The sequence below is a fragment of the Leeuwenhoekiella nanhaiensis genome (assembly GCF_002744755.1).
Lineage (GTDB): Bacteria > Bacteroidota > Bacteroidia > Flavobacteriales > Flavobacteriaceae > Leeuwenhoekiella > Leeuwenhoekiella nanhaiensis.
On sequence record NZ_KZ319287.1, the window covers coordinates 518851 to 634193 of the forward strand.

The following is a 115343-nucleotide window of genomic DNA, read 5'->3' on the forward strand; positions in this document are numbered from 1 at the left end:
CCTACAACTGAAACCTCGAGACTGTGCGTTAAGCGGGTATGTACAAAGTCGGTTTTTGACAATGGAATTACCTGAGTCTTGTCTTGCAGGCTCCTAAAAGCCGAAGAAAAAATGATACGATCGTAATCAACTTCAAAGCCCAAGCGTATATCATCCTGCTCACTTCGTAAACGTTTTGAGGTGTCGCCAAACTTCTTTAAAGACAGGAGCTGCTCCCAGTTCATCATAATCTAAGTTTTACGGCAATTTACATCTTTTGGTCGATAATCGGGATTAAATACAGCCGGGTAAGCCTTCTTCAAATTTTTAACAATGCGGTGCTGTTGTGGGCAGGCAATAGATTTAAGCTTCCGTTTTAGTCTCTTTTTAAACCTACTGAATTCGAGCTCACTGAAAATCTCTTAACATTTAGGTAACCATGAAGTAACCCCTAGCTTACGAATTGATAACACTGCATTAACCCCCCGGCGAAACATTAGGGACATCTTTGCAGCGACAAATAAAAGCATGTAATGAAACAACTATTTCCATTTTTTATCTTCTTATTTTCTCTAGCTGCAACGGGTCAAACCGGAACTATTGAGGGAACTCTTACAGATAAAGAGATGAACAATGAGCCACTTCCTTTTGCTAATGTGATTGTAAAGGGTACTACCAAAGGCGCAACTACAGATTTTGATGGTAAGTATATTATAGAGAATGTTCCTGTAGGAACATACGAAGTAGAGTTTAGTTTTGTGGGTTATGAACCGGTTAAGGTGCCCAATGTTGTTGTTGAGGCTGGAAAATTTACAAATGTAAGTACAGCTCTTGGTGCGAGCGCAGCGGCTTTGGACGAGGTGTTAATTCAGGTTCAAACAAGCAGAGAACGAGAAACAGCTCTTCTTTTAGATCAGAAAAAAGCAACTGAAATCAAAGAAAGTATTGGGGCTCAGCAACTTGCTCAGCAGGGGATTAGTGATGCCGCTACGGCAACCACTAAAATATCAGGAGTTACTAGTAGCGAGTCTAGTGGTGATGTATTTATAAGAGGTTTGGGTGATCGTTATTTATATACCACCTTTAATGGCCTGCCATTACCTTCAGATGATATTGAGCGTAAAAATATAGACCTTGGTCTTTTTAGTTCAAGTATTATTGAGAGTTTGAGTATCAGTAAAACATATTCCCCAACTGAGTCTGCAGACCAATCTTCGGGAACTGTAAATATTTCCTCAAAGCAATTAAGTGGTACTCAAGAACTAAGTGCAGGAGTTCGCGCAGGCATTAATACGAATGTCGCTCAAAGTGGTGTTTATGACAACTTCAAAGTAAGTCCTAATGCTTCTGATTATCAATTTGGATACCTACAAAATCAAAACTTTACAAATGTAGTTGTTCCTGAGCAGGTGGTTAATCAAGTACCATATCAGGCATTTCCTCGTCTTACCCAACAAACTTGGAATCCTTCAGTCGTAAATACTCCTGTAAATACCAGGTATTCAGTAAGTCTTGGAAAAAAAATCGGAGAAAAGTTGAAAGTATTTGGAACACTATATCAGAGTACCGATTTCAAATATCGTAAAGGTGTTTTTCGTCAATTTCGTTCTAACTTCTTAGAGGATTCTCTTACAGATGCTACAAATTATAATCGCACGGTGAATACCACTGCTATGGGAAATGTAGAGTATAGACTTGATGATGCTAATGAATTTAAATATGTTTCTCTTTTTATAAATAAGCTTTCTGATGAGGTTTTTGAAGGAGGTAGAAACGGTGAGGGTGCAATTTTTGAAGAAACAGATCCTCAGGAAGGATTAGGCCAATTCATAAGGGATCAGAATACCAAGCAAACGAGTATTTGGGTAAATCAGGTTTTTGGAACTCACAGGTTTGGTGAAAAACATAAACTGGATTGGGGATTAGGCTATAATGTAGTTTTTGCAAATGAGCCAAACAGGATTAGGAATGAAGTAAACTTTAACGAATCAAATGTTCAATTAGGTAGAACAGGAGGTTTTCAACAACGGAAATCTGCTCAGTATATTGATGATAATGAATACGCAGGCTTGTTGAAAGATGAGATCACGCTTAGTGATACAGAAAAACTTAAAACTAAATTAGTTGTAGGTCTCAACTATAGAAATAAGCAACGAAACTTTAGATCTCAATTTCTTGGTCTTGAGGAAAATACTTTGGGAGCAGTAAGACCTTCATCAATAGATGATTTGAGTTCGGTTTTCACTGCCGAAAATTTTGAAAACGACCTGTTGAAGTTTAATATTCAGCCAACAGATCTTTACACTGGTGAGTTAGACTCCAAATCTGCATTTGCTTCTTTCTCTTTAGAAAAAACAGCTTATAGTTTTTTTGTAGGAGCACGTTATCAAAGAGACGCTATAAATGTTGATTACAATGTGTCAAATATTCCAGGGAGGTTAGGTAGCTCTGTACAAGAATACGATAATCCGTATTTGACGGCTAATTTCAAGTATAATTTAAACGAGAAGCAAAGTTTACGTTTTGCAGCCAGCAGAACAATCACTTTACCTGAGTTTAAAGAAATCGCTCCATTTGAATACGTCTCAGCAGTTGGTCAGGTCACAAGAGGTAATCCAGATATTCAGGCTTCAACTAATTATAATTTTGATGTTAAGTATGAGTTTTTTCCAACTTCAGATCAATTACTTTCTTTAGCTGGCTTTTATAAGCTCATCGAAGATCCTATCAATAAGGTCCAAGATAGAGGTGCAGCAGGTATTTTTTCCTATTTCAATGCAGGAAATCAGGCTGATATTTATGGTCTTGAATTGGAAACCCGAGTGAACCTTTTGAAGAATGATGCTAGTGAAGGACCCAATCTGCGTCTAGGATTTAATGCTACACGTATGTGGCATAAGCAGGATCTAAAAAATGTTTTTGATGAAAATGGAAATTTTGTAAAAACGTTTAGATTCAATAACAAGACAGAAGAAGGATTGCAAGGGGCATCTGACTGGATATTCAATGCTAACTTGAATTTTACTACAAATACAGAAAATCCTTTTGAAGCTACTCTTGTCGCAAACTATGCTTCAGACAGTATTTTGGCTTTAGGTGCGCCTGAAGATCAATCACAGGCAGATACCAGATATAATGAATCTATTGTTGAAGAGGGTTATGTCACCCTGGATGCAGTTTTTTCAAAGCGATTTGCTGAAAGATGGAGACTTCAATTACGAGCACAAAATCTATTAAATCCTGAAGTTCTAAGAAGCCAACTTATAAACCCGGGAACAGCAAATGATAATGTTGAAACTAAGAGAATCGTAAGATCCTATTCATTAGGTAGCACTTTTTCTCTCGGATTATCATTCGACCTATAACTTTCTTAATTATAAATCAATTCCAAAAACGATGAAAAAATTAGCAGTTTATTTAATGAGCGGTTTTGCACTAGTATTAGGCTCTTGCTCTAATGATGCAGGAGACCTAATAATTCAAACAGGAGATAACGGAGGTACACCACCGGCAAGTTCAGAAGATTTGAGTGGTGATATTACAACCAATACTTCTCTTGATGCTAGTGTAAATTATAACTTAACAGGAGCTCTTTCTGTAAAATCTGGGGCTACATTAACCATTCCTGCCGGAACCACTATTACAGCAAGTACAGGAACAAGTGTTTACATTGTTGTAGAAAGAGGAGCTAAGATTGATATTCAGGGTACTGCCGCTAATCCTGTGACTATGACTTCTTCAAACAGAAACCCAGGTGACTGGGGTGGGCTTATCCTTTTGGGAAATGCAGTTTCAACACAGGGAACAGGTGTAACAGCTGAAGTAGGAGGTTTTCAATATGGGGGAACCAATCCGGCAGATGACAGTGGTTCAATTAACTATTTGATCATTAATTACGCAGGAGCTCAGATTAACGCTGATTCTCAGTATAATGGTTTAACATTATATTCTGTAGGATCTGGAACCTCAATTACCAATGTCGCTGTTTTGAACGGAACTGATGATGGTGTAGAATTTTTTGGAGGTTCTGTTTCTCCAACAAATATGTATTTTGAAAACAATGAGGATGACTCTGTTGACTGGACAGAAGGATGGAATGGAACATTAACGAATGCCTATATTCTTCATACAAAGGCAGGTTTCTCTACGGCATTAGAGGGAGACGGTCCTAATAACAACCCTAAATTTATCAACTTAACAGCTGTTTCAACAGTAGACGGAACAGCCTTACAGTTTAAAAAAGAATCTGGAGCTACCATTACGCGTCTTTCTTTAACCGGATATGAGAAATCCCTTGATTTCCCTAATAATGGGGCACTTACTAATGTTGAGATTGATGGAGAAACCGCTAATCCTGCCCTTACTTATATTGCACCTGCAACAGTTAACGTGAATAATTTTTCTTGGGTAAAATCAAATCAAAATGCACCACAGGTAGTTGCATTATCAGGAGAAGTTACTTCAAAAGTAAGTCTAGATCCTACCGTATCTTATCTATTAGAATCTTCATATATAGTAAAATCTGGTGGTGAATTGGTAATTCCTGCAGGAACTAAAATTACAGCTACTGACGGTGGTACTTCTGTTTACATCGCTGTTCTTCAGGGAGGAAAAATTAACATTCAGGGAACTCCCAATAACCCTGTCGTTATGTCTTCTCAAAACGCTAAACCAGGCGACTGGGGAGGTCTGACTATTTGTGGTTATGCAACTTCATCTCAGGGTACAGACGTGACCGCAGAAGTGGGTGGTTTTATCTATGGAGGTACAAATGATGAGGACAATTCAGGAAGTATTAAGAATCTTGTGATTTTGGGAACTGGAGCTCAGATTAATGCAGATTCTCAATATAACGGTGTTTCTTTTTATTCTGTGGGCTCAGGTACTACAGTAGAAAATATTGCAGTTATAAATGGAGCAGACGATGGAGTAGAATTCTTTGGAGGTACAGTATCTGCAACTAATCTTTACTTCGAAAATGATGAAGATGATTCTGTTGACTGGACAGAGGGATGGAATGGAACCTTAACCAATGTATACATTAGCCACTCTATTGCTGGTTTTTCTACTGCTTTAGAAGGCGACGGTCCTAATAATAATCCGAAATTCGTAAACCTTACTGCAATCTCATCAGTAGATGGAACGGCTTTACAGTTTAAAAAGCAATCTGGAGGGACCATTACAAACCTTTATCTTTCAGGATATGCGAAAAACTTAGATTTCCCAAATAACGGAGATTTAAGCAACGTAAAAATTGACGGGGAAGATGCTTCTTTGACAAAAGATTACAATGCAGGAACACAGGTAGATATTTCTACTTGGACCTGGAAAGATGCCAGACTTTAAGATTTATTTGAATTAGCCACTATAAAACCCCGAACCTAAGGTTCGGGGTTTTTGTTTTCCGCTAATTAGGCAGAAATAAAAAAAGCAGCCATCAAGGCTGCTTTCTCATTTAGATATACCGAAAGGGTTATAAGGTGATTTTCAAATTCAGCTCCTTTAGTTGGTCCTCGTCAATCTTAGCCGGAGCATCAATCATCACATCGCGGCCGGCGTTGTTTTTAGGGAAGGCAATAAAGTCACGTATAGTCTCCTGACCACCTAAGATAGCCACAAGTCGATCAAGACCAAAAGCCAGACCGCCGTGCGGTGGGGCGCCATACTGAAACGCATCCATCAGGAAGCCAAACTGAGCCTGAGCTTCTTCTTTAGTGAAGCCGAGGTAGTCGAACATTTTAGACTGGGTTTCTTTATCGTGAATACGTATAGAACCACCGCCTATTTCATTTCCGTTTAAAACAAGGTCGTAAGCGTTTGCCTTTACATCACCGGGATTGGTATCCAGCAATTCCATCTGGCCGGGTTTAGGCGAGGTAAATGGGTGGTGCATTGCGTGGTAACGTTCGGTTTCTTCGTCCCATTCCAAAAGCGGGAAATCTACCACCCAAAGCGGAGCAAATTCGTCTGACTTACGCAGACCCAGGCGATTGGCCAATTCCATACGTAAGGCGCTGAGCTGTGTGCGGGTTTTAAAGGTTTCACCTGAAAGTAGGCAGATGAGGTCGCCGGGTTTTGCACCTGTGACTGCTGCCCATTGCGCAAGGTCATCCTGATCGTAAAACTTATCAACTGAAGATTTAAAGCTTCCGTCTTCATTATATTTTACATAGACCATTCCCAAAGCTCCTACTTGCGGACGCTTCACCCAGTCTACTAAGGCATCAATCTCCTTTCGAGTATAGGCTGCCCCACCGGGCATAGCGATACCTACAACCAATTCGGCCTCATTAAAGATTTTAAAGTCTTTATGTTGTGCCACAGCATTAAGTTCGCCAAACTCCATCCCAAAACGAATATCCGGCTTATCGTTACCGTACTTTGCCATAGCCTCGTCATAAGTCATTCTCGGGAAGTTTTCGATCTCAAAGCCAACCACTTCTTTGAGGAGGTGCTTGGTTAAGCCTTCAAAAACATTCAGAATATCTTCCTGCTCCACAAAAGCCATTTCGCAGTCAATCTGTGTAAATTCCGGCTGGCGGTCGGCACGTAAATCTTCGTCTCTGAAGCATTTTACAATCTGAAAGTATTTATCCATTCCGCCTACCATAAGCAACTGCTTAAAGGTTTGTGGCGACTGGGGAAGCGCATAAAACTGACCTTCATTCATACGGCTGGGCACCACAAAATCACGGGCACCTTCGGGCGTAGATTTGATGAGGTATGGGGTTTCCACTTCAATAAAGCCTTTTTCAGAAAGGTAGTTGCGCACGGCAATGCTTACTTTGTGTCTAAAGATGAGCTTCTCCTTTACGGGATTACGACGAATGTCGAGGTAGCGGTATTTCATACGCAAATCTTCACCGCCATCTGTCGCGTCTTCAATAGTAAAAGGTGGCGTTTTGGCCTCGTTTAGAATGCTGAGTTCTTCTACCAACAGCTCTACATCACCGGTGGGCATTTTTGGGTTTTTAGATTCGCGCTCAATCACGTTGCCGGTCACCTGAATCACAAATTCGCGTCCCAGGGTTTTAGCACGTTCCATCACGTCTTTGGGAGTACGCTCTTCATCAAAAATAAGTTGGGTGATCCCGTAGCGATCGCGCAGGTCTACCCAAATCATAAATCCCTTATCGCGGGTTTTTTGTACCCAACCTGCAAGGGTAACCGTTTCATTTATGTGATTGGCGCGTAATGCGCCATTGTTATGCGTTCTGTACATGCTTGCTATTTTGAAGCTGCAAATTTAAGAAGATAAGCCTGTATTTAGACTTAAATACACAAAAAATGGCTTGGCAGCGCCAAAAGAAAGACTGGGGTTCAGGCAAAAAAAATCAGGCTACTTAGGAGAAGCCTGATTTTTTATATGAATTTTTAAAAATGAAAGGATTAGGTGATCAAATTCCCGTTCTCATCCCATTCGGCAATATCACCGGCTTTAGTGGGGTCTAGACACTTGGCCAGCCATTCTTCTTCATAAGCAACGCCATGCTGATCCAGGACATCCTGAGGCACGCCATCCCAAACATTAGGCTGATTCCCTTTATAGCCTATTTCTTTTATACCGATTTCTGAAGTGTAGAAACCGGTCATCGTGAGGTTGCGCACCAGCGAAAACCAGTTTACCTGAAACGAACGTTCGCTTTGCGGTTTGTTGGGGTCGTAAAAGGCGATATCATCCAGGATTTCTTTTTGCTGGTCTGCGGAAGCCTTTTTGAATTCGGCATCAAATCTTGAGTTCGACTCATGATCAAGCCACATCAAACCACCGCGCAGCGGGTTTTGCATTTCCGGAACGTCTAATGCTGTAAACTCGATAAATTCAACTACTTCTGCATCTGAAGCACTGGCAAATGCATCGCTTTTGGGTAAAATCAGATCGCAAAGCACACCCAGGCTTTCGCGTTCGTGCTCATTGAGAAATTCACCTTCCTTAACTTCTTCTATTCCCGCATTTTCTGCAGCGGTACGCCATTTAACGCCTTCTGCCGGCTCTGTTGCAACCGGTGCAGGAGCTTCCGCTTCCGGTTTGCAACCCTGTAAAGCAAGACCTCCCGCCAGAGAAGCCAGCACCATAGATTTTATACTGTCTCTTCTATCCATAGCTTAGAGATTTTGTTTTTGAAGTTGGTCAACAATATATTCAGAAGCGCGCATCGATAAAGCCAGAATGGTCCAGGTACAGTTTTTATCTGCCTGCGAGACAAATACACCCGCATCTACCACAAACACATTATCCACATCGTGCAGCTGCTGAAATTTATTGGTTACCGAAGTTTTAGGATCGTCACCCATACGCGTGGTTCCTACTTCGTGGATGATTCTTCCGGGTTTGTGCAAGCCGTAATCCTGCTCTTTCCCCGGTTTGTCACCTAGAGGAATTCCACCCAGATTTGTAAGTACTTCCTCAAAAGTATCCTGCATATGCTTAGCCTGATTGCGCTCCTGATCAGACCATTTGTAGTGAAAACGCAACACGGGAATACCGTATTGATCAACTACATTCGGGTCGATTTCGCAGTAGTTCTCATAACGTGCGATAGACTCACCACGGCCGCTCATTCCCACAATGGCGCCATAATATTTCTTGGCATCACTGCGTAAAATATCCCCATAACCGCCGGCTTGAGTACCAAAGAATTTATTGAAATCGTTTACGTTAAAGCCAAAACCATAGCTGGGCATTCCCATACCACCCCAAACTTCGATGTGGTAACCGCGGGCAAAATCGAGCTTGGAGTTATCGCCCCACCAGGGGGTGTACACGTGCATTCCGCCCACACCGTCTTCGTTATAGGAGACTTTGCGGTTCATCAAATCGGGCACAAAAGCCATACGATCCCCGCCGGTCGAATCGTGTAGATAACGACCTACTAAGTTGCTGCTGTTGCCCAGGCCATTAGGATGCTGTTTGCTCTTGGAGTTGAGCAAAATACGCGCGGTACTACAGGCTGAAGCACCCAGAATTACCACACGTCCCTTAAGTTTATATTCTTTGCGGTCTTCTTTATTGATGTACGAAACACCTGTGGCTTTCCCTTCTTCATTGGTGGTAACTTCACGCACCATACAATTTACAAACAGGTCAACCTGACCTTTGCTTTTTTGCGCCGGAAAAACCAAACAGGTTCCGGCAGAGAAATCGGCATAGGCTGAACACGCCCGGTTACATTGACCGCAGTAAAAGCATACCCCACGCTCGTTATTGATGCGTTTGGTAAGCATGGACATTCGAGACGGGTAAACCGGCAAATTGGTTTTACGAGCTCCTTTGATGTAAAAAAGTTCGTGAAGACGCGGTTTGGGTGGGGGTAGAAAGAAACCATCGGGATCGTTAGGCAGACCTTCATTAGTGCCAAAAACTCCGATGAGTTTATCTACCCGGTCGTAATAGGGTTTGATGTCATCGTACGAGATGGGCCAGTTTTCACCGTGACCGTCAACGTCTTTGTGTTTAAAATCTTTTGGGCCAAAGCGCAGCGAAATACGCCCCCAGTGGTTGGTACGCCCACCCAGCATATGCGACCGAAACCAGTCAAACTCAGTGCCGTCTTTGTGGGTGTAGGGTTCGCCTTCTATTTCCCAACCGCCGTAAGCAGCATCAAACTCCCCAAAAGGGCGGGTTTTTCCGCGACCGCGTCGCTGGGATTCGTAGGGCCAACGCAATTGGGTACGCTGATCGGGATCTGCAGGGTCAAAGAAGGGTCCCGCTTCAACAACGGCAATTTTAAGACCTGCTTCAGAAAGTATTTTGGTGGCCATACCGCCACCGGCGCCCGAACCTACGATTATTGCATCGTAGAACGTGGCATCTTCGATTATTTGCATGGAATGCGGATTAAAATACCGTCATAATTTAAAATTATTTTAAGAAAAACGAAGCACTTTTCGACGAATACCATCTGCGGGTAGATAGAACCCTACATTTAAAACTACAAATGCCCCGGAAACTACCGAGGCATTTTGTTTAGATCAGGATATAATTTTTAGTTTGAAGTTTCGGCTTTTGCCAGTCGCTTCTGTTCTTCGCGGGCTTTGCGCTTATCTGCAAACTTCACTTTGGCACGATTGGTCAGGTAGAACATAACCGGTACGATTACCAAAGTCAGGAAGGTTGCGAAAACCAGTCCGAAAATAACCGTCCACGCCAGTGGTCCCCAGAAAATCACGTTATCACCACCTATGTAAATTCCCGGATCGTAATCAGTAAATAAACCGAAGAAGTCAATATTAAGACCTACCGCTAGCGGAATCAAGCCCAATACCGTAGTAATCGCCGTAAGCAATACCGGTCTAAGACGTGATTTACCACCGGCCACAGTAAGTTTAAAGTATTCTTCACGGGTGAGATGCTCGTCATCTTCTACACCCAGTTCTTCTTTTTTACGGTCGATAAGAATCTGCGTGTAATCAATCAAAACAATCGCATTGTTTACCACAATACCTGCCAGCGAGATGATACCCATCATCGTCATCAGGATTACAAAGTCCATCTGGAAGATTATCAGACCCAGGAATACTCCAACCAAACTCAGAATTACCGCCATTAAAATGATAATGGGTTTTGAAAGGGAGTTAAATTGCGCAACAAGAATCAATAGAATAGATCCCATCGCAATGCCCAGAGCCATAAGCAGGAAATTCAGGTTGTCTGCCTGCTCTTCCTGTTCTCCGGTAAAGCTGTATGAAATACCCGCCGGAGTATCGTAACCGCTTAATTCTTCTTTAAGCTGGCCCACAATTTCAGTAGCGTTGTAACCCTGTTCGGTAAGCACGTTTGAATATAAAGTGATTACGCGTTTGAGGTCTTTTCGCTTAATCGCACTAAAGGCTGAAGATGCTTTTTTATCTACAAGTGCGGAAATAGGCACCTGTACAATTTGACCCTGATTGTTTCTAAAGGTCACCGGCTGATTAAACAGCGCGCTTTCGTCATAACGGTATTCGTCATTAAAACGCACGTTGATTTCATAATCATCATCTCCTTCTTTATAGGTCGAAGCTTCTTCCCCATAAACCGAACGTCTTAAGGTCTGGCCAATAGCAGCAGTTGAGATACCCAGTTGGCCTGCTTTTTCGCGATTAACCGTGACGCCAAGTTCAGCTTTAGAGCGGTTCACATCAAGTTTAAGTTCTTCAATACCACCTATACCCAAATCTTCAATATAGGTGCGCATATCTTCGGCAGCGAGAAGCATTTCCTCATAATCCTTACCGCTTATTTCAATATTGATAGGGTATCCTACCGGAGGACCAGCAGCATCTTTTTCCACAATTACCGAAGCTCCGGGAAAACCTTTTACAGCATCACGCACTTCACTCAGCACCGTGCTACTTTTTACACCGCGGCGCAGTTTAAAATCGCGCATAGAGAGTGTGATTTTTCCTTTATGCGGCATCTCATTGCTTTGTCCGCCATCGGTTTGTGGGTTTCCGGCACCCTGACCTACCTGTGAGATGGCGCTTTCGACCATAAAGTTATAGCCGTCAGGATCTTCATACTTTTTAATAGCGTCAAAAACACGTTGCTCAATTTCCTTGGTGAGCGCGTCTGTTTTTTCAATTGCGGTTCCTTCCGGATACTCGATGTACGTGATGATTTGATTGGGTTCATTTTCCGGGAAAAACAAGACTTTAGGCTGTACAATTCCCAGCAGCATAAACGATAGAACCAGCATCAAAAGGGTTCCGAAGAAAAACACGTAGGCCCGTTTTCCGCGAAGCGCAAACTTTAAAAAGCGCTCATAAAAGTTCTCCAGATCTTTCAGGGATTTATACTGAAAGTAGCGCACAGCACCGGCAAGAAAGTATTTATAAGCCCACAGTAATATTGCAAAAAGCAACATCAGGTTACCAATACCTCGCAGTCCGCCTGAATCGGTAATAAAGCCGCTAACCAAAGCGATAATACCCACACCGGCAAGAATTAAACTGTAGCGTATCAATTTTTTCTTGGTAAACTCTTCCTCTTCGGTTTTCATAAAACGCGAAGTAAGCATGGAGTTGATGATAAGGGCCACAAAGAGTGACGAACTCAACACTACTGATAGCGTTATGGGAAAGTAAATCATAAACTTACCTATCGTACCCGGCCACAGACCCAGCGGGAAGAAGGCTGCCAGCGTAGTTGCCGTTGAGGCGATAATAGGCCAGGCGATCTCGCCCATACCTTGCTTGGCCGCTTTTATGCGAGACATTCCCTGATCCATCAGGGAGTACACGTTTTCTACCACTACAATCCCGTTGTCTACCAGCATCCCCAGACCCATTACAAGGCCAAAAAGCACCATCGTATTGAGCGTAAAGCCTAAGGCTGAAAGAATAGTCAGTGACATAAACATAGAAAGCGGAATCGCAAAACCTACGAAAAGCGCATTTCTAAAGCCCAGGAAAAACATTAATACAACCACTACCAGGATTACCCCAAAGATGATGTTGTTGACCAGGTCATCAACCTGATTTTCGGTCTTTACAGACTGGTCGTTAGTAAGGCTGATGTGGAGTGATTCGGGGTAGTAATTGTCCTCTTCCTCTTTTACAATTTTCTTGATCGATTCTACCGCTTCGATCATGTTTTTACCGGCTCGTTTTTTAACGTCAAGCATCACCACAGGCTGGCCGTACTCCCGCGCAAAGGTGGTGGGGTCTTTTTCTTTAAAACGAACGGTAGCGATGTCTTTCAGGAAAATGTTTCCACCGTCGCGCTTAACTACAATGTCATTAAGCTCCTGCGGATTGTCAATTTCACCTAAAACGCGGATGTTTTTACGCAAACCGTCGGTAATCACGTTACCGGCAGAAATGGTATTGTTTTCAGCTCTGATCGCATTGAGAATGTTATCAAAACTAACCTTTGAAGCGGTCATTTTATAAATGTCTACCGCGACTTCAACTTCCTGTTCTTCGGCACCGCGTATAGTTGCTTCTTTAATCTGCGGAAGCAATTCAATCTTATCCTGAAGGTGCTCAGCATAATCTTTAAGCTGTTGCACCTGGAAGTCACCCGTTAAGTTGATGTTGAGAATAGGCTGCTCTTCTGAAATATTCAGGTCAAAAATATTGGGCTCAACCTTCGCACCGTTATCCAGGGTTGGCCAGGTGGTTTCGGCTTTAACTAAATCAACCTTATCCTTCACCTTGGTTTTGGCTACGTTAACGTCTACATCTTCCTCAAATTCTACAATGATGATGCTGTAATCCTGAAGGGTGGTAGAGGTAATTTCCTTAACCCCACCTATGTCGTTAAATTCTTCTTCAAGAGGTTCGGTGATAAATTTTTCTACATCTTCGGCAGCATTACCGGGGTTTACTGAGCTTACATAAATCTTAGTCTCAATAATCTCAGGAAACGCCTCTCGGGGCATACTGTAATAGGCTGCTAGACCGCTTATAAGGATGATGGCTGTGATTACATAGACCGTCATCCGGTTGTCTATCGCCCAGGACGAGATGCCAAATTCTTTATAATTGTTTTTTGCCATGTTACTGGTTGTTTGAATTTTGATTTTCTAAGGTCACTTCCTGCCCGTCTCTAAGGGTACGCACCCCTTCAATAATTAGCTGATCTCCGCTTTTTAAGCCCGAAACAATTTCGACCTGCTTGTCTGCGGTATAGCCTTTTTCAATTTGTACCTGTTTTGCTACAGCGCCGTCTCCTTCGCTTACATAGATATAGGTAATGCTGTTGCCGGCTGCATTTTGCTGAATGGTATTTTCAGGAATTACAATAGCATTCTCTGAAGTGTAATCGTTAACCATAACGGTAGCAATAAGGTTGGGTTTGATCGCACTGTCTGCGTTTGGCAATGCCACTTTCACGTCGAAAGTCCGGTTATCGGGGCTTACAAAATTACCAACCTGTCTGATCTTACCCTCGTAGGTTTTACCTATGGAAGCCAGTCTGATTTTCACGTCGGTGCCTTCATTTACTTTGCCTAAATAAGCTTCAGGGATCGAAGCGTTGACGTACATATCGCTCAGGTTTATAAGTCTGATCACCGGAGTCTGACCGGCATTTACCACCTGTCCCTGATCTGCGATAAGATTGTCAATCACACCTGAAAATGGAGCGGTGATCACAGTTTTGCCGATACGTGATCGCATTTGGTTTGTAGCCGCCTGCATAGCTTCGTAATTGGTCTTGGCTTCCAGATAGCTGATTTCAGAACCAATTTTCTGATCCCAAAGGCGTTTTTGACGCTCAAAAGTGGTTTTCGCCAAAGCAAGCTGAGCTTCCTGACGGGCGAGTTCGCTGCCCAAACCGCCATCATCTATGCGGGCCAGGCGTTGCCCTTTGGCAACACGTTGTCCTTCTTTTACATAAACCTGAGTCAAAACTCCGGTGTATTCAGGATAGAGTACAATATTCTGATCGGTTTCCACATTGCCCTGTACTTCAAAATAATGCTCAAACAAAGTATCTTTTAGGGTAGTTGTGGTTACCAAAGCTGCTTTTTTGCTGGTGTCTTTAGCTTCAATAGCCGCTGTAAGCGAGTCAATGCTGGCTTTAAGCTTAGATTGCTCCTGAAGCAATTCGGTTTTCTTGGCTCGCATCTCACCAAGATTTCCGTTTTCAATGATATCGTCAACGGAGTCTTTTTTGTTTCCGCAGGAAAGCAACAAAAGGCTAACAGCTAAGAGAGTAAGTATATTTTTCATAAATGACAGGTGTATGATTTAATCGTTTTTTGGTTGATAAAGTGAAGTGTCGAGCGCTTTTTCAAGAGCGGCTTTATTGGCAATAACTTCGTACATGGCTTGTAAATAATTTTGCTGCGCCTGGTAAAGTTGGGTCTGAGCCTCGCTAAGCTCAAAGCTTGAAGCGATACCTTCAAAAAATTTGACCGAATTTTTATTTTCGATACGCTCTGCGAGTTCCAGGTTTTTTTCCTGAGTGGCAAAATTGTCGAGAGCAAACTGGTAATCGTTGCGGGCTGAAGCGATTTGCAGTTTTGCCTGATTGCGTGCCTGCTCCAGATCTTCAAGACTCTGCTGGTAAGCCATTTCTTTTTGTGCTGTACGTGCAGCTCGCATGCCGCTGCTAAAAATGGGTACGGCAAGCGAAACTCCGGCGACCGACTGCTCAAAATAGCGTTGTTCGTTACTTAGAAACGTAAATTCATTGCTTGCACCGGCTGTTCCATAATTCACAAATGCGGTTAGGCGGGGCAGGGCTTTACTTTTCTCCAGTTTTACCTGAATTTCCGCCAGATTAGCCTGATCCTGAGCGATTCTAAAATCGATGGTGTTTTCAGGGTCTATGGTTTGTGAAAGCAGATTCAGATCGTAGTACTGCATCGCAAGATCTTGAAGCTGATCTGTAACCCTTAGTTTACTGTCAATAGGAATTCCTAAGGTAAGTTTCAACATATCGTATGCAATAGCCAGTTGGCGTACCGTATTGTTGAGTTGGGTCTCCAGATCGAGTGCGGTGATTTGCAGCTGTTCTACGTTTTCTTCTTCGGTAAGTCCGTTTTCAAAAATCTTCTGTGTATCAGAAAGGTTTTTATTTACGGTCTCAAGGTTTTTCTGGAGAATGCGAACGCTTTCTTCGGCCAGAAGCACATTGCCGTAAGCTTCAATAATGCCCTGTTTGACTTCCAGGTCTGTTTTGACCTTGGCATTTTCAGAGATCTGTAAAAGCGTTTTCGCAGATTGAACCCCTACTATATAGGAACCGTCAAAAATAAGTTGATTCCAGGTGGCAGTCGCCGAAGCATTTTGCTTGGGGCTAAATTGCACCGGAGCAAAAGTGCCGGGCTCAGCATCCGGATCGAAAAACTGTGCAGGGATAAAGGATGTGGGCTGAATGAGCTGGTTTTGGTAATTGATCTCACCGCTTATCTGGGGCAAGCCCTGAGCGATGATTTCCCATTTTTGTTTAAGCGCAATGGCCACGTCTGTCTGTGCGTTTTTGGCACTGTAATTATTTTCCAGACCATATATGATGGCATCCTGCAGACTCAGCGCGTAGGTCTCAACTGCCGTGCTGTCCTGAGCATTAGCAAAAAAGCCCAGACTTAACAACAGGAGGAGAAATGTTGATTTTAATTGCATTAGTCTTCGTTTGAGTGGATTAGGTTATTAAGAATTTTACGTCCTTCGGGGGTGACAATACCTCTCAGGTGATATTCCAGATACGATTCATGAAGGCTTGCTGGAGCAAATTGCTCTAAAGGGAACAGGCTTTGGTCTTTAATCCCGGTAATGCCTAAAAAATAAATGCGGGCAACAAACTCCGGTTCAAGATTGCGTCGATAAAGCCCTTTTTCAAGACCGTTATTTAGATTTCTAAGTACACAGCGCTGCATAAACTCGTATTGATCGTTTTTGAGCTCGTCATAAATCCTGGGGTAATATTTTTGCATCTGCTGAATGGGATAACTGCGCTCACCTTTCAGGTAGTGCATCACATATTTTTTGATCTCATATAGTTCTTCTATGGGATTCATATGCTCACCCACAAGACATTCAATGGTTTGCTTTAAATCGGTAAGAATTTTCAAACCTACCTCGCGCACCAGTTCGGTCTTATTGGTGAAGCTGGTATAAATCGTCTTTTTAGATATGCCCATATGTGTGGCGATATCGTCCATTGTTACACTTTTAAACCCCTGGGTTAAAAAAAGTTCGCTTGAATGTTTTAAAATTTCGTCTTTCATTGCGGCGCAAATCTACTGCGGAAACTTTAAAAACTAAAATAGTTTCCGTGGTTTATTTGACATTTAATGTTTTCTTAACAAAGCCTTTTTACGAGCTTCTTGAGGTATTGTCGTTTGTGTTCGCCAAGAGTGTGTTATTTTAGCGGAAAATAAATGGAGCATGCTGCGTATTGATCAATACACCGAGATTTTTACCGAATACCTCAATCAAAAGATAACCCCCAGAGAACCGCATAACCTTTACGAACCGATAAGCTATATTTTGCAGTTAGGCGGTAAGCGCCTGCGCCCGGTACTTACCCTGATGGCGACTTCGGTTTTTGAGGCTGATTATAAAAAGGCGCTTGATGCGGCTCTTGCTGTAGAGGTTTTCCATAATTTTTCATTGGTACACGATGATATTATGGATGATGCGCCCCTGCGACGTGGTCAGGAAACCGTGCATGAAAAGTGGGACATCAATACCGGGATTTTATCAGGTGATGCGATGTTGATTAACGCCTATCAGCTTTTTGAGAATTATGAGGGCGAAACCTTTCGTAAACTGGCCAAATTATTCAGTAAAACGGCCATTGAAGTCTGCGAGGGACAGCAGTACGACATTGATTTTGAAAGTAGAGACGATGTGACGTTGCCCGAATACCTCAAGATGATTGAATATAAAACAGCTGTTTTGGTAGGTGCTGCTCTTAAAATGGGAGCGATTGTGGCAGAGACTACAGCGTCTAACTGCGAGCGTATTTACGAGTTTGGTCGCGATCTGGGCATCGCTTTCCAGCTTCAGGATGATTATCTGGATGCGTTTGGTGATCCGGAAACCTTCGGTAAACAGGTGGGCGGCGATATTATTGAAAACAAGAAGACGTTTTTATACCTCACGGCTTTAGAAGATCTGGAGCCGGAGCAAAGCATACAACTTCGGCATTTGTTCAGTATCAACCCGCAGGATCCTTCCGAAAAAATAGAAACCGTTAAGCAGTTATTTCAGGATTCTGGCGCTGCTGCTAAAATTCAGCAGGAAATAGAAGCCTATACCCATCGCGCTCTTGAAGTTCTAAATTCTATGGAGGTTAAGGAAGAGGGCAAAGAGGTGTTGCGTAAATTTGCACACGCATTGATGCGGCGCACGGTTTAGTGGAAACTTTAGCGATTTTAAAAAAGGCAAAAGCGGGCGGCTTGTATGAAGCGCTGATCACCCAACTCAATAAAGATTTTCTGAGGGCGGGTCTTTCAGAACAGTTTGATGAGCAGATAACGCCTGAAGCTTTAGCGCGTAACCTGCGAGCGAGCTTATATGCGCAAATTCTTTCCGATTTTGAAGGTTACCTGACTTTGCTTTATACCATAGATGTTTCCGAAGCTAAAATCAAGGCTTTACCACCCATGGAACTTCACGAACTTACCGGGATCGTGAGTGCTCTAATTTTAGAGCGCGAGCTTTTAAAGATTTCATTTAAAAATAGACCCTGACAAAGGGTTGAATGGCGCTGGTGTAAATGCTGTTAGTGTCATCAAACAGCACATTATAACGGACGCCAAATGTCATTGGACCGCTCCGGTAACCGGCTCCCAGAAATAGCGCGGTATTCCAAAAGTCCCTGTTTCGGTTACCACCGTCTAATTCCTGCTTTTGGCTCACGTATAATTCTTCCAGTTCGGCAGAAAGCTGTATCTGACTCAGGGGGTTGAAAAGCGCAATAACACTACCACCGGTGATTGAAGTCTTAAAATCACCATTTTTTATGTAAGAGTAACTCAAGCCCGGCCCAAAAGCAAAATATTCGTTGAAGTTGTAAATGGCACTGGGTGCTACATTGAAGAAGAAATAATTATTCCCAAAACTGAGACCCAGCCCACCGCCGTATTGCACCTTGTCCCAAAATCCGGGTTGGATAGACTGGGCTTTGAGGCTTTGATTTGAAAGGAATAGGCAAAGTGCAAGTACGGGAACGAAATGGAAAATTTTCATAGTTCAAATTTTAGGAGAAGTCTTCTACGAAAAATTACGTTTTTTCTGACGTTCTTAAATGTTAAGGATATGTATAAATTGAAAATGCAGCACCTAAATGGATGGTAAATATTGTATTTTTGCCCAATTATCGCTTAAAAAATCGACAGATTTAATATATAAAATGGATAGATTTTCATTTCTCAATGCAGCTAATACTGCATATTTCGCAGAACTTTACGATAAATACCTCCAACATCCTGACAGTGTGGAGCCTAGCTGGAGAGCTTTTTTCCAGGGCTTTGACTTCGGTATTGAAGAAAGCGGTATTGTCGCAGACTTCTCAGACTCGCAGCCTGATGCAGCTCCTGCACAGGAGGCAGTCTCCGATCGTTTACAAAAGGAATTTCAGGTTGTAAAACTCATTGATGGCTATCGCACACGCGGGCATTTGTTTACCAAAACAAACCCGGTTCGTGAGCGTCGCAAATATGAGCCAACTCTGGCTCTGGAAAATTTCGGACTTAGCGAAAACGACTTAGATACTACTTTTTCCGCAGGTGAAATTCTGGGAATAGGGAGTGCTACCCTGAAAGAAATCATTACGCATTTAGAGAAAATCTATTGCGAATCAATAGGTGTTGAATATATGTTTATCAGAAAACCTGAAGAGATTCAGTGGATTCAGGATAAGCTTAATATCAACGACAACCATCCTGATTTTTCTGCGGATACCAAGAAGAAAATCCTTAGAAAACTCAACGAAGCGGTTTCCTTTGAGACCTTCTTACATACCAAATATGTAGGGCAGAAGCGCTTTTCGCTTGAAGGGGGAGAGAGCTTTATCCCTGCTGTAGATGCGATTATTGAAGCTGCTGCAGACCGGGGCGTAAAAGAATTTGTGATGGGTATGGCTCATAGGGGTCGTCTCAATACACTTACCAATATTTTCGGCAAGAACGCAAAGGATATCTTTAGTGAGTTTGATGGTAAAGACTATGATCAGGAAATTTTTGACGGTGACGTTAAATACCACCTGGGTTGGACATCAAGCCGCAAGACCGATAACGGAAAGGAAATCAACATCAACATCGCCCCAAACCCATCTCACCTGGAAACTGTGGGAGCAGTGGTAGAAGGGATCGCACGGGCAAAACAGGACCGTCATCACTTTGAAAAACCCAATGAAGTACTGCCTATCGTGGTTCACGGGGATGCGGCCATTGCCGGTCAGGGTGTTGTGTATGAAATTATACAAATGGCACAATTGGATGGGTACACCACAAAAGGTACCATTCACATTGTGATTAATAACCAGATTGGCTTTACCACAAACTATCTGGACGCACGTTCTTCAACCTATTGTACAGACGTGGCAAAAACTACGCTTTCACCGGTATTGCACGTAAATGCAGACGATGCTGAAGCGGTAGTTCACGCTTCCTTATTTGCATTAGATTTTAGAATGGAATTTGGTCGTGACGTATTTATTGATCTTTTAGGCTATCGTAAATACGGGCATAACGAGGGTGATGAGCCGCGTTTTACCCAGCCTAAACTCTATAAGGCGATTGCGAAGCACGATAACGCACGCGACATTTACGCTCAAAAGCTTATTGAAGAAGGCATAATCGATGAGAATTATGTGAGTAAGCTTGAAGAGGAGTATAAAGAAAAGCTTGAAGAAAAGCTTGAAAAGTCACGTGAAGAAGACACAACGCGCATCACTGCAATTATGCAGGATGAGTGGGAAGGTTTTGAACCTGCCACCGAAGATGAGATGATGCAGCCTATAGATACGACCTACGATCTGGACGCCCTTACCGAAATAGCCGAGACCATTACGCAGCTACCCGAGGGTAAAAAGTTTATGCGTAAGATCGTTAAGATTATAGAAGGGCGTCGCGCGATGTACTTTGATGATAATAAAATTGACTGGGGTCTGGCCGAATTATTGGCGTATGGTTCTCTGTTGAAAGAAGGTTTTGATGTGCGTATGACCGGTCAGGACGTAGAGCGCGGTACCTTCTCGCACCGTCACGCGGTAACCAAAGTAGAAGAAAGTGAAGAAGAAATTGTACTGCTTAACAACCTGAAAGGGGAGCAGGGGCATATGTATATCTTCAACTCCCTTCTTTCAGAGTATGGCGTAGTAGGTTTTGATTATGGTTATGCCATGGCAAGCCCACAAACCCTTCCTATTTGGGAAGCACAGTTTGGTGACTTTAGCAACGGTGCGCAGATTATGATAGATCAATACATCTCTGCCGCAGAAGATAAATGGAAACTTCAAAACGGACTGGTGATGCTTCTGCCTCACGGGTATGAAGGTCAGGGAGCAGAGCACTCTTCGGCACGTATGGAGCGCTATTTACAGCTTTGTGCTGTTGACAATATGTACGTTGCAGATTGTACCACTCCGGCAAACTTTTACCATTTGTTACGCCGCCAGCTGAAAACCAATTTTAGAAAACCGCTTATCGTGTTTACGCCAAAGAGTTTGCTAAGACATCCTAAAGTGGTTTCTACCAAAGAAGAACTGGCAAACGGAAGTTTCCAGATGACCATTGACGATGATTCGGTTGATGTAGAAAAGGTGAAAACGCTGGTTTTCGTAACCGGAAAGTTTTACTACGACCTGCTTGCACAGCGTGAAGAACTGGGTCGTGAAGACGTGGCTTTGGTGCGTATTGAGCAATTATTCCCGTTGCCCAAAAATGAAATCAGAGCGACCATTGAAAAATACAAGAATGCAGATGATGTGGTTTGGGCTCAGGAAGAACCGCGCAATATGGGGGCTTACGGGCACTTGCTGATGCATTTACCGGAGGCTCAGAAATTCAGAATTTGCAGTCGTAAATTCTATGGTGCGCCGGCTGCAGGTAGTTCTGTACGCTACAAACGCAGACATCAGCGCGTTATCGACGACGTGTTTGACAAAAACTCAAATAACCAATAAAAAGATTTTTCGCTTTCGCGAAAGCATAAAAGTTAACAAAGAAGAATTATGGCTTTAGAAATGAAAGTCCCTTCACCGGGAGAATCGATCACCGAAGTTGAAATTGCCCAGTGGCTTGTAGAAGACGGGGATTATGTTGAAAAAGATCAGGCAATTGCCGAAGTAGATAGTGATAAAGCAACCCTTGAGTTGCCTGCAGAAGCAAGTGGTATTATTACCCTAAAGGCGGAAGAAGGTGATGCGGTTGCCGTAGGTGAAGTGGTTTGCCTTATTGATACCGATGCTCCAAAACCGGGAGGTGGTGATAAGAAAGCTTCCGGAGATGAAGGTAGTGGCGGTGATGCCGAGAAAGAACTGGCCGAAAAAGATGCCAAAAAAGAAGATACAAACGAGAAAGCAGATGCTAAGAAGGAAGAGCCTTCAAAATCAAGCACTCCTTCTCAATCTCAGGATAAAAAGAGCTACGCGACAGGAACACCTTCGCCTGCCGCTAAAAAGACGTTGGATGAAAAAGGAATTGATCCTAAAGACGTTAAAGGCACCGGTCGTGATGGTCGTATTACCAAAGATGATGCGGTAAACGCCAAACCTTCTATGGGTACTCCGGGAACCGGAAGCCGTGGTGAGAGCCGTTCTAAAATGTCTATGTTGCGTCGTAAGGTAGCAGAGCGTTTGGTTACGGTGAAAAACGAAACCGCGATGCTTACTACGTTCAACGAGGTAGATATGTCTGCGATTTTTGCGCTTCGCGAAAAGTATAAAGAGGACTTTAAAGAAAAGCACGGTGTAGGTCTTGGTTTTATGTCATTCTTTACTTTGGCTTGTGTACGTGCTTTAGATATGTATCCTGCGGTAAATTCGATGATTGATGGTAAAGAGATGATCACCTATGATTTTAAAGATATTTCTATTGCCGTATCAGGACCTAAAGGTCTTATGGTGCCTGTAATCAGAAATGCCGAAAACTTAAGTTTTCGTGGAGTGGAGTCTGAAGTTAAGCGTTTGGCACTAAGAGCTCGTGACGGTCAGATTACAGTTGACGAGATGACCGGTGGTACCTTTACCATTACGAATGGTGGGGTATTTGGCAGTATGCTTTCTACACCAATTATCAACCCTCCACAATCAGCTATTTTAGGTATGCACAACATCGTTGAGCGTCCTATCGCTAAAGACGGAGCTATCGCAATCGCACCTATAATGTATGTGGCACTTTCATACGATCACCGTATCATTGATGGTAAAGAATCGGTAGGTTTCTTGGTTGCTGTTAAAGAGGCGCTAGAGAATCCCGAAGAATTGTTGATGGATAATAATGTGCTTAAAGCTCTTGAACTTTAAGTTTAAGCACAGCTTAATAAGCAAAAACGGGTCTCAAATTGAGACCCGTTTTTTATTTACTTAAGTATGGTTATAAACCTACTTGCGCTGTTGTGGCCTATTTGCCCATAGCCATTCGTGGTACGTGCGTGAGCGACAACATTAAAGGAATAAGCGCAGGTTACCGGCGGTACATACACGCCACTTTGTGGGGCCATCAGATTATTGGCACCCTGCCAGAGCGCGATGCCTGAACCCGCATGTGTTTCACTACGTAGACTTTGTGTATGACCTTCTCCATATTTTGCATATACATTGTAGCTTAGTAAATTACCTTCACTGTCAAATGCATCAAATTTCACTTTAATACCGTCTGTTGTATTGCCGTTGAGATTTACAATTCCGCAGGCGTTTACTTGCTGCGATCCGTGCATAATAGCATCAATACTTACCTGCGGCACATTATTGTCTATATAAATAGTCAAGGTTTGAGCAGGGTTTGAAATTTTTGAGTACGTGCCCGAACCATAGGTGTAAAATTCTACTTGAAATTGATGTAAACCGGTTTTCAAAAGCCTGGAGTCAAACTGCATCAGTAACTCATCTATTGAAAAATCATAGCTAGACGGGTTGTACAAAAAGTAATATCCTGCATTATTTGGAGCAATGTTTACAGGGACGTATTTAGTGCCTACAAGACGGTAATTAGTCCACCCTGAGGTAAAGTTTTCAAAACTTCCGCTGGTGCCTTCTCGGTGTAAAACACGATAGTATTGCGAACCTGCCATACCTGCCACAGCCTGCATTTTGAGTCGGTTGCCTATAAGATTTAGCGTTCCGCCAAATGCGTGATTATCTGTTTTGACATAATAGGTACTTGTTGTTGTTGCCCTTCCGGTAGTTGCATTTATTTGAGTGGAAGGGATGAGTCCAACACTACCAATCTCAGGTCCTTGTAATGACTGTGCAATTGTAGGTTTACGGGAAAACTGAATACGATGCAGATTGCTAAAGGATGTGTAGAAATTTGCCGGAGTATCGTAATTGAGTTTAGGAGCAGAGGAGTGGATACGCAAACCAAAAAAGGTGTAGGGTAAAAACCACCAGGTGGCCAGACTCACGTTCAGTTCGCTGAGGTCTAGTTTAAATTTCCAGATACGATGAGGCGTTGTCGAATTTGGTGATGCGCCAAAGTCATACCGGCAAGCCGATTCGGAAGGGGTGTTGAGTAAACCCGTCCATCGACCCGGTCCTAAATACAGCTGTTTCCCCATTTTGTTGGGTTGATTGGGGTAAACTCCGTAATTGATATCCTTATTCGGAGTTATCGCACGATTGCGGTTGGTGTCAAAAGTCAGCCAGAAATAATCGCCGGTACCGGGATCATTGTTGGTGTCCTCAACAAAATCAACAGCCAGGTATAAAAATTCTGCATCGTTCTTGGCCCAAAGGTATCCTCCGGGAATTTCCATTTGATTTTCAAAAGACCCGACCCAGATTTCGTCATTTAAAGGTTCAGTTAGATCCATGGGCTCTGGAGCCCAGCTCGATTTTAGTGTTGCCATGTTCTTAGATTTTTTGTGAATAGGGAAAGTAGCAACTTCAAAATCTAAAATAGTAAGGTAAAACACTGAAATTCAAGGGGTTTTTAGTGTTTTGGTGTTTGGGTGTTTTACCTGTAAAATAAAAAGGGGATTTAAGAACCTTCTTTAAGAACCTCGACAATTAAGTGTTTAAGCTCTTCTTTGGTCGACACTCGAGGATATGTTCTTCCCGCCTTCCGATACCAGTATTTTGCATTCCAGTCGTCGCCTTCAACCCGGTGCAGATGTGCATGAATATGACTACCCATAGGGGTGTGCAGGTCCTGAGCGATATCATGGGAAGCTTCCCAATCTCCTTTGGCCATAAACCAAAGTGCTTTTAAAGGCTCAGGCCAGTTTGAGGGTGGTTTTGAAGCTTGAAAAGTATCTTCAAATTCAGTATAGGTTTCCGGTATTTTCATGGGCTTTCGGCTAAATTTTAAAATGCTTAAGATAACCAAACCCATATCAAAAGACTAATTCCTATTTTTGGTATTCTAATTTTTCGAACCAAACACATTCCATATATGTCCACTCAAAAACGTCTTTTTCTGCTTGATGCCTATGCTTTGATTTTCCGCGGTTATTATGCGCTTATTAAAAACCCAAGGGTAAACTCAAAAGGTCAGGACACCTCGGCGATTATGGGTTTTGTCAATTCGCTTTTTGATGTAATTAAACGCGAAAAGCCCGATCATCTTGCGGTTGCCTTTGATAAAGGTGGAAGCTCGGAGCGTGTGGAGCTGTATGAAGACTATAAAGCCAATCGCGACGAAACGCCCGAAGCGATACGGATTGCGGTTCCTATCATTCAGCAAATTCTTAAGGCGATGCACGTACCCTGTATCGAGATTGAAGGGGTAGAGGCAGATGACCTGATCGGTACGCTGGCCAAGCAGGCCGAAAAGGAGGGTTACCAGGTTTTTATGGTGACTCCTGATAAAGATTATGCGCAGTTGGTTTCTGAAAATATCTTTATGTACAAACCGGCCCGAATGGGTAATGGCATTGAGATTTGGGGAATCCCGGAGGTTCAGAAAAAGTTTGAGGTAGAACGTCCCGAGCAGGTGATTGATTATCTGGGAATGATGGGTGATTCATCTGATAATATACCTGGATTACCGGGGGTGGGCGATAAAACCGCTAAGAAATTCATCAAAGAATACGGCGGACTCGAAGGTTTGCTGGCCAATACCGATGATCTTAAGGGTAAGATGAAAGAAAAGGTGATCGAGAACGCCGAGCTGGGTAGACTTTCTTACAAGCTTGCGACGATTATGACCGATTGTGATGTGAAGTTCAATGCAGAATCTTACGAACTTTCTAAACCTGATGCAGACAAGGTGCAGGAAATTTTTGATGAACTCGAATTCCGAAGACTTAAAGATCAGTTTATTAAGATATTTTCCGGCGAAGCCGATAGCGATACGGGTGCCGCTGTAAGCAATACCGAAACCGCTAAAAAACTGGTTTCTTCTTCTGAAAAAGCCGCCGCCGCAGGAGCCGGGCAATACAATTTGTTTGCAGACGGAAGCGATGGGATGGAAATCGAAGAGCGCAACACCCGCAAGACGATTAAGGATACCGAGCATTTTTACCAAAGTGTTGCTCCAGGAATGGCTCGGAAGCTTTTTATTCAAAATCTGATGAAGCAAACTTCGGTGTGCTTTGATACCGAAACGACTGATCTCGATCCGCTACAGGCTGAGTTGGTTGGAATTGCCTTCAGCTGGGAAAAGACCAAAGGATTTTACCTTCCATTTCCGGCCGAAAAAGAGGAAGCTCAGGCTTTAATTGAAGAACTGCGTCCATTTTTTGAAGACGAGAACATTGAGAAAATTGGTCAAAACTTAAAGTATGATATCAAGGTTTTGGCGAAATACAACGTGGAGGTCAAAGGAGAACTCTTTGATACCATGATTGCGCATTACCTGATTAACCCCGATATGCGCCATAATATGGACGTTCTGGCCGAAACTTATCTCAATTACACCCCGGTTTCTATCGAAGAACTCATTGGTAAAAAAGGTAAGAATCAAAAGTCTATGGCAGACGTGCCGCTCGAAGAGCAGACCGAATATGCGGTGGAGGATGCAGATGTGACGCTTCAGCTTAAGGAGCATTTTGAAAAGGAACTAGGCGAGGCCAATACGCAAAAATTGTTTAACGAGATCGAAATTCCCTTGGTGCAGGTACTTGCCGATATGGAGCTTGAAGGAATCAATCTCGATGAAGCATTTCTCAATAGTCTGGCGGAAGAACTTAACAATGACATCCTTTCGCTGGAAGAAAAGATCTACAAAGAAGCAGGCGAAGAGTTCAATATCGGTTCGCCGAAGCAATTGGGTGAAATCTTATTTGACAAACTTAAACTGGTGGATAAACCGAAGAAAACCCGTACGGGGCAGTATTCAACCGCTGAAGATGTGTTGTCTTATCTGGCTCCTGATCACGAGATCATTCAGCACGTATTGGATTATCGCGGACTTTCAAAATTGAAAAGTACTTATGTAGACGCCCTGCCCGAACAGGTAAACCCTAAAACCGGCCGCGTACATACCGATTATATGCAGACGGTGGCTGCAACCGGTCGCTTGAGTTCAAACAACCCCAACCTGCAAAACATCCCTATCCGTACCGAGCGCGGGCGGCAGGTGCGCAAAGCCTTTATTCCGCGCAATGAAGACTATGTTCTGCTCGCTGCTGATTATTCGCAGATTGAATTGCGTATTATCGCAGCATTGAGCCAGGAGGAGACGATGATGGAAGCCTTTAAAAATGGTGAAGATATTCACGCTTCAACCGCGGCCAAAGTGTTTAATGTGCCTATCGAAGAAGTGACCCGCGAGCAGCGTAGCAATGCCAAGACGGTGAATTTTGGGATTATTTATGGGGTTTCGGCTTTTGGACTCAGCAATCAAACCGATTTATCCCGAAGCGAGTCAAAAGATCTGATTGACACCTATTACAAGACCTATCCCAAGTTGCGTAATTATATGAGCGAACAGGTAGATTTTGCACGTGAAAACGGTTATGTAACCACGGTGCTAGACCGTCGCCGCTATTTGAAGGATATCAACAGTAACAATGCTGTGGTGCGCGGTGCCGCAGAGCGAAACGCCGTAAACGCGCCCATACAGGGAAGTGCTGCAGACATCATCAAAATCGCGATGATCAACATCCACAGAAAGCTTAAATCTGAAAAATTAAAGACTAAAATGCTGCTTCAGGTGCATGATGAATTGGTCTTTGACGTCTACAAACCCGAATTGGAACAGGTAAAAACCATGATCAAAACGGAAATGGAAAATGCCTTTAAAATGGATGTGCCTTTAGATGTAGAACTGGGCGTAGGGGAGAACTGGCTTGAGGCGCATTAAGTCTTGAGTTTTATAAAATTAAAAACCCGCTTTAGGTATCTAAAGCGGGTTTTTTTGGCTAGTTCAAATTTATAATCTCAAAATCTTTGGGGGACTACCACCCTGGATTTTGTTGAGCAGCAAGTGTAGGGTTGTTGTTGATTTCCTGTTGTGGAATAGGCCACAGAAATTTAAAATCAGTGTAGGGAATTGCATTTACGCCATAAGGGCCATTATAAGCGGTTCCTAAGGTGTAAGAATCAGCAGGAGGGGTTCCGTTAGCAACTTTTTGAGGAATGCCTGCAATAGGAGCTAGATCATCTTTTTGCAAACGATGAATATCTGGCCAGCGTCTTCCTTCCATTACAAATTCAATTCTTCTTTCAGTTATGATGGCATTTACTAAGGCCGCAGGTGTTGCAAAATCTGCCGCTACATAAGCCTGTGTTGCTGGGTCTGCTAACGAGCGGTTTCTTACTCTATTAAGAGCTGTAAGTGCATTACCAGTCGCATTGGTGCGCGCATAGGCCTCGGCCATATTGAGAAGAACTTCTGCATAGCGAATTACGGGTGAGGGATCAGTGTAATTTACCGGGTCTTTGTATTTATTGGTATACTTCACGCCAGATCTTGTAGTTACCAATGTGCCTTCTCCTCTTCTCAAATCATCAGACAGCCACGCAGGATTTCTCCAGATGATGGGGCTAATAACTACAAGTCCGCGACGGTTGTATTGAGAAGCCAATGCAGCATTCACTCCGGGATTGTTTACGGCTGAGTTTTCAATAGAAAATATGGATTCAGTATTCCCATATCCGCTAGCAAATGGGCCGTTTGGAGAATCAGTAAGATTAAATCTAGAATTGAGCTTTACACCTTCCTGAATTACCATTGGCCAATTGCGCATATGCAGATAAGCTCTGGTTTTGAAAGCTATTGCAGCTTCTTTGGTAGCGCGGGTAATGGCCTGACGCGCATCTGCACGTTCACCTACTGCAGGAAGAGCAGCTTCAGCATCATTTAAATCCTGAATAATACGCTGATAACACTCTGCGACTGTATTGCGACCTTGGGCTTCGGCAGCTGCTAAAGTTTCTGTACTGTTAATTGCAAAATCTCTATAGGGTACACCCAGGTGACTTGCATCTGGAGTGTCATTATAGGGTCTGGCAAAATGGAATAGGAGTTCAAGGTGTCCCGCAGCTCTTAAAAATTTGGCTTCGCCGGTATAAATTTGAGCAACTTCGGGAGTTAAAATTCCATTTTCTAATGCTCTGGCAACACCTTCTATAACAATGTTGGTACGGTTGATCATTCGGTAAGTATCACTCCAGTAAAACACGTTATTTGCAGTGGTGGGATCATAGGTCCCTGTATAGGTTAATTGGTAGAAGGTGGCTACGTTTACCACATCTTCACCGCGGTTGTCACCTTGCTGTACAAAGGCTGCCCCAAAAGGATAACCTCTTCCCTGTCCATTATAATCTCCGCGTTGAGCACCGTTATACATACCGGTCACCGAAAGCGCCACTAGATCTGCAGTTGAAAATGCCGCATTTTCTGAGATGTCATTATAAGGCTCCAGGTTAAGCACATTGTCATCGTTACAACCGGCAAGCACTAACAGCAATCCAATGGCGATGGAAATACTTTTCAATTTATACTTCATGTTCATTTTTGTTTTATTTCTTTTCATGATGTTGATTTTTAAAATCCAACGTTAAGTCCGAACGAAAATATACTAGACCTTGGAGTTCCGTTTAAATCAACTCCCGCAGATTCCATTTCAGGATCTAGCCCGGAGTAGTCTGTGATAATCCAAAGGTTTTGCCCCTGTAAATAAAGTCTGAATCTGGATAGGCCTATTTTTTCAACAACCTCAGAAGGGAACGTGTACCCAAGTGTGATGTTATCTAGTTTGATAAAATCGCCATCTTCTAAGAATCGCGACGTAGCCAAAGCGGTAAGGTTAGTGGTTGTGTTAGTGCTCGCATATAATCTGGGCGTCCAACCGTCTCCCGGGTTGTCAACACTCTGCCATCTGCCTAGTATCTCAGTGCTATTATTCGTAAAGTTTTGGTTCAGTAAATCTCTTCGTGTTGCATTGAAAATCTTATTACCACCACTAAATCTAAATAAAAAGCCCAGGTCAAAATTTTTGTAATTCATATTTGAATTAAAACCTCCAAAATATTTAGGGAGTGACTGTCCTAATATAACCCGGTCGTCCGCAGCGCTTAAAGATGATGATTGAGAAACATCGGATGGATTGTTCGGGTCAAATATCGCGTAAGAACCACCAGGCAAAAGTCCCTGTACCAGTGTACCATCTGCCTTGTAATAAACAGGGTTTCCGTTTTGAGGATTTGTACCATAGTATCTTATACCATATATAGAATTTATAGGCTCTCCTTCTCTAACTATAGTATTAGTGCCAATACGATCTGCTCCATTCACTAAAGTGATTACCTCATTATCTACAAAAGAGATATTTCCTGATACTTCCCACTTAAACTCTTTATCAAGTAATCTGGCCGTAGCTGAAAATTCTAAACCACTGTTTTCAATATTTCCAATGTTTGCATTGTAATTATTACCCGGTATACCGAAGGATTGCGGTGTTTCTACTTGAAGTATTAAGTCTTCAGTTTTGTTTATAAAATAGTCTGCAGTTAAGGTAAATCTATTTTGAAATAGACCAAGATCAAGACCTGCATCATATTTAATACTCGTTTCCCATCTTAAATTATTATTACCAAACTGACTGTACGCAATCCCGTTATTATCTGCATAACGAGCAGGAGAGTATAGACCCAGATATGGATAGTTCCCAATGGAAACGTTACCAACTTTACCATATGAGCCTCTTATTTTGAGATCTGATACCACATCGTTGTTTTTTAAGAATTCCTCATTGCTTACTGTCCAACCAAAAGAGGCTCCAGGAAAGGTTCCCCAGCGTGTTGTTGTAGGAAGTGATGATAACCCATCTCTTCGAAGTGTTCCTTGAAGGTAGTAGCGTTGTTTGTAGTTATAATTAAAACGGCCTGCAAATGAAATGAATCCATTTTCGGTCAAGCCTCCTCCAGATCCCTGAACTCCATATGAACCGCTTATTAAAGCCTTACCAAAGAACTCATTACTTAAGTCAGTACCTGTGGCAAAAAAGTTTTGATTTCTTTCTTTTTGATATTCGCTTACGGCAGTAAGAGAGACATTGTGTGCATCGGCAAAAGTCTCATTATAGCTTAAGATATTTTGCCAGTTCCAGCGTGTTAACTCGTTATTGTTACTCTGAACACGTCCGTTAGAGCCATTACCATCGCCATGTATAGGACTCCAGAATAGGAAGCCGTTTGTATTGGCTTTATCAATGCTTACCTGGGTTCTGAAATTAACAGAGGACACGGGTTTGATGTCAGCGTAAACATTACCAATTAAGCGGTTAATTTTTGAAAAATACTTGTTGTTCTCAATCGCAAAAATAATGTTAGGTATGTTGTCGCCTACCGTTTCCAGGTTTGATCCGCGGCCCATTCGATCAGGGAAGGTGTCATCTAAATTATATCCTGTTGGGTCGTTGGAATCATAAGGAGATACGTTAGGATGCTGCCTTGTTGCATTAAATATGTTTCCGGAAAGCGAGTTTGTACCCGTATTCAAACCAAAATATTCTGATTGAGTAAGACCGGCATTGACACCTACGGAAACCCAATCCTGAATTTTTTGTTCCAGGTTTGCACGATAGGTAAAACGCTTGAATTCGTTAGGCTTTGCAATACTTTCCTGTTCGGTGTAACCTATGGAAAGGTAATATTTCAGGAACTCTGTACCTCCTGTAAAAGACAGATTATGATCTTGCTGAAACGCATTGTCATTCAATACTAAATCTTGCCAGTCTGTATTAAAATCTGTGCCTGCTGCCCAGTCAGACTGTCCACGATTAGATCGTTTCTCGTTTGAAATAGTTACAAAATCGGCAGCTCCTAATAAATCAAATTTGTTTACGGGTCTTGCGAAGCCGGTTGTTAGATTATAGTTTGTGGCAATACGACCTTCTTTTCCTTTTTTGGTGGTAATAAGAACAACTCCGTTTGCGGCACGTGAACCGTAAATTGCAGTGGCTGAACCATCCTTAAGGATTTCTATTGATTCGATATCGGCTGGATTTATATCTCCCAGAGCATTAGTTGAAGCGTAACCCCCTACATCTCCAGTGTAGATTGGAACACCATCCACAACAAATAAAGGGTATGTGCCTGATGTAATAGAGGCTATACCTCTAATTCTAAAGCGTGGAGTTTCTCCAATAATGCCAGATTGAGTAGTTACCTGAACACCCGCCGCACGACCTGCGAGTTGCTGATCAAAACTCGGAGTCACTAGGTTTGAGATATCTTCTCCTTTTACCTGCGAAATGGACGCAGTCAAATCTCTTTTGCGCTGTACGCCGTAACCTACAACAACAACTTCATCAAGTGCCTCGGTGTCCTCTTCAAGAGTTGCGTTAATCTGGTTTTGACCACCTACAGTAATTTCGCTTTTCTTGAAACCTACGTAAGTAAAAGCCAACGTTTGACCAGATTCAACCGAAATGGAATAATTACCATCAAAATCGGTCTGTGTACCGGTAGTTGTGCCTTTGACAACTACACTAACTCCCGGTAAGGGCATACCGGTAGCTGTAGTGACAGTTCCGGTAACGGTTTTTTGTTGAGCAGAAGCTGCCAGACTTAAGCTGAACAAAAGCATAAAAAATAAATTTTTTATCATTTAACAGTTTTATTGATTAATTCGCGCAATTTATATTAAATGACAATTGAAAATTAACAAGAATAAACTGGTGAGTGATAATTACATAAAAGATACTTTTTGAAGTCTAGAGATTTCTCTTTTTTGAATGAAAATCAAATATTGCAGGGATATAGTGATTATTTAATAATGTTTTAACAATATGCTCCTTCGTAAAAATGAGATATGCGATAGTGTTTTAGGCACAACAAGGATCTCAAAAGCGCATTTTTTAATAATTTCTGAATAATAGGAAACACTTTGTCTGTTAATCAGGCCGGTTTCAACCTGTGGATATTTTGTGTATGTTAAGCTTTGTACGAGCTTTAAAAGAAGATAATCAAATCTAGTATAAACGAAGATTTAGGGGTTGTTTAAAGCACAAAGCGATAGGTAGCCTTTATCAAAAAGGTGTTGCCGGGTCTTCGGTTTAAAATCTGATTGTTCCAGGCTTCAAAAAGTCCCTGAGCGGGGTCGTTAGCGCCGTTTAAACCTTGAGACCAGACAAAGAAGAGTTCTGAGCCCGGTATATACTCCCATCGGAACACGAGGTTGGTGCGTAGTTGCACAAATGAAAAGTCAGGATCCTGAAAAGTATAATCTATGCTTCCGTCCCGGTTTTCATCTATCTCGTACGTATTTCCGCTTTGCGAAATCTGATCCTCCTCATATAGGGTTATCCGGTTATTCAAATCTTCGGCTGTGGCATCTGCAACGTAGTTGAACTGCGAGTATAATCCTCGGGATACAAAAGGCTGACCATAATATTGAATGGTCATATTAGGTGTGATGTTGAAGTTTGCCCGTAAAGTGGCGCTCAAAGTCCGCTGGTCAATGGCTGCGGTGATGTAGCGTCGCGAGTCGCCGTAGTCTTTCTGGGTGACGTACTGCGTCTTATTGGGATTTTTCTCATATTCCGTACTTAAGGAAAGGCTTAGGGCGTTAAAGGGCTGGTAGTTTAAGCGCAATTCGTAGCGATCAAGGCTGAAGTTGTGCTGCGTTGCCCGGCTCATCACATAGCCGGCTACTAAACTGAGCTTTTTTCGGCGATCGGTTCCGGCGAAAAGATACCAGAAGTTTTCTTCGTTAAACTTCCAGCGGGGACCGCCACGCAGGGTGGTATTGATGTAGATGCGCGGTTTGTGACTGGCGCCAAATTCGGTAAACCAGTTGTTAGCCCAGTTAATATCTCCGCCCACTTCATATTGCATGCGGTTGTAGTTCCCTTCAAAGTCATACGTAGAGCGCTGCTGAAAACTGTAAGACATTTGACGATACCAGTCTGTTGAATTTTGAAATACCCGTCTCACATTTACAGTCTGTACGATCTCATCAGCCTGTCGCAGGAAGCCCACATCATTGAGTTCAAGTTCGGGAGAGCGCCATACCACTCCGCCATTGTAGCTCCAGTTGCCATTACCCGCTTTGCCGATGCTGAAGTTACCTCCTGTTCCGGTAAGCGAAGTGCGCGTAGTGTCTACACGCACGTGTGTGGCATCAACCCGGTTAAATAAATGAGTAATACTGGCCTGAGTGTTCGTAATAGCTTCCCGGCTTCCGGTGACGTGACTGGCTGTAAATGTTCCCTGAGCAAAATAGGTGCGGTCTTTCCAGTTGTGTTTAAAATCAAGTCCCGCAGTAAAGGCATTTTCGTGGAGGAAATCCAGCTGAGGTACGAGTTTGCGGTTGGTGCTGGTAAAAATTCCGCCCACATACGAATTGCGGTTGTTGAAATCTTTCTGCACCCGGGCAACCGAATAATTGGTAAAGGGCTCTACAAGTTTTTCGCTTCGGGTACCGTTTGTATCAATACGTGTCGCAAATTCTTTCGCAGTAATGCTTTGTAAAAGGCCTATAGACCAGCCGTTTTTAGTTTTACCACTAAATTTTGCCGCGCCCAGAATGGTAGTGTTTTGAGGTTGGTCTACATACGCCGTGGCGGGACCAAAGCCATTGCCCTGCGGACTGCGCCCTATGCGACGGGAGTAGAATACATTGTCATTGCCGTTGCCTATTTCGTAGGTGAAAATATTCTTGTTCTCTACAAAGAATGGCCGTCGCTCCTGAAAAAAGATCTGAAAGCCATCTAATGCGATTGCTGCAGGGTCTGCGTCGACCTGACCAAAATCAGGATTTATGGTAAGGTCTAAGGTGAGATCGTTAGTGATTCCTATTTTGGCATCCAGACCCCCGTTTAATTTGGCGTCGTTTCCGTCTCTAAAGGGATTGCCGGATTCCGCTTCATAGGTATCCAGCTGGGTTACCACATAAGGCTGAATTTCAAGCTGTTTTTGAGGTTTCAGATTTTTGAGACCTCTCAGTTCACCAAAACCACTTACATATCCCGGAAAATTGGGTTCCAGTTCCTGCCACATTGAGCGTTCGGTATTTCTAAAATAGAACCGCTTGGCCTGTAAGCCCCAGATTTGTTCTTCGGCTTTGCCAAAGCGCAGCTGACTCAGCGGAATCTTTAATTCTGCAGTCCAGCCCAGGTCATCGCTACTTGTTTTGGTATACCAAATGGGATTCCAGCTGTCGTCAAAGCTGTTGCGCTCTGCAAAATCCCCGTTGTTTGAAATAAACTCGTCGCCTTTTACCCCGGCAGCCGTAATGGTAAATGAAAAGGCCGTGCGGTCGTCATTATAACTGTCAAAAGCGATTTCTACCCAATCGCCTTCAAAGCCGTCGCGGCGCGAGAGGCGTTTTACGATGCCCTCCGGGTCGCTGTCAAAACAGCGAAAAGCCACGTAAATGAATTTGTCATCGTAGAGTATTTTGAACTGGGTTTGCTCTGAAGGTTCTTCGCCAATATCGGGTTGCAATTGTTTAAACTCGCCCGTAAAAGGGACCAGGTCCCAGGCAGGATCATTTATTAAACCGTCTATCACAGGAGCCTGCGCGGTGTCAATAGCGCGGGTGGTATAACTCTTTGGTTTGATGTCATTATCGCCTTGTTGGGTGTAGGCCGTACTCCAAAGAAATAAGAGGAGGAATATAGAAACGCGCGAGACTAAAAATTGCATTATTCTTAAATGAGTTGGTATAGAGATCCGTGTTTTTTGCAAAGTGTTACAGTTTCGTTCTAAAAAAACCGAATGTATTAATCTAAGCAGGGGGCAAGATACCATTTCCGTATAATTTGGGACACTTAAAAAATGGCTGGTCGGGAAGGATTTTGCTTAAATAGAAACAAGTTCTTTTATAGGAGTAATAGAAGTGTCTGAAGGGGTTGCGGGTTAACAAAATTTTAATAATTTTCACCAACAAACCTAGTGTGAAATGTTACCTGTAAATCAAATAACTTTTGAGCCCATAGACACCTGTCTCAACTGCGGCATGCAGTTTGACAATGAAGATCATTTTTGCAGGGCTTGCGGAGCCAAGAAGATCGAAGAGCGTTTTACGCCAAGACGGGTGCTAAATGAAGCCGGAGAGCGCATATTCAACTTAGATAACCGCTTTTTGCGCACATTTAAAGATTTGTTCTTGAAACCGGAAGCTGTAATTGGTGGTTTTCTGGCCGGTCTGAGGAAGAGATATCTTAATGCCTTCAGTTATTTCACCATTTCGATTACCGTTTCGGGATTTCAGGTATTTGTGATGAAGCGCTTTTATCCTGATATTATGAAGGAGATGAGTTATTTGGACGGTCAGAATAACGCTTTAGCTGAAATGATTCAAAATTCAACGATGGAGTATCAACCTGTCGTGATGTTTGCAACAATACCGGTATTGGCATTTATGGGATGGCTTACCTTTCTTACTTTAAAAAAGCACAATTTCACAGAGCATTTCATAATTCAACTTTATTCGTATTCGCATTTGTCTATGATAGCATCTATTATGGGCATTTTATTTCTGGTAACCGAGGCAAATTACCTGCTGTTTGGTGTGCTCAGTATTCCGTTATACATCGTTTATAACGCGTATATGTTTAAGCGGCTTTACAGTTTGAGCGTAAAAGGTATCCTGCTGAGAAGCCTGTTTTTTCTACTCATTTTAATGGTTGTATATGTTTTGGTTTCTTTTGTTATTGTCGCTATTGTAATTGCTACAGACCCTCAGGGCTTTATGGAAATGGTAAAACAAAACGCCAATTAGACCTCAAATTCCTTTTGGTTAAACTTCGGTTTTTAATCTTCTTTAAAAGGTGGTGCGTAGTGTCTTGACAATCAAACCGATTAAGGCTTAAAAATTAAGTCAAAGCCCCGTTTGTCAAATCAATATATAGTTGTACATTTGCAGCCCTGTTTTCACGCGTGAGCGCGGGAGCAGGAAATGGAATGTTTAATAATTAAATAAAACAGTGTGGACACATTAAGTTACAAAACAGTATCTGCCAACAAAGACACCGTTAATAAGGAGTGGGTTGTTATTGATGCTGAAGGACAAACGTTGGGTCGCATGTCTACTATCGTTGCAAAATTTTTGCGCGGAAAGTACAAGCCTAACTACACACCACACGTTGATTGCGGAGACAATGTAATTGTTATCAATGCCTCTAAAATCAACTTAACAGGAAACAAGTGGGATGCTAAATCTTACATCCGTCATACGGGTTATCCTGGTGGTCAAAGAAGCCTTACTGCAAAAGAAATGTACAGCAAAGACCCTGCGCGTCTTGTTGAAAATGCAGTAAAAGGTATGTTGCCTAAAAACAAATTAGGTGCAGCGATCTATCGCAATTTAAAGGTTTATGCCGGTGCAGATCACGGGCAGGAAGCGCAAAAACCTAAAGTAATCAACATTAACGAACTCAAGTAAATGGAAGTAATACACAAAATTGGTCGTAGAAAGACCGCCGTTGCTCGTGTTTATTTAGCTCCTGGTTCTGGTAACATCACCATTAACAAGCGTGATCTAAAAGACTACTTCACTACAGGAACTTTACAGTACAAAGTACACCAGCCATTAGTAATGACTGAGAATGACAAAAACTTTGACGTAAAAGTAAATGTATACGGAGGTGGAATTACCGGTCAGGCAGAAGCTGTACGTCTTGCTCTTTCCAGAGCAATGTGCGAAGTAGACGCAGAGAACAGAGGTATCCTTAAGCCTGAAGGTTTATTGACCAGAGATCCGAGAATGGTAGAGCGTAAGAAATTCGGTCAGAAGAAAGCGCGTAAGAAATTCCAATTCTCAAAACGTTAAGAAAACGTGTTTTTCAATCCTTGCGGACTTTATTTTCCGTTTGGTTTTTGAAAACAAAAAGAAATTAATTTAATAAATGTCCTTGTCCCGATACGTCGGGAAATGAGTTTAGCATCTAAATAGGGAAGGCGCGGTTTAAAACCAACCACTTTACTATTGCTACTACAACGGGAACGTAAACGAATTTTAAAATGGCAAAAACAGAAAATGTAAAGGATTTACTGGACGCTGGTGTACACTTTGGTCACCTAACCAGAAGATGGGATCCAAACATGGCACCATATATCTATATGGAACGCAATGGCATTCACATCATAAATCTGTACAAAACTGCTGCAAAACTTAGCGAAGCTTCAGAAGCCCTAAGTAAAATCGCAGCTTCAGGTAGAAAAATACTTTTTGTAGCTACCAAAAAACAAGCAAAAGAAATAGTTGCAGATCACGCAGGTCGTGCTAAGATGCCTTACATCACAGAGCGCTGGCCGGGTGGTATGTTAACCAACTTCGTAACCATACGTAAAGCGGTTAAGAAAATGCAAACGGTAGATCGTATGAAACAAGACGGTCGTTTTGACAGCTTGTCTAAAAAAGAGCAATTACAAATGAACCGTATGCGTGACAAGCTCGAGAAGAACTTAGGTTCTATCGAAGATATGACACGTCTTCCGGGAGCTTTATTTGTAGTTGACATCAAGCGTGAGCACATTGCGATTAAAGAAGCACAAAAATTAAACATTCCAATCTTTGCGATGGTAGATACCAACTCAGACCCACGTCAGGTTGATTATGCCATCCCATCTAATGACGATGCTTCAAAATCTATTGAAAAAATCATCGCTAACGTAGCAGACGCTATCGTAGAAGGTCTTTCTGAGCGTAAAGCAAACAAAGACAAAGACGATAAGCCAAAAGCTAAAAAAGCTGACAAGCCTGCAAAAGCTAAAAAAGCTAAAGCAGTAGCTAGCGACGAAGAAGAATAGTATTTAACAATTTGATAATAGCTGAAGTCGTTTAGTATACTGCAATTTTGCACTAAACTAAACGACTTTTGTTTTAACTCATAAAACGTAAATAACATGGCAAAAATAACAGCCGCAGAAGTAAATAAACTAAGACAGGCTACCGGTGCCGGTATGATGGATTGTAAAAATGCATTAGTAGAGGCAGACGGGGATTTTGACAAAGCAATTGCTGTACTTCGTAAGAAAGGTCAGAAAGTTGCTGAAAAGCGTGCAGATCGCGATTCAAGCGAAGGTGTTGTTGTGGCAAAAATCAACGACGCTAACAATAAGGGTGTGGTATTCTCTTTGAACTGTGAGACCGACTTTGTTGCGAAAAATGATACCTATGTAGAATTGGCTACTAAATTGGGTGAAATCGCAATCAACCACGACTCAAAAGAATCATTCCTTGAAGCAGATTTTGAAGGAATGACCGTTTCTGAAAAATTAATCGAACAAACCGGTGTTATTGGTGAGAAATTAGAAATCGATGGTTTTGAAGTGCTTGAGGCTCCTTTTGTAGGTTCTTACGTGCACGGAAACAAAATCGGTGCGTTGACCGGTCTTTCTAAAGCTACAGACAATGCTGAAGAAACTGCTAAGGTAGTATCTATGCAGGTTGCTTCTATGGGTGCAACAACTTTGTCTTACAAGGATTTTGATCCTGAATTTGTAGCTAACGAAACCGAAGCGCGTATCGCAGCTATCGAAAAAGAAAATGAAGAGCTGGGACGTTTAGGTAAAACCAAAAAGAACGTACCGCTTTACATCTCTATGTCTCAATTAACTCCTGAAGTTATGGCTAAGGCAGAAGCAGATATCAAAGAAGAGTTGAAAGCAGAAGGTAAGCCTGAGCAAATCTGGGATCGTATCGTTCCTGGTAAGCTAGAGCGTTTTGTTGCAGACAACACTACTCTTGATAACGAGAAAGCATTACTTGACCAGGTATTTATTATGGATGACAGCAAGAATGTTGCTCAGTACGTAAAAGATCAGGGTGATGCAGAAGTGGTAGGCTTTAAGCGCGTAAGCTTAGCTTAATTCGTTTTGACGAAATTGAATAATTAAAAAGGCTGCCAATGGGTAGCCTTTTTTTGTTTGTGATTTCCGCTTTTACCACAACCACATTTAACCGTATATTTGCCCAAAATTTTCTACAGCCATGCAATACAAACGCATTCTACTTAAATTATCAGGTGAAGCATTAATGGGAAAACGCCAGTATGGCATTGACCCCGATCGTTTAGCAGAATATGCAGATGAGATCAAAAGTGTTTTAGATAAAGGTGTAGAAGTGGCAATCGTAATTGGTGGCGGAAACATCTTTCGAGGCGTAGCCGGTGCCAGCCGAGGGATGGACCGCGTACAGGGCGATCATATGGGGATGCTGGCAACCGTGATCAACGGTTTGGCCTTACAAAGCGCTCTTGAAGAAGCCGGTATTCAAACCCGTCTGCAAAGTGCTATAAAAATAAATGAAGTGGCAGAGCCGTTTATCCGCCGTCGCGCGATACGTCACTTAGAAAAAGGTCGTGTGGTTATTTTTGGTGGGGGTACCGGTAACCCGTATTTTACTACAGATTCTGCTGCGGTATTGCGTGCTATTGAAATAAATGCTGACGTGATTCTTAAAGGAACTCGTGTAGACGGTATTTACACCAGCGATCCGGAGAAAGACAGCAAAGCCGTAAAGTTTGACTTCATCAGTTTTGAAGATGTGCTGCAAAAAGGCCTGAAAGTAATGGATACCACAGCATTTACACTAAGCCAGGAAAATGAATTGCCTATCATCGTTTTCGATATGAACAAGCAGGGTAATCTGCTTAAAGTGGTTGAGGGCGAAAACATAGGCACCACCGTAAACCTCTAACGGGCTAAATCACGAATTAAAAACCGTGCATTTTTTTGCGCAGCGGTTATTACCAAAATGATTTTACTATTTTTGACTGGTTTTTTTAAAAAGCTAAAATTCTAAAAGCTATGAACGAAGACATTCAATTTATATTAGACGAGACTAAAGAAGCGATGGAAAATGCCATCGTTCACCTGAAGAAGCAATTTGCAAACATTCGTGCCGGTAAGGCGAGTCCGTCTATGGTAGGTAGTGTAATGGTTGACTATTACGGCAGCCAGACTCCACTTACGCAGGTGGCCAACGTTAACACTCCTGATGGTCGTACGTTGTCTATTCAGCCCTGGGAAAAGGCCATGATTCCTGAAATTGAAAAAGCGATTATGAACTCAAACCTGGGCTTCAACCCGATGAATAACGGAGAGAGTGTGATCATCAATGTACCACCTCTTACTGAAGAACGTCGTAAAGATTTGGTAAAGCAAGCCAAAGCCGAAGCGGAAGATTCTAAAATCGGGGTGCGTAACGACCGCAAAAATGCTAACAACGAGATCAAGAAACTTGAAAAAGACGGTCTTGCCGAAGATATGGCGCGTAATGCAGAAATTGACGTGCAGGAGCTTACGGATACCTACATCAAGAAAATAGATGACCTGCTAGCGGTTAAAGAAAAGGAAATTCTTACCGTATAACAGACGTTAAACTACTCCTAAGAGCGACCCTGAGGTCGCTTTTTTTATGCTATTTTTAGACATTTGGCATAGTTGAAGATCCAAAATCCGCATTAAACCGCACGTTCTGTGACCCATAAAGCTTTTATTTTAGGTTGTTTCGTTGTCTTGTGGCAGGCAATAGGCTTTGCCCAGCAACAAAGGAGTTATACAGATTCTTTGATTCAGAAGGCGATTTCAAAACGCATACAGAACAATCCGCAGGATGCATTAACGTATTTCAGTTATACCACTTACGAAAAGACCATTATCACAGACTCGCTTGAGCGTGAGAATAATGCACATGCTTTTTTTGCTGAAAAGGTTTCCGAAAATCAATACAACGAGGCCGAAGGTTTTAAGGAAGAAGTTCTGGGGTTTAATATGGCTGGTTTTACCGAGCCGCGGTATGAGGTTTTGGGAATTACCCTGCAGTCGCGCTCTTTTTACGACGAGGACTACGAGATTTTTAATTACCGCTACGCCGGTCCGCTGTCTACCCGTGGACTCAAAAATTACCACTACGCTTTTGTAAAAGATACCACGATTCTAAGCCGGCGAAGCCTGATGATCGAGTTCTGGCCGCAACGGCCTAAAACCATTCCCGGTCTGAGTGGTGTTTTCTATCTGGACGCTCAAACACTGGCCATTCAAAAGGTGCATATAGCGATTCAGGACGAGCTGATTGCTCGCATCGAGCAGGAGTACCACTACTTTAAACAGGAAGATATTTATATGCCGGCGTCTAATAAGCTGTACATCGAAAAAGGCGATACTTCAAAACGCCTTTCTTTTTTCAGAGGAAAAATTTCGGTGGGAACGCTTGAGAAAAGTCCGGTTAAGGAAGCAATAGAAGGACGCTATCTTTTATCTACCTCGTATAATTCCGCTTTTAATTTTTCGCAAAGCGAAAAAATTACGCATCCTAATCTGGCAATCGAAGTATTGGAAGACGCAGGTTCAAAATCGGAAGCATTCTGGCAAAAATACCGTGCTCAGGCACTTTCACAGCGCGATCTCAACAGTTTTGAATACCTGAACGATGTAGTCAAAACCGAAAATATCGAACGGCGCTTAGCTGTGATCAATAATTTCGGAATTGGCTATTACACGCTTGATTTCTTCGATTTTGACCTGACCTATCCGGTAAAATTCAACAATTACGAAGGTTTGCGTTTGGGGCTTGGTGGAGTAACCAATGCTGATTTTAGTGAACGTTTTCGGCTTGAAGGCTATACCGCCTACGGATTTAAAGACCATACCTGGAAATACGGCGTTGGCGTTGGCATTATGCTCAACAAGTCGCACGGCGCCTGGCTGAGTCTTACCTACAACGACGATTTGCAGGAAGTGGGAAGCTTCAATTACCTAACAGACCGTCGCGTCTATTCGCTCTTCGAGCCCCGTTTGGTCAACATTACCCAGTTTTTTGACTACAAAACCCTGCGACTGAATCAGGAATATCAAATCACGCCAAAAATCCTTTCCGAGTTTCAGTTTGCAAAGACAAACGTACTGCAAACACAGGATTATACTTTTGTCTTGGGCGATCAGTCCTTTCAGGAATACGACATCACCGAAGCTACTTTCGGCGTGCGCTGGAGTCCTTCGAGCAAAATTATGCGTTCTGAAAAGGGTACTGTTGAGATCTATGACGGCTATCCCAAGATAACCGCACAGGTTTCTAAAGGAATTTCCGGTTTGTTGAACGGGGATTTTGACTTTACCCGCGTGGGAGCCAAGTTCTTCTATCAGGTAGAACGGCTTAATAAGTCAACTACCGAGTTTTTAATTGAGGGTAAAATGGCTTTTGGCGAAGTACCGCTCACCCATTTATTTCACGCCTATCCCAATGCACCAACTAAAGAAACCGTGATGCAGCGCTTTTCGGTGGCCGGTGTAAACAGTTTTGAAACCATGTATTTTGGGGAGTTCTTTTCAGACCGACTCGCAACCTTGCAAATCAAGCACCGTTTAAGGCCTTTTGATCTTGGCGAAAAGTTTCAGCCCGAAATGGTCCTCATTACCCGTTATGCGCTGGGTGATATTTCAAACATCGAAAGACATCAGGACGTTAGCTTTGGTAAACTGAATAAAGGATTTACCGAAACTGGTTTTGAAATCAACAAAATTCTCTTCGGTTTTGGTACCAGTCTGACCTACAGATACGGTGCCTATCACTTACCCAAATTTGCAGATAATATCGCCTTTAAGTTTACCTTCAACCTCCAATTGTAATCTAATCAATGCTTTTGCTAGCGAAAGCAACCTCTTTTCCGGTTGGTTTGCACTAAAATCGGCTATTATTGAGTACCTTTGCGCCCTCTTAAATTAGAACGATGACCAAGCTTTTGGGGTACGGATTTTGGAACGGTGTCGCGCGACTTATTTTACGTAATCGGCTATTTATTCTTTTCCTTATTGCAGGATTTACGGTATTTCTGGGAACGCAGTGGAAGTATATGCGCTTTACCTACACCGAGGCCAATCTGCTGCCCGATGATCACGAAGTAAACCTGGAATACAACCGCTTTTTAGACCAGTTTGGGGAAGAAGGTAATCTGGTAGTTTTTGGCATTAAAGATTCCACACTTTTTACGCCTGAAATTCTCAACAAATGGAATGCCCTTTCAGACTCCATCAACCGCTTTGATGCCGTTGCGCTTTCGGTCTCCTTAAAAGATTTGAAAATCCTTCAGAAAGAAGAAGACCCCAGACGTTTTGATCTGGAACCTTTTATTCAAGGCGATATCAATACCAAACTTCAGGCGATAGCCTTAAAGAAAAAACTCTTTACAGATCTGCCTTTCTACGAGGGGCTCATTTACAATAAAGAGACGGGTACGGTGCGTACTGCCGTTTACCTGAAGAAAGACATTGTCAATACCGCTGCGCGAAAAGATTTCATCCTCGATGACCTGATCCCGCTGATTCAGAATTTTGAAGATGAGACCGGGATTACTGTTCATACAAGCGGAATGCCCTACATACGCACGCTTAACAGTAAGACCATTATTGGGGAAATCGGCTATTTTGTGGGCGGGGCGCTTTTGGTGACTTCAGTGATCTTTTTCTTCTTTTTCAGATCGTACCGGGCTACGTTTATTTCCATGTTTACGGTAATCATCGGGGTGATGTGGGCTTTCGGATTTTTGGGCCTTTTGGGGTATGAAATCACCGTTCTTACCGCATTAATTCCGCCGCTGATTATTGTAATCGGGATTCCTAACTGTATCTTTTTGATCAATAAATACCAGCAGGAATATAAAAATCACGGTAATAAAATTAAAGCGCTTCAGCGTGTAATCACCAAAGTAGGTAACGCGACGCTGATGACCAATATCACTACGGCTTCGGGTTTTGCGACCTTTATTTTGACCCAGAGTTCCCTTCTTAAAGAATTCGGTATTGTGGCTTCGATCAACATCATTGCGATCTTTTTGCTGAGCCTGTTGATTATTCCTATTCTTTACAGCTATATGTCTCCGCCTAAGGAACGCCACCTGAAACACCTGGGTAAAACGTGGATTGAGGGGTTTGTAAACTGGATTGAACATATGGTGCGCAACCAGCGCCTTACGGTCTACTGCGTGGCTCTGGTATTGCTTATCGCCAGTATGATTGGGATTTACCAGATACGCGTTTCAGGAAGTCTTATTGAAGATATGCCGAAGAAAACCGCATTTTACAAAGACATCAAGTTTTTTGAAACCGAATTTGATGGCATTATGCCGCTCGAGATTCTTATTGACACCAAACGTCCCAAAGGAGTGATGAAGCTGCCTACCCTTAAACGGATGGATGAGCTGGCAACCACGATTTCTGAAACACCGGAACTTTCCAGGCCCGTTTCCATAGTGAATCTGGTCAAGTACGGAAAGCAGGCGTTTTACAATGGCGACCCGCAATACTATCAACTACCTACTTCAAACGAACGCAATTTTATTTTGCCCTATGCGCAGAGTTTTTCAAACGAAGCCGGTTTGCTGGACAGTTATGTAGATTCTACGGGGCAGTATGCACGTATGACCACCTTTATGCAGGACATTGGCACCGACCGAATGGAAATCATTGAAGAAAACCTGTATAACAAAATAAATATCCTCTTTCCTGAGGATAAGTTTGACGTTACCCTGACCGGTAAAGCTTTGGTTTTTCAAAAAGGGACCGATTATCTGATTAACAATCTGGTGATCAGCCTGTCGCTGGCCATCTTGCTTATCGCCCTGTTTATGGCCTTTATGTTCCGGTCGCTTAAGATGATTTTGGTTTCCCTGATCCCGAATTTGTTGCCACTACTCATCACCGCCGGACTGATGGGCTTTTTGGGCGTTCCCATAAAACCTTCAACCATTTTAGTGTTTAGTATTGCCTTCGGAATTTCAGTAGACGACACCATTCACTTTTTGGCCAAATACCGTCAGGAACTGCGCAGCAGCGGCTGGAAGATCAAACGTTCGGTGTATGCTTCGGTTAAAGAAGCAGGCGTAAGTATGTTTTATACCTCGATTGTTTTGTTTTTCGGTTTTTCGGTCTTTATGATCAGTAGCTTCGGCGGTACCGTAGCGCTGGGAGGTTTGGTTTCGGTAACCCTGATATTTGCGATGCTTTCCAATTTGATATTATTGCCTTCTTTATTGCTTTCGCTGGAGCGAAATATCGCCAACAAAGAAGACTTTAAGAAACCCGCCATTCAAATTCTGGACGAAGTAGACGAGGACGATCTGGAAGAGTTTAACCGCGATAGTAATTAAAACCGCATTTTTTGACGGTAACTGCCGTAAAATTTATATTTGCGGTCAATAGATTTGAAACAAAAGCATAAGAATCCTTTAAGGGATTCATTAAAATTATAAAGATGAAAAAAACAATCGTACACATTTTAAAAGACGAACCAAAAGGGCAAGAGCTCACGGTTAAAGGTTGGGTAAAATCATTTCGCGCAAACCGCTTTATAGCGCTAAATGACGGTTCAACCATTAATAATTTACAGTGTGTGGTTGATTTTGAAAATACAGACCCGGCTTTGCTAAAGCGCATCACGGTAGGAGCGGCAATCGCCGTTACCGGAAGTCTGGTAGCTAGCCAGGGTGGTGGCCAGGCGGTTGAAGTTGACGTAAAAGAGGTTAAAATTTTAGGTGATGCAGATCCGGAAGAGGTGAAGCGCACCATCCTGCAGCCCAAGCGTCATACACTGGAAAAACTACGAGAGCAGGCTCACCTGCGCGTGCGTACCAATACCTTTGGCGCGGTGATGCGTCTGCGTTCGCAACTGAGTTTTGCCGTGCACCAGTATTTTCAGAAAGAAGGGTTTTACTACGTAAACACACCCATCATTACCGGTAGTGATGCGGAAGGAGCGGGTGAAATGTTTAAAGTAACTGCTCAGGATTTAAAAAATCCGGCTAAGGATAAAGACGGAAACATTGATTACAAAAAGGATTTCTTCGGAAAGGAAACCAATTTGACGGTTTCGGGTCAGTTAGAGGCTGAAACTTACGCCCTGGGATTGGGTCAGGTGTATACCTTTGGGCCAACCTTTAGAGCAGAAAACTCCAACACCAGCCGTCACCTGGCTGAGTTCTGGATGATTGAGCCGGAGGTGGCTTTTAACGATCTGGATGCCAATATGGACTTGGCGGAAGACTTCATCAAATACGTGATTCAGTATGTGATGGATAACGGGCAGGATGATCTCGAGTTTTTAGAAAACCGACTCATTCAGGAAGATAAAGCCAAACCCGAAGCAGAACGCGCGCCTATGCCGCTACGCGAAAAGCTGAAGTTTGTTTTGGAAAACAACTTCAAGCGCGTAAGCTACACCGAAGCGATTGATATTCTGAAGAATTCTAAGCCTAACAAGAAGAAGAAATTCAATTACATCATTGAAGAATGGGGTGCCGATTTGCAAAGTGAGCACGAGCGCTTCCTAGTTGAAAAACACTTTAAGTGTCCCGTAATTCTGTTTGACTATCCCGCAAATATCAAGGCATTTTATATGCGTTTAAATGAAGACGGAAAGACCGTTCGGGCGATGGATATTTTGTTCCCGGGAATTGGGGAGATTGTAGGCGGTTCACAGCGGGAAGAACGTTTAGAAGTGCTTCAGGAAAAGATGGCTGCGCTTGATATCCCCGAAGAAGAATTGTGGTGGTATCTCGATACACGTCGTTTTGGTACCTGTGTACACAGTGGTTTTGGTCTGGGTTTTGAGCGTCTGGTGCTTTTTGCCACCGGTATGACCAACATTAGAGACGTAATCCCATACCCACGTTTTCCGCAAAACGCTGAATTCTAGAAGAACACTTGGTAATAAAGAACAACCCGATTTAAACAATCGGGTTTTTTTGGCTCCTGCTGAAAAAAGTTACGGGGATAAACCCCCTTTTTTTTAGGGGAAATAGACGGTTATGTTAAATAATGCTTAATTTCAGCCGTTCATTAAAACTAACCCTTATGCGAAAAATTACTTTTTTTACGGCAGCCCTTTTTGCTGCGCTTTTAGTCACTTCCTGCGATAAACCTTGCGAATGTGAGGAGGCGGATGCACCGATAACCGGAGCTCCGGGTAATATTATTCCTTTACAGATGGCTGATTCGCTGTACCAAAACTACGGTAACAGCCGCGTGTCATTAATCGAAATGGCTGAAAATATCACCGAAGAAGGCGATACCATCCCTAAAGAAGATGCGAATTATAAACAGGCTACGCGTTACGTAAGTTTTTCATTTGCGGAGATGAAAAAATATATGGCTTATATCGAGCAGCAGGCTGATTCTGCAAATACTGAAATTTTACAATTACGAGTGTATTTTGGGAAATACGGTAAAAAACCAAAAAATAAAGCCAATAAGGGAACGGTCTTTTTTAATCCCACAGCGGAGTTTACCTTGGCAGACGGAACAAAAGATACGGTAAGTTTTGCAATACTAAATACTGTCGGTGGTGTCAAGAAAGCTGTAACTGTAGGTTCTGTTTTAGATGGTTCTGCTTTTGATGCAGAAATGGGCGCTGAAGACGTACAATCACTTTCAGAAAATATTGGTTATCCTGGGCCACCACCGCCTCTAAGCGCTATGGACTTTTAGATTGTATTTTGAAATTTGAAGACTTTAGTTCAATCCAAAAGTAAATAATACCCATTACGCTTAGAAATTTGAGCAGAATATACCTTAGTAATAGCTTATAATTTTGATTCTAGAAATCACTCTTGATTTGTCTCAAGATAGACTTAATTATGTTTTAAATAATCCATTAATTCTGATTATGAATTTTTTGGAGATGTTTTCGCTCTTAACAGGTTTGTTCTTTTGGAACAAATTTAAAGGATCTGCAATACCTTGGTTTATTCTTTTTTTAGGTTACAATTTTTTAAACGAAGTGTTTGCGGCTTTTTTTTATATCTATAAATTGGTCGATACCAATATTGTTTTTTATAACATACGCTTCCTTATTTATTTCGTGTTGCTTTTTCTTTTATACAATAGCCAGTTACGTCAATCAGGGTTCAAAAAAGCAACGCTGGCTTTTATAGGACTGTGGCTTTTCAGTTACATTTATTTTATAATAGCCTCAGATTTTTGGTTTCAATTTGCGGTACTACCAGCTATTTCGGGTGGGTTTTTACTTATGATAGTCATATTGTTTTATCTAATTGAGATCATTAACAAGAGTTCATTACTAAGTATTAAAAGCAACCTGTACCTGTATATAAGTTTAGGCCTGTTATTAGAAGCGGTAGTGCAGTTGCCGGTTTTTATTACATGGTTTTTAGGATGGACACAGGTTACAGAAATTAGTGATGCGCGCAATGCATTTTTTAATTCTCTTCGTCAGGTGAGTTATGCGGCTTCTTGTGTGATGTATATAATTTTTATATATGGTTTTTATAAATCCAAACCTCAAGAGGTCAAAAGTTAAATGGATCAGGGAACACAACTTTTAGTGATTTTAGTGGTTTTGCTGGTCTTGTTTTTACTGGCGGTCATTGTATTCGTGTTATTCTCGGTATTTATGAAGCGTAAAAACGCATTGTTACGTGAACAAATAGAAGCCGAAAAGCGCTATGAGCGGGCCATTGCAGAGACGCAGATTGAGATCCGCGAAGAAACCCTGCGCAACATCAGCTGGGAGCTGCACGATAATATAGGTCAGTTGCTTACTCTGGCTAAAATAAAGGCTCAAAATGTGGAAGGCGGGGATGAGATGCTTGAGGTTGCAGAAACAATAGGTACCGGTTTACAGGAGTTAAGAGCCCTGTCAAGAGCCATAAATCCGGAAGCACTAAACGGTCAGTCTCTTATACGTTCTCTTGAAGTTGAAGTGGCCCGTTTTAACCGCTTAAAATACCTTACAGCAGATTATGAATTATTGGGCGACCCGGTTCCATTAGATCCGAAAGCTGAAATTGTATTATTCCGAATTGTTCAGGAGTTTATAACCAATACGATGAAGCACTCTAAAGCTTCAAGCCTAAAAATATCGGTGCATTTTAAAGTAGATGCCTTAGAAGTTACGGCTGTTGATAACGGGGTGGGTTTTGAATCTGAAAAACTGGCCGATAAAGGAATAGGATTGAGTAATATTGATAAGCGGGCCGAGCTTATAAGGGCTTCGGCCAAAATAAACTCAATACCCGGCGCCGGTACACGATTGGTATTAATCTATCCCTTAGAATAAAAAGTATGTATAAAGTTGCACTTGTAGATGATCACACCCTCCTGTCTGAAGCTATCGCCGGACTTGTACGTCAATTTGAGAATTTTGAAGTTATCTATATTGGCCTTAACGGTAAAGAATTGCTTGATTATCTTAAAGCGGACGATTCTGTACAGCCTGATATCGTATTGATGGATGTAAAAATGCCGGTTATGGGTGGTGTCGAAACCACTGTCTGTCTCACCAAGCATTACCCCGATATAAAAGTTTTGGCGCTTTCGGTTGAAGAAGAAGAGCAGGTCGTCATGCAAATGATACGTGCCGGAGCAAAAGGGTATTTGCTGAAAGATACACGCAAGTCTATTCTTGAGGAAGCCTTGAATGACGTGCTCACTCATGGGTTTTACTATACCAATACGGTTGAAAAACTGGTTAAACGCAGTAAGGCAGCTAAGGAAGAAGATGTCGCTTTAAAGGAGCGGGAGATCGAATTTATCAAACACGCCTGCACCGAGATGACCTACAAGGAAATCGCTAAAGTTATGTTTTTAAGCCCCAAGACTATTGAAGGTTACCGGGAATCGGTTTTTCAAAAACTAGGTTTAAAAAACCGAACGGGTTTGGTGATATATGCGATCAAAAACAACATTTTTGTGCCTTAAAGGCTTTGAATTCTTCCTCTTCCAAGTGGTATTAACAAAAGTTTGATAGGCATACCTAAGGTCAATTTCGTTACTTTTGTAGTGCAACACGGCCATTATCTATGTTAAAACAACAACTTAATTTTAAATTATCTCAGAAGCTTTCGCCTCAGCAAATACAGCTGATGAAGCTTATACAATTACCTACACAGGCTTTTGAGCAACGTGTAAAACAGGAGCTTGAAGAAAATCCTGCTCTAGATAGCGGTAAAGAGGAGGTTCGGGATGACTTTGAAGAGTTTGATAACAGCGCAGACGAAGATTACGATTCTGAAAAGATTGAAGCCGAGATTGACGTAGACGATTACCTGTCTGACGACGAAATCCCCAGTTACCGTCTTAATACCAATAACTATAGTGCAGATGATGAAGAGCGACAAATACCTTATGCCGGCGGAACCTCGTTTACCCAGCATTTGATGAGTCAGTTGCATACCTATCGGCTTAACGACGAGCAGATGGAAATCGCCGAGTTTTTGATAGGTAGTATTGATGAAAGCGGCTACATACGTCGGGACCTGGTTGATCTGGTTGATGATTTGGCTTTCACTCAGAACATCTATACTTCAGAAGAAGAAGTGACCAAAATTCTCAAGGTGGTTCAGAATTTGGATCCTGCAGGAGTAGGGGCACGTAGTCTGGAAGAATGTTTGTTGATTCAGCTACGTCGAAAGGATGAAACTGCAGCGGTTTCGCTGGCTATTGACATACTGGAAGATGCCTTTGATCACTTCAGCAAAAAACACTACACGAAGTTGCTTTCGAAGTTTGACATCAGCGAAGACGAACTACGCGATGCCATTGAAGAGATTGAGCACCTTAATCCCAAGCCGGGGGGCTCCTATGCCGGAAACACCAAGATTGTAGAGCACGTCATTCCAGATTTTACCATTAAGATTAATGACGGGGAGCTTGAGCTTACTCTTAATGGTCGCAATGCGCCTGAGATGCACGTATCAAGGGAATATACCAATATGCTTAAAGGCTATAAAGCCTCTAAGGAAAAGAGCAAATCTCAAAAGGATGCGGTGATGTTTATCAAGCAAAAGCTTGACGCTGCCAAATGGTTTATTGAAGCGATTAAGCAACGGCAGCAAACGCTGTACGTGACGATGAGTTCCATTATGAATTACCAGAAGGAATATTTTCTTACCGGTGACGAGCGTAATCTACGGCCTATGATTCTTAAGGACATAGCTGATGAGATCGAAATGGATGTTTCCACCGTATCGCGGGTCGCAAACAGTAAATATGTGGATACCCCTTATGGAACGAAGCTGATCAAGGAATTTTTTAGTGAAAGTATGACCAACGATCAGGGTGAGGAAGTGTCTACACGGGAGATTAAGAAAATTCTGGAAATAACGATTCAGGAAGAAGATAAGCGCAAACCACTTACTGACGATAAATTAGCCAAAATCCTGAAAGATAAAGGGTATCCTATTGCCCGAAGAACGGTCGCCAAATACCGGGAGCAGCTTGATTTACCTGTGGCCCGTTTGCGTAAAGAGATTTAATGAAACTGCTACTACGTTTTTTTTCGTACCTCATGCACCCGCTGCTTATGCCTATTCTGGGGGTGGTGATTTACTTTTATGTTACTCCGAAATTTGTACCGGAGTCGTTTATGTATGCCAAATTATTTGCGCTCAGCATCCTGACCATTGTGGTGCCTGTACTTTTCTATTTCCTTCTTGAAAGTATTAATCTGGTATCTGACAAAGAACTGGGTCAGGTCAGAGAGCGTCGCATTCCACTTATGATTCAGGTAGCCATAACCCTGATGATTTTAAAATTGATCATCAACGGCTACGAATTCCCCGAACTGTATATCTTTTTCTTTGGAATTTTACTGTCTGCAGCTGCTGCTTTCTTGTGTTCATTAGTGCGCTTTAAAGCCAGTCTGCATATGGTAGGAGTGAGCGGGGTATTGGTCTTTGTGGCGGGATTGAGTATGGTCTATCAGTCTAATTTTTTAGTACTGATCGCCGCATTAATTATAGGTATTGGTTTTACCGCGGCTTCGCGTATTCAGGCTAAGGCTCATACGATGATTGAACTGCTTGCGGGCATTATTGTAGGAGGTCTGCCTCAGGTGCTCTTATTCGCCTTTTATAAGATGTAAAACATCAAACCTAACTTCAGACTGTTTAATTCAACCGGATTGCCTTCATTTGTTACCGCATCAGAAAAGAATGGATTGATGTTGTAGTAAAAGAAGAAATTGAAGGTATCGTATCCAAAAGAAAAAGTTAGTCCCAGACGATACCGGTCAAATTCGGGAACATCGGTCTGCACCACCTGATTACCCGGTTGCTCAAAATTGAATTTATACGCGTAGACGTAGCCTAATTGCAATCCGGTATACACTCTCCAAAATTTGAATGTTGAAGCCGTAGAGGTACGCCAGCGCAGTTGCAGGGGTACTTCAACCAAATAGGTGCTAAACCAGTTTTTGTCGTAGTTGACTTGGGAGTCAATAATTCTGAATATGGTTTCTTCAGATTCTGTTTCTCCTACAAAAAGATTTTGATTGTACGTGTTCATAGAGAGACCGGCTCCAAGTCCCAAAGCCCAGTTTCTTTGAGCATTAAGTGGCATATCACGTATAAAACCAAAATGAAGTCCTCCGCTAAAGCCATTCTGCTGCATATTTGCGGGCTTGTTGGTGAGTAGATTGAAAGTAACACCGAGGTAGAACTGGTCTTCACGGTATTTGCTGTCTACAACCACTGAATCGCTAGCAGCGGCTTCCTGGGTTTCCTGTGCGGTCATGAGATAGGATAACAGGCAGGTGAGATGGAGTAAGAGGTATTTGATCTTCATGACCTATTTGTTTTAAGACAGCTGGGAGTAAAATAACAAAAAAACGCTCCGAATAGTACAGAGCGTTTTTCCAAATTAATTTTAAGAGATATGCAATAAATCTAATTGAGTATTAATTGTTTTGTTCAACAGCGTTTCCTTTTTTAGTAACGTAGTTGATTTTAAGGGCATTAGCCTTTCTGAGCTCTTGTTTAATGTCTGAAATAAGACCCATCTTACTTTCACCATCCACTTTTAAAGCGGTGGTAAGAAAAGGAACTACTTCTTCACGCTTGCTCGCGCGTTCCTGATAGATGAAATCCTGTATTTCTGAAACATCAGCAAACTTATCATTAAGCTGAATCTTTGCAGAGGTGCCATAAGTAGCCTGATATTGTTCTACTGGTTCACCGGCATAGATATACATGACAAGATCCTTCTTATCTAACTTCTCGACTTGATTGGCTGTTGGTAAATTGTTTTTAACCAACTTGGTGTTTTGACGCATTACCGTAGCTACCATGAAGAAGAATAATAACATAAAAACGATATCTGGAAGCGAGGCTGTAGAAATTGCAGGTAAGTCACCTTTTTTCTTCTTATTAAACTTAGACATAAATAATAGGTTTAAATAGTTTTATGATTTCTTAGGCTCTGCTTCAGAAAGTTTTTCCGGATACAGTTCGCGTATTTCCTCCAAACGAGGCTTTAAGCGTTCTTTGTCACGTTCTGAGGTACGCGGATCATTATATCTTTGTTCCATGGAAACAAAAGACTCTCCATACTTTTTTTGTGCTTCGCGGTCCCTAAGCTGATTATAGGCAGCAACCAATTCGTTCTGTACAGCGATATAACGCTTATACGAAGTACCCCGGTTATTTACCAGGGATATAATCGCCTTGGTAGGATTTGTAGAGGAGTTTTCTGCTTTAGCTCCCTGACAGTATGAACAATCTTCTGCTCCGTTATCCAGGAATGCTACTGCAGCTGCTCTCAAATCTTTTAGCTGCATTACTTCATCTTCAACCAGCAATTCGTCATTACTGTTTACGATTACGGTAAATAGGTTACGCTCTTTAATTACCGGTGGAGGTGGTTGATTTTCATCAAGCTCCGGAGGTAATTTACGGCTAATACCGCTATCGGTTTCAATTGTTGTGGTTACCAGGAAGAAAATAAGCAGTAAGAACGCAATGTCTGCCATCGATCCTGCATTTACTTCTGGTGCTGCTCTTTTTGCCATAATTTCTTTTATTTAGCTAATTTCTTAACTCCTGAAAATACCATAGCACCTATTGCAACCAAAGCAAGGATGTAGAACATGTAAATACCTGCTTCAATCCATCTTGAGGCGCCTGCTGATACTACCTCTCCGTCACGTAAAGTAACTTCTTCACCTGAAGCCAAAACGTAAGAGATAACAACTATTGCTAGAAATGCACCAAGGCCTATTAACGTTCCCTTTAGTGATGAACCACTGCTGAACAGGTTTTTAAGTACAAAAACCAGTACAAAAACAATAGCTATTGCAATAGTCACATAAGCAATGATGATAAATGGAGTTACCAGACTGCTCTGTAAATCTGCTGAATCTGTAATCGCTGTATCACCTGCCAACAGGATTCTTACAAGCCATATAGCTCCAAGAACCGACAGGATTAACGCGACAATTTTTAATATTTTATGTAACATAATGAGTCTGTGTATTTAAAGTGGGAATTATTACTTCTTGTAACGTACAAGCATGTCTATCAAAGTGATAGAAGCATCTTCCATATCATTAACGATGCTATCAATTTTAGCAATGATATAGTTGTAGAAAATCTGAAGAATAATTGCCACGATAAGACCGAATACGGTAGTCAAAAGTGCCACTTTAATACCACCCGCAACAAGTGAAGGTTGCATATCACCGGCAGCTTCAATCTTATCAAATGCCTGGATCATACCAATTACCGTACCCATGAAACCAAGCATCGGTGCAAGTGCGATAAATAAAGATACCCAAGAAACGTTTTTCTCAAGAAGTCCCATTTGAACTCCACCGTAAGCAACAACTGCTTTCTCAGCTGCCTCTACGCCTTCGTCTACACGGTCAAGACCTTGATAGTATATAGAAGCAACAGGGCCTCTGGTATTTCTGCAAACTTCTTTTGCAGCCTCGATACCACCACTATTTAATGCATCTTCAACATCTTGTGCTAGTTTGGTTGTGTTTGTAGTAGCAAGATTTAAATAGATAATACGCTCAATTGCGATAGCAAGACCTAATATCAAACATAAAAGTACGATACCCATAAAGCCAGGACCACCTTCGATAAAACGTTTCTTTAACTCTTGGGTAAAAGAAACTGATTCTGCTTCATCGTCAGTAGCTGCTGCTTCGTCAGCTGCTTCATCTTGAACTGCCGTAATAACTGCGGCGTTAGCAGTCATTAGAGTTGCAGTATTTGCTTGAGCCGTTAGGTTGCTTAACGCCATTACAGCTGTGATTACTAGAATAGAAAATACTCTTTTCATTGCTTTGATTCTTAAAAATTTAGTTAGTAAAGTGATAAAGATATAAAATTAATTATTCAATTATTAAAAATTAGCAGAGAGGAAGGGATTCGAACCCTCGATACGCTTTTGGCGTATACACACTTTCCAGGCGTGCGCCTTCGACCACTCGGCCACCTCTCTTTAACGGCCTAAGCCTTTGTCTGCAAAAGGGAGCCAATTAACAAAAAAAATATCGATTTCCAAAAGGATTTATACCAACGACACATCGTTTCTGTTAACTCATCTCTCCCCTTAGCGATGTTTCAAATATAGTCTTAAAGACCTTTGGAGACAAGTTTTGACTATTTAGATACATCATTTTAGTGACTGCAGCTTCAATTGTCAAATCCTTTCCGGAAATAACTCCTATTTTTTTTAGCGTTGTACTCGTCTCATAATTACCCATTTGTACACTTCCCCAAGTGCATTGCGTGATGTTAACAACCGGAATCCCTTTTTGAATATTTTTTTGAATTAATTTCAAAAACCATTCTTCAGTTGAGCAGTTTCCAGAGCCGTAAGTCAGTAGTATAACCCCACTAAACTTTAACTTTTCAAACATGTCGGCCAATAAATCTTTTTGAATTCCCGGATAAAGGTGAGTGACTAAAATATCAGTTTTCAAATCTTCGTGTATCACAAGCTTTTTCCGCTTATAAGGTAAAAGCTTGTCTTCTTCAATACTCAGATGCACTCCTGAGGTAGCCAGAGGTGGATAATTAGGTGATTTAAAAGCTTCAAAATGTTCTGCACTAATTTTTGTGCTGCGATTGCCGCGGTAGAGCTTGTATTCAAAATACAGGCACACTTCACTAATGTAAGAACGGTTGCGTTTTTTGAGTCCGGCAATTTGAATCGCTGTGATTAGATTTTCCTTGGCGTCTGTACGCAGGTCACCTATAGGCAGCTGAGAACCTGTAAAAATAACCGGCTTACTTAAATTTTCAAGCATAAAACTTAGCGCCGATGCGGTGTAACTCATGGTGTCACTCCCGTGCAGAATTACAAAACCATCGTGTGTCTCGTAATGGCTTTCGATGATTTTACACAATTCAACCCAAAGAGCAGGATTCATGTTAGAACTGTCAATAGGTTTTTCAAGTCCGGTGGTGCTGATTTCACAATCAAGCAGGCGCAGTTCAGGAATTTTTTGAAGCAGATCTTTAAAGTCAAAAGCTTTTAAAGCTCCGGTTTCAAAATCTTTAATCATCCCGATGGTTCCACCGGTATAGATAAGGAGGATTTTACTTTGCTGACTCAAGACTCTTTAGCTTGTTGATTACCGGATTCGCATACATGAGTAAAAAACTTTCCAGTGCAATGGCACTGTCAGGATTCACACGCCGTTCTATACGACGCTCAAAATTGCGCTTGTCACGGTCGGTATAGGTGTGGGCAAAATCAGTAGTCTTATGATATAGATCATAAGCGACATAATTAGAAGGCCATAGTTTGTAAATACGGTAAATTTCGCGATCTATCTGTTTGGCAAGCTCCTGGAGTTTATCATTGTCAGATAAGTCGCTGGCCTCAAGTTTGTCAAAAAGCTCCGGATCTAATTTGCCTGCTGCAATATGTATGCGCTTTTTGTTGCCCAAAGCTCCCCGCATAATACTATTAAAATCTTCATTATTACTCTTAACATAAGTGAGGTCTTCACTTTTTGCAATGAGTTCGGGTACTTTAAGAATGTCTGTTGGGTCAAATTCGTACGAAATCGCTACCGGTCTTATGTTTAGACGCTTTAAATAAGTCATGGCCGGTACGTCACCCCGGGCCATAGCCGCCATTTTAAGCACACCCTGCTGGGTTTTGTCGCTACCGTCTTTAGTACGACCTTCCCGCTGTGCCATCCAGATCGACTGGTTTTGGTCTAATAGATAAGCTAAATATTCTGAAAGCTTTTTTGAACTGACCAGCATTTCGCGTGGACTCAGACTACGCTGTACCAAAAAACTGCGATTGAGACGGGCCAGAGCAAGTAAAAAAGACTTTTTTACCAGGTTGTCGCCAATGGCAGATGCCGTCATAACCAAATCGTGATCAAACAGTGCGACATTAATAAAAGAAGTGTCAAGGATAATATCCCTGTGATTAGAAAGGAAAAAATAAGCTTTGTTCCGCTCCAGATCGTCAAAGCCCGAAGTCGAAAATCCATCGGTGCTTTTTTCCATTACCCGCTGTATAGACTGGTAGATGATACGTGTCTGAAAATCGTAAATAGAATGACAGCTCTCAACGATATTTTTGATCTCCTCTTCTTTTTTATCAGGAAATGTAAACTGAAGCAGGGCCTGAAACATAGGATGTTTGTAGAATTCCTGTAAAATCTCGTGGACTTCAGTATCGTAATAAGGTCTTATGGAGTCAAATTGTGACACGTTCTCTTTATTTAAGGGTAAATAACGAACTATTTTGGCGATGAGTCAAGCCCAAATAGCTTTTTGGCATTTTTTGTAGTTTGTTCTTCTATTTGTTTTAGCGGGACCTCGTAAAGCTCGGCCAGTTTATTGGCGACTTCAATGAGGTAGCTGCTTTCATTGCGTTTGCCGCGGTAAGGAGTAGGGGCCAGATAGGGTGCATCGGTTTCCAAAACAATATTGCTGAGATCAATTTCATTGAGAAACTGATCAATTTTTCCGTTTTTAAATGTTACAACTCCGCCTATCCCTAAAAGTAAGTTCAGATCGATGGCTTTTTGGGCGTGCTCGCGGTTGCCTGTAAAGCAATGAAAAATTCCGCGTAGCGCATCACTTTTCTCCGCTTCCAGTACTTCAAAAACTTCATCAAACGCATCCCTGCAGTGTATAACAATGGGCAGGTCATACTGCTTTGCCAGCTGTATTTGTTCCGCAAAAACCTCCTTCTGTAAATCTTCGGTTGAGCGGTCCCAATACAAATCAATGCCTATTTCGCCTACGGCACAATAGTTTTTTGATGCAAGCTCCTCTTTGACATGATTCATTTCCGCCTTAATGCTTTCCGGATCTACATGGGTAGGATGAAGCCCCATCATAAGGTGCATGGATTCCGGGTATTGTTTTTTGAGCTCCCACATAGACGAGGTATAGGTAGAGTCAATGGCGGGAAGTACAAACGTTTTTACCGAGGCATCAATGGCCCTTTTTATCATTTCGTTGCGATCCTCTTTAAATGATTCGCTGTATAAATGGGTATGGGTATCTATAAACATAAAGCGCAAATTTAAAATTTCGTCAGGCCTTACCACAAAACTTTAGAGAATATTTAGAAGCATCCTGTTTTATTTAGGCTAAGTTTGGAAAAATCTAAAACCGAACATGGGTTCATTACGCCAGCATTTATTGGAAAAAGGTTACGTGCGCATTCCTTTAAAGAGTGTGGGAACCGGCCATCTTAAATTTGATGCCCGAATAAATGGAGTAGACGGCGAATTTATTTTAGATACCGGAGCTTCAAATACCTGTATTGGTTTTGAAGATTTAGAGCGTTTTAAACTGTTTGCTGAAGATAGTGACATTAAGGCGGCCGGTGCCGGCGCCATTGACATGCTCACGCAATTATCCCAAAATAATCGAATAGAGATAGGAGACTGGTCTACAAAAAAGGCGTCAATAGTGCTTTTTGATTTGTCTCACGTGAATACAGCGCTTACTAATCATGATGCAGAACCAGTGAGTGGAATTATTGGAGCAGATATCTTAAAACAAGGCAAGGCTGTGATTGATTATCAATACGATTGTTTCTATTTGAAAAAACAGTGATTAATTAAGAATCAACGAATCCTCACAACTTTTTAAAACCTGTGAGGATTTTTTATTATAGTACACTTCGACCCCGTTTGATTTGGGGTGTAAACAAAGAAAGCATTCTCAGCGGCTTGATTGGAACGCCTCGCTTCGGGTTTTGATAATCGGAGTAAAGAATAGAATCTGTTTAACCCTCGCTCGCCACCCCATTTGATTTGGTGTATAAACAAAGAAAGCCAGCTCTCCGGTAAGATTGAAACGTCTCGCTTCGGGTTTTGATAATCGGTGTAAAGATTATAGTTGATTTAACCCTCGCTCGTCACCCCATTTGATTTGGTGTGTAAACAAAGAAAGCCAGCTCTCCGGTAAGATTGAAACGTCTCGCTTCGGGTATTGATAATCGGTGTAAAGAATAGAATCTGTTTAACCCTCGCTCGCCACCCCGTTTGATTTGGGTGTAAACAAAGAAAGTATACTCAGCGGTGAGATTGAAACGTGTCGCTTCGGGTTTTGGTGATCGGAGTAAAGAATAGAATCTGTTTAACCCTCGCTCGCCACCCCGTTTGATTTAGGATGTAATCAAAGAAAGTATGCTCCGCGGTGTGATTGAAACGTCTCGTCTCGTTTTTTTGATAAGCGGATTAAAGAATAGAATTCATTTAACCCTCGCTCGTCACCCCATTTGATTTGGTGTATAAACAAAGAAAGCCAGCTCTGAGAGCTGGCTTTCACCCCAAATCATAATTGATTATTACAAGTCAATTACAACAATCTTAAATATTTTCCGCTTTTCAGCACGGGGCAAACTTACTATATTTAAATACTACTTTAAAAAGAGTTAGTTCAAATACCGTTAAAATCGAGGAAATCAATTTTTCTGCAAATGACTTCCTGCAACTATCGGATTATTAGTACCATTTTCGTACTTCATCATCTTAAAACCGGGGTGTATGCAGTAACAGCCGGTTTCTCCTTTCTTATTAATGGCTATGTAAGCCACCTGAAAGTTGACGTGGTTGGGATTAGTAGTCACTATGCGGCGTACGGCTTCCTCGCAGGCTTCCTGTGGGCTCATTCCGTTGCGCATCAGTTCTACGATTAAAAAGCTGCCTACGGTTTTGATCACTTCTTCTCCCATCCCGGTGGCAACGGCTCCGCCTACCGCATTGTCTACAAAAAGGCCGCTTCCTATTATAGGACTGTCACCCACACGACCTTTCATTTTATAAGCCAGACCCGATGTGGTGCATGCACCCGAAATATTTCCTTCCGCGTCAAGTGCCAACATTCCTATGGTGTCGTGATTTTCAATATTGATGATGGGCTGGTATTTAGATTCTTTAAGCCATTCTTTCCAGGCTTTTTCAGAAGCTTCGGTAAGCAAATTTTCGGCTTTAAAACCACTGCTCAGAGCATATTCTTTGGCACCTTCACCGGCAAGTATAACGTGGGGCGTGTCTTCCATCACCTTGCGTGCGAGAGCCGCAACGTTTGTAATATCTTCTACGCACATCACGGCACCGCAATTTCCGGTATGGTCCATCACACAGGCATCAAGGGTAACATTACCTTCACGATCTGGAGAGCCACCTTTTCCTACAGTGGTGTTTTTAATATTTTCTTCTTCTACAGCAACACCCTGTATCACTGCATCAAGAGCATTATAGCCCTGATCGAGTAATTTTCCGGCAGTTGCGTTTGCCTGCGTAAACTCCCAGGTACAAATCGCGATAGGGCCTTGGGCCGCAGCTGAAGTGTTTTTAGCTTGTTTTCTTGATTTGGAATCGTCGCTGAACGAGGTCTTCGCAAAGCCCGAAAGTCCGAATCCAAGCGCCAGTGTATTTAAAGCGCTTGAGCTTAAAAAATTCCGTCTTTTCATAAAGTATGCTCTAAAAAGGGGTAAGTTACTAAAGGTCCCGCATAATTTCTATCTGGTCCAGATCAAAAATTAGGCTTTCTTTGAGTTTTCTCTGGTTTTACTTCATTAATATTAGGCTTTCAAAAAACTCCTATGCGTTGGTTTATTTTTATTGCAATCTATATTCTGGTAGATATCTATGCGTTTCAGGCATTTAGAACCTTTTCCAAAAGCACCCTTCTTTCTGTAATCTACGTTTTTATATCGGTAGCTTTTTTAGCCGCATTTATCTATACACTTACTACACTCGACCGCTCTAAAGGGATCGAAGTGAGCGAGATGTATATGTTGGGTTGGTTTTTAGCTTTTTTCGTGCCAAAATTAATACTGCTCATTCTGATGTTTGGCGAGGATATCCTTCGGGTATTCATTGCTTCATACAACCGCTTTTTTACGGCGCAGACTTCTTTTGAATTGCCATCAAGGCGAAAGTTTATAAGTGCTCTTGCTCTGGGTGTTGCTGCGATTCCTTTCGCTTCTTTAATATATGGAATGTACCGTGGGAAATACCGCTATCGCGTGTTGAGTTACACCTTAGAATTTGAGGATCTGCCGGAAGCTTTTGACGGATACCGCATTACCCAGATAAGTGACATACACAGCGGAAGCTTTGATGATGCCGAAAAAATCGCTTACGGTATTGATCTTATTAATGAGCAGCAAAGCGATGTCATTCTCTTTACGGGAGATCTGGTCAATAATTTTGCCCACGAAATGAAAGACTGGACCGGCCTTTTTTCAAAGCTAAAAGCTCAAGACGGAGTCTATTCGGTTTTGGGTAATCATGACTACGGGGATTATGCTGACTGGGAATCCCAAACTGCCAAGACCGAAAATCTGGATGCTCTTAAAAAGCTGCAACGCGATATGGGATGGAAGTTGTTGCTCAATGAGCACGCCTGGTTAGAACGGAATGATTCGCGCATCGCGCTGGTAGGAGTTGAAAATTGGGGTGCGGGTTTTAAACAGGCCGGAGATATTGACAAAGCAACTAAAGGTTTAACGCCTGATGACTTTAAGGTGGTGATGAGTCACGACCCTACCTACTGGTCAGAGCGACTCAAAAATGATCCTAAAAATTACCAATTAACCCTGAGCGGACACACGCACGGGATGCAATTTGGTATTGAGATTCCGGGATTTATTCGCTGGAGTCCGGTGCAATACCGCTATGAAAACTGGGCAGGTATTTATAAAGAAGCTCAAAGAGTGCTAAATGTCAACCGGGGTTTTGGATATTTAGGTTATCCCGGGCGGGTGGGAATCTGGCCTGAAGTGACGGTTATAGAGCTACGCCGACGCCCTCTGTAAGTAGGCTATTTCTTACTTGTAATAAATATAAAAGCTGTTAAATTTCTACGAAATAACTGTTTATGTCCTCAAAATGCATAATTTGGTTGGGTTTTAAATCCAATCCCTATGAAGATTTTTAGATTATTCTTCGTCTTAAGTATTTTATCATTTGACTGCGCTATACAGGCTCAGGTTGGGATTGGCACCACAACTCCAGATCCTTCTGCACTTCTCGATATGCAGTCTCAAACTCAGGGAATCCTAACCCCAAGATTGACCACTGCTCAAAGACTTGCAGTTGTATCTCCTGCAAACGGTTTACTGGTTTATGATACCGATGAGTCTTCCTTTTTCTATTATTCTGGTTCTGCGTGGTCAAAACTTAAGGGTGCGGAAGCGCGAAATAATTATGTGCTGGTTAAAAGTCAGGCAGATTTACCTGCTGTATCTGGTGGAGTAATTACCCTAGATGAGAATACTTACTATGAAATTAATGGGGTAATAGTTCTTAATGCGTCAATTGATTTAAATGGAGCCTATATATCTGGGCTTGATGCAACTGAAGACGTATTAAGCTTTGCCGGAGGAACTGTATTTTCGGGAAGTACAGGGGGAAGCATACGAAATGTAACGCTTACCGGAGCCAGGGCGTTCAACATTTCTGGAAGTGGTGTAGAATCTATTTTACTTCAAAATACTGTGATTGCGGGAATGACGACCGGTGTAGGATCTATATCAAATATTGGATTGTTTTTTGGAAATGTGATACAGTTTGTCAATAATGCTAATGGAATAACCTACTCAAACTTGGGCAATCTTCTTCTTAATAATCAGGCCTGGTTTAGTTCTAACAGTGGTACTTTTGAAAAGTTAACAGGTACATTTGGTCTGGTTGAAAAAATTAGTGGGTTTAGTGCCGTTTCCGGTTCTGCTATAGCATTTGATGTAAGCTCAAATCCTACAGTGAGCAATGGAGTTATTCTGAGCACGGTTTTTTCGGGCACCTCTTCCAATCCTTATATTAGCCGCTATACAACAGGTAGCTATACAGGTTACAACTTTACCAATAACTGGACAGTGAATTGTCCGGGTATTCCCGTGGAGTCTGACAACGTGGCAACCGGAAACATTTACTATAATGGGACTATTACCACAGGTTTTCTCCAAACGGTAAATAATCAAAATGCTTTTAATCTTCAGGGAAATGCGAATTCCAATTCAACGACTGCTGTGAATTTGTTCCGAATGTCTTCGCCGCAAAATAACCGGCTTACCTATATGGGGAAGAGAACACGAACTTTTCAGGTAAATGCTTCACTTTCTGTTCGGGGCAATGATAACGTGGGAAGCTTCTACGCTTTTTTTATCAGAAAGAACGGCACTACTACGCTTACCGAAACCAATACCATTATGAGGGTTAATACAACTGCAGACGTGGTGAGTAATTCCATCTCGGGTACTGTTGAGCTCGCACCAAATGATTTTATAGAAATTTGGGGACAAAGACTGGTTACTAACACAGGAGGGACAAACAGTACAACGAATATTGTTGTGTTTTCGCTGAATGTTAATATCAAATAATCTGACCGGCGCAATTAATATTTTCTTAAATAAGTGGCAATTTGGCTTTTAACCTTATATTTAGGGCACTAAAGAGCGTGACTATGTCAAAATTTGGAGCACTCATTGACCTTGATATTCCGGTTCTGCTTGATTTTTATACCGAATGGAACGAAGAATCGAATACTATGCATGCGGTGATGCGTGATGTGGCTGCTGCATTGGGAGATAAGGCTAAGGTTATCAAAATAGATATCGATAAAAATCCTGAACTGGCCGAAGCCCTTCGAATCAAAGGTCTGCCTACCCTGGTTATCTACAAAAAGGGTGAGATGAAATGGCGTCAGAGCGGAGAGCAGGATGCTAATTCGCTGATCGCAATCGTGCAAAAATTTATCTAAGCGGGGCAAACTCATACCCCAGACTGCTAAAATGCTCCAAAACCCGGGTTAGTGCAGCTTTCATATTTCGTTCTGCTTTTAAACTGTCGTGAAACACCAGTATGCTTCCGGGCTCTGCGTTATTTATGATATTTAGGGCACATTGCTCAGGCGAAATTGCAGCGTCCCAATCGTAAGCAATGGCATCATACATAATAATTTGATGCCCCATTTTTTTTAATGCTTTGGCCTGGCCACGTTTTATTTTACCATACGGTGGGCGAAATAATTTACCGTTGACACCCGCTTCCTTTAGAAGCATTTCGGTTTTCAACGTATTTTCCAGATAAACATCCTGAGGAGTATTCCAGCCTTTTAAATGATTGTAGGTGTGGTTGCCAATGCTGTTTCCGCTTATCAGCAGTTGCTTAAAGATTTCAGGATGCCTGGCAATGTTTTCGCCTATGCAAAAAAAGGTAGCTCTCGCATTAAAGCTTTTCAGGGTTTCCAGCACCCAGGGCGTGACCTCCGGGATGGGGCCATCGTCAAAAGTGAGATACAATTTTTTGGTTCCTGAGCTGTCTTTTTGATCCCAAACATAACCCGGGTAAAGACGCTTAAGCCACTTAGGCGTCTTTACGGGTAAGTCTATTTTAAAAAGTTTACTCAAGCGTATCGGTTTCCGCCGGAATAGCGATTGAAGTATCCTTGGTAGGTTCTACAGTTGGGGCCGATTCAGGTTCGGTTTCATCTTCCCCGTAAAACTGGCTGAACTTACGCAGATAGGTGTTGAATTCACGAGCCTTCTCCGGTAGGATTTCCTGATCCTGATTGATGATTAGCAGATCAACCAGACTTCGGTAGCGCTCAATATCGGTAATGATATCCTGTGCGTACTGATATTGTCTTTGAAGATCAAGTGTGCTCCAGTAATCCAGTTTTTCCTGATACTTTTTAGCTACCTGATTCCACAATTCACGGGCGCGCTCCTGCTCACCCACTTCATAGTATCCATTTACGTAGGGTTCCAGTAAGGTGTAATATTCAAAGATGTCTACCGGCATTTTTTCCATCGCCAGATCTAGCACATTCTTGGCTTTGTCAAGCTGGTTTTCGGCAATAAGCTGCTCAATAAGGCGCGCCAGATTTCCACGATAGGTGATTCCGTTTCTGCGGGTTTCGGTGTCGTGGTAAATATCCGGATCGCCGCTGTTACCCCAATACCAGTTCATCGCGATATTGTAGAATTTTTCGGTATCAATACGTCCCATATCATAAGGCGCCTGCGGATCAATAGGTGTTTGAATCGGCACCAGCTTATAGCAAACGCCATCGAGTTGCAGGTAATCTTTCATCCACAAATAGTCATCATCGCCAAAACTTCCGCCCGTAAAATAAATAGGACGCTTCCAGTCATTGTTTGCAATGACATCAAGCATCAACAATCTGTTTTTATACAGGATGTTTTCCTTTACATTGATAACAATATCATCGGCGATGAGGTCGGCATCCTTTTGGGGCACAATACCATTAGCTGTAACGGTATTTTTATCCACCGGAATACGTATGAATTTGGTAGGGAACGTATGCACTAAAGTTCCACTTTGAAGCTCTTCCATAGTGCGTGGATCATCACTCGCAATCCAGTTCATCCAGGTTTTAATATCTAGTGTATCGTTTGGTCTTAACTCATTATACCAAACCGCATCCCGGTTACCTGCTACATATTTATCATGGGTAAGTTGTGAAGGGATGGGATCGCTTTCATAAGCCTTACGCTTCATATCATCAATATACCAGGACGTCTGGAAGAGGCTGGTATTCACAATACGTACATCGCGACGGTAGCCTTCAATTTCCTGTACGTACCAAAGTGCGAAGGTGTCATTGTCTCCTATAGTAAACAGTATAGCGTTCTCGTCGCAGCTGTCCAGATACATCCTGGCCATGGCGAGAGCGGTTTTACGACCGGAGCGGTCGTGATCATCCCAGTTTTGAGCAGCCAGTATCACGGGCGCAGCCAGCAGACAGCAAACCGTAACTACAGGAAGTACGACTTTGGAGCTCAGTTTCTCTTTAAGTAAATCGTAAAGTGCGTAAAAGCCGAAGCCAATCCACATAGCAAAAACATAGAATGAGCCTACAAGCGCGTAGTCACGCTCGCGGGGTTCAAAGGCACGCTCATTAAGATAAATTTTTAGGGCAATCCCGGTAAACAGGAAAAGCACGAGCAGTACCCAGAAGCTTTTTTTGTCTTTACTGGCCTGAAACACCAAGCCTAAAAGACCTAAAATAAGCGGTAGGAAGAAATAGGTATTACGGGCTTTATTGTCCAGAGCATCGCTGGGTAAATTGTCCTGAGGCCCCAGACGGGCTTCGTCGACAAAAGGAATTCCGCTGAGCCAGTTGCCGTGTATGTCATCGTATTTGCCCTGAATGTCGTCCTGACGCCCGGTGAAATTCCACATAAAATAACGCCAGTACATATAGCCAAACTGAAAGTCGAACATATATGCCAGGTTGTCCCCAAATGATGGCGGGTCTACATCTACATACTGGCGAATACGCATCAGAAAAGACTGAAAACCTTCGTTATCAATACGGCCCTGCGCATAGTCTGATTTGAATTGGGCTACAGCCTGCTGTAACTCTTGATTGTCCGCATATTCCGGTTTTACCTGAAAATCAAGGGGACCGGTAAATTGCATATAGTTTGCAATATGATCGGTACTCCACATACGAGGTAAGAATACTTTATGGCGATCTTCAGAATTTTGAACCGCGTTTTTCCATTCGTTTACGATAATGTACTTGCCGCTTTCTTCGTCCTTTTCATAATTAGGCTTGCCGTCTACATAGGGATTCTGTGCATCGAGACCGCCAAAAATTTCAGTAAACTGAGGGCCGTAAAACAGGTGGGTCTCCGGGTATTGTTCCCGGTTGTAATAAGCCAGAAGTTCACGGGCGTTATTCGGGTTGTTTTCGTTGATGGTGGTCCCTGCGTTAGCACGTATGGGAAGCATCAGCCAGCTGGAAAAGCCTATGAAAATGAACAGTATAGACAAAACCAGTGTGTTGAGCTGGTAGTATTCGTTTTTACGGGTGTACTTCAGTAAAAAGTAGAAGATGGCGATAAATGCGATACCCGCGATAATGGTTCCGCTGTTAAACGGAAGTCCGAAGGTGTTTACAAAGAATACTTCGGCATAGCCGAAAAAGCTCAGCGTGTAAGGCAGCAAAAACTTGAAGATAAACATCAATACGGCAACTACAATCACGTTGGCCAAAATGAAATTTTTGACTGTGACTTTCTTATAGTTTTTAAAGAAATATAAAAATCCTATTGCCGGAATGGTAAGCAGAGCCATAAAGTGAACCCCGAAAGAAAGGCCTATGATAAAGCAAATGAGCATCAGCCAGCGGTTGCCTCTGGGTTTAAACATGTCGCGTTCCCAGAGCAAGGCCACATAAAATAGAGAGGAGAGCATAAACATAGCCATCGCGTATACTTCGGCTTCTACAGCATTAAACCAGAAACTGTCTGTAAACGCAAACGCTACTGAGCCTATAAAAGAAGCGGCAATGACTGCCATTTGATCAGTAGAGGTTAAGACCTCTTTGTTGCGCTTGAGTAATTTGCGCAATAGTAAAGAGATTGACCAAAACATAAAAAGTATGGTGAATGCCGAAGCCAGACACGACATAAAGTTGACACACAGGGCGATATAGGTGCTGTCTGGTGCAAATATGGAGAAAAAGGCACCCAGCATCTGGTAAAGCGGCGCTCCGGGAGGGTGACCTATTTCAAGCTTTGATGCGGTGGAGATGTACTCCCCGGCATCCCAGAAACTGGCGGTAGGTTCAACCGTTAATGCATAACTGATCAGCGCAATCGCAAAAGCAACCCAACCGAAAATTTTATTATACTTCGGGAAATTGAAGTGTGTCATAAGGCAAATTTAACAAGCAGCGAATTTAAGAATTAATACGCTAATGATTTTCGTTTTATTAAGTAAAGCATCCTTGCAAATAAGGAGACGCTTTAAAACGATGCAAACGTTCAAGTTTTTAGGTGTCAAAGCCCTAACGGCTGAAATGGCTAAAAATTTCAGCGGACTTTATTTTTTCTCAAAAATTTGTTTGGTGGACTCAAAGTTTGTTTTAAATTTGCAGCCGCATTCGCAAGTCAGGCGTATGTGATAATAAAGGTCAATGGCCTATGGTGTAACTGGCAACACGTCTGGTTTTGGTCCAGAAGAGTCTAGGTTCGAGCCCTAGTAGGCCAACAAAAAAAACCGCAATATCCTAAGTTAAAAGGTTGTTGCGGTTTTTTTATTACCGCTAGTGCGGCCGAATGTACTGCCTTAACCATTTGGCTGAAGTTCATTTTTTTAGAATAAGGAGAATAATAACAGTTATTTAACTGATAAAACTCAAGGTAAATGTTATATTTAACTTTATAACACTTAATCCTTTTTGAGGTTATTTGATTATTTAGGTGTTAGAGATTAATAATATTATCGTAAGTTTGTGCGCTTCAAATCGTCAAAGCGTGTAGATTGAAGAAAAAATAAAAACTGTAATGGGAATTTTAGCACAAGTAATGAAAGAGTATTTTAATACTCAAACTCCGGAGCAGATTAAATCTGACTGGGAAGCAGTCTCTAATGTTGAAATTGAAGGTCCATCCTATGCTGAGTTTTTTGAAACTATCTGTGAATATGGTATGACCGCACCGCCATCGAGCGAACAAAATTTTATAACCACTAACCTTTTAAATCCGAAATTTCTTTCGGATTTTTTTATGAATACTACCTATGGAAAAGGCATCGTTTTCTATTGCTAATTTTTACTTTGATAAAGTCAATATTGACTTGGAGTATAGAAAAGGAAAAACCTACGATGTTTCAATTAAACCTCGTGGAGTTTTTGACGGAGAATCTAAGTCATACGAACTAACTTTTGACTTTGAAGCTTTCTCTGAGACTGAGGAGGATTCCAAAACACCTTTTGTATCCTTGAGATGTGTGGGTGAATTTGAATTTGAAAATGTAAATAGTCTTGAGGATATCCCTAGCTTCTTTTACAAAAATGCATTAGCTCTTCTATTTCCCTATTTGAGGTCTTTTATTAGTTCTGTTACGATTCAGCTCAATCGTTCTCCATTAATGCTGCCGACACTAAATTTATCTTCACTAGAATCGGTTCTCATAGAAAAAACTGATATAAAGAAATAGGAATTTGCGAACTAGTGAAATTTTTCAAACACTTGAAGATCGGGGTAATGCTGATGAGATTCTTAATCACGGTCCCTACGAATGTTCGCATAGTAAGGCTTGGTTAGGGAGGGGGTATTATTTTTGGGAAGATCATATAGAGAATGCTCACTGGTGGGGAGAAAAGGGTTATAAGGGCAGATATTTTGTTTGTGCAGCTGCAATAGATTATGATGATCAAACTTGTTTGGATTTAGTAGACAATCGTGATCACTTTAGTGATTTTCGTGAGGCTCTTGACTTATGTCTTAAAAACAACCCTCGTGCTTTAGTGCCTGATGTCATTGACTTTATGATACTGGCTTTTAAAAAGGTTGGGAGAGAATTTCCATTTGCAGCTATTAGGATGCATCCACAACAGTCTAAGGGAGGAGAAGAGTTTAAATTGAAATTTGTTGCAAATAACAATGCCTTCTTTGAGTTTGTGCGGCCTATTCAAATATGTATTAAAAAATTCAGACCATTGAATTTTCGAGGTCACAGAATAGTTTACCCTGACGGCTATTAACTGAGATCCTAGTTTTATCTAGCAGAAAAAAATATAAAAGCCAAAATCTGCTTACCTTCCTACCCAATTCAAAAACCAAAAAAAGTAGTTACAGCCCAAAACCAAAAAGACCGCCTAAATGTTTTTAGACGGCCTCTTTTTTATGTCTTAAATCGGCCTGTGTTTTAAGGCTCTAGCTTTGGCTTTTGTTTAGCATTAAATACTGCATCATCCCGGTATAAAAGCCACGCCCCTTGGTGTCGTTTTTAATGCAACTCTGTAAGAAGGAGTGCATTTGCGATTGAGGAATTCTAAAAATAAAGGAAGCAGTCTTTTTGGTAGAAAGCATAGGCCATATTTTAATTTTATAGCCTGAATTTGCTTTTTTGATGTTCACCCGCGAAGCTCTAAAGAATTTCTTTAAAATGGCTCTTTGCAAAGAGCTTCCGGCTTCATTGACCGATGAAGAGGTATCCCGTCTTAGTAGTTCGTAAAGCGGTTCCAGAGTTGTTTGTTCTTCCATTTCAATAGCTTTTAGAATGAGTTTTGAAAACTATTTAAAATCTCAAATCATATTTGATAATAATATGTTATTTAGGTAATTATTAACGATTTAAATCTTGAAGGTAAGAACCGGTCTTTTGGCGTGATTGACCAGATCTTCGCTGAGCGAACCATTTAAAAAGTGGGCGAGTCCTTTTCGACCGTGTGTGCCAATGCTTATTAAATCAGCCTGTTCTTCTTTGGCATAATTGAGGATGCCCCGTTCTACATTGATATCGTTATAAATCTCAAGTTGGTCGAGAGGAAGGTTTAGTGCGGACTTAAAGTTGTGGTGCAGTTCGCGGAGTTCTTTGGTGGTTTTGAAATTTTCGGGGGTGTTGATATATACAAATTTCAATTCGGCCTCAAAGAGCTTAGAAAAAGCCATCGCTTGCAGAATGGCTTGTTTGTTGTCGTTCTCAAGGTCTGTGGCAAATATGACGCGCTTAACATCAAAATGATGATGTTGTTTTTTGATTACAAATACGGGTACTGAAACATTCCGCACAATTTTTTCGGTATTCGAGCCAATAAATAGTTCTTCCAGGCCGCTTGAGCCGTGCGACCCCATAATCACGGTGTCAATATCATGTTCTGTGATGTAATTTTGTATACCTTCTTGTACGTTGTTGAACTTCACGCTTTCCAGCAGTTCAAGGTCATTAGTAAGCGCGGCATATTCTGCTCTGAATTTTTGAAAATTTTGCTGGGCAAGTTTTAGAAAGTAAAGCGCTTCCGGTAAATCGGGGCTTTTTTTACTGTCAAAAATGTCCAGAAGGGAGTAGGGTAATTCTACTAAATGCAGCAGGTGTATCTGTGCCTTATGACGTTGCGCGATCTGGCAGGCAACTTCAAATGCATATTTTGCCTGATCTGAAAAGTCTGTGGGAACGAGTATTTTTGTGATCATAACACGCTGGTTTAAAAGCATTAGTATAATTTCGGGAGCCTATTAAAGTTAAGCATTTAATCCTGAGGTGCTTCTATTTTATATGTTGATAAATATTATTATATTTGCAGCGTTGAATTAAGAGACTAATCTGAGGGGACACTAAAAAGTCCCCTCTTTTTATAGGGCCAATGTTGAAGGAACGTGTTAAAGAGCTTCTTGACGAAGCGTTTGAAGAATACAACTCACTATTTTTAATAGATTTTACCGTTAAGGGTGCTAACGAAATCCGAGTGGTCATAGATGGCGATGAGGGCGTTACGGTACAGGATTGTATGAATGTAAGCCGAAAGGTAGAGCATAACCTGGATCGTGAAGAAGAAGATTTTTCACTTGAAGTAATGTCTGCAGGTGCTACAGAGCCACTGATTAATAAGCGTCAGTATAAAAAGAATATTGGCCGCGATTTAGAAGTTAAGCTTGAGGACGGTTCAAAAGTTGCCGGCACGCTTGACGCCGCAGATGATGAGAAAATTTCCCTGTCATGGAAAGAGCGTGTTCCTAAAGAAGTGGGTAAAGGTAAAATGACTGTCGAAAAGAAAGAAGAAATTGCCTATGACGTAATCAGTCAGGCAAAAGTTAAGATTAAATTTTAAGAATATAGAATGGAAAATATTGCGTTAATCGAATCATTTTCAGAGTTTAAAGATGATAAACTCATAGATAGAGTAATGCTTATGGCAATACTCGAAGAAGTTTTTAGAAGTACGTTGAAAAAACGTTTTGGTAGTGATGATAACTTTGATATTATCATTAACCCTGATAAAGGTGATTTAGAGATTTGGCGTAATCGCGTGGTGGTTGCTGATGGTGAAGTGGAAGATGAAAATTCTGAAATCAGTCTTACGGAAGCCCGCAGAATTGAGCCTGACTTTGAGGTGGGCGAAGATGTGTCTGAAGAAGTGAAGCTTATTGACCTGGGTCGCCGTTCTATTTTGGCATTGCGTCAAAACCTGATTAGTAAGATTCACGAGCACGATAACACCAATATCTACAAGCAGTTTAAAGAGCTTGAAGGAGAGTTGTATAATGCTGAGGTGCATCATATAAGACATCGTGCGATCATTCTGCTTGATGATGAGGGCAATGAAATCATCATGCCTAAAGACAAGCAAATTCCTTCAGATTTCTTCCGCAAGGGCGAAAACGTAAGGGGTATTATTGAAAGTGTAGAGCTTAAAGGAAATAAGCCTGCTATCATTATGTCGCGTACCTCTCCGCTTTTCCTGGAGAAATTATTTGAGTCTGAGATCCCTGAGGTTTTTGACGGATTGATCACGGTTAAAAAAGTGGTGCGTATTCCGGGTGAGAAAGCTAAAGTAGCTGTTGATTCTTATGATGATCGTATTGATCCCGTAGGAGCTTGTGTGGGGATGAAAGGTTCGCGTATTCACGGCATTGTTCGTGAGTTAGGGAATGAGAATATTGATGTGATCAATTATACCAATAACCTGCAGTTATATATCACCCGTGCTTTGAGTCCGGCAAAAATCACCTCGATTAAGATTGATGATGAGAATAAGACTGCAGAAGTAATGCTGAAGCCCGAGGAGGTTTCTAAGGCAATTGGTCGTGGAGGTCACAATATTAGACTGGCCGGTCAATTAACCGGTTATGAGATTGATGTATTTAGAGAAGGTGTGGAAGAAGATGTGGAACTTACAGAATTCTCAGACGAAATAGAAGATTGGGTAATCGCCGAATTTTCAAAAATAGGTTTAGATACCGCAAAAAGTATTTTAGAACAAGACGTAGAAGACCTGGTTAGAAGAACAGACCTGGAAGAAGAAACCGTACTCGATGTGATGCGTATTCTTCGAGAAGAGTTTGAATAATAATAGGAGAATACAGGTTTTTTAGGTTAATTTTATAGCGAATTAAAGCAATTTATGGCAGAAGTAAAGAACATGAGATTAAATAAGGTATTGCGTGAACTTAATATTTCACTTGATCGTGCCGTTGATTTCCTCAAGGAAAAAGGCTACGAGGTTGAAGCGCGCCCTACCACTAAAATCTCTGCCGAAGTATACGAGGTATTATCAGATCAGTTTCAGACCGATGCAAATAAAAAAGTTGCGTCTAAAGAAGCTGCTCAGGAGAAACAAAAGGAGAAGGAAGCTATAAGACAGGCTCGCGAAGAAGAAATCGAGGAGAAGCGTCAGGATCGGGAACCCGAGAAAGAGGTGATTCGTGCGAAAACCAACCTTCAGGGGCCTAAACAAGTAGGTAAGATCGATTTGGATCGTGCCGGAAAACCTAAAGAAGCTCCAAAAGAAGAAAAAGTCGAAGAGAAACCGGCAGCAGCAGAGGCTAAGCCTGAACCTAAGGTTGAAGAACCTGTTGCTAAAAAAGAAGAGCCTGCTAAACCTGCGGCTGAGGTTAAAAAAGAGCCTGCTAAAGTTGAAAAGAAGGAGGAGAAGAAGCCGGAAGAAAATGTCAAGAAAGAAGCTCCAAAGCTGGGCGATGATGTTGTTAAGACAGACTACAAAAAACTTGAGGGTCCTAATTTTACCGGAGAGAAAATAGATCTTTCGCAGTTTAAAAAACCTGAAAAGAAAAAGAAAACAACTTCTAATGAGGATCGCAAGCGTAAACGCAAGCGCATCAGCAAAACCCCGGGGGCTAATCCTAATGCGGGTGGCAATAACAACAACCGCGGGCGCAATAACCAAAGAGGTGGAAGCCGCAGAGGTGCTCAGGTTGTAAAAGAAGAGCCGACAGAAGAAGAAGTACAAAAACAAATACGGGAAACCCTTGAAAAACTTCAGGGTAAATCCAATAAAGGTAAAGGAGCTAAATACCGTAGAGATAAGCGTGATCAGCATCGTCAGAAGAATGAGGATGAGATGGCGCAGCAAGAAGCTGAAAACAAAGTATTAAAAGTAACGGAGTTTGTTACCGTGAGCGAAGTCGCTACGATGATGGATGTTTCGGTTACTCAGATCATCTCAGCGTGTATGTCTCTGGGAATGATGGTGACGATGAACCAGCGTCTGGATGCAGAGACCCTTTCTATTGTGGCCGATGAATTTGGCTACGAGGTAGAGTTTGTGAATGCAGACATTGAAGAGTCTATTGCTGTTCAGGAAGATGCTCCTGAAGATTTAAAATCCCGTGCTCCAATTGTTACCGTAATGGGTCACGTTGACCACGGTAAAACCTCTTTACTCGATTACATTCGTGAAGAGAATGTAATTGCAGGTGAAAGTGGTGGTATTACGCAGCACATCGGTGCTTATGGAGTGACGCTCAAGGGAGGTCAGAAAATAGCATTTTTAGATACACCGGGTCACGAGGCCTTTACCGCGATGCGTGCACGTGGTGCTCAGGTGACGGATATTGCCATAATCGTGGTAGCGGCAGATGATGATGTGATGCCACAAACCAAAGAGGCAATTTCTCACGCTCAGGCGGCAGGTGTTCCTATTGTTTTCGCAATTAACAAAATTGATAAGCCTACGGCAAATCCTGATAAAATCAAGGAGCAACTGGCTAATATGAACCTGCTTGTGGAAGATTGGGGTGGGAAAATTCAGTCGCACGATATTTCAGCAAAAACAGGGCAGGGAGTTGAAGAACTTTTAGAAAAAGTACTGCTTGAAGCTGAAATCTTAGAGCTGAAAGCAAATCCTGATAAACGTGCTAACGGTACTGTAGTAGAGGCCTTCCTGGATAGGGGTAGAGGTTATGTGTCTACCGTTCTGGTTCAGGCGGGTACACTTAAGATAGGTGATTACGTGCTTGCAGGAACAAACAGTGGTAAGATCAAAGCGATGCACGACGAGCGTGGAAAAGAGATTAAAGAGGCAGGGCCGGCAACACCGGTTTCAATCTTAGGTCTGGATGGTGCTCCTCAGGCTGGTGATAAGTTTAATGTGATGGAAGATGAGCGTGAAGCTAAAGACATCGCAAACAAACGTACGCAGCTGCAACGTGAGCAATCTGTTCGTACGCAGAAGCATATTACTCTTGACGAGATTGGAAGACGTATTGCGCTAGGTGACTTTAAAGAATTGAACATTATCCTTAAAGGTGATGTGGATGGGTCGGTTGAAGCCTTAACAGACAGTTTCGGAAAACTATCTACTGAAGAGATTGTTGTAAACATCATTCATAAGGGAGTAGGAGCCATTACAGAAAGTGACGTGTTGCTTGCTTCGGCATCAGATGCCATCATCATTGGATTTAATGTAAGACCTGCGGGTAATGCCAGACAGGTAGCGGATAAGGAAGAAATCGACATCCGTACGTATTCAATTATCTACGATGCGATCAACGACCTGAAAGATGCAATGGAAGGTATGCTTTCTCCGGTAATGAAGGAAGAAATAACCGGTACGGCTGAAATACGTGAGACGTTCAAGATTTCGAAAATCGGAACAATCGCGGGTTGTATGGTTACTTCCGGTAAGATTTACCGCAACTCAGGCGTGCGTTTAATACGTGACGGAGTTGTGATTTACACCGGCGAATTGGCTTCATTGAAGCGATTTAAAGATGACGTAAAAGAAGTGAGTAAAGGTTACGACTGTGGTATGCAGGTTAAAAACTATAATGATATACGCGAAGGTGATATTATTGAAGCGTACCAGGAAGTTGCAGTTAAGAAGAAACTGAAGTAATATTTAGTATTAAATTTAGGAAAAGAGGTTGCCTGCGGCAGCCTCTTTTTTTTGTGGCTCGTAGAACAGTCTATTCCTTGTTTTTCCAGAAGCCAATGGCTTGATAAAGGTGCAATCCGTTTGGGTTAGGCTCAGGTTGAAGAATGGCCGGTGGTATATGAATTTATAGTGTAGCCCTTGTGCTGCCTTATTGGTCCACAAATACTGTGGTAAAGTGTGGGTGCAGTGTGGGTTCACTGTGGCTTCAGTGTGGGTTCATTTGGATGTTTACAAGGGTGTTCCAGAAGTCTTAAATGGCTTTTTTCAGGGGCGGGAGATCGACGGTTCTATCATCAGATGATCCTGTGCTATCTCAGGATATTGCATAAAAAAAGGCGATCCTAAGAACGCCTTTCTTTGAGAATATCATGATGTTATTACCTCTCAGGTTTCATAACAAAGGCATTTGGAAATAATTTTTGTATTTGAATTAAGGCGCGGTCTGCTTCCAGTCTGTTTCTGAAGTTGCCTACCCAAACTTTGTAATTGGGGCTTTCATAAACTATACTGGGTTCCCAGGATCCGTATTTAGAACGATACCGGGATTGCACGCTGTTTGCTTCGGTTATAGAGCCGTAGAAAAGCTGAATTTTATAACGGTCATTAAGCTCATTGTTAGCCGCCATTTTTGATTTTAGGTCGAGTAGTTCGGGAATTCGGTTGTCCTGAGAAATTGATACACTTCCGCTTTGCGAAAACGCAGCAGTCTGAATCAGAATTCCAAAAACGCCTAAAAATGTGAGCTTCAAGAGTATATTTTTCATCGCTTAAATTGTTTTGGTAAAAGTAAAAGTAATAACTCAAATCTATATAGATTTATTATTTAGAACAGATATAAATTAGTTCTTAACGCTTTGCTAACACTTCAAAATTCCACTTCTAAGTCTTACTTTTGCGATCAAATTTGTCGGCATAGTTTTTAGTTTTCAAACGCTTTTTAACGTTGAAATGAATGCCGCGCTAAGATGACAATTCTATCATACTATGAAACAGGGTAAAAACCTTAATTCAGCTTCTCGATTTTCTTTAATCACTCTGGCTTTATTGCTTTCGTTTTCTTCTTATGTTTTTGCACAGGAAGATTCTACTGCGACAGCTGATGCTGCCGGAGCGGCGGAATCAGAAACTTCGCCTGCGGCTCAGGGAGGTGATGCTGCTGCCGGTAAGGCATTGTTTAATGCAAATTGCGCGGCTTGTCACAAATTGTACGACAGGGCTACCGGTCCTGCACTTTACAATGTAACCGAGCGACGCGATCGTGAATGGTTATATCGTTGGATAAAGAATAACAAGGAGTTGCGTGACTCAGGCGATCCTGAGGCGATTGCTATTTACAATGAATACAATCAAACAGCAATGAACGCTTTTCCGCAGCTTAGTAACGCGGACATAGATGATATTCTTGCCTATACCAATACCCCAAAACCAGAGCCTGTAGCTCCTGTTGATCAAGCCGGGGGCGGCGGTGGTGCCGGGGGTGGTGTTTCAAGCACCGTAATCCTGGGTATTCTTGCGGTTGTTCTGGTAATGCTTGTTGCAGTATTGTTTTTGGTAAATAATACACTTCGCAAATTTGCAGTTGCTCAGGGTGTTGAGCTTCCGGTTAAAGAATCACGCAAGCCAATCTGGAAAGCTTTTGTTGAAAATCAGTTCCTTGTTTTAGTGTCTGTGATTGTGTTGCTTTTAGGTGGTGCTTATTTCGCTTATGGCTGGATGATGCAGATAGGTGTTGATCAGGGTTACGAGCCTATTCAGCCTATACATTACTCGCACCGTATTCACGCAGGTGACAACCAGATTGAGTGTAAGTACTGTCACTCTTCTGCGCGTACCAGTAAGCATTCGGGAATTCCTTCTTTGAATGTATGTATGAACTGCCATAAGAGTATTTCTGAAGTTGCAGATGCAACAAATGAATACAGTTCAGTGACTGAAGATTATACTAAAGAATTCTACGATAAGGAAATTCAGAAATTGTATAAGGCAGTAGGTTGGGATCAAGCTACGCAATCTTACACCGGGGAGACTCAGGCTGTAGAATGGGTGCGTATTCACAATCTTCCTGACTTTGCTTATTTCAACCACTCACAACACGTAAGTGTGGCTGGTGTACAGTGTCAAACCTGTCACGGTCCGGTAGAAGAGATGGAGATTATGTATCAATATGCTCCGCTTACCATGGGATGGTGTATTAACTGCCACCGTGAAACTAACGTTAAGATGGATGGTAACCCATACTACGAGAAAATTCACGAAGAGCTTTCTAAGAAGTATGGTGTAGAAGAGTTGACAGCTGCTCAGATGGGTGGTCTGGAATGTGGTAAATGCCACTATTAATAGATAAAGAATACGTGTAGTCTGACTCGCGTTCCAAAATAAATAACAATAGATTTTATGTCATCAAACAAGAAATACTGGAAAAGTGTTGAAGAGCTAAATGAAAACAGCTCTATTGTTGAGGCGCTTAAGCATAATGAGTTTCCGCACGAGATTCCTACTGATGAGTTTCTGGGAAATAAAGATACTTTGGATTCTTCCTCAACTACGCGTCGTGATTTCTTAAAATACGTTGGTTTTTCTACTGCTGCAGCGTCGCTTGCAGCTTGTGAAGGGCCTGTTGTGAAGTCCATTCCGTATGTGGTTGCTCCAGAGCGCATTACTGTAGGTAAGGCAGATTATTATGCCACTGTTATGGCAGATGGTTTTGATTTTGCGAGCGTACTGGTAAAAACCAGAGAGGGTAGACCTATCAAAATTGAAAATAACAAAATGGCCTCTGTTTTAGGAGGTAATAATGCCCGTGTGCACGCTTCAGTACTTTCTATGTACGATACCAAGCGTTTGCAAGGGCCAAAAATTGACGGAAGTTCAGTTAGCTGGTCAGAGTTTGATGATAAATTAGGTCAGCAACTTAATGGTCTTGGAGGTAAAAGCATTGTATTGCTTACGCAGACTTTTGCGAGTCCGTCAACTACAAAATTGATTGCTGATTTTGCTGCTGCTTATCCTAATGTTAAGCACGTTACTTACGATGCACTAGGCGAAAATGCCGCTTTAGATGCTTTTGAAAGCAAATACGGAACGCGTGCATTGCCAGATTATGACTTTACTGAAGCTGAAGTGATTGTTTCGGTGGGTGCTGATGTGCTGGGTGACTGGCAAGGTGGTGGGTTTGGTCCTACCTATGCTAAAAGTCGTGTTCCTAAGAACGGGAAAATGTCCCGACACATTCAGTTTGAGGCAAATATGACGTTGTCTGGAGGTAATGCAGACAAGCGTGTGCTGGCTACCCCGTCAGAGCAAAAGAAAATCGTTGCGGCCATTCAGAGTTTGGTTTCGGGCGGAAGTGGAAGCACGGGTCTTTCTGAAGAGTTGGATGCTGCTGTTAAAAGTGCTGCGAAACAATTGCGTGCTGCAGGAAGCAAGGGTGTTTTGATCACCGGTGTTGACGATGCGAATGCTCAAATGGTTGCACTTTCTGTAAACGAAACTTTAGGAAGTACAATTATTGATACTGCTGCACCAAAAATGACCCGTCAGGGTAATGCACAGGAAGTTAGTCAGCTGGTTAAGGATATGAATTCCGGGGCTGTTGGTGCTTTGTTTGTAGTAGGTGTGAATCCTGCATACAGCCTTCCTAATGTAAACGAATTTAAATCGGGTCTTGAGAAAGTAGCTGTGCGTGTGTCTTTCAATATGAAAGAAGATGAAACCGGGTTGCTTTGCAATTATCTGGCTCCAACTCCACACTATCTGGAGTCATGGGGTGATGTTGAGATGAAAAAAGGCTACGTATGCTTAATGCAGCCTACGATTAAGCCTTTGTTTGATACGAGACAGTTTCAGGAATCACTTTTAAAGTGGACCGGAAACGATATGTCTTACTACGATTACCTTAAGTCAAACTGGTCTAATGCTGAGAAAAGCTTTAATCAGGCGCTACAGGATGGTATCGCCACCGGTGTGATGACTCCGGCTGCAGATACAGCTTCTGTAACTCAGGAAAGCATGACTGCTGAAGGCGGGATGACCTTGTCAAGTGCTCTTGCAGCTTTGGCTCAGGAAGGTGAGGCTTCAGGTAATGGATTTGAGCTTACACTGTATTCAAGTACCGGTTTAGGTAACGGTGAGCAGGCAAACAACCCCTGGTTGCAGGAATTTCCTGATCCAATCACCAGAACATCTTGGGATAACTATCTGACGATGTCTAAAAAAGACGCAGATCGTTTGGGTATTGAAAATGAAATCACTTCTAAAGGTGCACTTAACGGTAGCTACGTTACAGTTACACTGGGTGATGTTACTTTAGAAAATGTACCGGTATTTATTCAGCCTGGTCAGGCTCCCGGTTCTGTAGGTCTTGCTTTAGGTTATGGCAAGAAAGCGGCAGTTCAGGAAGAAATGCAGGTAGGTGTAAATGCGTATCCGCTTTATAAAGACTTTAAGTCTACACAAACCGTACAAATCAAGAAAGCCAGTGGATGGCATGAGTTTGCCTGTGTGCAAATGCAAAACACCATGGCTGGCCGTGCAGATGATATCATCAAAGAAACTACCCTTGAAATCTTCAATACTAAAGATTCAAGCGAGTGGAATCACGTAGGGCACGTAGATTATAATCACTCTGAAATTTCAGTTCGTGATAAGAATGCTGACATCTGGGAATCGTTTGATGATACTTTTGGTCCGCATTTCAACCTTTCAATAGATCTTAACGCCTGTACCGGTTGTGGTGCATGCGTTATTGCCTGTCACGCCGAAAACAATGTTCCGGTTGTAGGTAAGCAGGAAGTTAGAAACTTTAGAGATATGCACTGGTTGCGTATTGACCGTTACTACTCTTCTGAAGACACATTCGCTGAAGAAACCAAGACATTAGAAGAGCTTCCGGCAATGGATAGCTATTCAGTGGTAGAAAAGCAATCGTATGACAATCCTGAGGTTGCATTCCAGCCTGTGATGTGTCAGCATTGTAACCACGCTCCTTGTGAGACTGTGTGTCCGGTTGCTGCGATTGGTCACGGTAGACAGGGTCAAAACCAAATGACGTATAACCGTTGTGTAGGTACCCGTTATTGCGCAAACAACTGTCCGTATAAGGTGCGTCGTTTCAACTGGTTCCTGTATAGCGAAAATGATGAGTTTGACTACAACATGAACAACGACCTGGGTCGTATGGTTCTTAATCCTGATGTTACTGTGCGTTCACGTGGAGTGATGGAAAAATGTTCTATGTGTATCCAAATGACTCAGAAAACGATTCTTGATGCTAAGCGCGAAGGTCGTGTTATTGAAGACGGTGAGTTTGCAACAGCTTGTAGCAACGCCTGTGATAATGGTGCGATTAAGTTTGGCGATGTAAATATGCCTGATTCGGAAATCGTAGCACTTAAAAATGATAAACGTAAGTACTATCTGCTTGAAGATATAGGTGTAAAACCTAATGTATTCTATCACGTGAAAGTTAAGAATACTGCTGAAGCTTAATCTAGTTAAAAATATAAATATCAATATATTAATATGTCGTCACACTACGAAGCACCCATAAGAGAGCCTTTGATTCTTGGAGAGAAATCTTACCACGACATCAGCGTGGATGTAGGTGCTCCTATCTTAGGGAAGGCCAATAAATCTTGGTGGATTGTATTTTCTATAGCGCTTGTTGCATTCCTATGGGGCTTGGGCTGTATTGTATATACCGTTTCTACCGGTATTGGAGTTTGGGGTCTTAATAAAACCATTGGCTGGGCCTGGGATATTACCAACTTCGTTTGGTGGGTAGGTATTGGTCACGCGGGTACCCTTATTTCTGCGGTATTGCTTTTATTCCGTCAAAAGTGGCGTATGGCAATTAACCGTTCTGCAGAAGCAATGACCATATTTGCGGTTGTACAGGCCGGTTTGTTTCCAATTATTCACATGGGTCGTCCGTGGTTGGCATACTGGGTACTTCCCATACCAAACCAGTTTGGTTCCCTTTGGGTAAACTTCAACTCTCCGCTGCTTTGGGACGTATTTGCGATCTCTACGTATCTTTCAGTTTCATTAGTATTCTGGTGGACGGGTCTTCTTCCTGACTTTGCGATGATCAGAGACCGTACTAAGAGCCCATTCCAGCAAAAGATATATGGAATTTTAAGCTTTGGATGGAGTGGTCGTGCAAAAGACTGGCAACGTTTTGAAGAGGTGTCACTGGTACTTGCAGGTCTTGCGACTCCACTGGTACTTTCGGTACACACGATTGTATCTTTTGACTTTGCGACTTCGGTAGTACCGGGATGGCATAGTACCATTTTCCCTCCGTATTTTGTGGCGGGTGCAATCTTCTCCGGTTTTGCAATGGTACAAACCCTGCTTTTGGTAATGCGTAAAGTGGTTAGCCTTGAGAACTATATTACCATTGTTCACATCGAATTTATGAATAAGGTAATCCTGCTTACTGGTGGTATTGTAACGGTGGCATACCTTACCGAATACTTTATCGGTTGGTATTCCGGAGTTCCTTATGAAAACTATACCTATTTGTCTTTTGGTGCTGCAACCGGACCTTACTGGTGGGCATTCTGGGCACTTATCATCTGTAACCTAATTGTGCCACTTACACTTTGGGTTAAAAAATGGAGACGTAATATCCTATGGACCTTTATCGTAGCCCTGATTATCAACATCGGGATGTGGTTTGAGCGTTTTGATATCATCGTGATCTGTTTGAGTAAAGACCGTTTGGCATCAACCTGGTCTATGTTCTCGCCTACTTTTGTAGATATTGGAGTATTTGTGGGTACGATTGGATTCTTCTTTGTATTATTCCTATTGTATGCACGTACCTTCCCGGTAATTGCACAGGCAGAGGTTAAGAGTATTCTGAAATCATCGGGAGAGCGTTATAAGCGCATTCGTGAATCAGGAAAAGACCTAGCCGGAACCGCAACAGATGAGCGTACATCAAACTATGCTGCACGTCCGCAATCTTTAGGCGTGGCTTCAAATGCAGATGCAACGCATCATCAATCAACTGTTAATGCTGATGCGTTAGTAGATACGGAAGCTAAGAAAGCTGAGATTGATATGATGCTGGCGCGAATCGGGACTTATGATCCTGCAACGCAAACGCCAGATGATCTTAAAAAGATAAGTGGAGTAGGGCCTGTTTTAGAGCAGAAACTGCATCAGCTGGGTATCTATACCTACGATCAGGTAAGTAAAATGACTAAAAAAGAATACGACTTGTTAGATGAGATAATCGACGGTTTCCCCGGTAGGGCAGAGCGCGATGATTGGGCAGGTCAGGCACAAAATCTTAAAAACTAATTATGGCATCAGGAAACGTTTTACATGTGCTTTATAATGATGACGACGTCCTTATGAAAGCAGTAAAGGAAATACGTGCAAATAAGTATCGAATCAACGAGGCTTACACTCCATTTCCTGTACACGGTCTCGATAAAGCGATGGGCTTGCCGCATACGCGCCTTGCAATATGCTCTTTTATCTACGGTCTTATAGGTTTAAGCGTGGCTACTTTGATGATGAATTTCATTATGATTGAAGACTGGCCAAGAAATATTGGTGGTAAACCAAGTTTCTCCTATTTGCAGAATATGCCCGCTTTTGTGCCTATTATGTTTGAGTTGACGGTATTTTTTGCGGCTCACCTTATGGTGATCACTTTTTACCTAAGAAGTAAAATATGGCCTTTTAAAAAGGCTGAAAATCCAGATCCACGTACTACCGATGATCACTTCTTACTTGAAGTGGATACCGCTGGTCACGATCTAGATGCGCTTTCTAAGTTTTTATACGATACCGGCGCTTCAGAAATAAGTCTAATTCATAACGAAGAACACGCTTAACAAATGAAAAATAGTATCAAAATAGTATCTTCATTAGTAATGCTGGTTTTGATAGTTTCTTGTCAGGACAAAGACTACAGAAACTATGAATACATGCCAAACATGTATGAGGAAGTAAGTTATGAGGCTTATGGAAAGTACGATGTATTTCCTAATCAGATGGAAGCGATGCAGCCGGTTGAGGGGAGTGTATCCCGCGGCTGGATGCCTTATGAATATGAAAACAGTACCGAAGGTTACGATGCAGCTAAAGCTAATTTAAAGAATCCGGTACCGTACACTGAAGATAATTTAAACGAAGGTAAAGGTCTTTATACCATTTATTGTGCGATTTGCCACGGTGATAAGGGTGATGGTAAAGGAACACTTGCTGAGCGTGAGAAAATTTTGGGTATTCCTGCTTATAATGATCAGGGACGTGCCATTACCGAAGGTAGTGTGTATCACGTGATGTACTATGGCCTCAATACAATGGGGTCTTATGCAACTCAAACAACTGAACGTGAATTGTGGTTAATCAACCACTATGTAATGGACCTTAAGGACGCTTTAGACGGAAAACCCAAGCGAGCCTTTGAAGACGAAACGACTACCGAAGAAGAAGCTTTGGTAGAGCAGGAAGAAATGACTGATGAAGGGCAGGTAATGTCTGAAGAAGCACAAACTGAAGAATAATAAAGGCAGGATATTTCAATTATGTACAAGTTTTCTAGTAAATTAAGACTTTTCGCCATCATTTGTATGGTACTGGGTTTAATAGGATTAGTATTTGGATTCTTATCTGTTCCTGGAACAGTTGAAGAAGCTAACGAAATTCTTGCAGCGCAGGAAGCTCACCACGGTGGAGGTGAGGCGCACCATGAGGAAGGTGCTGCTCATCACGAAGCAGGTGAAGCGCATCACGAAGAAACGAATTTTGTTGACGAGGTAAAAGGTGAGCCGGGCTATTCAGAAAAAGCGATGGCTAATGACAAGGATATGGGTCACGGGGCTCACGAAGACGGAGAGCATATGGAGCACGTGTTGCACCAGATGCAAACCAAACCCTGGTCAGCAACCTTTATCGCGGCCTTTTTCTTTATGATGATCGCTTTGGGAACTTTGGTTTTCTACGCGATTCAAAACGCAGCACAGGCAGGATGGTCTCCATTGCTTTTTAGAGTTATGGAAGGTATAACTGCCTATTTACTTCCGGGTTCAGTCATCGTTTTACTGATTGTTATTTTTGCAGGCGAGCATTTCTATCCCTGGATGAATCACGAGTTGGTAGAAGAAGATAAAATTATTCAAGGTAAATCAGGCTATCTGAACTTTCCGTTTTGGTTGATACGTGGTATTATTTACGTAGTAGGGTGGAACCTGTATCGCTATTTCGCAGTTAAAAATTCAAGAGATCTGGACACGGCTGAAGATCTTAAGCCTTACAAGAATATCTTTAAATATTCTATTTACTTCCTGGCTTTCTTTATTGTTACCGAATCAACTATGGCCTGGGACTGGTTTATGTCTATGACTCCACACTGGTACAGTACGCTGTTTGCCTGGTATATTTTTGCGAGCATCATCGTGTCTGCGGTAACCGTTATAGCAATTGTAACCGTTTCGCTAAAAGCTATAGGTCAGCTGGAGTTTGTTAACGATAGTCACCTGCACGATCTTGCTAAGTTTATGTTTGGTTTCAGCGTTTTCTGGACGTACCTGTGGTTTGGTCAGTTTATGCTTATATGGTACGCAAACATTCCGGAGGAGGTTACGTATTTCATTCTAAGAATTCAGGAGTACAATCCTATGTTCTTTGGTATGCTAATACTTAACTTTGTACTCCCAATTTTAATATTGATGAATAGTGATTTCAAACGTGTTTCTTGGTTTGTGGTGATTGCGGGTATCATTATTCTGGTAGGGCACTATATAGATATTTTCTTCCTGGTTATGCCATCAACAGTTGGGCCTTACGGTTCATTTGGTATCACGGAGTTTGCGGCTCTTCTATTCTTCCTGGGTCTGTTTATATTCACAGTAGGAATGGGATTGTCTAAAGTATCTCTGCGTCCTAAGAATAATCCATTCCTCATTGAGAGCGAACATTTTCACTATTAATAGCAACGAAACAGAAAAAACACACCAATGACCGTTTTTTTAGTACTTATTGTAATCGCACTCTTTGCCGTAGCAATCTGGCAAATGAGTAAAATATATGCACTCTCTAAAGGAAATTCTCAAGGGGATGACGGAGAAGTAGCTAACGGAAAGGATAACCGTATTAATGCCAAATTAATGGTGATGTTTATGGTCTTCCTTTACTTCCTGATGTTCTATTGCTTCTGGCATTATTCTAAGTTTTACTTGCCCGAAGCTTCTTCAGCACACGGTAGTAAATACGATAACCTGATGTTTATTTCTATCGCCGTTATTATGGTGGTTCAGGTTATAACCCAATTCTTACTTCACTTTTTTGCATACAAGTATAAGGGGGAGAAAGGAAAGCGTGCTTTATTCTATGCCGATAATGATAAACTTGAATTTATTTGGACTATCGTTCCGGTAATTGTTTTGGCGGGCCTTATCATATATGGTCTGTTTACCTGGTCTGATATCATGAACTTCGAGGAAGATGAGGATGCTTTGGTAATTGAATTGTATGCTCAGCGTTTTAACTGGAAAGCGCGATATGCCGGGGATGACAATATTTTGGGAGATGCAAACGTACGTTTCATTGAAGGGATTAATCAATTAGGTATTGATCCCAGTGATGCGGATGGTAGTGATGATGTTGTTACTACCGAATTACATTTGCCCGTTGGTAAGCAGGTTATCTTCAAACTGCGTTCGCAGGATGTATTGCACTCTGCTTATATGCCTCACTTTAGAGCGCAAATGAACGTGGTTCCGGGTATGATCACTCAGTTTTCATTTACGCCTACAGTTACAACTGCAGAGATCAGAGAGACCGATTATATGCAGGAAAAAATGCGTACAATTCAGGAAATACGCAGAGAAAAGAGCAAGGAACTAGTGGCCAAAGGCGAACCTGCTCTTGACGCGTACGATGAATTTGATTATTATTTACTATGCAATAAAATCTGTGGATCAAGTCACTACAATATGCAGATGAAGATTATTGTAGAAACACAGGAAGAATATGATGAGTGGATGAAGGGTCAAAAGACCTTTGCTCAGAGTATGACCGAATAAGATAAAAATTGAGATTTAAAAGAAAATAAGTTATGTCAGTAGATGCAACAGCTTTAGACCATCATGCGCACGACAATCATGGGCATCATGATCATCACCAGACGTTTATAAGTAAGTACATTTTTAGTACAGATCACAAGATGATCTCAAAACAGTATTTGATTACTGGTTTGATCATGGGGGTTATTGGTATCGCTATGTCTATTTTGTTCCGAATTCAGCTAGCCTGGCCGGAGCAGAGTTTTACCATTTTTGAGATTTTCTTGGGTAAATGGGCTCCTGAAGGTGTGATGGATCCAAGTATCTACCTTTCTTTAGTTACTATTCACGGTACCATAATGGTATTCTTCGTACTTACTGCAGGTTTGAGTGGTACGTTTAGTAACCTGTTGATTCCACTTCAAATTGGAGCGCGTGATATGGCTTCCGGCTTCCTGAACATGGTTTCGTATTGGTTGTTCTTCCTTTCTTCAGTGATCATGGTTTGTTCGCTGTTTGTAGAGGCTGGTCCGGCTGCAGCAGGTTGGACGATTTATCCTCCGCTTAGTGCGTTGCCTAATTCCATTTCTGCTTCCGGAGCAGGTATGACTCTTTGGTTGGTGTCTATGGCCATCTTTATCGCATCTTCTCTTTTAGGATCTCTAAACTATGTAGTAACAGTAATTAATTTACGTACCAAAGGAATGTCTATGACCAGACTTCCACTTACCATCTGGGCGTTTTTTGTTACCGCTATCATCGGTATCGTTTCATTCCCGGTTCTTTTATCTGCTGCGTTATTGCTGATCATGGATAGAAGTTTTGGTACTTCATTCTTCCTTTCAGATATCTATATTGGTGGAGAAGTATTACACAACCAGGGTGGTTCGCCGGTATTATTTGAGCACTTATTCTGGTTCCTGGGTCACCCTGAGGTATATATCGTACTGCTTCCGGCATTAGGAATATCTTCTGAAGTTATTGCAACAAACTCGAGAAAGCCGATTTTCGGGTACCGTGCGATGATCGCTTCTATTCTGGCAATCGCATTCCTGTCAACAATTGTTTGGGGTCACCACATGTTTGTATCGGGTATGAATCCATTTTTAGGTTCTGTATTTACCTTTACGACCTTGTTGATTGCGATTCCTTCCGCAGTTAAAGCCTTTAACTACATAACCACTTTATGGAAGGGTAACCTTCAGTTTAACCCTGCAATGTTATTTTCAATTGGTCTGGTTTCTACCTTTATTACTGGTGGTCTTACCGGGATCATTTTAGGGGACAGCACGCTCGATATTAACGTTCACGACACCTATTTCGTAGTAGCTCACTTCCACCTGGTAATGGGTATATCTGCACTTTACGGTCTGTTTGCCGGGGTTTACCACTGGTTCCCAAAAATGTTTGAAGGGCGTATGCTAAACAAGAACTTAGGCTATGTGCACTTCTGGGTTACGGCAATAGGTTCGTACGCGGTATTCTTCCCCATGCACTTTATAGGTATGGCTGGTTTGCCGCGTAGATATTATTCAAATACGGCATTCCCATACTTTGATGACCTGGCGGATGTAAACACGATGATTACTATCGCGGCTATCATTACTGCTGCTGTTCAGTTAGTATTCTTATATAATTTTATTTCTTCTATTTTCTATGGTAAGAGAGGACCTAAGAACCCTTGGAAATCTAATACCTTAGAATGGACAACTGAGCTTAAGCACATTCACGGTAACTGGGAAGGTGAGATTCCTCACGTTTACCGCTGGTCTTACGATTACAGTAAATTGAATGAAGATGAAACGGATTACGTAATTCCGGGTCAGGATTATATTCCTCAAAACATTCCGTTACAACCGGGTGAGGAAGAAATGAATCACTAAGAAATCTCAGAATTATAAAAAACCCGCAACTTGCGGGTTTTTTTAGTTTAGAGAAGAAGCGTTCTTAATGCTAAATTTCAATTGGGAGCGGCTTTCAAGGTATAATTAGGACGGGCTATTTCTTATATTTACGCTATGAATGAACATTTAGATGCCAGCGGTGAAGGCTTCACGCCCGAAGAGTTTGAAATTGAACGTGCCTTACGGCCGCTAAGTTTTAGTGATTTTACCGGTCAGGAACAGGTGTTGGAGAATCTGGAAATATTTGTTCAGGCAGCAAACCGAAGGGGAGAGGCTTTAGATCATACGCTTTTTCACGGGCCTCCGGGATTGGGTAAGACTACTTTGGCCAATATTTTAGCCAATGAATTGCAGGTTAACATCAAGGTGACCAGTGGTCCTGTTTTGGATAAACCGGGTGATCTTGCGGGTTTGCTCACCAATCTTGAAGAGCGCGATGTACTGTTTATAGATGAGATTCACCGCCTGAGCCCCGTTGTAGAAGAGTACCTGTACTCGGCTATGGAAGACTATAAGATTGACATTATGATTGAGAGCGGGCCTAACGCACGTACGGTTCAAATCAATCTCAATCCCTTTACGCTGATTGGTGCCACAACTCGGTCTGGCTTGCTTACAGCGCCTATGCGGGCGCGTTTCGGAATTTCTTCGCGTCTGGAATATTACAATACGGAATTGCTTACCACCATTGTTCAACGTAGTGCAGATATTCTCAAAGTACCCATCAGTATGGAAGCGGCTATTGAAATTGCAGGTAGAAGCAGAGGAACACCGCGTATTGCGAATGCATTGCTACGCAGGGTGCGTGATTTTGCCCAGATTAAAGGCAACGGTACTATTGATATTGCTATCGCGCGTTTCGGCCTTAAGGCTCTTAATGTAGATGCTCATGGTCTTGATGAGATGGATAATAAGATACTCGCAACCATTATTGATAAGTTTAAGGGGGGTCCTGTGGGAATTACCACCGTTGCAACGGCGGTTTCAGAAAGTGCCGAAACCATCGAAGAAGTTTATGAACCCTTTCTCATTCAGCAGGGTTTTATCATACGTACACCAAGAGGGCGTGAGGTCACCGAAGCTGCTTACAAACACCTCAACCGCGTAAAAGGCCCTATACAGGGCGGCTTGTTTTAGAATTTCAATCCCCTGCCACGATGAAAACCATACCCCAGGTTCCTGTTCACCAATTTTTACTTTCAGCATTCCGAATTTTAAAGAACCCCTTACCCTTTCATAAAAAGAATTTCAAAGAAAAAGGGGATACGTTTTGGCTGAAATTGGGTTTTGGCAAGAGTGTGGTTTTTTCGCGTGATGCGTTATTAGCCCAATACGTCCTTCAAAAGAATCAGAAGAATTATACCAAGTCACCCATACAGACCAGAGATCTGGCCAAATATGTGGGAAGGGGTTTGCTTACTGCGGAAGGCAAACACTGGAGCACACAACGCAAACTTATTCAGCCGGCTTTTCATAAAAAGCATTTGACAAATTTAATAGCTAAAATGAATGAGGTTGTTGCTGCTGAGTTGGAAAAAATAAAGGTGGACCGCCCTTTTGATATTTTCCCGGTTTATAATGATCTGGCTTTTCAGACCGTGGTTCAGGCCTTGTTCAGCGGGGCTGCAGATCAAAAAACCATTAACCGCCTGCAACAAATTACCGAAGAAGCGCAGGCCATGCTGGTGAAAGAGTTGCGTCAGCCCTACCTGCATTGGTGGTTTAAGCTGTCCGGGAAATTAGAAAGGAATTTGGCAAAGACCAAGGAAGCCCGGCAACTGATGCACGATCTTGTTGAGGAGCGCAAGGCGTCCGGTGTAAGGCAAGATGACCTGCTTGATATGCTGCTTGACGCGCGTTATGAAGACGATACGGCTATGGATATGGAGCGTCTTATTGATGAAATATTTATTCTTTTTGTAGCCGGTCACGAGACCACATCTAACGCGCTAACCTTTACCACCCAGCTTCTCGCTCGGAACCCTGAGATCCAGGAAGAGGTGTATGAGGAGGTCAAATCTTTAGAAGGTGAAGAGCTGTTTGCGAAGATGAAATCGCTTGAATTTACAAACCGGGTGATCAATGAGTCTATGCGCCTCTATCCACCGGCCTACTTTATAGATCGCATCGCACTGGAAGCTGATGCCTTTGGAGACTATAAAATTGAACCCGATACGAGTCTTTTATTTTCCATTTACGAGATACATAGGCATCCTGACTTTTGGGAAAATCCGGAAGAATTCAAACCCTCACGTTTTGAGGACGAACGACTTTTGAAGTATTCGCCTTACTTTTTGCCTTTTGGTGCCGGCCCGCGGATGTGCATAGGTAATAATTTTGCGATGTACGAAATGATTCTTGCTGTAACTCAGTTGGTGACTAAGTATAAAATCACTCCGGTAAATCCGGAAATCGAAATCCTTCCGCTCATAACCTTAAAGCCGAAAAACGCCATTCTTCAATTTAGTCTTCGAGAATCTTGATCAATACCAAAGCTTCAAATACCGCATTTATTAAAGCTGAAGCTAAGCGACTCGGGTTTATGTCTTGTGGGGTTTCTAAAGCTGAATTTTTAGAGACCGAAGCGCCGCGCCTTGAAGACTGGCTTTCTAAAAACCGCAACGGAGAGATGGCATATATGGAAAACCATTTTGACAAGCGGCTGGACCCAACTTTGCTCGTTCCCGGTGCCAAGAGTGTTGTTTCCCTATTGTTTAATTATTTTCCGAAGGAACAGCAACGCGAAGATTCCTTTAAGATATCGAAATATGCCTACGGTACCGACTACCATTTTGTGATTAAAGACAAACTGAAAGAATTGCTTTTCAGCATCAACGAAAAAATAGGTAAGGTTGAAGGCAGGGCTTTTGTTGACTCGGCACCGGTATTAGATAAAGCCTGGGCTGCTCGAAGCGGATTGGGATGGATTGGTAAAAACAGCAACCTGCTTACCAAACAGGTGGGCTCGTATTATTTTATAGCCGAATTGATCATAGATCTCAATTTAGATTACGATACTCCTGTGACCGATCATTGCGGTTCGTGCACCGCCTGCATTGATGCCTGCCCTACTGATGCCATTGTTGATCCGTATGTGGTAGATGGCAGCAAATGCATTAGTTATTTTACCATTGAATTAAAGAATGAAATCCCGGCCTATGCGCAGGATAAGATGGAAGACTGGATGTTTGGCTGTGATATTTGCCAGGATGTTTGTCCGTGGAATCGCTTTTCAAAACCCCATAACGAGCCACTTTTTCAACCCCGGCCTGAGATTATAAGCAATTCTAAAAACGACTGGAAAGAACTCACACAGGAAGTCTTTTCTGAAATTTTTAAAAAGTCTCCGGTTAAGCGCACTAAATACAGCGGCTTGATGCGCAACATCTCATTTTTATCTGAAGAGTAGTCTGTTAGTTAACTTGACAGCGCAGTTTATTACGACATCTTAACCAAAAGCTAAGTCTGAAAAGCAATTGACCTTTGCAAGTACCGTTAATTTCTAAATAAGCTGTTAATATTTTAAGCTATTCGTGTATATTGTCATACGTTTTTCAGAATTATAAGATCTCAAACGCTTGAGATTTTAAATTCTAATGCTATAGTAAAACCAAAACAATACGCTAGCAGATAGTATGAATAAAATTATTAGTGCCATTCGCAAACCCAATCTTTCCTTTTGGCAAATCTGGAATATGAACGTAGGATTCTTCGGAATCCAGTTTAGTTTTGGGCTGCAGCAGACTGCGATTAATCCTATTTTCTCCTTCTTAGGTGCAGACCACGCCGAGTTACCGTTACTCAATCTTGCCGGTCCCGTTACAGGCCTGATCATTCAGCCAATAATTGGAGCCATTTCAGATAAAACCTGGTTGCCCAAATGGGGAGGTCGTCGTAAGCCCTTCTTCCTGATCGGTGCGATTTTGGGAAGTTTGTGTTTGCTGGCCTTTCCGTATAGCTCAGAGCTTTGGTTTGCGGTGGGCTTGCTGTGGATTCTTGATGTGGGTAACAATACTGCGATGGAGCCGTATCGTGCTTTTGTTGGCGATAAGCTTAATGACGATCAGATTACTTTTGGTTACCAAATGCAAAGCTTATTTGTGGGTGCTGGTATTACCATTGCTAACTTCTCGCTTTTCCTCTTTCAGGATTGGTTTGGGGTAGCTGCTGAGGAGGGTGCCGCGCTTTGTTCAACCGGTACCGAAACCATTTCAAGTATTCCAACCTGGGTGTACTATTCGTTTTTCCTGGGGGCTTTCGCTTCTATTGCTACGGTGCTTTGGTCGGTGTGGAAAACCCCCGAAATTCCCCCAACAGATGAAGACCTCGCCGAATTAAAACGGGAAAAGGCAGAGTCAACTTTTGCTTCGCGTTTGTTTGAGCCCATTATCGAAATTGCCGGTGCCATTGGTAAGATGCCAACAATGCTTAAGAAGTTGGCCGCGGTTTACTTTTTTCAATGGTATGCACTGTTTGTTTATTGGCAGTTTATCACGCCGATGTTGCGCAGCAGTATGTACGGTTTATCGCAGGAAGACAATACGCGTTTTGAGGGAATTATGGAAGCCTGCAGAAGCGGTGGTGTGATCGGGACCGGAGATACCGCATTTGCTCAAAATTTTCAGCAGGTGTCTGAACAGGCACTGGCGCAAACGGGATTGATGAACGGTACCTATAACTTTGTGACGATGATTGTGGCTCTGGCTCTAGTGCCATTCGCCAAAAAGTATGGTTCGCGAAATGTGTATGTGATTAGCTTATTGCTTACCGGCGTAGCTATGCTTAGTATGCCGTATATCAAAAATGAATATGCGCTTTTGGCGCCCATGGTACTCTTTGGAATAGGCTGGGCGGCTATGATGGGTATCCCATATTCCATGGTTTCTAAGGTGATACCGGAAGAAAAACGCGGAGTCTATATGGGTATCGTTAATATGATGATTGTAATACCTATGCTGATTCAAACGGTAACTTTTGGTCCCATCATCAAGAATTTATTGAATGACAATGCGGTAAATGCCATTTTATTCGGAGGAGTTTTCTTCATCATTGCTGCGCTTCTGGCGCTGCGATTGAAAAAGAGCTATTCTTCAGATAAAATCTATATGCCTGAATAGCATTGTAGTTTAAAATAGAACAAAAAGCTAAATCCGCTTGTCTAAAGCAGGTTTAGCTTTTTCTGTTAATCTTAGGGTCTTCGGTTAAAATAAGCGGGGATAAAGCTAAGAATTTACTAGCCTGAACTAATAATAGCTCTATTTTTGTAGCAGAGCTAACGCGAATATTATGAGTAAAGAAAGCAGACGCCGAGAGGCATTGATCTATCACGCAAAACCTACGCCCGGTAAAATTGCCGTGGTGCCTACTAAAAAATATTCATCACAACGCGACCTTTCGCTGGCCTACTCTCCCGGAGTAGCAGAGCCCTGTCTGGAGATTGAAAAAGACAAAGAGAACGTGTATAAATATACCGCCAAGGGTAATCTTGTTGCGGTTATTTCTAACGGAACGGCCGTTCTGGGTTTAGGAGATATAGGTCCGGAAGCCGGTAAGCCGGTAATGGAAGGTAAAGGATTGCTCTTTAAGATTTTTGCCGGGATTGATGTTTTTGATATCGAAGTAGATACCAAAAATGTAGATGAGTTTATTGCTACAGTAAAAAATATAGCACCCACTTTTGGAGGTATTAATCTTGAAGATATCAAGGCTCCCGAAGCTTTTGAGATTGAACGGCGTCTTAAGGAAGAGCTTGATATTCCGGTGATGCACGATGATCAGCACGGTACCGCGATTATTTCTGCCGCTGCTTTGCTTAATGCGACAGAGCTGGCAGATAAAAAAATGGAAGAAATCCGTATTGTGGTAAGCGGTGCAGGTGCTGCAGCAGTTTCCTGCACCCGCCTGTATAAAGCATTTGGGGCGAAAGCCGAAAATATTGTAATGCTCGATAGTAAGGGGGTTATTCGCAGTGATCGGGAAAATCTCAGTGGAGAAAAGGCTGAATTTGCTTCAGACCGAAAGATTGATACGCTCGAAGAAGCAATGGTTGATGCCGATGTATTTATAGGTCTTTCCATTGCAGATATCGTTTCTCCCGAAATGCTAAAATCAATGGCGCCTAACCCTATTGTTTTTGCAATGGCAAACCCCAATCCCGAGATTGATTACAATCTGGCGATGGATACCCGTGAGGATATCATTATGGCGACGGGCCGGTCAGATCACCCCAATCAGGTGAATAACGTTTTAGGTTTCCCCTTTATCTTTCGGGGTGCCCTTGACGTGCGTGCTACCAAGATCAATGAAGATATGAAGATGGCTGCCGTAAAAGCTTTGGCCGAACTGGCAAAAGAATCGGTGCCTGAACAGGTGAATATCGCCTATGGAGAGACGCGTCTTAACTTCAGCAGAGAATACATCATTCCAAAGCCATTTGATCCCCGTTTAATTACTAAAGTGCCACCTGCAGTGGCCAAAGCGGCTATGGATAGTGGTGTGGCCCGCCAGCCTATCACAGACTGGGTTAAGTATGAAGACGAACTTTTAGATCGCATGGGCTCAGATAACAAGATTGTGCGTCTTATTCTTAACCGTGCTAAAACAGAGCCTAAGCGCGTAGTATATGCCGAAGCAGATCAACTTGATGTACTTAAGGCTGCTCAGATCATTTACGATGAAGGTATTGGTACTCCGGTGCTCTTAGGTAATCGCGAGACTATAATTGAGTTGATGGAAGAACTTGACTTTGACGCGAATATTGAAATTATTGATCCGAAAACCAAAGAAGAAAAACCCAAGCTTGATAAATATGCGCAGATTTTCTGGAAAGAACGCAAGCGCAAGGGTGTGACGCTTTACGATGCTCAAAAGCTGTTAAGACAACGTAATTATTATGCGTCAATGATGGTGAAGCAGGGAGATGCCGATGCAATGATTACCGGGTACAGCAGCAGTTACCCTTCAGCGGTAAAACCGGTGCTTGAGGTAATAGGTGCTGCGCCAAACGTACAAAAAGTGGCTGCTGCAAACCTGATGAATACGAGCAGAGGTCCGCTGTTTTTGGCAGATACTTCTATAAATATTGAGCCTACGGCGAAAGAACTGGCTAAAATTGCCCTGATGACCGCCCGTACAGTGCGCCTTTTCGGGATGGAACCGGTGATTGCGATGATTTCGTATTCAAACTTTGGTTCTTCAAAAAATCCCCACGCAGATAAAGTGAGTGAGGCGGTGTCTTACCTACATAAGTATTATCCTGATCTTGCTGTAGACGGGGAGGTTCAGGCAGATTTTGCCCTCAATTCAGAAATGCTGAAGAGCAAATTTCCATTTTCTAAGCTTGCAGGCAAGAAGGTGAATACCTTTGTGTTTTCCAATATAGATTCGGCAAACATCACCTATAAAATGATCAAAGAGCTTAATAAAGCAGATAATATTGGTCCGATTATGATGGGGATGAATAAGCCGGTACACGTACTGCAACTTGGGGCTTCAGTCGATGAAATTGTAAATATGTCTGCCGTGGCGGTTATCGATGCGCAGCAAAAAGGCAAAAAACTTCAGGAGGAGTTAAAGGGAAAGATAAACTAGTTTTTGAGCAGTATTCAAAGATTCTGCCGGAGCTGAATTATTTTAGTACATTTAAACCCCAAATCTTTTAGCACTTATGATCACATTTTTAAGGGGCAGATTGATCGAAAAAAATCACACCGATGTTGTCATAGAATGTCACGGCGTGGGGTATTTTGTCAACATCTCGCTGCACACCTTTTCGCTTTTACCGGAAGAGGAAAACATTATGCTGCACACCTATCTGCACATTAAGGAAGATGCGCACACCCTCTACGGTTTTGCTCAAAAGTCAGAACGGGAGATTTTTAAACTGCTTATTTCGGTTAGCGGAGTGGGGACTAGTATTGCGCGTACTATGTTGTCTTCTTTAGAACCTTCTCAGGTAAAACAAGCGATCGCTACCGGCGATGTTAAGACCATTCAGAGAGTTAAAGGAATTGGGGCTAAAACGGCACAGCGTGTTATTCTGGATCTAAAAGATAAAATTCTCAAAGTTTACGATATTGACGAAGTTTCGGCTGCGCCAAGCAATACCAATAAAGATGAAGCGTTATCTGCTTTAGAGACTTTAGGCTTTGCCCGAAAGCAGGCTGAGCGGGTGTGCGATGCTATTGTGCGTGATGAACCACAGGCAAGCGTTGAGCAGATTATAAAATTGGCACTTAAAAAACTATAGGAGACTTTGGGTACAAAACTACGCGGGTATTCTTTTCAAATTCTGTTTATTATAGGGGTGTTTTGCTGTCCCCTGGCTGTTTTTGCACAGGAAGAAGAAGAGCAGGATTCGGTTAAAACCGGCTTCTCTTACGGAAGACTCGCGCTCAAGAATCCCAACTCCATAGTCTCTAAATACACGTACGATCCGCTTACAGACCGGTATATCTACACCGAAAGTTTGGGGGGTTATAATATCAATTACCCTCGAATACTTACCCCGGAAGAATTTAAAAAGCTCGTTCAGAAAGAGCGTATGCAGGCTTATTTTCAACAGAAAATTGCTGCAGTTGATGGCCGTACGGAAGAAGGTAAAGAAGATCAAAAAAGTCTGTTGCCTAATTTTTATGTGAATTCCGGACTTTTTGAAAGCATTTTTGGCGGCAATACAATTGAATTTATACCTACCGGTAATGTGGCTATGGATATAGGAGGTTTGTTTACCAAACAGGACAACCCCAGTTTTTCGCCGCGTAACCGTACCAATTTTAGTTTTGACTTTGACCAGCGTATCAGTCTGAGTTTGCTGGGTAAGGTAGGAACCCGTCTTCAGGTGAACGCGGTTTATGATACCGAATCTACTTTCAGCTTTCAAAACCAGATCAAACTCGAGTACACGCCTAATGAGGATGATATCATTCAAAAAATTGAAGTGGGTAATGTGAATATGCCACTTAATTCTGCGCTTATTCAGGGTTCACAGAGTCTGTTTGGGGTAAAGACGCAGTTGCAGTTTGGTAAAACCACAATTACCGGTGTGTTTTCAGAGCAGCAGTCGCAAACCAATCAGGTGTTGGCTCAGGGCGATGGGACTATTCAGGACTTTCAGATATTCGCTTTGGAATATGATGAAAACCGGCATTATTTCTTAGCCCAGTATTTCCGGGATAATTACGATAAAGCTTTAGCCAATTATCCATTTATCAACTCAAATGTTCAAATCACGCGTATTGAAGTTTGGGTAACCAATCGTACCCAGCGCTTTGAAAACACCCGAAACATTGTAGCGATACAGGATATAGGGGAGTCAAACCCCAATCAAATAGGTTTGCCTAACATTCCGGCAGGTTTTATCAACCTCCCTGCAGGTGCCTATCCCAGAAACTCAAGCAACGACTTTAATCCCTTTGGTCTAACCGGTAATGGGCAGACTGTTCTAAGCCCCGCGATACGCAGTTCGGCCACAGTAGATCAGGGTTTTGGCAACGTGCAAGTGGCAGATGGGTCTGATTATGTGTCTTTAGAAAATGCGCGTCAGCTTTCGCCTTCAGAATATACACTAGACAGTCAGCTGGGTTACATTTCGCTTAATCAGCGTTTAAACAACGACGAGGTCCTTGCCGTTGCTTTTCAATATACGGTTAATGGGGAGGTGTATCAGGTGGGGGAATTCGCTAATGACGGGGTAGATGCCACTAGTGGTGCATACCCGGATACCGATGGTGACGGAGTGCCCGATATCGTAGATGTAGACCCAGATGGTGACGGTATGAACAATAATGGTCAGGATACAGACGGCGATCAGATCGCAGATGCGGCAGATGCAGATCAGACCAATGGCCGCGACATCAATAATGACGGTATTCTTGATAGTTTTATAACTCCCGGTCAGGGAGGTACTTCTCAGGCGCTGGTTGTAAAACTCCTTAAGAGTAACATCACCGATGTTAATGAGCCGGTTTGGGATTTAATGATGAAAAACATCTACGGTCTGGGAGTAGGTCAGCTGGAGAAAGATGGTTTCAGGATGAATATTGTTTACAATTCGCCGGCGCCCATCAACTACATTACTTCGGCAGAAGGAGGCCCCGCCCTGCCCGAAGATGTGGCAAACACTCCGTTGCTTAATGTTTTTAACCTGGATAATCTTACTCAGTTTGGTGATCCGCAGGAAGGTGGGGATGGCTTTTTTGATTTCCTGGAAGGTACCACGGTAAACGCACGTAATGGGAGCATAATTTTCACTTCCGTAGAACCGTTTGGAGAATACCTCTTCAATAAATTGCGCAGTCAACCTTCAGAGACCTACGGCAACCTCGACACCTATAATGCAAACCAGCGTAAATATGTGTACCGCTCCTTGTACAATTCCACAAAAACCATTGCACAGGATAATGCAGATAAAAACCTGTTTCAAATGCAGGGAACGTTTAAGTCTAAGCAGGAAGAGGGGATTCCCATAGGAGGATTTAATATTCCGCAGGGTTCTGTTACCGTAACCGCCGGTGGGCGTGTGCTTCAGGAGGGGCTCGACTATTCGGTAGACTACCAGCGTGGGCGTGTGATTATTCTTGATCAGGCCTTGAAAGCTTCGGGGGTTCCTATTCAGGTTTCTACTGAAAATAACACCCTTTTCGGCCAGCAGACTAAACGGTTTACCGGTCTTAATGTAGAGCATCAATTCAATGAGAATTTCATCGTTGGCGGAACCTTGATTAATCTTAATGAGCGGCCGCTTACCCAAAAAGCGACCTATAGTTTTGAGCCTATAAACAATACGATATTTGGCCTCAATGCAAACTTCTCAACCGAAGTTCCCTTTTTAACCCGTTTGGTTAATAAGTTGCCTAACATTGATACCGATGTGCCTTCAAACATTTCGCTTCGCGGGGAAGTAGCTTATCTGATTCCTGGGCAACCTAAGGTGACCAATTTTGGAGGAGAAGCCGCTTCCTATATTGACGATTTTGAAGGAGCTCAAACCTCGCTCGATATCAGCTCGCCATTGCAATGGTTTATGTCTTCAGCGCCCATTGGTTTTGGTGGGGAGTTTGATAATGGTGATTTGCGCACGGGTTATCGCAGGGCAAAAATGGCCTGGTACACTATAGACCCTATCTTTTATACCAATCAGCGACCAGACGGCATCACAGATGCAGATGTGTCTACCTATGCCACACGCCGGGTGTTTAGAGACGAAATTTTTCCGCAACAGGATATTGTAGCGGGTACCACTCAGGCCCTGTTTACCCTTGATTTGGCTTATTATCCGCAGGAACGGGGAGCGTATAACTTCAGCCCGGATGCGCAGGACGAGATTTTAGAAAATCCGGAACAGAATTTTGGCGGAATCATGCGCCAGTTTGCTTCAACCGATTTTGAGCAGTCTAATGTGGAGTTTATTGAGTTCTGGTTGATGGATCCTTTTATTTATGCGGAGAATGCAGCAAATACAGGAGGGAAACTGACCTTGAATCTGGGTAATATCTCTGAAGATGTACTTAAAGACGGGCGTAAGCAGTATGAAAATGGGTTGCCTCAGGATGGCTCTGCCTCAAATACGGTTTCTACCGTGTGGGGTAAAGTGCCTACCAATCAGGCTTTGATTTACGCTTTTGATACCGAGGGGCAGGCGCGACTCAATCAGGATGTAGGTTACGACGGGTTGAGTGATGATCAGGAAGCACTTAACTATCCCGAATTTGCAGGGCTTGATGACCCTTCGGGAGATAATTATCAATATTTTGTTTCTGCGCAGGGTTCGGTTTTAGAACGCTACAAAAAATACAACGGGCAGGAAGGAAACTCACCGGTAGATGTCACGCAGCAGGATCGCGGTTCAACCACTGTTCCTGATGTGGAAGATTTTAACCGGGACTTCACGATGAATACGGTTGACAGTTATTATGAGTATGAACTCGATATTAACCGTCAAAGTCTCAATGTACAAAACGAATATATCGTAGACCAGCGGGATATTGAGGTAACCCTTCAAAATGGGAACACCCTTCCGGTTACCTGGTATCAGTTTAAAATTCCCATCAGCCAGCCTACAGGAAGACAAGGCGGCATCAACGACTTTAGATCTATTCGCTTTATGCGCATGTTTATGAGCGGTTGGAGTCAACCGGTCGTTTTGCGTATGGGCGCGATGGATCTCGTGCGCGGAGATTATCGTCGCTATCTTTACTCGCTTGATCCCGACGAGTCAGACCCCGATACCGAAAATACCCGCTTTGAGGTGACTTCCGTAAATATTGAAGAGAACAGCAATCGCAACCCCATTCCTTATGTATTGCCTCCCGGTGTTTACCGTGAAGAGCTTATAAACAATAACAACAACATTCGTCAGAATGAGCAGTCGTTGTCTATTGAAGTTTGCGATCTGGAAACTCAGGACAGTCGTGCGGTATATAAGAACTTTAGGCTCGATATGCGCCAGTACGAAAACATCGAGATGTTTGTGCATCTGGAGTCTTTACTGAATGAGAACCCCGTTCAGGATAATGAGGTTGTTGCTTTTATACGAATGGGAACCGATCTTACGCAGAACTTTTATCAGATCGAATTACCCTTAACGCCAACGGCTTTAAACACGAGCAGTCCTGATTTGATTTGGCCGGAAGCCAACCGTTTAAAATTGCCATTGGAAGTTCTGGAAACCGTGAAAGCGACCTTTTTTAATGGAACTTTCAATACGCTTCAGGATCAAATAACCTATTTTGATCAGGACGGAAACCCTATTGTAGACCCCGCGGGAACACCTTATGAGACCGGAAGAGTTCGGGTAGGGATAAAAGGAAATCCCAGTTTTGGGGATGTACGGCTGTTGATGCTGGGTGTTAAAAATGGAAACGATGAAGGTGGCAGAACCATATGTGCCGAAACCTGGTTTAATGAATTGCGTCTTAGCGGACTTCAAAATCAGGGCGGTTGGGCCGGTATTTTAAACCTGGATGCCAATCTTGCCGATTTTGCGACCGTTTCAGGTACAGCCCGTCAATCTACAATAGGTTTCGGAAGCATAGATGCAGGGCCTAATCAACGGGCGCGCGAGGACGTGAAATCCTACGATGTGGTTAGTAATGTGGAGCTGGGACAGCTTTTACCAAAGAAATGGGGGGTTAAAATTCCTTTCAATTACGCTAAAGGAAACCAGACGATCACACCCCAGTACGACCCGCTTTATACAGACATAAAACTCGAGCAGAGTTTAGCAAATGCCGCCAATGCTGCCGCACGTGATAGTATAGAAAACGTTGCCATTGAGCGAACCACCCGGGAGAGCATCAACTTTATCGGCGTGCGCAAGGAACGTACGGGTGATAAAAAGCCTATGCCATGGGATGTGGAGAACCTGACATTTGCGTATAGCCACAATCAGGAAAATCATAGGGATTTTGAAATACAGGATGCAGTAAATAAGAATGTGCGTCTGGGGGCAACGTATGGCTTTGCTTTCAAGCAAAAACCTATTGAGCCTTTTAAAAAGAATGATTCCCTCTTTACGAGTAAGTATTGGAAGCTGCTGAAAGATTTCAATTTCAATTACCTTCCGGCAAGTGTAAACCTGACCTCAAATATCACGCGGCAATTCAACAGACAGCAATTTAGAGATCTTTTGGCCAATGAAAACTTTATCAATACCACGCCGGTTTACGTGCAACGTAACTATCAGTTTGATCGCAACTTCACGATAAACTTTCCAATATCGCAGTCGCTTCGGGTTAATTTAAATCAATATCAAAACCGGATTGTACGAAATTATCTGAATCAGGATAACAGTATTGACCCCAATGCCGGTGGAGTTTACACAGAATTCTTTGATGTGGGTACTCCGGACCGTCACAATCAAAATATGCAGCTCAATTATGATCTACCCGTTGGAAAACTTCCGTTTCTTGATTTTGTAAAATCAACCTATTCCTACAGCGCAGACTTTCAGTGGACACGGGGGTCGTACCAGCTGCAGTCGCTTGAGGGAATTCCAGACCTGGGGAATTCGGTGCAAAATGCTAACACGCACACGCTTCAGACTACATTAGACATGAAGAGTTTGTATAATACGTTAGGTATTTCAAAGAAAAATTCCGGTCCCACTTCCCGGGAGGCAAGAAGCCGGGCTGTACCTACGCTGGGTAACCCGCAATCTGCTCAGGGAAATCAGGCTCAGGCAAATTCAGGCGGAAGCAAAACCAAAGATTTACTCATAGATATTGCAAGCGGTATTAAGCAAATACAAATCAACTACGAGCAAAACAACGGAACTTACCTTCCCGGATATTTACCCGGAGTTGGCTTCCTGGGAACGACCCGTCCCACGACCGGCTTTGTATTTGGAAGTCAGGCTGAAATTAGGGATTATGCTGCCCGCCAGGGTTGGTTGACCTTGTATCAGGAATACAATGAGCAGTACAGTGAGATTGAAGGTCGAAAACTGGACATACAGGCGCAAACCAGCTTCCTGGAAGATCTGACGATTGATATTAATATGAATCGCATTTATCAGGAAACCTATGCTGAAAATTATAGGGTAAATCCAACGACACTAGAATATGCGAGTCTTACCGGGAACACTCTGGGTAATTTTAGCATTTCTACCCTGATGCTAGGTACAGCATTTAATACAAGTTCATTAGAGTCTTCTCTTAATTTCAACCGTTTCCGTGAAAACCGGTTAATAGTAGCTGAGCGTCTGGCTGAAGATTTCTATGGAAATGATCAGTACCCACGAGATGAGAATGGCTATCCGGTAGGCTTTAGCCGTTCGAGTCAGCAAGTATTGCTTCCGGCATTTTTATCTGCCTATACTCCTGGTAATGCGGAAAGTGTTTCGCTGGGTGCTTTTAGAAGCTTCCCACTGCCCAACTGGAATTTGAAGTATACCGGGTTTATGAAATTTGACTGGTTCAAGAAGCGTTTTAAGCGTTTTTCAATCAATCACGGGTATCAGGCAGGTTATACGATCAATCAATTCAGAACAAACCTCAATTACAACAGGAGCTTAAATAATGGTCCTGAAGATGCTCAGGTCAATCAGGCGGGTGATTTTATGAGTAAGACTTTATATTCAAACATAAATCTGACTGAGATGTTTTCGCCGCTGATCAGATTAGATTTTGAGATGAATAATTCGGTTAAAATACTGGCGGAGCTGCGCAAAGACAGAACCCTCTCGTTGAGTTTTGACAATAATTTGCTTACCGAAATTCACGGAAATGAGTATATAATAGGGCTGGGATATCGCTTAAAAGATATTAGATTTGCCACCAATATAGGAGGTAAGCGTACCATCTTAAAGAGTGATTTAAACTTTAAGGCCGACTTGTCCCTAAGACAGAATGAAACGATTGTAAGATATCTGGATGTTGATAACAGTCAGATTACAGCAGGGCAGGATATTTACGGTCTTACATTTAGGGCAGATTATGCGTTGAGTAAAAATCTGACCGCTATTTTTTATTACGATCACGCGTTTGCGACTTATGCGATATCGACCGCATATCCACAAACGACCATACGATCAGGTTTGACTTTGCAATATAATTTTGGAAATTAATTTAATACAACTATGAGTTTACCAGCAGATTTAAAATACACTAAAGATCACGAATGGGTGCGTATTGAAGGCGATACGGCAACCGTGGGTATTACTGATTTCGCTCAGGGCGAATTGGGGGATATTGTTTATGTTGAGGTAGAGACTGAAGGCGAGACCTTAGACCGCGAAGAGGTTTTTGGTACTGTTGAAGCAGTAAAAACCGTATCTGACCTGTTCCTACCCCTGAGTGGTGAGATTATCGAGTTTAATTCGGCTTTGGAGTCAGAACCAGAAATGGTAAATGAAGATCCTTACGGAAAAGGCTGGATGATTAAAATCAAATTTTCTGATGAGGCTGAATTGGATGCCTTATTAAGCGCAGACGTGTATCAGGAGCTTATAGGTGGGTAGACTGCTGCGATATGGGGTTTATGGCTATACGCTATTTGTAGCGGTAATTTGCCTGATGCCTATGCCGCATATAAATGAGGCGCCAAAGCATAGTGATAAGCTTGTGCACGTAATTACCTATGTGGTGTTTACCCTCTTGTGGTTTACGTTTTTTTATATTTTACAGGCAAAAACTAATGATTTTAAACAGTCTTTGATAAAATCTTGCGGTTTTGCGCTAGTTTATGGTATAATTATTGAGGCATTACAAGCATTGGTAACAAGCTCGAGATCAGCAGATTTTAATGATTTTTTGGCGAATCTGGTTGGTATTTGTGCCGCAGTATTAGTCATTTATGCTTTTAAGAGTCAATTTTTAAAAGTGAAATCAAAATTTTAATTTCGAGTTCAAGCCTTTTTTATTTAAATTAGCAATCCTTAACAACAAGATTCATGGAACCTAAGAAAAATCCTAAAGCAGATCTGTCTAAAAGAAGTGTACTCTTCTTTCAGTTAGGTCTTATTTTGATACTCGGGCTGACGTATATGGCTATCGAGTGGAAAACGTATGAGAAAGAGGCCATTGATATCGGACAGCTTCAAATGGATGACGAGCTGGAAGAAGACGTGCCGATTACAGAGTTAAACACTCCACCACCACCACCACCGCCACCACCACCACCACCAGCACCCGAAATCATCGAGGTTGTTGAGGATGATAAAGAAATTGAAGAAACCGTAATCGAATCTACTGAAACCAGTCAGGAAGAAGAAATCGTAGAGGTTGAAGAAGTTTCTTTTGAGGAAGAAGAAGTTATTGAAGACGTTCCTTTTGCAGTTATCGAAAACGTACCGGTTTATCCTGGTTGTGAAAACGAAAAAGGAAACGACGCCAAAAAAGCGTGTATGTCTGAAAAGATCAGTCAATTCGTAAACCGCAAGTTCAACACGGAGCTTGGTAGTGAATTAGGTCTTTCTGGTATTAATCGTATTTATGTGCGTTTCAAAATTGATCAAAAAGGAAATATAGTAGACATAGGATCCCGTGGTCCGCACCCGCGTCTAGAATCTGAAGCAGAGCGTGTAATCAAGTTATTACCGCAAATGACTCCAGGTAAGCAGCGTGGTAAGGCAGTTGGGGTACTTTACTCACTTCCTATCGTATTTCAGGTACAGGATTAATCCTAATAATCTGGTAAAATATCAAAACCCGTCCGCGAAAGCGAGACGGGTTTTTTTATGGCAAGCTTCTTGTTAAAGTTTTAAGTATTAGTAACCATTAAAACTTTATTTATGAGTAATTCTCAACAAAGCGAATCTCGCGCTCGGCAAAGCGCAGATCGCACAACAAGCAAGCGCGATGTAAATCTACGAAAAAACACGGTTGTGTATTTTCAAATGGGTTTAATCGTGGCGCTCACGTTAGCAATTGTAGTGCTAGAACTCAAATCTCCAATTACCCGATATGAAACGCCCCCGGCGCCAGACATCGCAACGCTATCTTTGGATGACTGGAGCGAACCCTTAAGGCGTGAGGAGGTAAAACAAGAGCCGCCTAAAGCACCAGACGTATCAGAGCTTTTACCGCCTGTGATAGAAGAAGATGATGTCAAAATTCCTGATTTTACTTTTGTAGACCCTGTGCCTCCCACTACCGATGGTCCGATTACTGATGAAAGTTTTGAGCCAATTCCTGATGAGCCCGTTGAGACTACTTCTTTTATTGTAGTTGAGCGCGTTCCGGTTTTTCCGGGATGTGAGGGCTTTAATTCTAATGAAGAGCTAAAAGCCTGTATGCAGGAAAAAATGAATCAGTTCATTAATCGTAATTTTGATACAGGCATTGGGGAGCGCTATGGTCTGCAAGGCGTCAATAAAGTAGATATTCAGTTTACTATTGATGAATTTGGCAAGGTAATCGATCTGAAAACCCGTGCTCCACACCCCGCTCTAGAAGAAGAGGCCTTGCGCGTTATGGAAAAATTACCTCAAATGGAGCCCGGTAAGCAACGGGATCGCAATGTGCGTGTTATTTATTATCAACCCATAAAATTTAAGGTTCAGGACTAAAGATTACTTTTCTAAGTTAGTACAGCCCGCCTCATAAGGCGGGCTGTTTGTTTTTAGTCCCTGATGGGTGTGTTTGAAAGTATTCGAGTCTGTAAAAAGAGGATGTTGAAAAAATAGTATCTTTCCGGCTCCTAAATCTCATAAGTTCATGTCATTCAAGACTTTTGCTGCAGGCATAGCCTTTTTTTTAGTTTCTGCGTTGCAGGCTCAGCTTATCACCGGTAACTTTGAACAGTATCCTACTTTTGAAGAATGTGAAGAGGTTGCGGCCGTTGAACTTTCGGCTTGCTTCAATGAGACCCTGATCAATAAAATAAAAGCTGAATTTAATATGCCTCAACGGGTTATTGATGAGCAGTATCAGGGTGACCTGGTGGTGCTTTTTGAAGTTACTGAAGAGGGAAAGTTTGAGTTGCTGCACGTCACCGGTATTTATGAGGAATTACGCAGCGAAATCACCCGCGTATTTACTGAATTGCCTCAGATAAAACCGGCAACCTACAATGCCCGTCCAACGTATATGCAGTTTAATATGCCTATACCTATTCCGTTTTCTAAAGATTCTTCCGCAGTTAAAGAGTTTAAAACAGGAGCCGTACCCGTCAAAAAGCTTGAGGAGCAAAGTGAGTACGATGCAATAAAAACCTTTCCGTTTGAAAATAGAGAATACCATTCACAATTATTCATTCCGTTTTCTCATGAAACCTACAGTCGGTTTGATCAGGAGCTCAACCGGGTAGGCACCAATACGCATACGGCAGGAAAGCCGTTTACTTACGATAATGTCAATGCTTATTACGACTTTAAAGAAGCTCGTGAAGGTTTATATAAAAAAAAAGAGTCGTGGTTTGGGCGTAAATTGTGGAATGAGCATATGGTTACCCTGCAAGGGGAGGATTATTGGTTTACTTTAGATCCGGCTGCAGACCTTCAGTTGGGCTTTGAGACGGACGATAATGAAGATCAAAGTTTTACCTATAACAATACGCGTGCGGTTATCTTTCAGGGTGGTCTGGGGAAGAATTTAAATTTCTACACCGTGGTTTACGAGAGTCAGGGCACTTTTGCAGGTTATTTTAATAGATTCGCACGATCTATCAGACCTGACGGAGGTAATCCAGCCATTGTTCCCGGAAGGGGGGTAGCTGCAGAATCTGCTTCCGGAGATTTTGATTATCCGGTTGCCGAAGGCTATCTTTCCTATACGCCAAATAAATACTTCAATTTTCAGTTTGGTCACGGTAAAAATTTTATAGGTGACGGTTACCGTTCTCTTTTGCTTTCAGATAATGCGAGTCCGTACCCATTTTTTAAGCTGAATACTACCTTCTGGAAACTTAAATATACCAATACCTGGATGTCGTTACGCGATGTGCGGCCTGAAGTTGTTGCAGACGGCTCTTTTAAAACCAAATATATGGCTAACCATTATTTGAGTTTAAATGTGACTAAAAGACTGAATATTGGGCTTTTTGAAAACGTAATCTGGACTAACGATAACGATCGGGGCTTTGACCTTAATTATTTAAATCCTGTAATTTTTTACAGGGCGATTGAATTTTCCACGGGTTCTCGGGGAGGTAACGCCCTGATCGGGTTGAGTGGGAAATACAAATTCAGCGATCGCTTTAATGCCTATGCTCAGGTCATTATTGATGAATTTTCTACCGGAGCCGTTTTTAGTAATACGAAGTCGTTTCAGAATAAACAAGGCGTACAGCTTGGTTTTAAATACTACGATGCTTTTAATGTAGATAACTTACAGCTACAATTGGAGTTTAATCAGGTACGGCCGTATGTTTATTCTAATAATGAGATAGAACTCAATTACGGGCATAACAATCAGTCTATGGCGCACTTGTGGGGAGCGAATTTTAGAGAGCTTATCGCTATTGCGCGTTACCGCAACGACAGGTGGTTTGGTGCAGCCAAAATTATTTATGGAGAACGCGGCTTTGAGATTGGGGATATCGATCAGGTCTATTACGGTGGAAGCATTTACGGAAATGATGAAAATATACCATCTGAATTGGGTATAGAAATAGGACAGGGAAATAGAGCCAACACCTTTTTGGGTAATGTTGAAGTGGGGTACTTGGTAAACCCATCTACAAACCTGAAACTTTATGCCTCCGTTTTGTATAGAGATCACCGCATTGAGCAGTTTGATCCTGTAAATCTTGCAGAACGTACAGTTTGGGTGAATTTTGGTTTTAGGACCGATTTGTTCAACTGGTATTTTGACTATTAACTAAAACATTTAGCTTTGAAATTATTAAGAAACAGTATTGCAGTTTTTATGCTCCTCATCTTGAGTTCTTGCGAAAAGAAAACTGAAAAACCGGAAATCATCTTTGATTCCAATTTTGCACACGTAGTCTATTTTTGGCTAAATAATCCGGATAGTGCCGAAGACCGTGCTGAATTTGAAAAAGCCTTGAAGCAATTCTTAAACACGAGCGAATACGCGCAAACCAAATTTATAGGCAAGCCTGCTAACACACCTCGTGATGTGGTAGATAATAGTTGGACGTATTCTATAATCCTAACCTTTCCATCAAAAGAAATTCAGGATCAGTATCAAAAAGAGCCAGTGCATCTCAAGTTTGTTGAAGAAGCTTCGCATTTGTGGGAGCGGGTACAGGTTTACGATGCGGTGGGTATAGGTCATTAATTTTTATAGTAAGGCCGGCCCTTGATTTATTAAAACCAGAGGCTTTTAGATATCTTCAAGAACCCTTGTGCAGATGCCGTGTGTGTGGTATCTTTGCACGACTTTTTAAAGCCCTTGAAAAACACGCTTTTGAGCCTTGCAAAATCTCATAATTTAGCCCCTTCCGCCTGGCAGGATTTTAAAGAAATCACCAAGATGCGTCTCGCCATCAGTGTGGTATTCTCAAGCATGGCGGGTTATCTTTTAGGCGCATACAGTATAGACTGGCTTACGGTATTGCTGTTGGCTGTAGGAGGCTATCTGATGGTGGGCGCTTCAAATGCTTACAATCAAATAATAGAGAGAGATCTGGATGCTTTGATGGATCGCACCAAAAACAGACCGGTTGCTGCCGGGCGTATGTCTGTGCGAACTGCTTTTAGCATTGCTACAACCTTTACGATTCTGGGCTTGCTGGTTCTCTATATCATTAACCCAATAACTGCGGTTTTTGGGGCAATTTCCATATTCTTATACGTTTGTGTGTATACTCCACTAAAAACAAAAACACCGCTTTCTGTTTTTGTCGGGGCTTTTCCGGGTGCTATTCCGTTTATGATGGGTTGGATTGCAGCTACGGGAAATTTTGGTATTGAGGCCGGAACCTTATTTATGCTGCAGTTCTTTTGGCAGTTCCCCCATTTTTGGGCGATAGGCTGGTTTTTGTATGAGGATTACAAAAAAGGAGGCTTCTTTATGTTGCCTACCGGCGAAAGAGACCGCGGAACGGCGATACAGGTAATTCTCTATACGATCTGGACCATTTTGGTGTCGCTCATTCCGGTTTTTGGAGTAACCGGAAGACTCTATTTAACGCCGGTCTCTGCGATATTAGTAGGAATATTAGGTCTGGGGCTACTGTATTATGCCGTTAGACTTTACATTTATAAAAACAACCTTACCGCCAAACGACTCATGCTTTCTAGCGTGAGTTACATCACATTGATTCAAATTATTTACGTAGCTGATAAATTTATAAGGTAATGGATTATACATCGCAATCACAACAGGTAAAAATCGCACGTTCTAAAAAAATGATGCTTTGGTTTGGTATTGTAAGTCTTTCGATGATGTTTGGGGGGCTTACCAGTGCGTACATTGTAAGTAGTGAGCGTAAAGACTGGCTTCATGATTTTCAGTTGCCGCAGGCTTTTTACATCAGTACCGCGATTATCATTCTGAGCAGTCTGAGCATGCTGGTAGCTAAGTGGGCGATTTCTAAAGAAAAGAATGCACTCGGTACGCTTGCTCTCGTTGTTACGACTTTTTTGGGAGTTGGTTTCGTTGTTTTTCAGTTTGTAGGCTTTGGTGAAATTGTTCAGGAAGGCTATTTCTTTACCGGAAGTCAGAGTAATGTGACCACCTCTTTCATTTACGCTTTTGTTATAAGTCACGTGGTACACGTTGCTGCCGGTATTTTAGTATTGCTTGTGGTTCTTGTGCAGCAGTTACGTGGTAAATATTCTAACGGTAAGACGCTCGGGCTTGAGCTGGGCGCGACCTTCTGGCACTTTGTAGATATACTCTGGATTTATCTTTTCCTGTTTTTTATGTTCGCAGGCGATCTGATCCACTAGCTGAAGGTTCTGTTTTTATTGGCGCCGCCAAATGGATTAAAACTGTGAGACTTGCCCTGAAAATGAAAATTTGTTACTTACGAAATCAGCTTAGCCTGATTTAGAATATTAAAAAACCTTTAAGGATTCTTTTTTTTGAATGGTTATAAATACCGATTATTGCTTTGAAAAGCATTTTTAAAATACCTATTTTTGCAACGCTTATAAACCGATATTAAAATATGAACGCTACAGCTGTTAAAACAGGCACAGAAGGCAAAATCTGGGGAGGCGGGGATGAACAACCTCTAAAAGCGAGTTACGGTAAATTAATGATGTGGTTTTTCATCCTTTCGGATGCGCTCACATTTTCCGGTTTTCTCGCAGCATACGGGTTCTCCCGTTTTAAATTTATCAATACCTGGCCAATCGCCGATGAAGTGTTTACGCACTTTCCTTTTTTACACGGGGTAGATGCTCCTATGTATTATGTGGCGTTGATGACCTTTATTCTTATTTTCTCTTCTGTAACCATGGTACTTGCCGTAGACGCCGGTCACCAGATGAAGAAGAATAAGGTGATTTGGTATATGTTCTTTACCATTATAGGTGGTGTGGTATTCGTAGGCTCTCAAGCCTGGGAATGGGCAAATTTTATTTCTGGTGAGTATGGAGCAGTAGAAACAAATGGTGGTAAAATCATTCAGTTTGTAAATGCGGAAGGTGAGCAGGTAGCTATTGAATCTTTTGCAGTAGATCTTCCTTCAGACCGCACCCGTTTAACCCGAAGCGAAGCGCTTTGGTATGAGTCTGAAAGCAGTTTACCTAAATACCAGCTTGCTGAGGTTATTGAAGGATTTAAAGCAAATCCGGATTTGCTGGTACGCACACAGCTCATTGCTGAAAACGGTCAAAAAACCATTCTGTCACGAGAGGAGTCTTTAGCCAAGTTAGAAAACGACGGGATGCAGGTGGTTGAAGGAGCTAATTTGGTTCACAATGAATACGGACCTCCATTATTTGCAGACTTCTTTTTCTTTATTACCGGTTTCCACGGTTTCCACGTATTTTCGGGTGTGATCATCAACATCATCATCTTTATCAACGTGATCCTGGGAACATACGAGCGAAGAGGAAGTTATGAGATGGTTGAAAAAGTAGGTCTTTACTGGCACTTTGTTGACCTGGTTTGGGTATTCGTATTTACATTCTTTTACCTGGTTTAATCTTAAAAAATTATTCCGCAAAGCGGAAACTATAACATAAATATAATGGCACACGATTCAGCACATCACGGTTCTGCTACTAAAAGAATCTGGACGGTTTTTGGAATACTTTCGATAGTAACCATCGTTGAAGTAGCTTTGGGTATTGTAAGACCTGGGTTTCTTATTGAGACAGACTTCCTAAGAATGCACCTGCTTAACTGGATATTTATCATCCTTACCCTGTACAAAGCCTATTTGATTACCTGGGCATTCATGCACATGGAGCATGAGACCAAAGGCTTGCGACGTTCGGTTGTATGGACAGGTATATTCCTGGTTTGCTATTTAATCTTTATTCTGCTTACAGAAGGAGATTACATTTTTGATGTGTATAAAGAAGGTTATATAGCCTGGGATTTTTAATCCTATATTGAAATTATTAAAGACGACTTAGGTCGTCTTTTTTTATGTCTTGTTTTAATGCAAACGTTCTGTGATGTACCTTTGCATTCGGTTTCGGAAAGGTCTCCCGATGCTGTGCATAAAAACCTGATTGACCCAAATTTAGATGATTTGGCTATGAAAAAGTATTTTGTTTTAGGTGTGTTATTCATCCTGCCTATTGTGGCCTATCTTTTCTTTGCGTCAGGAATTCACAATTTTGCAAAATTACCCATTCTTAAAGAAGACGTGCCAGAGCTACAAGCTGCTTCAGCCGTTCAATTGCAGAATAAAATAACCGTACTTGGTTTTTTAGGAAATACTATAGAGCGCGAAGGTGGCGATTTGTTTAACCTGAATCAGAAAATCTTTAAACCGTTCCGGGAATTTGATGATTTTCAGTTTGTCTATCTGGTACCTCAAACAATTGATGCTACAGAGCTGGACAGAGTTAAAACCGAATTGGCCAGACTTACCGATATCTCAAATTGGCACTTTGTTAGCCTTCCACAGGAAACTATTACAGCTATTTTTAAAGGTTTAAATACACCTTATGATTTGATGGCTGACGGAGGTTCAAAGTATATCTTCATTGTGGATAAAGATCGGAATTTAAGAGGCAGGGACGATGATGAGGATGAAGGCGTGCTTTATGGATATGATAGTTCAGACATTGCAGAATTGTCAAATAAGATGAAAGATGATGTCAAGATTATCCTTGCCGAATACCGTCTTGCCCTGAAAAAAAATAATGCAGATCGCTAGTTGATATGAATAAAAAGAAAACCTATATAGGCATTGCCGTAATTGTATTCATTTTCGGGATTATAGTGATTCCAAAAATAATAGACCGCCTCAAGCGTGGTGAAGTGGTGCAGAACGACCGTCTCAATGTCGCCAAACTGGACAGCAAAGAAAATGATGGTGAACTATCCTATATCAACATTAACGGGAAGGACCGAAAGGTTCCGCATTTTGAATTTGTAGATCAAAACGGCGATACCATCTCCGAAGATACCTACAAGGGAAAGGTTTTTCTGGTTGAATTCTTTTTTACACGATGTCCTACTATTTGTATCCCGATGAATCAGAATCTGGTTATGATACAAAATACGTTTAAAGATAATCCTGATTTTGGTATTGCCAGCTTCAGCATAGATCCTGAGCACGATACCCCTGGAGTTCTAAAAGAATATGCAGATCGATACGGCGTTACAGACCCTGATTGGCATATGATGACCGGGGATCGAGAGGATATTTATGAACTGGCTAATGTAGGTTTCAATCTGTTGGCTCAGGAAAATCCCGAAATAGAAGGAAACTTTCAGCATTCCGGTTTGTTTGCGTTAGTTGATCAAAACGGTTTTATTCGTTCCCGTAAAGATGAGTTTGGCAATCCGTTGATTTACTATCGCGGATTTATTCCACAGGGAGCTGAAGAGGTGGAAGGTGAAGAGACTTCGCAGATAGACATCCTCATTGAGGATATTAAAAAATTATTGAACAAGAACAACAGTTAGATGAACGATCTTGCAAAAAAGGAAAAGCTGTATAATAGATGGATTGTTATACTTTCGGTAGCCATACCTATCGCAGTGGCGCTTTTATTTATGGTGCGTATTCCTAATGTGGAGCGGCTGGGCTTTTTGCCTCCTATTTATGCCGGTATTAA

Annotated in this window: 89 protein-coding genes and 2 tRNA genes (2 of these 91 only partly in view); 62 read left to right on the forward strand and 29 right to left on the reverse strand. The window is 42.2% G+C overall.

The genetic code is table 11. The features are described from left to right. Positions 1–224, reverse strand: the start of a protein-coding gene (dgt, locus tag CJ305_RS02320; RefSeq protein ID WP_099644887.1) for a dGTP triphosphohydrolase. Its footprint begins 1108 nt before the window's first position; only the first 224 of its 1332 coding nucleotides appear in the window; the start codon lies at positions 222–224; its stop codon lies off the left edge, out of view. 288 nt (positions 225–512) lie between these two features. Between dgt and CJ305_RS02325 the strand changes: the two genes are divergently transcribed. Both CJ305_RS02325 and CJ305_RS02330 read left to right on the forward strand, forming a co-directional pair. Continuing rightward, a complete protein-coding gene (locus tag CJ305_RS02325; protein WP_099644616.1) occupies positions 513–3344 on the forward strand; it encodes a TonB-dependent receptor in 2832 nt (943 codons plus the stop codon). 55 nt (positions 3345–3399) lie between these two features. Further along, positions 3400–5325, forward strand: a complete 1926-nt coding sequence (locus CJ305_RS02330) for a hypothetical protein (RefSeq protein ID WP_223248781.1) — start codon at positions 3400–3402, stop codon at positions 5323–5325. 127 nt (positions 5326–5452) lie between these two features. On the opposite strand, the gene aspS is transcribed toward CJ305_RS02330, so the two are convergent. The 7 genes from aspS to CJ305_RS02365 all read right to left on the reverse strand — a co-directional run bounded on the left by aspS (position 5453) and on the right by CJ305_RS02365 (position 16640). Continuing rightward, positions 5453–7201: an aspartate--tRNA ligase gene (aspS, locus tag CJ305_RS02335; protein ID WP_099644618.1), complete on the reverse strand. Its 1749-nt coding sequence runs from the start codon at positions 7199–7201 to the stop codon at positions 5453–5455. Between the two features lie 167 nt (positions 7202–7368). After that, the gene (locus tag CJ305_RS02340) at positions 7369–8082 is read right to left on the reverse strand and encodes a gluconate 2-dehydrogenase subunit 3 family protein (protein WP_099644619.1); all 714 of its coding nucleotides are present in this window, start codon (positions 8080–8082) and stop codon (positions 7369–7371) included. Positions 8083–8085: 3 nt separating this feature from the next. Beyond that, positions 8086–9807 (reverse strand): GMC family oxidoreductase, encoded by a 1722-nt coding sequence (locus tag CJ305_RS02345; protein ID WP_099644620.1) that lies wholly within the window; start codon positions 9805–9807, stop codon positions 8086–8088. A gap of 158 nt (positions 9808–9965) precedes the next feature. Beyond that, entirely contained in the window at positions 9966–13460 is a 3495-nt protein-coding gene (locus CJ305_RS02350; protein ID WP_099644621.1) for an efflux RND transporter permease subunit, read from the reverse strand. A gap of 1 nt (position 13461) precedes the next feature. After that, positions 13462–14637, reverse strand: coding sequence for an efflux RND transporter periplasmic adaptor subunit (locus CJ305_RS02355; RefSeq protein WP_099644622.1), 1176 nt, complete (start codon positions 14635–14637; stop codon positions 13462–13464). 18 nt (positions 14638–14655) lie between these two features. Continuing rightward, complete coding sequence (locus CJ305_RS02360) at positions 14656–16035, reverse strand: TolC family protein (RefSeq protein WP_099644623.1); 1380 nt, start codon at positions 16033–16035, stop codon at positions 14656–14658. Beyond that, complete coding sequence (locus CJ305_RS02365; protein WP_099644624.1) at positions 16035–16640, reverse strand: TetR/AcrR family transcriptional regulator; 606 nt, start codon at positions 16638–16640, stop codon at positions 16035–16037. Before CJ305_RS02365 ends, CJ305_RS02360 begins: the two co-directional genes overlap by 1 nt. A gap of 160 nt (positions 16641–16800) precedes the next feature. Between CJ305_RS02365 and CJ305_RS02370 the strand changes: the two genes are divergently transcribed. Together CJ305_RS02370 and CJ305_RS02375 are read left to right on the forward strand one after the other, a co-directional pair. After that, positions 16801–17775, forward strand: a complete 975-nt coding sequence (locus CJ305_RS02370; RefSeq protein ID WP_099644625.1) for a polyprenyl synthetase family protein — start codon at positions 16801–16803, stop codon at positions 17773–17775. Further along, positions 17775–18110, forward strand: coding sequence for a hypothetical protein (locus CJ305_RS02375; protein WP_099644626.1), 336 nt, complete (start codon positions 17775–17777; stop codon positions 18108–18110). Before CJ305_RS02370 ends, CJ305_RS02375 begins: the two co-directional genes overlap by 1 nt. On the opposite strand, the gene CJ305_RS02380 is transcribed toward CJ305_RS02375, so the two are convergent. Then, entirely contained in the window at positions 18094–18609 is a 516-nt protein-coding gene (locus tag CJ305_RS02380; protein ID WP_099644627.1) for a hypothetical protein, read from the reverse strand. The two genes, CJ305_RS02375 and CJ305_RS02380, sit on opposite strands and share 17 nt — an antisense overlap. 163 nt (positions 18610–18772) lie before the next feature. On the opposite strand from CJ305_RS02380, the gene CJ305_RS02385 reads away from it, so the two are divergent. Both CJ305_RS02385 and odhB read left to right on the forward strand, forming a co-directional pair. Then, the gene (locus tag CJ305_RS02385) at positions 18773–21547 is read left to right on the forward strand and encodes a 2-oxoglutarate dehydrogenase E1 component (protein WP_099644888.1); all 2775 of its coding nucleotides are present in this window, start codon (positions 18773–18775) and stop codon (positions 21545–21547) included. Between the two features lie 48 nt (positions 21548–21595). Then, positions 21596–22888: a 2-oxoglutarate dehydrogenase complex dihydrolipoyllysine-residue succinyltransferase gene (gene odhB / locus CJ305_RS02390; RefSeq protein WP_099644628.1), complete on the forward strand. Its 1293-nt coding sequence runs from the start codon at positions 21596–21598 to the stop codon at positions 22886–22888. Positions 22889–22944: 56 nt separating this feature from the next. On the opposite strand, the gene CJ305_RS02395 is transcribed toward odhB, so the two are convergent. Both CJ305_RS02395 and CJ305_RS02400 read right to left on the reverse strand, forming a co-directional pair. Further along, positions 22945–24432 carry a hypothetical protein gene (locus CJ305_RS02395; RefSeq protein ID WP_143469338.1) on the reverse strand — a complete coding sequence of 496 codons (1488 nt, stop codon included), beginning with the start codon at positions 24430–24432 and terminating at the stop codon, positions 22945–22947. A 131-nt stretch (positions 24433–24563) separates the two neighbouring features. Further along, entirely contained in the window at positions 24564–24872 is a 309-nt protein-coding gene (locus CJ305_RS02400; RefSeq protein ID WP_099644889.1) for a hypothetical protein, read from the reverse strand. A 105-nt stretch (positions 24873–24977) separates the two neighbouring features. Between CJ305_RS02400 and polA the strand changes: the two genes are divergently transcribed. After that, complete coding sequence (gene polA, locus CJ305_RS02405) at positions 24978–27830, forward strand: DNA polymerase I (RefSeq protein WP_099644630.1); 2853 nt, start codon at positions 24978–24980, stop codon at positions 27828–27830. A 94-nt stretch (positions 27831–27924) separates the two neighbouring features. Here polA and CJ305_RS02410 read toward each other — a convergent pair whose 3' ends face one another. From CJ305_RS02410 to CJ305_RS02420, 3 genes are all read right to left on the reverse strand, one after another. Beyond that, complete coding sequence (locus CJ305_RS02410; protein ID WP_223248782.1) at positions 27925–29505, reverse strand: RagB/SusD family nutrient uptake outer membrane protein; 1581 nt, start codon at positions 29503–29505, stop codon at positions 27925–27927. An 11-nt stretch (positions 29506–29516) separates the two neighbouring features. Continuing rightward, positions 29517–32582: a SusC/RagA family TonB-linked outer membrane protein gene (locus CJ305_RS02415; RefSeq protein WP_099644631.1), complete on the reverse strand. Its 3066-nt coding sequence runs from the start codon at positions 32580–32582 to the stop codon at positions 29517–29519. A gap of 392 nt (positions 32583–32974) precedes the next feature. Then, positions 32975–35623 carry a DUF5916 domain-containing protein gene (locus CJ305_RS02420; protein ID WP_099644632.1) on the reverse strand — a complete coding sequence of 883 codons (2649 nt, stop codon included), beginning with the start codon at positions 35621–35623 and terminating at the stop codon, positions 32975–32977. A gap of 256 nt (positions 35624–35879) precedes the next feature. Here CJ305_RS02420 and CJ305_RS02425 point away from each other — a divergent pair, with 256 nt between their 5' ends. The 16 genes from CJ305_RS02425 (at position 35880) to CJ305_RS02500 (ending at position 52799) form a co-directional block, all read left to right on the forward strand. Continuing rightward, positions 35880–36701, forward strand: a complete 822-nt coding sequence (locus CJ305_RS02425; RefSeq protein ID WP_099644633.1) for a DUF3667 domain-containing protein — start codon at positions 35880–35882, stop codon at positions 36699–36701. A gap of 207 nt (positions 36702–36908) precedes the next feature. Then, positions 36909–37364, forward strand: a complete 456-nt coding sequence (gene rplM / locus CJ305_RS02430) for a 50S ribosomal protein L13 (protein WP_099644634.1) — start codon at positions 36909–36911, stop codon at positions 37362–37364. Beyond that, on the forward strand, positions 37365–37751 hold the full coding sequence (gene rpsI / locus CJ305_RS02435; protein ID WP_099644635.1) for a 30S ribosomal protein S9: 387 nt from the start codon (positions 37365–37367) through the stop codon (positions 37749–37751). A gap of 191 nt (positions 37752–37942) precedes the next feature. Next, entirely contained in the window at positions 37943–38731 is a 789-nt protein-coding gene (gene rpsB / locus CJ305_RS02440) for a 30S ribosomal protein S2 (RefSeq protein ID WP_099644636.1), read from the forward strand. 96 nt (positions 38732–38827) lie between these two features. Further along, on the forward strand, positions 38828–39793 hold the full coding sequence (tsf, locus tag CJ305_RS02445) for a translation elongation factor Ts (protein WP_099644637.1): 966 nt from the start codon (positions 38828–38830) through the stop codon (positions 39791–39793). A 121-nt stretch (positions 39794–39914) separates the two neighbouring features. Next, the gene (gene pyrH, locus CJ305_RS02450; protein ID WP_099644638.1) at positions 39915–40622 is read left to right on the forward strand and encodes a UMP kinase; all 708 of its coding nucleotides are present in this window, start codon (positions 39915–39917) and stop codon (positions 40620–40622) included. A gap of 110 nt (positions 40623–40732) precedes the next feature. After that, positions 40733–41296, forward strand: coding sequence for a ribosome recycling factor (gene frr, locus CJ305_RS02455; protein ID WP_099644639.1), 564 nt, complete (start codon positions 40733–40735; stop codon positions 41294–41296). Positions 41297–41404: 108 nt separating this feature from the next. Then, positions 41405–43552, forward strand: coding sequence for a DUF5686 family protein (locus CJ305_RS02460; RefSeq protein WP_189319363.1), 2148 nt, complete (start codon positions 41405–41407; stop codon positions 43550–43552). A gap of 101 nt (positions 43553–43653) precedes the next feature. After that, complete coding sequence (locus CJ305_RS02465; RefSeq protein WP_099644640.1) at positions 43654–46068, forward strand: efflux RND transporter permease subunit; 2415 nt, start codon at positions 43654–43656, stop codon at positions 46066–46068. 104 nt (positions 46069–46172) lie between these two features. After that, positions 46173–47612 (forward strand): asparagine--tRNA ligase, encoded by a 1440-nt coding sequence (gene asnS / locus CJ305_RS02470; RefSeq protein WP_099644641.1) that lies wholly within the window; start codon positions 46173–46175, stop codon positions 47610–47612. 158 nt (positions 47613–47770) lie between these two features. Next, entirely contained in the window at positions 47771–48403 is a 633-nt protein-coding gene (locus tag CJ305_RS02475; protein ID WP_099644642.1) for a hypothetical protein, read from the forward strand. Positions 48404–48506: 103 nt separating this feature from the next. Next, the gene (locus tag CJ305_RS02480; RefSeq protein WP_143469339.1) at positions 48507–49235 is read left to right on the forward strand and encodes a hypothetical protein; all 729 of its coding nucleotides are present in this window, start codon (positions 48507–48509) and stop codon (positions 49233–49235) included. After that, complete coding sequence (locus CJ305_RS02485; protein WP_099644644.1) at positions 49236–49994, forward strand: sensor histidine kinase; 759 nt, start codon at positions 49236–49238, stop codon at positions 49992–49994. Between the two features lie 5 nt (positions 49995–49999). Continuing rightward, positions 50000–50635, forward strand: coding sequence for a response regulator transcription factor (locus tag CJ305_RS02490; RefSeq protein WP_099644645.1), 636 nt, complete (start codon positions 50000–50002; stop codon positions 50633–50635). Positions 50636–50736: 101 nt separating this feature from the next. Continuing rightward, positions 50737–52191 carry an RNA polymerase factor sigma-54 gene (gene rpoN, locus CJ305_RS02495; RefSeq protein WP_099644646.1) on the forward strand — a complete coding sequence of 485 codons (1455 nt, stop codon included), beginning with the start codon at positions 50737–50739 and terminating at the stop codon, positions 52189–52191. After that, positions 52191–52799 carry a hypothetical protein gene (locus CJ305_RS02500; protein WP_099644647.1) on the forward strand — a complete coding sequence of 203 codons (609 nt, stop codon included), beginning with the start codon at positions 52191–52193 and terminating at the stop codon, positions 52797–52799. Before rpoN ends, CJ305_RS02500 begins: the two co-directional genes overlap by 1 nt. Here CJ305_RS02500 and CJ305_RS02505 read toward each other — a convergent pair. The 9 genes from CJ305_RS02505 to CJ305_RS02545 form a co-directional block, all read right to left on the reverse strand. Then, positions 52787–53500 carry a porin family protein gene (locus CJ305_RS02505; protein WP_223248783.1) on the reverse strand — a complete coding sequence of 238 codons (714 nt, stop codon included), beginning with the start codon at positions 53498–53500 and terminating at the stop codon, positions 52787–52789. The genes CJ305_RS02500 and CJ305_RS02505 overlap by 13 nt on opposite strands. A gap of 112 nt (positions 53501–53612) precedes the next feature. Continuing rightward, positions 53613–54095 (reverse strand): ExbD/TolR family protein, encoded by a 483-nt coding sequence (locus CJ305_RS02510; RefSeq protein WP_099644648.1) that lies wholly within the window; start codon positions 54093–54095, stop codon positions 53613–53615. A gap of 21 nt (positions 54096–54116) precedes the next feature. Continuing rightward, positions 54117–54722 carry an ExbD/TolR family protein gene (locus CJ305_RS02515; protein WP_099644649.1) on the reverse strand — a complete coding sequence of 202 codons (606 nt, stop codon included), beginning with the start codon at positions 54720–54722 and terminating at the stop codon, positions 54117–54119. 8 nt (positions 54723–54730) lie between these two features. After that, positions 54731–55171: a hypothetical protein gene (locus tag CJ305_RS02520; protein WP_099644650.1), complete on the reverse strand. Its 441-nt coding sequence runs from the start codon at positions 55169–55171 to the stop codon at positions 54731–54733. Positions 55172–55201: 30 nt separating this feature from the next. Then, a complete protein-coding gene (locus tag CJ305_RS02525; protein ID WP_099644651.1) occupies positions 55202–55999 on the reverse strand; it encodes a MotA/TolQ/ExbB proton channel family protein in 798 nt (265 codons plus the stop codon). 74 nt (positions 56000–56073) lie between these two features. Next, positions 56074–56161, reverse strand: a tRNA-Ser gene (locus CJ305_RS02530). A 94-nt stretch (positions 56162–56255) separates the two neighbouring features. Next, positions 56256–57281, reverse strand: coding sequence for an asparaginase (locus tag CJ305_RS02535; RefSeq protein WP_099644652.1), 1026 nt, complete (start codon positions 57279–57281; stop codon positions 56256–56258). Then, positions 57265–58401, reverse strand: a complete 1137-nt coding sequence (locus CJ305_RS02540) for a 1-acyl-sn-glycerol-3-phosphate acyltransferase (RefSeq protein ID WP_099644653.1) — start codon at positions 58399–58401, stop codon at positions 57265–57267. The genes CJ305_RS02535 and CJ305_RS02540 overlap by 17 nt, the downstream gene beginning before the upstream one ends. 29 nt (positions 58402–58430) lie before the next feature. Further along, positions 58431–59213 carry a TatD family hydrolase gene (locus CJ305_RS02545; RefSeq protein ID WP_099644654.1) on the reverse strand — a complete coding sequence of 261 codons (783 nt, stop codon included), beginning with the start codon at positions 59211–59213 and terminating at the stop codon, positions 58431–58433. Positions 59214–59319: 106 nt separating this feature from the next. Between CJ305_RS02545 and CJ305_RS02550 the strand changes: the two genes are divergently transcribed. After that, on the forward strand, positions 59320–59763 hold the full coding sequence (locus tag CJ305_RS02550) for a retropepsin-like aspartic protease family protein (protein ID WP_099644655.1): 444 nt from the start codon (positions 59320–59322) through the stop codon (positions 59761–59763). 853 nt (positions 59764–60616) lie between these two features. On the opposite strand, the gene CJ305_RS02555 is transcribed toward CJ305_RS02550, so the two are convergent. Then, a complete protein-coding gene (locus CJ305_RS02555) occupies positions 60617–61627 on the reverse strand; it encodes an isoaspartyl peptidase/L-asparaginase family protein (protein WP_099644656.1) in 1011 nt (336 codons plus the stop codon). Positions 61628–61759: 132 nt separating this feature from the next. On the opposite strand from CJ305_RS02555, the gene CJ305_RS02560 reads away from it, so the two are divergent. From CJ305_RS02560 to CJ305_RS02570, 3 genes are all read left to right on the forward strand, one after another. Beyond that, positions 61760–62977, forward strand: coding sequence for a metallophosphoesterase (locus tag CJ305_RS02560; protein WP_099644657.1), 1218 nt, complete (start codon positions 61760–61762; stop codon positions 62975–62977). A gap of 108 nt (positions 62978–63085) precedes the next feature. Further along, positions 63086–64540: a hypothetical protein gene (locus CJ305_RS02565; protein WP_099644658.1), complete on the forward strand. Its 1455-nt coding sequence runs from the start codon at positions 63086–63088 to the stop codon at positions 64538–64540. A 77-nt stretch (positions 64541–64617) separates the two neighbouring features. Next, positions 64618–64920, forward strand: a complete 303-nt coding sequence (locus tag CJ305_RS02570; RefSeq protein WP_350355191.1) for a thioredoxin family protein — start codon at positions 64618–64620, stop codon at positions 64918–64920. Here CJ305_RS02570 and CJ305_RS02575 read toward each other — a convergent pair. After that, a complete protein-coding gene (locus tag CJ305_RS02575) occupies positions 64913–65569 on the reverse strand; it encodes a polysaccharide deacetylase family protein (RefSeq protein WP_099644660.1) in 657 nt (218 codons plus the stop codon). The genes CJ305_RS02570 and CJ305_RS02575 overlap by 8 nt on opposite strands. Then, positions 65562–68849, reverse strand: a complete 3288-nt coding sequence (locus tag CJ305_RS02580) for a glycosyltransferase family 117 protein (protein ID WP_099644661.1) — start codon at positions 68847–68849, stop codon at positions 65562–65564. Before CJ305_RS02580 ends, CJ305_RS02575 begins: the two co-directional genes overlap by 8 nt. A 263-nt stretch (positions 68850–69112) precedes the next feature. Between CJ305_RS02580 and CJ305_RS02585 the strand changes: the two genes are divergently transcribed. The 4 genes from CJ305_RS02585 to CJ305_RS02600 all read left to right on the forward strand — a co-directional run bounded on the left by CJ305_RS02585 (position 69113) and on the right by CJ305_RS02600 (position 70683). Further along, positions 69113–69185, forward strand: a tRNA-Gln gene (locus CJ305_RS02585). 296 nt (positions 69186–69481) lie between these two features. Continuing rightward, positions 69482–69745, forward strand: coding sequence for a hypothetical protein (locus CJ305_RS02590; RefSeq protein ID WP_099644662.1), 264 nt, complete (start codon positions 69482–69484; stop codon positions 69743–69745). Beyond that, positions 69717–70136, forward strand: a complete 420-nt coding sequence (locus CJ305_RS02595) for a protein-export chaperone SecB (RefSeq protein WP_099644663.1) — start codon at positions 69717–69719, stop codon at positions 70134–70136. Before CJ305_RS02590 ends, CJ305_RS02595 begins: the two co-directional genes overlap by 29 nt. Before the next feature lie 4 nt (positions 70137–70140). Beyond that, complete coding sequence (locus CJ305_RS02600) at positions 70141–70683, forward strand: hypothetical protein (protein WP_099644664.1); 543 nt, start codon at positions 70141–70143, stop codon at positions 70681–70683. Positions 70684–70855: 172 nt separating this feature from the next. Here the strand turns inward: CJ305_RS02600 and CJ305_RS02605 are convergent, their stop codons facing one another. Beyond that, positions 70856–71185, reverse strand: coding sequence for a hypothetical protein (locus tag CJ305_RS02605; protein ID WP_099644665.1), 330 nt, complete (start codon positions 71183–71185; stop codon positions 70856–70858). Between the two features lie 90 nt (positions 71186–71275). Then, positions 71276–72115: a universal stress protein gene (locus CJ305_RS02610; RefSeq protein WP_099644892.1), complete on the reverse strand. Its 840-nt coding sequence runs from the start codon at positions 72113–72115 to the stop codon at positions 71276–71278. 170 nt (positions 72116–72285) lie between these two features. On the opposite strand from CJ305_RS02610, the gene rimP reads away from it, so the two are divergent. From rimP to infB, 3 genes are read left to right on the forward strand one after another with little or no spacing between them, the layout of a single operon-like run. Continuing rightward, on the forward strand, positions 72286–72750 hold the full coding sequence (rimP, locus tag CJ305_RS02615) for a ribosome assembly cofactor RimP (protein WP_099644666.1): 465 nt from the start codon (positions 72286–72288) through the stop codon (positions 72748–72750). Positions 72751–72759: 9 nt separating this feature from the next. Beyond that, positions 72760–73989, forward strand: coding sequence for a transcription termination factor NusA (nusA, locus tag CJ305_RS02620; RefSeq protein WP_099644667.1), 1230 nt, complete (start codon positions 72760–72762; stop codon positions 73987–73989). Between the two features lie 54 nt (positions 73990–74043). Further along, positions 74044–76776 carry a translation initiation factor IF-2 gene (gene infB, locus CJ305_RS02625; protein WP_099644668.1) on the forward strand — a complete coding sequence of 911 codons (2733 nt, stop codon included), beginning with the start codon at positions 74044–74046 and terminating at the stop codon, positions 76774–76776. A gap of 416 nt (positions 76777–77192) precedes the next feature. Here infB and CJ305_RS02630 read toward each other — a convergent pair whose 3' ends face one another. Then, positions 77193–77579 carry an SPOR domain-containing protein gene (locus CJ305_RS02630; RefSeq protein WP_099644669.1) on the reverse strand — a complete coding sequence of 129 codons (387 nt, stop codon included), beginning with the start codon at positions 77577–77579 and terminating at the stop codon, positions 77193–77195. A gap of 220 nt (positions 77580–77799) precedes the next feature. Here CJ305_RS02630 and CJ305_RS02635 point away from each other — a divergent pair, with 220 nt between their 5' ends. From CJ305_RS02635 to CJ305_RS02770, 28 genes are all read left to right on the forward strand, one after another. After that, positions 77800–79152 (forward strand): c-type cytochrome, encoded by a 1353-nt coding sequence (locus CJ305_RS02635; protein ID WP_099644670.1) that lies wholly within the window; start codon positions 77800–77802, stop codon positions 79150–79152. A gap of 57 nt (positions 79153–79209) precedes the next feature. Beyond that, positions 79210–82302: a TAT-variant-translocated molybdopterin oxidoreductase gene (locus CJ305_RS02640; RefSeq protein WP_099644671.1), complete on the forward strand. Its 3093-nt coding sequence runs from the start codon at positions 79210–79212 to the stop codon at positions 82300–82302. A 33-nt stretch (positions 82303–82335) separates the two neighbouring features. Next, on the forward strand, positions 82336–84126 hold the full coding sequence (gene nrfD, locus CJ305_RS02645; RefSeq protein WP_099644672.1) for an NrfD/PsrC family molybdoenzyme membrane anchor subunit: 1791 nt from the start codon (positions 82336–82338) through the stop codon (positions 84124–84126). Positions 84127–84128: 2 nt separating this feature from the next. Then, positions 84129–84668 carry a DUF3341 domain-containing protein gene (locus tag CJ305_RS02650; protein ID WP_099644673.1) on the forward strand — a complete coding sequence of 180 codons (540 nt, stop codon included), beginning with the start codon at positions 84129–84131 and terminating at the stop codon, positions 84666–84668. A 3-nt stretch (positions 84669–84671) separates the two neighbouring features. Continuing rightward, a complete protein-coding gene (locus CJ305_RS02655) occupies positions 84672–85343 on the forward strand; it encodes a c-type cytochrome (protein ID WP_099644674.1) in 672 nt (223 codons plus the stop codon). Between the two features lie 21 nt (positions 85344–85364). Continuing rightward, positions 85365–86768: a quinol:cytochrome C oxidoreductase gene (locus CJ305_RS02660; RefSeq protein WP_099644675.1), complete on the forward strand. Its 1404-nt coding sequence runs from the start codon at positions 85365–85367 to the stop codon at positions 86766–86768. A gap of 27 nt (positions 86769–86795) precedes the next feature. Next, positions 86796–87863 carry a cytochrome c oxidase subunit II gene (locus CJ305_RS02665; protein WP_099644676.1) on the forward strand — a complete coding sequence of 356 codons (1068 nt, stop codon included), beginning with the start codon at positions 86796–86798 and terminating at the stop codon, positions 87861–87863. 32 nt (positions 87864–87895) lie between these two features. Beyond that, positions 87896–89725: a cytochrome c oxidase subunit I gene (locus CJ305_RS02670; protein WP_099644677.1), complete on the forward strand. Its 1830-nt coding sequence runs from the start codon at positions 87896–87898 to the stop codon at positions 89723–89725. Positions 89726–89860: 135 nt separating this feature from the next. After that, a complete protein-coding gene (ruvB, locus tag CJ305_RS02675) occupies positions 89861–90883 on the forward strand; it encodes a Holliday junction branch migration DNA helicase RuvB (RefSeq protein WP_099644678.1) in 1023 nt (340 codons plus the stop codon). A gap of 20 nt (positions 90884–90903) precedes the next feature. Further along, a complete protein-coding gene (locus CJ305_RS02680; RefSeq protein WP_099644679.1) occupies positions 90904–92229 on the forward strand; it encodes a cytochrome P450 in 1326 nt (441 codons plus the stop codon). Beyond that, positions 92229–93155 (forward strand): tRNA epoxyqueuosine(34) reductase QueG, encoded by a 927-nt coding sequence (gene queG / locus CJ305_RS02685; protein WP_099644893.1) that lies wholly within the window; start codon positions 92229–92231, stop codon positions 93153–93155. The genes CJ305_RS02680 and queG overlap by 1 nt, the downstream gene beginning before the upstream one ends. A 226-nt stretch (positions 93156–93381) precedes the next feature. Further along, positions 93382–94863 (forward strand): MFS transporter, encoded by a 1482-nt coding sequence (locus CJ305_RS02690; RefSeq protein ID WP_099644680.1) that lies wholly within the window; start codon positions 93382–93384, stop codon positions 94861–94863. Positions 94864–95032: 169 nt separating this feature from the next. After that, positions 95033–97336 (forward strand): NADP-dependent malic enzyme, encoded by a 2304-nt coding sequence (locus tag CJ305_RS02695; RefSeq protein WP_099644681.1) that lies wholly within the window; start codon positions 95033–95035, stop codon positions 97334–97336. A 76-nt stretch (positions 97337–97412) separates the two neighbouring features. Then, positions 97413–97994 (forward strand): Holliday junction branch migration protein RuvA, encoded by a 582-nt coding sequence (gene ruvA / locus CJ305_RS02700; RefSeq protein WP_099644682.1) that lies wholly within the window; start codon positions 97413–97415, stop codon positions 97992–97994. A gap of 39 nt (positions 97995–98033) precedes the next feature. Then, a complete protein-coding gene (gene sov, locus CJ305_RS02705) occupies positions 98034–105311 on the forward strand; it encodes a T9SS outer membrane translocon Sov/SprA (RefSeq protein WP_099644894.1) in 7278 nt (2425 codons plus the stop codon). Between the two features lie 12 nt (positions 105312–105323). Then, positions 105324–105704: a glycine cleavage system protein GcvH gene (gene gcvH / locus CJ305_RS02710; protein ID WP_099644683.1), complete on the forward strand. Its 381-nt coding sequence runs from the start codon at positions 105324–105326 to the stop codon at positions 105702–105704. A gap of 61 nt (positions 105705–105765) precedes the next feature. Beyond that, a complete protein-coding gene (locus CJ305_RS02715; RefSeq protein WP_189319364.1) occupies positions 105766–106083 on the forward strand; it encodes a VanZ family protein in 318 nt (105 codons plus the stop codon). Between the two features lie 53 nt (positions 106084–106136). After that, the gene (locus tag CJ305_RS02720; protein ID WP_099644685.1) at positions 106137–106865 is read left to right on the forward strand and encodes an energy transducer TonB; all 729 of its coding nucleotides are present in this window, start codon (positions 106137–106139) and stop codon (positions 106863–106865) included. Positions 106866–106976: 111 nt separating this feature from the next. Continuing rightward, positions 106977–107753 (forward strand): energy transducer TonB, encoded by a 777-nt coding sequence (locus CJ305_RS02725; RefSeq protein WP_099644686.1) that lies wholly within the window; start codon positions 106977–106979, stop codon positions 107751–107753. Positions 107754–107901: 148 nt separating this feature from the next. Then, the gene (locus CJ305_RS02730; protein WP_099644687.1) at positions 107902–110004 is read left to right on the forward strand and encodes a gliding motility protein RemB; all 2103 of its coding nucleotides are present in this window, start codon (positions 107902–107904) and stop codon (positions 110002–110004) included. A gap of 15 nt (positions 110005–110019) precedes the next feature. Continuing rightward, a complete protein-coding gene (locus CJ305_RS02735; protein ID WP_317043981.1) occupies positions 110020–110427 on the forward strand; it encodes a Dabb family protein in 408 nt (135 codons plus the stop codon). Between the two features lie 129 nt (positions 110428–110556). Next, positions 110557–111450, forward strand: coding sequence for a heme o synthase (cyoE, locus tag CJ305_RS02740; protein ID WP_223248784.1), 894 nt, complete (start codon positions 110557–110559; stop codon positions 111448–111450). Next, on the forward strand, positions 111450–112043 hold the full coding sequence (locus tag CJ305_RS02745; protein ID WP_099644689.1) for a cytochrome c oxidase subunit 3: 594 nt from the start codon (positions 111450–111452) through the stop codon (positions 112041–112043). The genes cyoE and CJ305_RS02745 overlap by 1 nt, the downstream gene beginning before the upstream one ends. A 221-nt stretch (positions 112044–112264) precedes the next feature. Further along, positions 112265–113248: a cytochrome c oxidase subunit 3 gene (locus CJ305_RS02750; RefSeq protein ID WP_099644690.1), complete on the forward strand. Its 984-nt coding sequence runs from the start codon at positions 112265–112267 to the stop codon at positions 113246–113248. A gap of 45 nt (positions 113249–113293) precedes the next feature. Continuing rightward, positions 113294–113653 carry a cytochrome C oxidase subunit IV family protein gene (locus CJ305_RS02755; RefSeq protein ID WP_099644691.1) on the forward strand — a complete coding sequence of 120 codons (360 nt, stop codon included), beginning with the start codon at positions 113294–113296 and terminating at the stop codon, positions 113651–113653. Between the two features lie 57 nt (positions 113654–113710). After that, positions 113711–114436 carry a hypothetical protein gene (locus CJ305_RS02760; protein WP_317043982.1) on the forward strand — a complete coding sequence of 242 codons (726 nt, stop codon included), beginning with the start codon at positions 113711–113713 and terminating at the stop codon, positions 114434–114436. A 5-nt stretch (positions 114437–114441) separates the two neighbouring features. Continuing rightward, the gene (locus tag CJ305_RS02765; protein WP_099644692.1) at positions 114442–115191 is read left to right on the forward strand and encodes an SCO family protein; all 750 of its coding nucleotides are present in this window, start codon (positions 114442–114444) and stop codon (positions 115189–115191) included. Then, positions 115192–115343 carry the 5' portion of a DUF420 domain-containing protein gene (locus CJ305_RS02770; RefSeq protein WP_099644693.1) on the forward strand. It continues 424 nt past the right edge of the window, so 152 of the gene's 576 nt are visible here — the first part of the coding sequence; it begins with the start codon at positions 115192–115194; its stop codon lies beyond the right edge, outside the window. It begins immediately after the preceding gene.

What these genes read in the sequence shown, in the direction of transcription:
- CJ305_RS02325 (WP_099644616.1), top strand. Translation starts at nt 513, where the DNA reads ATGAAACAACTATTTCCATTTTTTATCTTCTTATTTTCTCTAGCTGCA.
- CJ305_RS02330 (WP_223248781.1), top strand. Translation starts at nt 3,400, where the DNA reads ATGAGCGGTTTTGCACTAGTATTAGGCTCTTGCTCTAATGATGCAGGA.
- aspS (WP_099644618.1), bottom strand. Translation starts at nt 7,201, where the DNA reads ATGTACAGAACGCATAACAATGGCGCATTACGCGCCAATCACATAAAT.
- CJ305_RS02340 (WP_099644619.1), bottom strand. Translation starts at nt 8,082, where the DNA reads ATGGATAGAAGAGACAGTATAAAATCTATGGTGCTGGCTTCTCTGGCG.
- CJ305_RS02345 (WP_099644620.1), bottom strand. Translation starts at nt 9,807, where the DNA reads ATGCAAATAATCGAAGATGCCACGTTCTACGATGCAATAATCGTAGGT.
- CJ305_RS02350 (WP_099644621.1), bottom strand. Translation starts at nt 13,460, where the DNA reads ATGGCAAAAAACAATTATAAAGAATTTGGCATCTCGTCCTGGGCGATA.
- CJ305_RS02355 (WP_099644622.1), bottom strand. Translation starts at nt 14,637, where the DNA reads ATGAAAAATATACTTACTCTCTTAGCTGTTAGCCTTTTGTTGCTTTCC.
- CJ305_RS02360 (WP_099644623.1), bottom strand. Translation starts at nt 16,035, where the DNA reads ATGCAATTAAAATCAACATTTCTCCTCCTGTTGTTAAGTCTGGGCTTT.
- CJ305_RS02365 (WP_099644624.1), bottom strand. Translation starts at nt 16,640, where the DNA reads ATGAAAGACGAAATTTTAAAACATTCAAGCGAACTTTTTTTAACCCAG.
- CJ305_RS02370 (WP_099644625.1), top strand. Translation starts at nt 16,801, where the DNA reads ATGCTGCGTATTGATCAATACACCGAGATTTTTACCGAATACCTCAAT.
- CJ305_RS02380 (WP_099644627.1), bottom strand. Translation starts at nt 18,609, where the DNA reads ATGAAAATTTTCCATTTCGTTCCCGTACTTGCACTTTGCCTATTCCTT.
- CJ305_RS02385 (WP_099644888.1), top strand. Translation starts at nt 18,773, where the DNA reads ATGGATAGATTTTCATTTCTCAATGCAGCTAATACTGCATATTTCGCA.
- odhB (WP_099644628.1), top strand. Translation starts at nt 21,596, where the DNA reads ATGGCTTTAGAAATGAAAGTCCCTTCACCGGGAGAATCGATCACCGAA.
- CJ305_RS02395 (WP_143469338.1), bottom strand. Translation starts at nt 24,432, where the DNA reads ATGGCAACACTAAAATCGAGCTGGGCTCCAGAGCCCATGGATCTAACT.
- CJ305_RS02400 (WP_099644889.1), bottom strand. Translation starts at nt 24,872, where the DNA reads ATGAAAATACCGGAAACCTATACTGAATTTGAAGATACTTTTCAAGCT.
- polA (WP_099644630.1), top strand. Translation starts at nt 24,978, where the DNA reads ATGTCCACTCAAAAACGTCTTTTTCTGCTTGATGCCTATGCTTTGATT.
- CJ305_RS02410 (WP_223248782.1), bottom strand. Translation starts at nt 29,505, where the DNA reads ATGAAAAGAAATAAAACAAAAATGAACATGAAGTATAAATTGAAAAGT.
- CJ305_RS02415 (WP_099644631.1), bottom strand. Translation starts at nt 32,582, where the DNA reads ATGATAAAAAATTTATTTTTTATGCTTTTGTTCAGCTTAAGTCTGGCA.
- CJ305_RS02420 (WP_099644632.1), bottom strand. Translation starts at nt 35,623, where the DNA reads ATGCAATTTTTAGTCTCGCGCGTTTCTATATTCCTCCTCTTATTTCTT.
- CJ305_RS02425 (WP_099644633.1), top strand. Translation starts at nt 35,880, where the DNA reads ATGTTACCTGTAAATCAAATAACTTTTGAGCCCATAGACACCTGTCTC.
- rpsI (WP_099644635.1), top strand. Translation starts at nt 37,365, where the DNA reads ATGGAAGTAATACACAAAATTGGTCGTAGAAAGACCGCCGTTGCTCGT.
- rpsB (WP_099644636.1), top strand. Translation starts at nt 37,943, where the DNA reads ATGGCAAAAACAGAAAATGTAAAGGATTTACTGGACGCTGGTGTACAC.
- tsf (WP_099644637.1), top strand. Translation starts at nt 38,828, where the DNA reads ATGGCAAAAATAACAGCCGCAGAAGTAAATAAACTAAGACAGGCTACC.
- pyrH (WP_099644638.1), top strand. Translation starts at nt 39,915, where the DNA reads ATGCAATACAAACGCATTCTACTTAAATTATCAGGTGAAGCATTAATG.
- frr (WP_099644639.1), top strand. Translation starts at nt 40,733, where the DNA reads ATGAACGAAGACATTCAATTTATATTAGACGAGACTAAAGAAGCGATG.
- CJ305_RS02465 (WP_099644640.1), top strand. Translation starts at nt 43,654, where the DNA reads ATGACCAAGCTTTTGGGGTACGGATTTTGGAACGGTGTCGCGCGACTT.
- asnS (WP_099644641.1), top strand. Translation starts at nt 46,173, where the DNA reads ATGAAAAAAACAATCGTACACATTTTAAAAGACGAACCAAAAGGGCAA.
- CJ305_RS02475 (WP_099644642.1), top strand. Translation starts at nt 47,771, where the DNA reads ATGCGAAAAATTACTTTTTTTACGGCAGCCCTTTTTGCTGCGCTTTTA.
- CJ305_RS02485 (WP_099644644.1), top strand. Translation starts at nt 49,236, where the DNA reads ATGGATCAGGGAACACAACTTTTAGTGATTTTAGTGGTTTTGCTGGTC.
- CJ305_RS02490 (WP_099644645.1), top strand. Translation starts at nt 50,000, where the DNA reads ATGTATAAAGTTGCACTTGTAGATGATCACACCCTCCTGTCTGAAGCT.
- rpoN (WP_099644646.1), top strand. Translation starts at nt 50,737, where the DNA reads ATGTTAAAACAACAACTTAATTTTAAATTATCTCAGAAGCTTTCGCCT.
- CJ305_RS02500 (WP_099644647.1), top strand. Translation starts at nt 52,191, where the DNA reads ATGAAACTGCTACTACGTTTTTTTTCGTACCTCATGCACCCGCTGCTT.
- CJ305_RS02505 (WP_223248783.1), bottom strand. Translation starts at nt 53,500, where the DNA reads ATGAAGATCAAATACCTCTTACTCCATCTCACCTGCCTGTTATCCTAT.
- CJ305_RS02510 (WP_099644648.1), bottom strand. Translation starts at nt 54,095, where the DNA reads ATGTCTAAGTTTAATAAGAAGAAAAAAGGTGACTTACCTGCAATTTCT.
- CJ305_RS02515 (WP_099644649.1), bottom strand. Translation starts at nt 54,722, where the DNA reads ATGGCAAAAAGAGCAGCACCAGAAGTAAATGCAGGATCGATGGCAGAC.
- CJ305_RS02520 (WP_099644650.1), bottom strand. Translation starts at nt 55,171, where the DNA reads ATGTTACATAAAATATTAAAAATTGTCGCGTTAATCCTGTCGGTTCTT.
- CJ305_RS02525 (WP_099644651.1), bottom strand. Translation starts at nt 55,999, where the DNA reads ATGAAAAGAGTATTTTCTATTCTAGTAATCACAGCTGTAATGGCGTTA.
- CJ305_RS02545 (WP_099644654.1), bottom strand. Translation starts at nt 59,213, where the DNA reads ATGTTTATAGATACCCATACCCATTTATACAGCGAATCATTTAAAGAG.
- CJ305_RS02550 (WP_099644655.1), top strand. Translation starts at nt 59,320, where the DNA reads ATGGGTTCATTACGCCAGCATTTATTGGAAAAAGGTTACGTGCGCATT.
- CJ305_RS02555 (WP_099644656.1), bottom strand. Translation starts at nt 61,627, where the DNA reads ATGAAAAGACGGAATTTTTTAAGCTCAAGCGCTTTAAATACACTGGCG.
- CJ305_RS02560 (WP_099644657.1), top strand. Translation starts at nt 61,760, where the DNA reads ATGCGTTGGTTTATTTTTATTGCAATCTATATTCTGGTAGATATCTAT.
- CJ305_RS02565 (WP_099644658.1), top strand. Translation starts at nt 63,086, where the DNA reads ATGAAGATTTTTAGATTATTCTTCGTCTTAAGTATTTTATCATTTGAC.
- CJ305_RS02580 (WP_099644661.1), bottom strand. Translation starts at nt 68,849, where the DNA reads ATGACACACTTCAATTTCCCGAAGTATAATAAAATTTTCGGTTGGGTT.
- CJ305_RS02590 (WP_099644662.1), top strand. Translation starts at nt 69,482, where the DNA reads ATGGGAATTTTAGCACAAGTAATGAAAGAGTATTTTAATACTCAAACT.
- CJ305_RS02595 (WP_099644663.1), top strand. Translation starts at nt 69,717, where the DNA reads ATGGAAAAGGCATCGTTTTCTATTGCTAATTTTTACTTTGATAAAGTC.
- CJ305_RS02605 (WP_099644665.1), bottom strand. Translation starts at nt 71,185, where the DNA reads ATGGAAGAACAAACAACTCTGGAACCGCTTTACGAACTACTAAGACGG.
- CJ305_RS02610 (WP_099644892.1), bottom strand. Translation starts at nt 72,115, where the DNA reads ATGATCACAAAAATACTCGTTCCCACAGACTTTTCAGATCAGGCAAAA.
- rimP (WP_099644666.1), top strand. Translation starts at nt 72,286, where the DNA reads ATGTTGAAGGAACGTGTTAAAGAGCTTCTTGACGAAGCGTTTGAAGAA.
- nusA (WP_099644667.1), top strand. Translation starts at nt 72,760, where the DNA reads ATGGAAAATATTGCGTTAATCGAATCATTTTCAGAGTTTAAAGATGAT.
- infB (WP_099644668.1), top strand. Translation starts at nt 74,044, where the DNA reads ATGGCAGAAGTAAAGAACATGAGATTAAATAAGGTATTGCGTGAACTT.
- CJ305_RS02630 (WP_099644669.1), bottom strand. Translation starts at nt 77,579, where the DNA reads ATGAAAAATATACTCTTGAAGCTCACATTTTTAGGCGTTTTTGGAATT.
- CJ305_RS02635 (WP_099644670.1), top strand. Translation starts at nt 77,800, where the DNA reads ATGAAACAGGGTAAAAACCTTAATTCAGCTTCTCGATTTTCTTTAATC.
- CJ305_RS02640 (WP_099644671.1), top strand. Translation starts at nt 79,210, where the DNA reads ATGTCATCAAACAAGAAATACTGGAAAAGTGTTGAAGAGCTAAATGAA.
- nrfD (WP_099644672.1), top strand. Translation starts at nt 82,336, where the DNA reads ATGTCGTCACACTACGAAGCACCCATAAGAGAGCCTTTGATTCTTGGA.
- CJ305_RS02650 (WP_099644673.1), top strand. Translation starts at nt 84,129, where the DNA reads ATGGCATCAGGAAACGTTTTACATGTGCTTTATAATGATGACGACGTC.
- CJ305_RS02655 (WP_099644674.1), top strand. Translation starts at nt 84,672, where the DNA reads ATGAAAAATAGTATCAAAATAGTATCTTCATTAGTAATGCTGGTTTTG.
- CJ305_RS02660 (WP_099644675.1), top strand. Translation starts at nt 85,365, where the DNA reads ATGTACAAGTTTTCTAGTAAATTAAGACTTTTCGCCATCATTTGTATG.
- CJ305_RS02665 (WP_099644676.1), top strand. Translation starts at nt 86,796, where the DNA reads ATGACCGTTTTTTTAGTACTTATTGTAATCGCACTCTTTGCCGTAGCA.
- CJ305_RS02670 (WP_099644677.1), top strand. Translation starts at nt 87,896, where the DNA reads ATGTCAGTAGATGCAACAGCTTTAGACCATCATGCGCACGACAATCAT.
- ruvB (WP_099644678.1), top strand. Translation starts at nt 89,861, where the DNA reads ATGAATGAACATTTAGATGCCAGCGGTGAAGGCTTCACGCCCGAAGAG.
- CJ305_RS02680 (WP_099644679.1), top strand. Translation starts at nt 90,904, where the DNA reads ATGAAAACCATACCCCAGGTTCCTGTTCACCAATTTTTACTTTCAGCA.
- CJ305_RS02690 (WP_099644680.1), top strand. Translation starts at nt 93,382, where the DNA reads ATGAATAAAATTATTAGTGCCATTCGCAAACCCAATCTTTCCTTTTGG.
- CJ305_RS02695 (WP_099644681.1), top strand. Translation starts at nt 95,033, where the DNA reads ATGAGTAAAGAAAGCAGACGCCGAGAGGCATTGATCTATCACGCAAAA.
- ruvA (WP_099644682.1), top strand. Translation starts at nt 97,413, where the DNA reads ATGATCACATTTTTAAGGGGCAGATTGATCGAAAAAAATCACACCGAT.
- gcvH (WP_099644683.1), top strand. Translation starts at nt 105,324, where the DNA reads ATGAGTTTACCAGCAGATTTAAAATACACTAAAGATCACGAATGGGTG.
- CJ305_RS02715 (WP_189319364.1), top strand. Translation starts at nt 105,766, where the DNA reads ATGCCGCATATAAATGAGGCGCCAAAGCATAGTGATAAGCTTGTGCAC.
- CJ305_RS02720 (WP_099644685.1), top strand. Translation starts at nt 106,137, where the DNA reads ATGGAACCTAAGAAAAATCCTAAAGCAGATCTGTCTAAAAGAAGTGTA.
- CJ305_RS02725 (WP_099644686.1), top strand. Translation starts at nt 106,977, where the DNA reads ATGAGTAATTCTCAACAAAGCGAATCTCGCGCTCGGCAAAGCGCAGAT.
- CJ305_RS02730 (WP_099644687.1), top strand. Translation starts at nt 107,902, where the DNA reads ATGTCATTCAAGACTTTTGCTGCAGGCATAGCCTTTTTTTTAGTTTCT.
- CJ305_RS02745 (WP_099644689.1), top strand. Translation starts at nt 111,450, where the DNA reads ATGGATTATACATCGCAATCACAACAGGTAAAAATCGCACGTTCTAAA.
- CJ305_RS02750 (WP_099644690.1), top strand. Translation starts at nt 112,265, where the DNA reads ATGAACGCTACAGCTGTTAAAACAGGCACAGAAGGCAAAATCTGGGGA.
- CJ305_RS02755 (WP_099644691.1), top strand. Translation starts at nt 113,294, where the DNA reads ATGGCACACGATTCAGCACATCACGGTTCTGCTACTAAAAGAATCTGG.
- CJ305_RS02760 (WP_317043982.1), top strand. Translation starts at nt 113,711, where the DNA reads ATGCAAACGTTCTGTGATGTACCTTTGCATTCGGTTTCGGAAAGGTCT.
- CJ305_RS02765 (WP_099644692.1), top strand. Translation starts at nt 114,442, where the DNA reads ATGAATAAAAAGAAAACCTATATAGGCATTGCCGTAATTGTATTCATT.